The organism is Faecalibacterium langellae (assembly GCF_002549775.1).
GTDB classification, from domain to species: Bacteria; Bacillota; Clostridia; order Oscillospirales; family Ruminococcaceae; genus Faecalibacterium; species Faecalibacterium langellae.
In genome coordinates this window covers 1-114919 of record NZ_NMTR01000021.1, presented here as the reverse complement: position 1 = coordinate 114919, position 114919 = coordinate 1, and the positions used below count along the sequence as shown (strand labels likewise).

Below are 114919 nucleotides of genomic sequence, written 5' to 3'. Positions count from 1 at the left end.
GGCAGCCACTTCTGCGGGAAGATGAGCGAAAAATAGAAGAACGGCGAGCCGTACAGGTAGAACGAGTAGGCATTCATGACGCCGCTGCCAAGGTCGGTGGCCCAGGAGAAGGTGTTACGCACCGAGGTGAACGCACTGTCCGGGTAACCGGCCCCCTTGAAAAAGCCGTTCATATAGCGGTAAAAGCTGATCTGCTGGCTGTTGAAATCGCCTGCATAGTGGAAAAAGCCGCCGTCGATGATATAGAACGGCAGGAAAAATAACGCGGCCGTCAGGGCACACAGCGCCACCGTCCGCCAGAATTTATCCTTTTTTTGCCCCAGCAGCTGCGGCTGCCGGGCGGTACCAGACCACTCCATGGGTTCCTCTTTTCTCTGCCGCTGGGGCAGAATGTTGATGTTCTTTCTGTATAGTATAGCACGGGCACGCGGTTAAAAAAAGAACTTTTCTTCACCAAAGGCTTGACAAGCCCCTGCCGGGCAGGTATGGTGAAGAAAAGTCCGCATCTGCAAAGGAGGAGACCGCCCATGCTGTATCCGTTCAGCGCCCTGCTGGCCCGCATGAAGTACATCACCCGCTGGAGCCTGATGCACTCCACCCGGGCCGAATCCCTCAGTGAGCACACCTGTGATACCGCGCTGCTGGCACACATGCTGTGCCTGATCGCACGGCGGTACACCGGCACCCCCTGCCGCCCCAAAACGGTGGCAGTGGCGGCGCTGTACCACGACGCACCGGAGATCATCACCGGCGACATGCCCACGCCCGTCAAGTATGCGAACCACGCCCTGCGGGACGCCTACAAGGCGCTGGAGGCCGAGAGCGTGCGCAGCATGACCGGCCTTTTGCCGGAAGAACTGGGCGAAGAAATTTCTCCCTTCATCTCCGGCGAGCTGCTCACCGCCGAAGAAAAGCGGCTGCTGAAAGCCGCCGACCGGCTCAGCGCCCTCATCAAGTGCATGGAGGAGCAGCGCAGCGGCAACCACGAGTTCGACGCGGCCTTTGCCCAGCAGAAAGCGGCGCTGGAAGCCATGCACTGCCCGGAAGCCGACTGGTTCATGGCCCACTGCCTGCCCTGCTACACCCAGAATCTGGATGAGCTGACCCGGCAGGACGTTGCAGTAGGGTCAGTGTGTCGGTAGTTCCTCCTCGGACACGAAACGGGCCATTCCATCGCCCGCCCTACCGCCTGCGGCGGCAGGGTCCCACCCCAGCGGACGGTCCTCAGAGAAACTACCGGCCCACTGGCTCAAAACTTATTTCTTACGGGAACGGCACTTCCCGCACATCGTCGGGGTCAAGGCCGGCCTTGCGCTGCTCCTCAAACACCGCGTCGATCAGCTCGTCCAGGTCTTCCAGATGGGTCAGGGTGCAGCAGTAGCGCCGCAGGCTGGCCGCCCCCTTCAGGCCCTTCATATAGTGCATGGTCTGGGCGCGGGCCTGGGGCATGGCCACGAACTCGCCCTTCTGCTCCACCATTTCCTCCACCTGACAGCGCAGCGCGTTCATGCGGGCCTGCAGGTTCGGCTCCTTGGGTGCGGGCAGACCCTCGATGGCTGCATTCACGCGCTCAAAGAGCCACGGGTCGCCCAGCGCTGCCCGGGCGATCATCACGCCGTCGCAGCCGGTGGCCTGCATCATCCGCACGGCATCTTCGGCCGAATGGATATCGCCGTTGCCCAGCACCGGCACCTTGACGGCGTCCTTCACCCGGGCAATGATCTCCGGGTCGATGCCGGGGGTGTACATCTGCTCCCGGGTGCGGGCGTGCACCGCAATCAGCGCCGCGCCCGCCTGCTCGCAGGCTTTGGCGCACTCCACGGCAGTGATGTGGTCGGCGTCCCAGCCCTTGCGCATTTTCACGGTGACAGGCCGTTTTGTGTGGGCCACCACCTGCTCTACGATCCGCCCGCAGCGGTCAGGGTCCAGCATCAGCTTGCTGCCCGCGCCGCCGGAGACGATCTTCGGTGCCGGGCAGCCCATGTTGATGTCCACAAAGTCAAAGTCATACTGCTCGATGGCAGCGGTGGCTTCGCCCATGATCTCGGGCACCTCGCCAAAAATTTGTACGCCGTAGGGGGCCCCGTTGGGTTCCGCCTTGAGCAGGCTGACCGTCTTGTGGTCGCCGTAGACCAGCGCCCGGCTGGACACCATTTCGCTGACGGTAAAGCCCGCCCCGTGCTGGGCCATCAGGCGGCGGCAGGGAGCATCGGTAAAGCCCGCCATGGGGCCGAACACCGCCCGGTGCGGCAGAACGATATTGCCAATTTTCAAAGGTTCCATGGGTTCTCCTTGTATCTGTTTTGGGGGGATAGACGATTTATAATGCCCTCCGTTTCACTCTGGGCATATTCAGCGGAATAATTATTATAATTTCGCAATTCTGGAAAATCTGCGGATTTTCCAGAATTGCCTTTTCACGGGAGGGAAACTCCCTCAGTCAAAGCCTGACGGCTTTGCCAGCTCCCTCTGGGAGGGAGCCTCTGGCGAAACCGGAAACTTTTCGCTTGAATCGGAAACTTTGCCGCTATGCCAAAGGCCCCATCTCCGAGGGGGCTGTCGCCGCAGGCGACTGGGGGAGTTCCTGCCATACACCGTAAAAAGGGGCTGTTGCGCCAAATGCTGTGCAACAGCCCCTGTGGTTTTATGTTACATCTTCTCGGGCACGTTGATCTTGAACATGGTCAGCACGTTGAAGATGACATTCTTCACGCCGATGCACAGGGCCAGACGGGCCTGCTGCACAGCGGGGTCTGCGCCCTGGATGCGGCAGTTGCCATAGAAGCGATGGAAGGCACTGGCCAGATCAATGACGAAGCGGTTGATGCGGCTGGGGTCGTACTTCTCGGCGGCCATCACGATCTCCTGCGGGAAAGCAGCCAGCATCCGGATCAGATCCATCTCGCTGGGCTCAGTCAGCAGGGCGGCGTTCACCTTCTCGGCACCGGCAAACTGCACGCCCTCGCTCTCCATCTTTTTCAGGATGGAGCAGATGCGGGCGTGTGCATACTGCACATAGTACACGGGGTTATCGTTGTCGGTCTTGACGGCCTGGTCCAGGTCAAAGTCGATGCCGCTGCCGGCGTCGTGCATGTTGAACAGGAAGCGTGCGCTGTCGATGGGCACTTCCTCCAGCAGGTCGGTCAGGGTGATGGCATTGCCGGTGCGCTTGGACATGCGGACAGGCTGACCGTCGCGCATCAGGTTGACCATCTGCATCAGCACCACGTCCAGATCCTCGCCGTGCAGGCCGATGGCATCCATGGCACCCTTCATGCGGGCCACATGACCATGGTGGTCTGCGCCCCACACGTCAATGGCCTTGGCAAAGCCGCGGGTGGCCAGCTTGTTGTAGTGGTAGGCGATATCAGCGGCAAAGTAGGTGGGGATGCCGTTGGCGCGCACCAGAACCTCGTCCTTGGCCTCCTCCTCGGTGCCGTCCTCGGTCTTTTTCTTGTTGACGGTGCCGTACTTCGCAGCATACTGGGCACTGCGGTACATGATGGCACCGTCCTCGGCCTTATAGCATGCGCCCAGCTCCAGCAGCTTATCCACCACGGCGTGAACTGCGCCGGACTCGTGCAGGGTGCTCTCGTGGAACCACACATCGTAGTCGATGCGGTACTTGCCAAGGTCCCGCTTGAGGGCGGCGATGTTCTTGGGCAGAGCGTAGGCCACCAGTGCATCCTTGAGGGCTGCAAAGGCTTCGCTCTCGAACAGGGCTTCCTCGCTCAGGCCCTTGCAGGCGGCCACGTACTCATCGCCGTGGAGGTCGGCGAACTCACCGGCCAGCACCTTGATGTCGCCGCCCTGATAGCACTCGGCGGGCAGCGGATAGGCTTCTTCGCCGCAGTACTTCTGCAGGTAGCGCACGGCCAGGCTCTTACCGAACTTCTGGATCTGGTTGCCGGCGTCGTTGATATAGAACTCGCGGGTCACATCGTAGCCGGACCAGTCCAGCACAGCGGCCAGGCAGTCGCCCAGTGCGCCGCCGCGGGCGTTGCCCATGTGCATGGGGCCGGTGGGGTTGGCAGAGACGAACTCCACATTGTACTTTGCACCCTTGCCGTGGTCGGTGCGGCCATACTCCTTGTTGGCGCAGGCACCCAGCACCACGCCAGCCCAGAAGCTCTGGGACAGGAACAGGTTGATGAAGCCGGGGCCGGCCACTTCCACCTTAGCGAACACGCTGTTCTCGATGGAGGGCAGGTGAGCCAGCAGGGCGTCGGCGATCATCTTCGGGGCCTTGCGCCAGGTGCGGGCACCGGCCATGGCGATGTTGGAAGCGATGTCGCCGTTCTTGGTATCGGCCGGGATCTCCACGATAAAGGCGGGCAGCTCCGCTTCCGGCAGAGTGCCGTCGGCCATGGCGGCCTTGGCGGCAGCGGTCAGCAGAGCGCGTGCCTCGTCCAGTGCAGCCTGCCGGGGGTTGTAGTTCTGATAGGTCTTTTCAAATTCAGTCATTGGTCGGATTCCTTTCACAGTCTGGGGGAATATCTCAATTTACGTGGGTCACGGTCACTTCAAGACGGTTGCGGCTCACAAGGTCGGCGCTGTTGGCATCCAGCAGGTAGCCAAACTTCGCTGTGCCGCCCTTTTCGGTCAGCCCGCAGACGATCTCGTCGGCGGTCACACCCAGCGTCATGGAGCCGTAGCCGGTCTCGTAATGGCAGAGGTTGCGCTTGCCCTTTTCAATGATCAGCTGGGTGCCTGCCCCGCCGCCTTTGCCAAACCGCAGCATCGCCACGCGGCTGCCGTCGGCGGCAATTTTCAGGGTGGTGGTGCAGCCCTCGTAGCCGGTGGTCTCGGTCTCTTTATAGGTAATATAATAGCTGTCGCCCTTCTGCACAAACTGGCCCCGGGTCATCAGCTCGACGAATTCTTCCTTTTCGTCGGTCTCCACCGGCTCCTCCACATGCTGCTCGATGCGGCTCTTGATGCGGATGATATAATCTTCCTTCAACGGTTTGCTCACGTTTTCGTTCCTTATCAATATTTGTCAATGGCGATCTGGTCCACCGGGCCGCCCTTGTACTCGCCCAGGAACAGGTCTGCCGTCTGCACAAAGCTGTCCGGCACATCGCTCACGTAGAAATGCGCCTGACCCTCCTGCTCCTGTGCGGCGCGCAGGCCACGCTCGGAGAGGGTGCGTTCCAGGTGGTGGGCGGCGGTCTTGGCCGGGTCCACCAGCGTGACAGCCGGGCCCATGAATTCACCGATCATGGTCTTGAGCAGCGGATAGTGGGTGCAGCCCAAAATCAGGGTGTCCACCCCGGCGTTGCGCACCTCGGTCAGGTACTGAGCAATGACCAGCTTCGTCACCTGCTGTTTGGTCTCCTCGCTGTGATCCACATAGCCGGCTTCCACCAGCGGGACGAACAGCGGGCAGGCCCGGGCGGTGATCTCCACGCCGGGCACCAGCTGACGCAGCAGCTTTTCGTAGCTGCGGGAGCGGATGGTGGCCGCCGTGCCGATGACGCCGATGCGGCGGTTGCGGGTGGCAAAGGCCGCTTCCCGCGCGGCGGCATCCACCACGCCCAGGTACGGCACCGGCAGCCGGGCCGCTTCGGCAGCCGGGTAGGTGCTGGACACCGTGCCGCAGGCCGCCATGATGCACTTTACATTTTTCGAAAGCAGAAATGCAATGTCCTGCCGGGCATACTGCAGAATGGTCTCCGGGCTGCGGCTGCCGTAGGGTACGCGGCCGGTATCGCCAAAATAGATGATTTCCTCATGGGGCAGGCGCTTGCGCAGCTCGCGCACGCCGGTCAGGCCGCCAAGGCCGCTGTCGAATACGCCGATGGGGCGGTTATCCATGCTGCTTTTCCTTCCTTTCCAGAGCCAGCTCGATCAGCCGGTCGATCAGAGCGGGCACCGGCAGACCTTCGTGCTCCATCAGTTTGGGGTACATGCTGATGGCGGTAAAACCGGGGAAGGTGTTGATCTCGTTGATGAGCACACGGCCGGTGCCCTTTTCCACAAAGAAATCGCAGCGGGCAAGGCCCTCGCAGTTCAGGGCCGTGTAGGCCATGGCGGCGTAGGTCTTCACCTCGTCCAGCTTTGCTTCCGGCAGGTGGGCCGGGATGACGGTCTGGCTGACGCCGTTCTTGTACTTGTCGTCATAGGTGTAGAACTCGGCACCGGCCAGGATCTCGCCCGGGCGGGTGGCCACGGCGGGGTCAGAGCCGATGACGGCGCACTCCACTTCCTGGCCGTCCACAAAGGCTTCAAACACCACCTTGCGGTCGTTCTCCAGTGCCAGATCGATGGCCTTCTTCAGCTCGTCGCGGCTGTTGACTTTGGAGATGCCCACGCTGGAACCGGCGTTGGCAGGCTTGACGAACACGGGCCAGCCCAGCTTCTTTTCCACGCCCTCGCACACACCTTCGAGATCGGACTCGATCTCCCAGCGGTTCGCAGCCAGCCACTTGGTGTGGGGCACGCCGTTGGCCTCGAACAGGGCGTTGGCCACCGCCTTATCCATGCACACCGCGCTTGCCAGCACGCCGCAGCCCACATAAGGGATGCCGGCCAGCTCCAGCAGGCCCTGCACGGTGCCGTCCTCGCCCCACAGGCCGTGCAGCACCGGGATGACCACATCAATGTGCAGCTTTTCCACATGACCTTCCGGCGTGAACAGGATCATGCCGTGGTCGGCACGGTCCGGGCTGATGACGCAGGGCATGTTGCCGGCCAGTTCTTCCCAGCTGCCGTCGGCCATCTGGGCTGCGGTAGCCTCGGTGTACAGCCAGCGGCCCTCTTTGGTGATGCCCACAGTGAGCACCTCATATTTTTCACGATCAATGTTGTTGACAAAATTGCCCACCGAAACACGGCTGACTTCGTGCTCACTGGACATACCGCCGAACAGCAGGGCAACGCACATTTTCTCAGACTGCATGATAACTCTCTCCTATTTATAAAGCCCCATGATGCGGGGCGGGTTCAACCGGTAAAAATGCCGTTCTGGCTTATTATACAATATCTATGCGCACGATGCAAGCGCAATGCGCAAAAGCAGCCGCCAGAACAGAAGTGATATTTTTCAAAAAAACTTTCCAAAAAGCGCAAATTTCTGCTTGACGGATGGAAAAGTGCGTGGTACAATGATATCACCTCTTTTGCGGGGTTATTAAGTGCGCCTGTTTTACAGGTACCACCCGCAACCCGAGGGAGGTTCAAAACAACCGTTATAATGGAGGTGTCAACAAATGACCGTTAAAATCACTCTGGCCTGCACCGAGTGCAAGCAGCGCAACTACAACACCACGAAGAACAAGAAGAACAACCCCGATCGTCTCGAGATGAAGAAGTATTGCCGTTTCTGCAAGAAGCACACCGTTCATCGCGAAACCAAGTAAGAAAGGCGGACGCATCATGGCAGACAAAACCGAGAAAAAGCCGGGCTTTGTGGCCAGAGCAAAGGCCGCTGTGAAGAACTTCTTCGGCAAATGCGCCAAGTTCTTCCGCGACACCAAGAGCGAGCTGAAGAAGGTGGTCTGGCCCTCGAAAGAGGACACCAAGCAGAACACCGTCGTCGTGCTCGTGACCGTCGCACTTGCAGCGGTCGTGATGATCCTGCTGGACACCGTCTTCGGCGGCATCCTCGGCCTGATCATCGGCGCCTGAGAATCATCTTGAAACGGAGGGCAGACCAAAATGGAAGAATCAACCAAGCTGGTGGATGAGTCCACTGAGGCTCTTTGGTATGTTGTGCATACCTATTCCGGCTACGAGAACAAGGTCGCGAACGACCTGCAGACCATGGTGGAGAACCGCCACCTGCAGGACCTGATCTGCGACGTTAAGGTTCCCGTCGAGATGGTTCCCGAGATCGACAAGAACGGCAAGCAGAAAATGGTGGAACACAAGCTGTTCCCCGGCTACGTTCTGGTCAAGATGGTGATGAACGACGACACCTGGTATGTGGTGCGCAACACGCGCGGCTGCACCGGCTTCGTCGGCCCCGCTTCCAAGCCCGTTCCCCTCTCTGCTGAAGAAGTGGAGAAGATGGGCGTGGAGAAGGCTGCACCGCTGGCCGTTGACTTCAACGTCGGCGACACGGTTCAGATCACCGCCGGTCCTCTGGAAGGCTTTATGGGCCTTGTGGAGGCCATTGATACCGAGAACTTCAAAGTGAAGCTCAAGGTCAACATGTTCGGCCGCGAAACTCCCGCTGAAGTGGAGATCGGCCAGGTCGAGCTGCCGTAACCAACCGGCAAGGAACGTTTACCAAGGTAAGACCGCAGTGCGGTTCTTATAGAGCGTGTGCAGCGTGCACGCGCTCGTGGGAGGCACGGAGACACCGTGCCGCAACTCACCACAGATTTTTGGAGGTGCATTTACTATGGCACAGAAAGTTACTGGCTACATTAAGCTGCAGATCGAGGCCGGCAAGGCGACTCCGGCTCCCCCTGTTGGCCCTGCTCTGGGTCAGAAGGGCGTCAACATCATGGCGTTCACCAAGGAGTTCAACGAGCGTACCAAGAACCAGATGGGTTATGTCATCCCCGTCGTCATCACCGTGTACGCTGACCGCTCCTTCAGCTTCATCACCAAGACTCCTCCGGCAGCCGTTCTGATCAAGAAGGCCGCTGGCATCAACACCGCTTCCGGCAAGCCCAACAAGGAGAAGGTTGCCTCTCTGACCGCCGCTCAGGTGGAGGAGATCGCAAAGACCAAGATGCCCGACCTGAACGCTGCTTCTCTGGAAGCTGCATGCAGCATGGTCCGTGGCACCTGCCGCTCCATGGGCGTCACCGTCGAGGGCTGAGACATAAACAGTGGGAGGGCATAACACTGCCCGCATGACCACACAGGAGGATATACAATGAAACATGGCAAGCACTATGTCGACGCTGCAAAGCTGGTCGATTCTACTAAGGCATATGATGTGAACGAGGCTCTGGAGCTGGCTTGCAAGACCGCTTCTGCCAAGTTCGACGAGACCGTTGAGCTGCACGTCCGTCTGGGCGTTGACGGCCGTCACGCTGACCAGCAGGTCCGCGGCGCTGTCGTTCTGCCCAACGGCACCGGCAAGACCGTGCGCGTCTGCGCCATCGCTAAGGGCCCCGCTGCTGCTGCCGCTGAGGCTGCCGGCGCTGACATCGTTGGTGATGACGAGCTGATCGCAAAGATCGCAGGCGGCTTCATGGACTTCGACGTCGTCGTGACCACTCCCGATATGATGGGCCGCGTTGGCCGTCTCGGTAAGGTCCTGGGCCCCCGCGGCCTGATGCCGAACCCCAAGGCTGGTACCGTTGCTCCCGACCTGGGCAAGGCTGTTTCCGAGGCCAAGGCTGGTAAGATCGAGTACCGTCTGGACAAGCAGAACATCATCCATGTGCCCGTGGGCAAGGCTTCTTTCGGTGCAGAGAAGCTGTACACCAACCTGGACACTGTGATGGAGGCTATTGCCAAGGCAAAGCCCGCTGCAGCAAAGGGTACCTACTTCAAGAGCGCTACCATCGCCACCACCATGGGCCCTGGCATCCGTCTGAACACCCTGAAGTACGGTGTCTAATTTGAATTTCTGATCGTTTTTCTGCCGTTCTGTTGGGCGGCAGAAAAATTTTGTCAGAAAATTTCAAAAACCACTTGACAACGCCGCACGTTTGCGGTAATATAATCATGCTGTTTTTGAGACAGCAGGTGCTGGAGTCCAGCGTAAGGCTATGCCGCCTGCCGAGAAACGTGCGTAAAAGTTGTTTTTATGCCTCTTTCTCGACTGAGTGCGGGAAAGAGGCTTTTTTGATGCTTCGCTCCGGCTTTCGATACAAGTTTTTGAAACGAGGTGAAACCGAATGCCCAGTGCAAAGATTCTTTCTGAGAAGCAGGCTTATGTCGCTGATCTGAAGGCAAAGTTTGAGAGTGCGGTTTCCGGCTGCGTCGTCGCTTACGGCGGCATTAACGTCGAGAACGACACCAAGCTCCGTAAGGAGCTGCGTGAGGCAGGCGTCGATTACATGGTCGTGAAGAACACCATGCTGCGTCTGGCTGTCAAGGGTACCTCTCTGGAGGGCCTGGCTGAGCAGTTCAAGGGCGATACCGCTATCGCTTTTGCTCACGAAGAAGATCCCATGTCCGCTGCCCGCATCCTGTGCAAGTACCAGGACGGCGACAAGTCCAAGAAGTTCGTCGTGAAGGCTGGCTTCATGGAAGGCAAGGTCATGGATGCAGCTGAGACCAGCGCAATCGCAAAGCTGCCCAACCGCGAAGGCATGCTGTCCATGTTCGCAGGCGCCCTCACCAGCACTCTGTCTGGTCTGGCCGTTGCAATGCAGGCTTATGCCGACAAGCAGGAGGAGCCCGCTGCCTAATGGCTGCGTGACCGCTGCTTAAACAAAACAAGAAATCAACAAACAAACCATTTATATTGGAGGGTTACTACTATGGCTTCTGAGAAGATTACTGCCATCATCGACTCCGTCAAGGAGCTGTCCGTTCTGGAGCTGAAGGAACTGATCGACGCTTACTGCGAGGAGTTCGGCGTTTCCGCTGTTGCTGCTGCTGCTCCCGCTGCTGCTGGTGCTGCTGCCGGTGCTGCTGAGGAGGAGAAGACTGAGTTCGACGTCATCCTGGCTGAGGCTGGCGCTACCAAGATGCAGGTCATCAAGCTGGTGAAGGAGATCACCGGTCTGGGCCTGAAGGAAGCTAAGGCTATCGTCGATGGCGCTCCCAAGGCTATCAAGGAGAAGGTCTCCAAGGCTGAGGCTGAGGACATCCAGAAGAAGCTGACCGAGGCTGGCGCTAAGGTTGAGGTTAAGTAATTTAACCTTTTCTGGAACCGTTCATTCTTGAACAATGAGGTGCTCGTACCGAAAGGTGCGGGCACCTTTTTTGTTATACCCTCTCAGGCGCTGACGCGCCAGCTCCCCCGAAGGGGGAGCCTTATTTGTGCTGACCGGAAGATATAAAAAGTTCTCCCCTTCGGGAGAACTGGCATCGCGCAGCAATAACCGAGCGTGTTCAGCCCGCTGTGCGGATGCCGTTTTCCTTTGCGGCCCTTCTCGTGAAAAAGTGTTCTGAAAATGTCCGCAGACATTTTCAGAACATAAATAAAAAATAATTCTTCCGCTGATATTGTCAGAGCGAAGCGGCGACAATTCTAAATCGTTATGCCTTTTACGGATCGCTCAAATATGTTATACTTGTTCTGACAGGAGGTCACTTCCATGGAATACCGCAACTGGAACAAAAACGGCGCGCGCACTTCCCTGCTGGGTTTTGGGTGTATGCGCTTTCCCACCAATGCCGACGGCACCATTGATGAACCCCGGGCCGAAGCGCTGCTGAACACCGCCAAAGCGGCCGGCGTCAATTACTTTGACACGGCCTACCCTTATCACAATGGCCAGAGTGAGCCGTTTGTCGGGCGGGTGATCTCCAAATGGGACCGCAGCAGCTTCTACCTTGCCACCAAGATGCCGCTGTGGACCTGCAAAAGCCTGGACGATGCCAAGCGCGTTTTTGAGGAACAGTTCCGGCGGCTGGGCGTGGACTACATCGACTTCTATCTGCTGCACTCGCTGCACAAGGCCCGGTACGAACAGGCCAAGGCCATGGGTGTCGTAGACTGGCTGTGGGAGCAGAAGGCCGCAGGCCGCATCCGAAACTTCGGTTTTTCCTGCCACGACAACTCCGCAGGCTTCGAGTTCATCCTCAGGGACCAGCCCTGGGACTTCTGTCAGCTGCAATACAACTACCTCGACCGGGATGACCGTGCCGAGGAGATCAGCGGCGACCGGGGCTACCACCTCACCGAGGAATGCGGCGTGCCGCTCGTCATCATGGAGCCCATCAAAGGCGGCACGCTGGCTTCCCTGCCCGCAGACGCCGCCGCGCCGCTGCACGCCCTGCGCCCGGACGCCACCGATGCTTCGTGGGCCTTGCGCTGGGTGGGCAGCCACAAAAACGTGCACGTCATCCTCTCCGGCATGAGCGCCGAGGACCAGCTGGCCGATAACCTGTCTACCTTTGACCATTTTGAGCCGCTCTCCCCTGCCGAGAATGCCGCCGTGGAAAGCGTGGCCGACGAGCTGCACCGCCGCATCAAAATTGGCTGCACCGGCTGCCGCTACTGTATGCCCTGCCCCATGGGCGTGGACATCCCGGACAATTTCAGCATCTGGAACAAGCTGGGCATGTTCGGCCAGAAGGACGCCGTCAAGACCCAATGGACCACCCGCTTCCCGGACAGCGAAAAGGCCTTGCACTGCGTGCGCTGCGGCAAGTGCGAAGCCGTCTGCCCGCAGAAACTTCCCATCCGCAATTCGTTGGCACAGCTGCAAAAAGAACTGGATAATCTGTAAACAAAAAGAACTCCTGCACATGGGTGCAGGAGTTCTTTTGTTTACTATGAATCTTTTACCACAGGCGGATGACCTTAATGACGCCCTCCGCCTTATCGCGGGCCAGCTCCAAATGGTGCTGCAGGGAATCGGCAGCGCGGTCCCAGTCCTCAGACAAGGCAGCATCCAGGATCTCCAGATGTTCGCCGCAGGTCTGCTCCTGATTGATCATGCTCACCTTGCCGGTCATGATGCGGAAGCGGGTGTTCAGGCCGGTGATGCGGTCGTAGGCCGAGCGCAGATACTTGTTGGGCAGGGTGCTCATCAGCAGTTCGTGGAACTCATCGTCCGACTCGCAGAAGTCCTCGATCTGGTCCGGGTGGTGCATCAGCTCGGTGTAGGCTTCCAGCTTTTCGCGCGGGATGCTGCTGCCGTAGGTGCGCAGCGCATAGGGCTCCACCAGCAGGCGCATCTCGAACATGCTGTGCACGTCTTCCTCGGTGATGCCGGAGACCATCAGGCCCTTTTTGGGCAGAATGGTGATCAGGCCTTCCTGTTCCAGGCGGCCCAGGGCGTCGCGCATCGGCGTGCGGCTGATGTTGCCCATTTCTGCACAGAGTTTCTGCTCGTTCAGAAATTCGTTGGGGCGGTACTCACAGTTCAGGATGCGCGTTTTCAGGTACTGGTACGCCTGCAGCTTCAGGCTGAGCTTCGACTGCGTCTCCATTTCTTTCATGCTCTTAACAACTCCTATTCCCTCTCCCGCCGGGCGGGCAGAGGCTTTCTTCTCCTATAATACTCTGGGGCGCATGCTTTTCTTCTTCAAAAGCGTTGATGTATTCTTGCTGCAATCCAAGTAGTATTCCAATCCTATTATTTCATATTAGGACAATTATTACAATACTTTTTTATAAACTTTGGTGCATTTTCCGTTTTCGCTAAAATTTTTATCTTATTTTTGCAAAAATCAACAATATTTTTTGTGCTTGTAGCCAATCGTTCGGTTTTTGCGTCTGTCCTTTTGCATCCAACACAAAAATATGCTACAATGAAAAAAACAATGCAAAGGGTGTGTTTGTTTCTCATGGCACGAAGCGACGGCTACAATACCAAAACGCGGCAGCTGATCCTGGATTATCTCATCAACAATCGCCAGCACGCGGTGAGTGCTTCCAACATTCTGGAGCACCTGGAAGAACAGGGCGCCAGCCCCAACCCCACCACGGTGTACCGCTATCTGGACAAGCTGGCCGGGGAGCAGCGCATCATGAAATACGTTGCCGACAAGGGCGAGAAGGCCGTGTTCCAGTATGTGGACGAGAGCCGTCACTGCCGGGAGCACCTGCACCTGAAGTGCGTGCAGTGCGGGCGCATCTATCACCTGGACTGCCACTTCATGGACGAGGTGCGGGCCCACCTGATGGCAGAGCACGGCTTCACTTTGCAGTGCGAGGGCAGCGTGTTGTACGGATTGTGCCGCCACTGCGCACAAAAAGAGGGCCAGCCCGAGCAAACCGCACAAAAATGCCCCTGCTGTGTTGACACGGACAAAAAGCCGTGATACAATGCAGGCAGAAAAAAGTTTTGACCGGGAAAAGTAAGGTCCCAAGGTTCTTTCGCAGAGAGCGCGGGCAGGTGAGAGCCGCGCAGAGAACGAGGCCCGAACGAACACCCGCGAGCTTCCCCCTGAACCTGCGCACGCAGCAGTAGGGGCAGACGTGCGCCGCTCGTTATCGCGGCAGTGCTTTCAACGGGGAGAGCGCACAAAAGTGACTGGCATGGGTTTTCGTGCCGGTAATTTAGGTGGCACCACGGATACGGCAGCATATTCGTCCTAGCAATTGGGATGAATGGGCTGCCGTATTTTTTTATTCACCGTGTTGTAAAAAGAGGGGTAAGAAATATGTGTTGTGTTATGGGCTATACCGGGCACGATCTGAGTGCCGCCAAGTTCAAAGAGTATCTGCTGCGCACGGTCATGCGCGGCCCGGACGACCAGCGGGTCGTGGAAGGGCCGTTCGGCCTGATGGGCTTCGGCCGCCTTGCCATCATGGGCCTGACGCCGGAGGGCATGCAGCCCTTCTACCGCGGTGCCGACTGCGTGGTGTGCAACGGCGAGCTGTACGGCTTCCGCTTTGAGAAAGAGATCTTGAAGCGCCGGGGCTACAAGTTCCAGTCCGACTGCGACTGCGAAATTCTGCTGCCGCTGTACTATGAATATGGCCTGGACATGTTCCGCCACATGGATTCTGAGTTTGCTCTGATCATGTACGATTCCCGCAAGGATCGCCTGATCGCCGCCCGTGACCCCATCGGCATCCGTCCGCTGTTCTACGGCTACTCCAAGTCCAGCCACCAGATCGCGTTCGCATCCGAGATGCAGAACCTCATCGGCTGGTGCGACGATATCCGCCCCTTCCCCATCGGCAGCTACTACTGCGACGGCCGCTTTGTCCGCTATGAGGACATCGCCGATGTGCCCGCCCCCATGGAGGACGACATGGACACCGTACTGAAGAACATCCGCGAAAAGCTGATCGCAGGCGTGGAGAAGCGTCTGGACGCCGACGCCCCGGTGGGCTTCCTGCTGTCCGGCGGCCTGGATTCCTCGCTGGTGTGTTCCATCGCTTCCAAGAAGCTGGGCAAGCCCATCCGCACCTTTGCCATCGGCATGGACACCGACGCCATCGACCTGAAGTATGCGCGCCAGACCGCCGAATACCTGGGCAGCGAGCACCACGAGATCATCATCAACCGGGATATGGTCATCCAGAGCCTGGAGGAGGTCATCCGCCTGCTGGGCACCTGGGACATCACCACCATCCGTGCCAGCATGGGCATGTATCTGCTGTGCAAGGCCATCCACGAGCAGACCGATGTGCGGGTGCTGCTGACCGGCGAAATTTCCGATGAGCTGTTCGGCTACAAGTACACCGACTACGCCCCCACCGCCGACGCCTTCCAGCAGGAGAGCCAGAAGCGCATCCGTGAGCTGTACATGTACGATGTGCTGCGCGCCGACCGCTGCATCTCCGCCAACAGCATCGAGGCCCGCGTGCCCTTCGGCGACCTGGACTTTGTGCGCTACGTCATGGCCATCGACCCGGAAAAGAAGCTGAACAGCTACGGCAAGGGCAAGTACCTGCTGCGCAAGGCTTTTGAGGGCGACTGGCTGCCGCCGGAAATTCTGTGGCGTGAGAAGGCAGCCTTCTCGGATGCCGTGGGCCACAGCATGGTGGACGACATCAAGGAGTACGCCGAGAGCCTTTACACCGACGAGGAGTTCCAGCTGCGCCGGGCAAACTACTCGGCCCACTGCATGCCCTTCACGAAAGAGAGCCTGTACTACCGCGAAATTTTCGAGAAGTACTATCATGACCAGAGCCGCACCATCGTGGGCTTCTGGATGCCCAACAAGGCATGGCCCAACTGCAACGTCAACGACCCCTCCGCCCGCGTGCTGGCAAACTACGGCGCTTCGGGCGTGTGATGCGTAAACAAAAAAGAAGCATGGCATCTGCCATGCTTCTTTTTTGTTTACATCCGTATTTTTTGTGCCGCGCGGGCGATGGACGCCAGCAGGGCCACCAGACGTTTTTCATCCATCTGGCCGCAGTAGCTGGTGAAGGTGTAGTAGCACCCCTGCACGCAGAAGGAGAGCACGATCTTGCGCACCACGTCGTTTTCAAAGGCGGGGTCGCTCTCTGCGATGCACTGGCGCAGTGCTTCTTCCACACGGTTGATGAACAAGCCCTGCCGGGAGCCGGAGAACAGGGTGTTGATCTCCTTCTGATTGGTCATGAAGGCTCGGAACATCTCCCGCGCCAGCCATTCGGTGCGCTCGCTCACATCGCTGGCGGTCAGCTGCGGCAGGCTGGCCACCACGGCCTGCACCATCTCGTCCTCCATGGCGTTGGCCAGAGCGTAGATGTCCTGATAGTGTGCATAAAAGGTGGATTTGTTGATGCAGGCAAGGTCGCACAGCTCCTTGACCTTGATCTTTTCCACCGGCTTTTGTGCCCGCAGCTCCATAAAAGCCTGCTTGATGGCGCGCTCGGTCTTTTCAATGCGAATGTCCAGAAAACCCACCTCTTTTGCATTTTCGTTGATTATCCAACCTTTTTCCGGTTTTGCGGATAGACAAGCTCCACCGCGTTTTTTATACTGGATTCAAAGCCCCGGCGCTCACTCCCGGTGGTAGACGATGCCCTTTTCTTCCAGCGCTTTTTTGATGCGGTCAAAGCTCTCGGCGTCCGGGCAGTGCAGGGTGTGCAGATGCACGCCGCCGGTCATGCGGCTCAAAAGTGCTTCGGGCGTGTCCTTGGCCTGCTGGATGAAGTTGTCCACATCGTAGCGGCTGGCAAGGTTCAAATTGCCCCGCAGTTCACCATACAGACTGTTCTCCACGGCCACATCCACCACCACACCGCCCTGGTCCACGATGGTGTACAGCTCGGTGCGCATCTCGTCCTCGGTGCTGTGCACGCAGGCCAGGATGCCGGTGTAGCCTTTTTCCGCCGGGTGCAGCTGGTAGCCCCGGGGCGTAGCGTCGATCTGTGCGCCGCCCGCCCGCAGCAGGGCCACATCCCCCACCACGATCTGGCGCGAGACGCCCAACTGGGCCGCCAGTGTGCTGGCGCTGACCGGTGCCGTGGCTCCGCTGAGCCGCTCCTGAATGGCTTCTCTGCGCTGCGCTGCGTTCATAGTTTCAACGCTTCCTTTCCAGTCTCCGACATTTTCACTGTTATTGTAGCAAAAGACGGCAGATCATGCAAGGATGCATTTATTTTTCCAGCTTGAGGATGGTGGCGTAGTTGGAGGGCAGCTGCACCTTCATGCGGCCCCACTCGATGCCGGTCATGATCGGCTGGGCCCCCACGGTGTCGGTCAGCAGGTCTTTCGCGGCGGATGCTTCCACCGGCAGCTGGAACTCCAGCTGGGCCGGGCTGTCGCCGTTGTTCAGCACAACAACGCAGGCCTCGCCGTCAAGCACCCGGGCAAAGGCGTAGCACTGGGTGGTGAGCTGCAGCTCCTTCACCTCGCCCCAGGTCAGCTCCGGCAGCTGGGCCTTGAGTTTGCCCAGTGCGGCATACACGCTGGTGACAGGATTGGTGTTCACGGCGTCTTTGTAGTCGGAAAGTTCCAGGCATGGGCGCAGGGGCCAGTCGCTTCCCCACTCTTTTTTGCCCTCAATGCCAAATTCTGAGCCATAATAGATGGACGGAATGCCCCAAAGCGTATATACTAGAATGGCAATGTGGCGGATGTGCTCCCGGTTGCGCAGTTTGTTGGGCAGGCGCTCCACATCGTGGTTGTCCGAGAAAGTGTAGAGCCGGGTGTCGTGGCACAGGCCCTGCAGGCGGCGCATGGTGTGGGCGATCTCGAAATAGTTGTGGTCATTGTGGCCGCTCCACAGGCCCTTGTGCAGCTCGTAGTTGGTAACGGAATGCAGCATCTCGGGGTTCGCCCAGCGGCTGTAGTCGCCGTGGATCACCTCACCCATGAGCCAGAACTCGGGTTTGATCTCGTTGGCAAGGCGGCGCAGCCCCCGCATGAAGTCAAAGTCCAGCACGTCGGCCGCATCCAGGCGAATGCCGTCGATGTCGAACTCGTCCACCCAGAAGCGGATGGTATCATAGTGGTAGTTCTGCACTTCCGGGTTGCGCTGGTTCAGCTTGACCAGCAGGTTGAAGCCGCCCCAGTTGCCATAAGAGAAGCCGTCGTTGTACTCGTTGTTGCCCCAGAAGTTCACATCGCAGAACCAGTCCTTATAGCGGGCGTTCTCGCGGTTGGCCTTCAGGTCCTGGAACGCAAAGAAATCGCGGCCCACATGGTTGAACACGCCGTCCACGATCACCTTCTGGCCCCGGGCGTGGCACTGGGCCACGAAGTCCTTGAACTCCGTGTTGGTGCCCAGGCGGCGGTCCACCAGCCGATAGTCGATGGTGTCGTAGCCGTGGGAGCCGCTCTCGAACAGCGGGCCGATATAGATGGCCGTGCAGCCGATGTCGGCCGCGTGCTGTGCCCAGGCGTTCAGCTTTTCGAACGCGCCGGGCGTGGGCTGCCCGTCGTTCTCGTGCGCGCAGCCGCACAGGCCCAGAGGATAGATGTGATAGAATACTGCATTGTCATACCAAGCCATTGTTTATACCGCTCCCGTCTTATACTGATACAGAAAAAATCCACCGCTGTCTGGAACAGCGACAAGGATAGTATAGCATAGAATCTGTAAAATATGTTAATATTTACCGATTTTTGTCAAGAATTCCAAAGAATAACGGCCAGTGTGCTGGTCACGCCACGATTTCATTGGATAAATTGCTGAAAAACTTTTTCGTCAACTGCAGCGCCGCGTGCGCTGACGATCATAGAACGTAAGGAGATCTTTGCATGAATTACCCCGCCATTCCCCGTGAATTCTTCAATGGAGACTGCTTCGATGCCTACCGCTTCCTGGGCGCGCACCCGGCCGCCGACAACGGCGTGGAAGGCTGGCGCTTTGCGGTGTGGGCACCCGGTGCCACCGCTGTGGAAGTCTGCGGCGGCTTCGACGGCTGGGAGGCAGGCGTGCCCATGCAGCGCGCCGACAGCGGCGTGTGGAGCGCCTTCATCCCCGGCCTGGCCGAGGGCGACCTTTATAAATACCGGGTGCATGGTGCCGACGGCAGTGTGGTGATGCGCAGCGACCCTTATGCCTTTGCGGCCGAGCTGCGCCCCGGCACCGCCAGCAAGCTGGCAAAGCTGGACTTCGCCTTTGACGACACCGCGTGGATGGAGCGGCGGGACAAATGCCGCAACCGCCCGCTGAACATCTACGAGATGCACGCGGGCAGCTGGAAGCATCGCTCCGGCGGCAAGGAGCCGGACGGCTCGGACAGCTGGTACAACTACGAAGAACTGGCCAAGGAGCTGATCCCCTGGCTGCTGGACCATCACTTCACCCATGTGGAGCTGCTGCCCCTGGCCGAGCACCCCTTTGACGGCAGCTGGGGCTACCAGACCACCGGCTACTTTGCCGTGACCAGCCGCTACGGCTCCCCGGCCCAGTTTGCCAGCTTTGTCAACGCCTGCCACCGCATGGGCATTGGCGTCATCATGGACTTTGTGCCGGTGCACTTTGCCTCCAACGGCGACGCGCTGGCAAAGTTCGACGGCACCCACCTCTATGAATACGACAGCGATGTGGGCCAGAGCGAGTGGGGCACCTGCAACTTCAACTACTACCGCCACGAGGTGTGCAGTTTTCTGAACAGCGCTGCCGCCATGTGGATGGACGTATACCACTGCGACGGCATCCGCATGGACGCCATCTCCCGGGCATTGTACTGGCAGGGCGACCCCAGCCGCGGTGTGAACCAGGGCGCGGTGAACTTTTTGCGCGGGCTGAACCACGGCCTGAACAAGCACTGGCCCACCGGCATCTACATGGCCGAGGACTCCACCAACTTCCTCAAAGTGACGGCCCCCACCCGGTACGACGGCGTGGGCTTCGACTACAAGTGGGATATGGGCTGGATGCACGACACGCTGGACTACTTCGCCACCCCCTTCGGCGAGCGGCCGGATGCCTACGGCAAGATCGTGTTCAGCATGCATTACTTCTACAACGAGCTGTACCTGCTGGCGCTGAGCCACGACGAGGTGGTGCACGGCAAAAAGACCATCATCGACAAGCTCTGGGGCAGCTACGCCGAAAAGTGCGCCCAGCTGCGCACCCTCTATTTCTATATGTACATGCACCCGGGCAAGAAGCTCAACTTCATGGGCAACGAGCTGGGCCACTTCCGTGAGTGGGATGAAAAGCGGGAGCTGGACTGGGGCCTGCTGCAGTACCCCTTCCACGATGCCTTCCAGAAATACTTCGCTCACCTGTGCCGGGTCTACGCCACCGAGCCCGCCCTCTATGACGGCGAGTACAACCCGGACTGCTTCGAGTGGGTGGCCTGCGAGAGCCGCGACGAGGGCGTATACGCCTGGCTGCGCAAGGGCCGGGGCGAAAGCCTGCTGTGCGTCATGAACACCCAGGACCACGCCCACAAAAAGTTCCCGCTCTACCTCAAGTTTCCCTGCGGTGCCGAAGAAGTGCTGAACACCGAAGCCGCCGAGTGGGGCGGCGCGCTGAAGGGCCGCCGCAAGACCAAGCTGCACACCACCGACGGCGGCGTCTACGGCCGGGACTACACCCTCACCGTGGACCTGCCCGCCATGGGCAGCTGCCTGCTGCGCCTGACCCCGGAGGCACCGAACCCGGACGCCGCCCGCATCAGTGCCAATAAGGCCACGAACCAGAAGCGCCGCACCGCCAAAGCAGCCGCAGTACCCACAGAGGTCAAGAAAAAGTAATATTCCGTGCAAAATGTCCCATCTGTTTTCAAAACGATGGGGCATTTTGTTTTTTCCGGCGGGCATTCACTGGACAGTGCAGGGTTTGGTTGCTATACTGTAGCTGTGATATTCTGCAACTGCGAGGTTTTGAGGATGACAAAACTCCTTTCCCGCCTGCCGCTTTCCGGCAGAGTCGGGCTGGGCTTTGCCGCCGGGGCGCTGGCACTGCTCGTTCTGGGCATCGCCGCGCCGGGCAGCAGCCTGTTTTTCCCGCTGGTGAGCCTGTGGTGTGATCTGGCCCTGTTCGCAGGCGTCCTGGTGGTGCTGCGGGTGGCCGGGGTCCGGTTCGACCTGTTCCACTGCGCGGTGATCGTGGGCCTGTGGGCTGCAGCGCTGCTCTACTTTTACTGGTCACTGAGCCGCCGGGATTTTATCTATTACTGGGACTACGCCAACTACATCCAGAAGCAATACGCCGCCGAGGCCGCCTTTGCCCAGAGCCCGGCCGCCGGCTTCGGGTTGATCTTCGGCTCCTTTGCCGAGGACTACACCAACTTCATCCCCTTGTTTCTCGAGTTCCCGTTCTGCCTGACCGACCGCACCGGCGACAGCTTTGCCTTCTGCCAGGTGTTCAGCGTCCTGCCCATGCTGCTGACGCTGCTGGCGGGCCTTGTGCTCAAGGTGGGGCAGATGCTGCGGGTGAAGCACCGGTTCTGGTATTTTCTCATCGGGCTTTCGTGGCTTTTCACCTATCCGTACCTGCGCATGAGCGCCCTGCTGGCCCAGCCGGACTGGTTCGGGCTGATCTTTGCCTTTTCCATCCTGCTGCTCACGCTGGATTTCCGCTTTGAAAGGCTGGAGCCGCTGCGGTTCGTGCTGCTGTTCGCGGCCACAGCTGCGGTCATTCTGTCCCGCCGGTGGTACTTATATTTTGTGGTCGGCTATTATTTTTCCTACGCCGTGCTGGTGCTGGTGAGCAGCTTCAAAACCGGCAAGGCGGGTCACAAGCGCCAAGCTCTGCGGCAGGTGCGCAATCTCGTGTTGTTCGGCCTGCTGTCCCTGGCCGCCATGGTCATCCTGCTGTGGCCCATGGTGAGCCGCATCCTGCACTACAGCTATGCAGACCGCTATGCCTACTACAACGGCGGCGGCCTTGCCTGGGAGCTTTACCTGCAGACCTTCCGTGTCGGCCTGCTGAACTTCATCCTCATCGGTCTGGGCCTGCGGTTCGCTCTCCGGTGCCGGAAAGCGCCCGCCCTGCCCTGCCTTGGCGGCATGAGCCTGCTGCTCAGCGTGCTGCTGTTCACCCGGGTGCAGAACACCAGCTCCCATCAGATGCTGCTGTTCCTGCCCGCGTGGTTTCTGCTGCTCCTGCCCGGTGCCGCCGCGCTGGCCGAGGGCATCAACCGTCGGCGGGGGTTCAAGATCGCCTATTGGGCGTTCACGCTGGTGTTTGCCGTGTCGGTGCGCAGCACGCCCCTGACGGTCGTCGATCACCTCCCGCTGCGGGGCGTCCGGGAGTTCGTCCGGCTGAACGCCCTGACCTCCGACCGCAAGGACCTGCCGCAGATCAAAGCCATTGCGCAGTGGATCGACACCCACTGCGCCGAGGGCGAGACCAGCTACATGATCCCCCACGACATGCTTTACTGTTCGGACCACTTCAAGAATTGCCAGCTGCCCCAGATGCCCATCAACGACAAGCTGTCCTTCGGCTTCTCGGTGCCGGGCACCCACGAGTTCCCCATGCAGTTCTTTGAGGCGAAGTACGTCCTCACCGCCGACCCCTTCCCCCAGACCTATGTGGGCAGCAGCGATCTGGCCAACACCTTCAACGACCTGTTCCTGGCCGTGCGGGACCAGTATTTCACGCTGGCCGCCACCTTTGACATGGGCAACGGCACCACCTTCACCATCTGGGAGCGCACCGCCGCCCCCACCCGCGCCGAGGTGGAGTATTATCTGAGTGCCTTCTCCGCTGAAGACGCGCTTTACCCCGAACTGTTCTCCCAGGTGGCAGAACGCTGGCTCGTCGAACGGGGACTTTAAAAAAGAAACGCTGCAACGCTTGTGATAAAAGAGAAAAGGAGTATTTCTGATGGAACCAACTGCAAATGCCATGCCCAGCGCAACGCTTGGGCAGTATAAGGGGCTGCCCATCACCCGCCGGGTGCGCCCGGTCACGGAAAAATCTGTGGAGCAGGAGCTCCGGCGGCTTGCCCGGGCCCACGCGCCGTTTGCCCCGGTGGAGCAGCCTGCCGCCCGCGGGATGCGCGTCACGCTGGATTTTGAGGGCTTTCTGAACGGCGAAGCCATCCCGGACAGCAAGATGGAGAACGTCACCGTGCTGCTGGGCACCGGCGAACTGATGCCCGCCGCCGAGCAGGCTGTCTACGGCCACAAGGCGGGTGAAAGCTTCCGCTTTGATTTTACTTACCCGGCCGAGTTCCGGGTGCCGGAGCTTTCCGGCCAGACGGCACAGTTCCAGATCACCCTGCACCGCGTGGAGCAGCAGCAGGCCCCGGCTGTGGACGACGCCCTGGCAAAGGAGCTGGGCTTCGATTCGCTGGAAGCGCTGCAGGCGGATATCCGCGCCAGGAAGCGCGCCATCCACGAAGCCAACGCCGACCGCCTTGCCGGGGCCGCCCTGCTGGACATGGCCGGGGCCAACCTGACCGTCGCGCTGCCGGGCGCTGTGCTGGACCAGAACGCCGAGCGCGACATGCAGCAGCTGCAGCGCAAGCTGGACCGCAGCAAGTTCACGCTGGAGCTCTACTGCCAGGTGAACGGCACCACGCCGGGCCAGCTGCGGGCAAACTTCCGCCGGGATGCCGAGCGCCGGATGCGCAGCGTCCTGGCCGCGCGGGCCATCGCCGAGGCGGAACACATCACCGTGAGCAATGAGGAAGCAGACGCCGAGTACGCCCGCCTTTCCAAGCTGCACGGCACCCCGGAAGCCGAGATCCGCCAGGTGCTCACCCGGGAGGCCATCGCTTCGGCCGTCACCACCCAGAAGGTGCAGCGCTTTCTGATCGATCATGCAGACATCACTTCTGTTGTGGAAGGGGAGTAAGCTATGGGCTTTTTTACACGAACTGCGATGGATGCGCTGATGAAGACCACCCATCCCGAGATCAACCGCCGCCAGTGCTGGAACCTGCACCCGCACCGCAAGCCCTGCACCGAGTGCAAGGATATCTGCCCTTACGGCGAACAAATTTTCACCCGCCCGAACCTCGTGAAGGACTGGGACCCCTGCACCGACTGCGGCCTGTGCGTTTCCGCCTGCCGCAGCGGCTGCATCTCGCCCTCGCCCGAACAGGTGCAGCGGGACACCTCCGCCGCCGACAGCGACAACGACACCATCTGGATCGGCTGCGAAAGATCCAGCCGCAAAAACGCCGTGGTGCGCGAGTGCATCTGCGCGCTCTCCTGGGAAGCGCTGGCCTATCTGGCGCTGAACAAGAAGATCGTGCTGGACCTGACCCCCTGCGGCGAGTGCGAGAACGACGTGTGCGCCGCCCAGCTGCGCAAGGAGCTGACAAGACTGGTGGAGTTCTTTGGCGAGGCCGTGTTCGAAGCCCGGTTCTCGCTGGCCTACGAAGCGGACGACTACCCCTACCACGTCAAGGAGCTCAGCCGCCGCGAAATGTTCGAGCAGGTGAGCCACGGCTCCAAAAGCGGCACCAAAAAGCTGCTGCAGATGCTGCCCGGCCTGCGCAGCGCGGACGACTCCAGCACCGACTTCCGCCTGCTGCTGCACCAGCGCACCAAACAGCTGAAGGCCGCCATGGAAACGCCACTGAAATACGGCTACCACCTGCCCAATTTCACAGACAAGTGCTTCGGCTGCGGCAAGTGCGAAAAGGCCTGCCGCGCCGGTGCCCTGAAACTGGAAGACCTGCCCGACGGCCAAACCCGCATGGTGATCACGCCGTGGAAGTGCAGCGAGTGCGAGCTGTGCGTGGCCGCCTGCTCCAGCCACGGCCTGGACGGGCTGAAGCTGCGCCAGCTTTCCACCCTGGGCCCGGTGAGCATCCATAAATGCACCAAAACCCTGTGCAAGGAGTGCGGCAAGCCCATCGCGCCGGGCAGCGTGGACGGCGTGTGCACCGTCTGCCGCATCAAGGCCCGCACCAAAAAGCGGCAGGAGGAAGCCGCCGCCCGGGCAAAGCAGCTGCGGGAGGAGCGCGAGGCCAAAAAGGCCGCCGAGGAAGCCGCCAAGGCCGCTGAAGCCGGTGCCGATGCCGCCGTGCCTGCTGCAGAACCGGCTGCCGCTGCCGTCAACGCCGCTGTGGCTGCGGGACCGGCCGTGCCCGAAGCCGCTGCGGCAAAGGCTGCAGACCCTGTGCCGAAAAACGATTGACGGCGCACCCATTCAATGCTATACTGACATCATAAGACCACGCACCGTGGCCGCGGACTTGTTACAGAGGGGTAACGGAGCTTGTTTCCGTTACCCCTTTCTTCTCCGAAAACACGAAGAAAACCTTTTCACTCATTCACGAAAGAAGGATTTTTATCATGACGCATTCGATCTCCCGCCGCCAGTTCCTGAAGGGCAGCGGCGCTGCCGCCCTTTCCGTGGCAGCCGCCGGCCTGCTGAGCAGCTGCGGCGGTTCTTCCACGGACGGCGGCAGCAGCGCCGGGGACAGCTCCACCTACACCGTGCTGTATTCCCGCCAGCCCGCCACCCTGAACTACCTCATCTGCTCTGCGGACCCGGACCTGTACCACGGTACCCAGTGCATCGACACGCTGGTGGAGTACGACAGCCGCGGCAAAATTCGCGAAGGCCTTGCCACCAGCTGGGAGTGGGACGCCGACACCCTGACCTGGACCTTCCACCTGCGGGATGAGAACTGGGTGGACAGCAACGGCGAAGTGCTGGGCCCCGTCACCGCGCAGGACTTTGTGGACGCACTGGCCTATGTGCTGAACCCGGACTACGCTTCCGCCACCGCCAGCCTCGTCACCGGGTATGTGGCCGGTGCAGAGGAATATTTCAACTACCACGTCTACAGCAGCCGCGCAGCCAGCGGCACTGTGGACGAAGACGGCACCTCCTATGCCATGGCCGCCGACGGCACCGTTACCGTGACGGCCGCCGACGGCACCGCCGCCAGCTACCCTGCCGTGGAGTTCGACGCCGTGGGCGTCAAGGCCGTGGACGACCACACCCTGACCTATACGCTGAACTTCGATTTCCCGGGCTTCCTCAGCCTGCTGAGCTACACCCCCTATGAGCCCGCCTACGGCCCGCTGCTGGAGGAATATGGCGACCAGTTCTGCACTTCCGCCGAGACGGCCTGCAGCTGCGGCGCGTTCTATCTGGCCGAGTATGTGCCGCTGGAAAGCTGGGTGATGAAGAAGAACCCCGAAAACTACGACAAGGACAGCGTCTACATCGACACCATCCGCTACATCTACAACCAGGAGGAGCTCATCAGCGGCCCCGAGATGGTCAAGCGCGGCGAGATCGACCAGGCCACCATCAGCTCGGACATCCTGGACAGCTGGCTGGCCGACGACACCACCAAAGATATGGTGTCCATGGAGCGCCCGGAGACCGGCAAGAGCTACTTCTACATCTTCAACTTCCTGCCCTACAAGCACGAGTTCACCAACTGGACCGTCTCCGGCGTGGACGCCGAGTATGAGCCGGACAACTGGGTGAAGGCCATCAACTGCACCAGCTTCCGCAAGGCGTTCCTCTACGCCATCAACCCGTCCGTGACCCTGGCCGTCACCGCGCCGGAGGGCTACGACAACTACAAGCTGCACACCATCACCCCGCCTTCCTTCTGCGCCAACAGCCAGGGCGTGGATTACACGGAATGCGGCGGCCTGGCAAACCTGTCCGACTTCTTTGACGAAGCCAAAGCCAAGGAGTACCGCGACGCTGCCGTGGAGGAACTGACCGCCGCCGGGGCCACCTTCCCCATTAAAGTACAGTACCCCTACAACCCCGCTGTGGTGGACTGGGACAAGCAGTGCCAGGTGTTCAAGCAGCAGGTGGAAGGCGTGCTGAACGACGGCTTTGACTTCATCAACATCATCATCACCCAGGGCCCGTCCGACAACTTCCTGAACGCCGTGCGCCGCGTGGGTGCCTACGAGCTGATGTCCTACTACTGGGGCGCCGACTACTCCGACCCAGAGACCGAGTCTGACCCGTTCTACCAGGCCCCGGGTGAGCGCGGCACCTGCTACGCCTTCCTGCGCACCGGCGTGGAGGACGGCATCGTCACCGGCGAGACCGCCGACTGCGTGCTGCAGTACATGTCCATGATCGAGAACGCCAAGACCATCACCGACGATCTGGACGCCCGGTATGAAGCCTTTGCGGATGCCGAAGCCTACCTCATCGAAAACGCGCTGGTCATCCCGCTGGGCATGCCGGTGCCGCCCTACATCGCCACCCGCCTGAACCTGTGGGAAGGCCAGTATGCCCCCACCGGCCTGTCTTCCAACCGCCTGAAGGGCGTGCACATCCTCGACCACTATGTTTCCATGGACGAGTACAACGCCAACCGCGACGCGCGCTGATTTGTAAAAGAGGTCAGGGAATGCCTATCGGCGTTTCCTGACCTCTTTTTTGCTGCAAAATCTCTGCAAATCACTTTCCAAATGTAAAACTTTGCGGTATTCTATTCTTATCTGTATTTCAAAAAGAAAAGAGAGGTGCACACACATGGTGCAATATCTCGCAAAACGCATCGGGCGCTCGATTTTGACCCTGTTCATCATCGTGACGCTGGTGTTCTGCCTGCTGCGGCTCATGCCGATCGAGGGCTATTTTGCAAACTATGAAAAAATGACTGAAGCACAGATTCAGGCTGGTCTGCAGTCCATGGGCCTGCTGGACCCGCTGCCGGTGCAGATCGGGCACTTCTGGCAGAACGCCCTGCACGGCAATCTGGGCGTGAGCCACATCTACAAGGTGAACGTGCCGGTGACCGAAATTCTGGCCCAGAAGCTGCCCATCTCCATTGAGATGGGCGTGCTGGCCATGCTGCTGAGCCTTGTGCTGGGCATCCCGCTGGGCCTTGTGATGGGCCGGTGCAAGGGCCGCTGGCCGGATAAGCTGGGCACGGCACTCATCGTGCTCATTCAGGCGGTGCCCGCCGCCGTGTACTTTTTGTACATCCAGATGTACGGCACCTCGGTGGTGGGCGTGGGCCTGCTGTTCGACGCCTCCAACTGGCGGTATTGGGTGCTGCCGGTGTGCAGCATGAGCCTTGCAAACCTCGCGTTCTACGCCATGTGGCTGCGCCGCTACATGGTGGATGAAAGCAACAAGGATTACGTCAAGCTCGCCCGGGCCAAGGGCGTGAGCGAGAACAACATCGCTTTGCATCATGTCTTCCGCAATGCCATGGTGCCGCTGGTGCAGTACATCCCCTCGGCCTTCCTCAACACCGTGGTGGGCTCCATTTACATTGAAAGCCTGTACAGCATCCCCGGCATGGGCGGATTGCTGGTCACCTGTGTGCAGCGCCACGACAACACCATGGTGCAGGGCATCGTGCTGCTGTACGCCTGCGTGGGCATCATCGGCCTGATTTTGGGCGATGTGCTCATGGTGCTCATCGACCCGCGCATCAACTTTGGCAAGAAAGAAGGTGGACGCTGATGCTTTCCTTTCTGAAACGGGAAAAATCGAAGCAGCTGGAAGACAAGCTGAATGACGCACAGCGCCGCACCGGCTGGGAAGACCTGCCCGAGGACGAGCTGTTCACCCCCGCCGGGTTCCGCTCCGAAGACGCCGAGGCCACAGCCAGCTCCAACTACAGCTACTGGGGCAGCACCTTCCGCGCCTTTTTGAAAAACAAGGCCGCCGTGGCCCTGCTCATCGCGCTGGCCGCCGTGGTGGCCTTTGCCTTCCTGCAGCCCTATCTCCCCGGGCAGGCAGACCCGAACCTGTGCGCCGTGGACCCCGTCACCGGCATCCAGTACCGCAACATCGCCCCGGGGCAGGACGGCTTTGTCTGGGGCTCCAACTCCATCGGGCAGGACCTGTGGGCCCGCATCTGGGCCGGTGCCCGCACCAGCCTGACCATCGCCTTCTTCGTGGCCCTCATCGAGGCCGTGGTGGGCATCACCGCCGGTGTGCTGTGGGGCTATGTGCGCGGGCTGGACTTCGTGTTCACCGAGCTGTACAACATCTTCGATAACATCCCCACCGCCATCGTGCTGATTTTGATCTCCTATGTGGCAACGCCCAGCATCTGGACCATGATTTTGGGCATGTCCATCAAGGGCTGGATCGAGATGGCCCGCTTCATCCGCAACCAGATTCTCATCATCCGTGACCGCGATTATAACGTGGCATCCCGCTGCATCGGCACGCCCACGGTGCGCATCGTTTTCCGCAACCTGCTGCCGTATCTGGTGTCGGTCATCATGCTGCGCATGGCCCTCACCATCCCGGAAGCCATTGGCAACGAGGTGTTCATCACCTACATCGGCCTGGGCCTTTCGGTGGAGACGCCCTCGCTGGGCAACCTGGTCAACGACGGCCGCAAGGTGATGATGCAGGCGGGCCTGCGCTACCAGCTGCTGTACCCCACCCTGATCTTGAGCTTTGTCACCATCGCGTTCTATCTGATCGGCAACGCCTTCTCGGATGCTGCCGACCCGAAGAACCATCTGCAGTAAGGAGGGAATATCATGGAACACGACCAGCTCATTCTCTCCGCAAAAGATGTCAACATCCGATTCAACCTGCGTGGAAAAGTGCTGCACGCCATCCGGGGCATCGACCTTGATTTGTACCAAGGCGAAGTGCTTGCCATCGTGGGCGAGAGCGGCTCGGGCAAGAGTGTTTTTACCAAAAGCTTTATGGGTCTGCTGGACGCCAACGGCTCCATTACCGGCGGCACCATTGATTACTACGGCATGGCGGACGGCAAGCCGCTGCGCCTTTCCGACCTGAAGACCGAGAAGGACTGGCTGCGGGTGCGGGGCCGCGAGATCGCCATGATCATGCAGGACCCCATGACCAGCCTGAACCCGCTCAAAACCATCGGCGACCAGATCATGGAAGCCGTGACCCTGCATCAGGGCCTGAAGGGTGCTGCCGCCAAGGAAAAAACGCTGGAATACCTGCGGGATGTGGGCATCTCGGACCCGGAAAAGCGGTTCAAGCAGTACCCGCACGAGTTCTCCGGCGGTATGCGCCAGCGCGTGGTCATTGCCATTGCGGTGGCCTGCAGCCCGAAAATTCTCATTTGCGACGAGCCCACCACCGCACTGGACGTGACCATTCAGGCGCAAATTTTGCAGCTTTTAAAAGAAATGCGGGTCAAGTACGACCTGACCATCGTCATGATCACCCACGACCTGGGCGTTGTGGCCAACATTGCAGACCGGGTGGCCGTGATGTACGCGGGCGACATCGTGGAGATCGGCACCGCTGACGACATTTACTACGACCCCCGCCACCCCTACACATGGGCGCTGCTTTCCAGTATGCCGCAGATGGGCGTGAAGGGCGAAGACCTGTTCAACATTGTGGGCACCCCGCCAAACCTGTTTGCGGAAATTCGCGGCGATGCCTTTGCGCCCCGCAACCCGCAGGCGCTGAAGATCGACTTCGTCAAGCGCCCGCCTTATTTTGAAGTGTCGCCCACCCACAAGGCCAAGACCTGGCTGCTGGACCCGCGCGCACCGCACATCGAGCCGCCTGCTGCGGTGAAAAAACTGCAAAAGGAGGGGCTGTAAGATGGAAAATGAACGCGAAGTTCTGGTGGAAGTGAACCACCTGAACGTGACCTACGGCTCCGGCAAAAAAGCCTACCCCGCCGTGCAGGACGCCACATTCAAAATCTACAAAGGCGAGACCTTCGGCCTTGTGGGCGAGAGCGGCAGCGGCAAAACCACCATCGGCCGGGCCATCCTGCGCATCCTGCCCACCTCCGGCGGCGACATCCTGTATAAGGGCCAGAAGATCAACGGCAAGATCAGCCGCACACTGGACAAACAGATCATCAAGGAAATTCAGATGATTTTTCAGGACCCGCAGTCCTCGCTGAACGAGCGCGCCAAGGTGAGCTACATCGTGGGCGAAGGCCTGCAGAACGTCCGGCCCGACCTCTCCGCCGCCGAGCGTGCCGAAAAAGTCCGGCAGGCGCTGCTGGACGTGGGCCTGCTGCCGGAGTTTGCCTCCTGCTTCCCCCACGAATTTTCCGGCGGGCAGCGCCAGCGCATCGGCATCGCCCGGGCCCTCATCGTGGAGCCGGAGTTCATCGTGGCCGATGAGCCCATCAGCGCACTGGATATGTCCATCCGCGCCCAGGTGCTGAACCTGCTGCGCCGCCTGCAGAAAGAGCGCGGCATCACCTACCTGTTCATCGCCCACGACCTTTCGGTGATGCGCTATATCTCGGACCGCATCGCGGTCATCCACAAGGGCCGCATCGTGGAGCTGGCCGAGGCCGAAGAACTGGTGGCCCACGCCATCCACCCCTACACCCGCAGCCTGCTCTCTGCCATCCCCATGCCGGACCCCCGCCGGGAACGGGAGAAAAAACTGCTGGTCTATGACCCTTCCATGCACGATTACAGCCGCGAAGCGCCCCAGTGGCGCGAGCTGCGGCCTGAGCACTTCGTGCTGTGCAGCGCGGCCGAAGCCGAGCAGTGGCTGCCGCGCTGACCTCCGATATTTCGGGCTGGATCGTTGTTTTACGGCTCTTTTACGCAACATTCATAGTTTATTTCTTGACATTCTCAGGCAGCTCCACTACAATAGAATCTGCATCATTGATTCTAATTTTTGAGTTATTAGCGTGTTCTGACCGGCGGCTTTCATCTTCTTTGCAAAGCTGTCGGCTTTTAGCAATGAAAAGAAGAAGAAGAAAGAAAAGAGGACTTGATTCTATGACTACTGAACAGCGTGAACCGCTCTATGCGTCCACTGCGAAGCCCTGGCTGAAATACTACGACCAGAAGTTCATTGACCTGCCCCTGCCGGAGTGTTCGGCCTTTGAGTACGTCTGCCGCCAGAACAAGAACCACCTGCCCGAGACTGCGCTGGAATACTATGGCCGCAAGATCACCTTTGCAGACCTGATCGTCAACGTGAAAAAGACGGCCGCCGCCTTCCGCGGCATCGGCGTGAAGAAGGGCGATATCATCACCGTGGTCAGCGTCATGACCCCGGAGGTCATTTACTCCTTCTACGCCGCCGACATGATCGGTGCCTCGCTGAATCTGGTGGACCCGCGCTACAGCGCCGAGGGCATCCACGAGTACATCGAGGAGGTGGATTCCCGCCTGCTCATCTGCCTGAACGTCACCTACGAGCGCTGCCACCAGGCCGCCAAGCGCACCAGCGTGGAGCGGGTGCTGGTCATCAGCCCGGCAGACTCGCTGCCGCTGCATCTGGCCATCGGCTACAAGATGACGAACCCCGACCGCAACAGCTACAAATCCAACGTCCTCCACTGGAAGGACTTCATCGCGGCCGGCAAAAACCAGAGCATGAACGCCGAACCCTACGACCCGCAGCACACCTGCGTGGTGGTGCACACCGGCGGCACCACCGGTTCGCCCAAGGGCGTCATGCTCACGGACCACAATTTCAACGCACTGGCTCATGAGTTTGCCGCCCAGAGCCGTCTGTTCCACCGCGGCCAGAAGCTGATGAACATCATGCCGCCGTTCATCGCCTACGGCTACGCCTGCGGTGTGCACATGCCGCTGGTCATGGGCCTGCATGTCATCATCATCCCCAATCTGGACCCCGACAAGCTGGGTGCCCTGATCTGGAAGCACAAGCCCGAACACATGTTCGGCGTGCCCGCCCACTACCAGCAGATGGCCGCTTCCCTGCTGCTGAAGAACAAAGACCTCTCCTTTATCCGCAACTACGCCGCCGGCGGCGACTCGCTGCCGCTGGGTGCCGAGCAGACCGTGAACGAGTTCCTCAAGGAGCACGGCGTGGAGTACCCGCTGGCCAAGGGCTACGGCATGACCGAAGTTTCCTCGGCCGCCACCATCGCCGCCGGCAACGTGACCAAGCCCGGCAGCGTGGGCATCCCCATGCTGAACACCGTGGTGTCCGTTTTTGAGCCCGGCACCGAGACCGAGCTGCCCATCGGCGAGCGCGGCGAGATCTGCATCTGCACCCCCACCGCCATGAAGGGCTACTACAACAAGCCCGACGAGACCGCCATGGTGCTGCGCCGCCACGCAGACGGCCAGCTCTGGGTGCACACCGGCGACCTGGGCTACATGGACGAGGACGGCTTTGTGTATCTGGATGCCCGCATCAAGCGGATGATCATCCGCCACGACGGCTTCAAAGTGTTCCCCTCCATGATCGAAAACGTCATCAGCCGCCACCCCGCCGTGCACCAGTGCTCGGTGGTGGGCTGCACCGACAAGGACCATGTGCAGGGCCGCCTGCCCTTCGTCTATGTGGTGCTGGACCCGGAAGGCGACAAGAAAAAGCGCCAGATCGTGCGCGAACTGCGCCAGCTGTGCAAGGAAGAACTGCCGGAGTATGTGCAGCCCGTGGGCTACAAGTTCATCTCCGAGATGCCGCTGACCCCCGTGGGCAAGGTGGATTACCGTAAGCTGGAGGAGGAGATCACCTCCCGCGATTACTGAATTTGAATCTGGGGGGCATGCCCCTCTCCGGCGCCAACGCGCCCGCTCCTCCGTTTGGGGGAGCTTTTTTATTTTTGCGGGTGCAGCGCGCCCTGCACGGATTTTGAATTTTGTCAGTTGACAATTTTTGCTTTCCATTTTATCATAGAAGCAAAGCCTGCGCTCCCCCTGTGCAGGCACCCCGGAAAGAAGGAATCACAATGAAAAACAAAAAATTTGCCAGCTTTCTGGCCGCAGCAGCAGCGCTTGTGCTGCTGGCCATGCCTGCATTTGCTGCCGACGAACAGACGGAGCTGCCTGCTTCCGAAGCGGCAGAGGTGCAGCAAGAGCAGACCGCAGCGCCTGCCGAGCAGGAGACCGCCCTGCCCGCCGATGCACAGACAGACGGCGAACCGGAGCCGCAGCTCACCTACGTGGCGCTGGGCGACAGCATCGCGGCCGGTGTGGGGCTGCCGGGGGTCCTCTGCACCCAGACCGAGTCCGGGCTGGACTATTCGGCCAACTTTGAGGGCTACCCCGCCCAGAGCTACACCGCGCTGGTGGCTCAGGGCCTTGGGCTCGACCGGCAGCACGCCATTGATCTGGGTCTGCCGGGTCTGATGAGCGCCGACCTTCTGGACATGGTGCAGAACAGCGGGATGTCCCAGCCGAATCAGGCCACCGGCAGCACCTACACCTACCCCCAGTTTCAGGACTATCTGCGCAAAGCCGACATCATCTCCATCCAGATCGGCTCCAACGATGCAACGGTGCCCTGCGTCATGGGGCTGGGCGAGGCGACCCACTGGAAGAGCGAGAAGCTGGTTGAACTGACGGTTAGCGGCGATTTGCGGAACTTCAGCCTTGAAAACCTTCAGGCCATGACCAACGCCTTGCGCCAGCTGCGCCTGACCCCGGAGGAGACCCGGGACACCAACCGCCTGCTGTTCCACGGCATGGACGTCATCTGCCGCGATGCCTACACGCAGGTGACCACGAACCTGCCCCTGATCCTGCAGGAGATCCGCAAGCTGAACCCGGACGCGACCATCCTGCTGGTTGGCTGGTACGACCCGGTGCCCCTGCTGCCCGCATGGAACCGCTATTTCTGCGACCTGAACCGCTTTGCCAAAGAGCTTGCCGCGCAGCAGGAGGGCGTGACCTACGTCCCCGTGACCTTCACGCAGACTTCCAGCGATGCCCACCCCACCGTCCGGGGGCATCGGTACATCGCAAACCAGATCCTGAGCGCACTCAAGTAAGAATAAAAATAACGCCTGTCCCAGCCGGGACAGGCGTTATTTTTTAACTCTGCATCAACTCAGGCGTCCGCTCTCCACCGAGAAGCTCACGTCGGCTGCCGCCATGGTGGACTTGCGGTGCGACACCAGCAGCACCGTTTTGTCCCTGCACTCAGCCCGGACGGCCTTGAGGATCACGCCCTCGTTCAGACTGTCGAGGTTCGAGGTGGGCTCGTCCAGCAGCAGGAAGGGTGCATCGTGCAGAAAAGCCCGCGCCACGCCGATGCGCTGGCGCTCACCGCCGGAAAGGGCTCCGCCCAGCTCTCCCACCGGGGTGTCATACCCTTTGGGCAGGCTGCGGATAAAGCCATCCAGTGCCGCCTTTTTGCAGGCGGCTTCCACTTCCTCGTGGGTGGCGTCGCGCTTGGCGATGCGGATGTTGTTCTCGATGGTATCGTCGAACAGTTCCGTCTCCTGCGTCACAAGGCTCTCCTGGGCCCGCAGAGCAGCGGTATTCACGCGGCGGATATCTTCCCCGCCAAAGCGGATGCTGCCGCTGGAAACGTCCCAGAACCGCATCAGCAGCCGCAGGAAGGTGGACTTGCCGCTGCCGGAGCGTCCCGTGATGCCCACGATCTTCTTTTCCGGGATGGTCAGGCTCAAATCATGCAGCACTTCCTCGTCGGCGTAAGCAAAGCTGACGTTCTGTGCCTCGGCCCCGGCAAAGGCCGTGTCGGTGCCGTCGATCACGTCGGCGGTGACGGGCTCCTCGTCCAGCAGGTCCAGCACGCGGTCTGCGCTGGCGAACACCTGGGTCAGGCTGGCACCGAGGTTCGCCAGCGCCACCACCGGGCCGAAGGAGCTCAGGGCCGACAGGGTGCACACCAGCACACCCTCCACGCCCAGCTGGCCGTTCTGATACAGGCGCAGGCTCACGCCCAGCACCGCAATGACGGTGAACAGGATGAGGGTATTGGCGATGGCCGCCGTGAGGCCTTCGCGGTACTTGAGGGCCTTCTGCTTTTCGCCCAGCGTCTCGCTGTGGGCGTCGATGCCCTCGGCGCGGGACGCCGTATCCTGGTACTGCAGGGTGTCCCGCAGGCCGCGAAGACTTTCCAGCACATAGCTGTTGGTGTCGGCCAGGGCCTGACGGTACTCCCGGGCCACCCGGTCGCCGCGCTTGGCGCTCCAAACAGGCAGAGCCACGCCCACCAGCAGGTAGCCTGCCAGCAGCACCAGCGCGGGCAGGATGTGGTAGCTGCCCACAAAGCCCGTCATGCCGATGACGCAGAGGATGGCGATGCAGATGGGCGAGATGGTGTGGGCGTAGAACACCTCCAGCGCCTCGATGTCGGCCGTGATGAGGGAGATGAGGTCGCCGCGGTCACGGCCCTCCAGCTTTGCCGGGGTCAGGCGGCGCAAAGCACCAAAGACCTTATCCCGGATGAGGGCCAGCAGCTTGAAGGCGATATAGTGGTTGGACGCCTGCTCGGCATAGCGCAGCACGCCGCGCAGCAGGGCAAACACCAGAATGCAGGCAAAGGCCGCGCCCACGGTGCCCACCGGGCTGGCAAGGCCCAGCGCACGCAGGATGCCAAAGCCGCCGAAGATGGTGATGAAGGTGGCGCAGAAGTGGCCCGCCACACCCATGACGATGGCCGCCAGCATGATGGGCAGCATGGGCTTGACCAGCACGATGAGCCGGCCCACAATGGCAAAGGGGCTGCGGTGATTTGTGTTCTTGTTCATATCAGGCATCCTCCTTTCCCAGTGTTTCCAGCTGTTTCTGAGCAGTGTACAAGCGGCTGTACGCGCCCTGTGCCGCCAGCAGGTCGGCGTGTTTGCCCTGCTCCACGATGCGGCCCTTGTCCAGCACATAGATGCAATCGCTGTCCACCACATTGGCCAGACGATGCGAGATGAGGATGACTGTCTTTTTGCCCGCCAGACTGTGGATGGCGGTCATGATGTCGTTCTCGCTCTCGGCGTCCACGTTGGAGGTAGCTTCATCGAACAGATAGATGGGCGTATCGTGCAGCAGCGCTCTTGCCATGGCAAGGCGCTGGCGCTGGCCGCCGGATAGATTCGAGCCGCCCTCGTGCAGGGCCGTCTGCAGGCCGTTCTGGCTGCGGCAGAAGTCCGCCAGGTTCACCTGCTCCAGCGCGGCCCAGAGCTCGCTCTCGGCGGCATCGGGCTTTGCCATGCGCAGGTTTTCTTCCACGGTGCCCTTGAAGATGGTGGCATTGTGAGGCACCACAGTCAGGGTGTGCAGGCGCTGCTCCTGCTGCAGCTCCCCTACCGGCACGCCGCCCAGGGTCACGCTGCCGGTGTAGCCGGTGCGGCTGCCCGCCAGCAGGGCCGCAATGGTGCTCTTGCCGCAGCCAGACTCGCCCACCAGCGAGACGAAGCTGCCCTGCGGGATGGTGAGGGACACCTCGTGCAGGATGGTGCGGTCTTTTTCGTAACCGAAGGTAACGTGCTCCAGCCGCAGGGCGGTGTCCTCGCCGGGCACGCGATCGCCGTCGGCGGGTTCGTCGGCCGCCAGCAGCTTGAAAATTTTCTCGGCCGAGGCCGCGCCGTTCATGGCAATGTGGAAGTAGCTGCCCAGCAGCCGCAGCGGCAAAAAGAAATCTGCCGCCAGCAGCACGATGGTCAGGGTAGCCGTCAAACTGAGCTGGCCTTTTGCAAAGGCCGACACTGCACTGATGATGCCAAGGCCCGCACCGCCGTAGGCCATCAGGTCCATCAGGGTCACCGAGTTCAGCTGCATGGTCAGCACCTTCATGGTGATCTTGCGGAAGCGCTCGGCCTGGGCGTTCATCTGCTCGTGCTTCCAGCCGTCGGCCTGATAGATCTTCAGGGTGGTCAGGCCCTGAATGTTCTCGAGGAAGCTGTCGCCCAGGGTGGTGTACTCGCCCCAGTATTTGTTCAGCAGCTTTTTGGCGAACTTCTGCACCGCCACGATGGACATGGGGATCAGCGGCACGCAGCACAGCAGGATGATGGCCGACCGCGCGTGCACGCCCACCAGCAGCACGAACAGGGTGACCGGGGCCAGCAGGCTGTAAAACAGCTGGGGCAGGTACTTTGCAAAGTAGGTGTCGATCTGTTCCACGCCCTCGCTGGCCAGCATGACCACCTCGCTGGTGGCCACCGTCTCGGTGTAGTTGGAGCCCAGACGGGTGAGTTTGGCGTAAATATTGCTGCGCAGGGTTCGCTTGACGTCCTTCGAGGCCTTGTCGCTCATGCCGGAGGCCAGCATGGTAAAGCCGAAGCGCAGCGGCACCGTGCCTAGGCAGAGCACCAGCTGCTGCCACAGCAGAGCGCTGGTCAGGCTGCCCGCAAAGGCTGCGCCGATCAGCCGGGCAACAGCCGTGACGAACACCACGTTGCACAGCATGCCCAGCCACTGGAACAGCACGTTCAGCCCTACATAGCGCAGGGCACCGCGGTCAAAGGAAAGCAGTTTTTTGTTGATCACTGAGCTTTCTCCGTTTCTGCCTTTTCAGCGTCTTCGCCGAACAGACGGTCGTATTCGCCGGTGAAGATGCGGTCCGGCAGGGCACTGGTCATGGCCAGCGCCGCGTTCCACTTTTCTTCCTCGGTCAGCGGCGCGCTCACCGGCGGGAAGTGGGCCAGAATGTTCTGCAGCTCCTGGTCCACCTGTTTTGCCACCCAGATGCCGCGGTCCGTGAGGTAAATTTTGCCGTAATGCTCCTTGACGATCATGCCGCGGTCCATCAGCAGGTTCATGATGCGCACCACCGAGGGTTTGGTCACCCCCAGCTTTTCCGCAATGCTACGGGAGCTGATGTCCAGGTGGGTGCGCGAGACCTCATAGATCGCCAGCAGATAGCGCAGATGTGCCGACGTCAGTTCCATGCCGATCACTCTCTTTTCTGATAGATTTTCCAATGTTATCCAAAGCTAACTTTTTGTTTCTGAAAAAAGGGCGCGAGCCGAATGTTCCAGCCCGCGCCCTTTGCGGATCATTTCAATGCTCAGTGACAGCCGCTGCAGCTGCCATTGCAGCCGCCTTCGCCGCAGCCGCTGCACCCACTGCAGCCGCCGCCATGCTTGTGGGAGTGCCATGTGATCCAGCCCACACCGCCAAACACGATGACTGCCACAATGATCGTGGGCAGATTAAAATTTGCAGCGAGGAATTCCATCATACAAAACACACCCTTTCACATATCGTGCAGTTTGATCAGATCTTGGTCACGTCGATCTTGACTTCGTTGTTGCCCGCGTACTTGTTGGGACGCACCATCAGGTAGATGAAGGCCACCAGAACAACAGCAGCCACGATGGTGAAGAAGTTGAAGCCAATCTCACCGGTGATCAGGCCGCCCAGCTGGTACACCACCAGAGCGGCGCAGTAAGCCAGAGCGCACATATAACCAATGGCGATAGCGGTCCACTTGCCGTTGTTCATCTCGCGCTTGATGGCGCCCATCGCTGCGAAGCAGGGAGCGCACAGCAGGTTGAAGATCATGAAGGCGTAAGCAGACAGTGCGGTGTAATCCTGTGCCACAGCGGCCCAGATCTCGTCGCCGTTCTCAGACAGCTCGCCGCCGAAGTGATACAGAACACCGAAGGTACCAACAACGTTCTCCTTGGCGATCAGGCCGGAGACGGAAGCAACGGTTGCACGCCAGTTGCCGAAGCCCAGAGGAGCGAAGATCCATGCGATCTTGGTGGCGATGGCAGCCAGGACGGAGTTGTCCTGATCCTCGACCATGCCGAAGGCACCGTTCTCGAAGCCGAAGCCCTGCAGGAACCACAGCACGACGGTCGCCAGCAGAATGACGGAACCGGCACGCTTGATGAAGGACCAGCCGCGCTCCCAGGTGGCACGGAACACGTTGCCCCATGCAGGCACATGGTAAGCGGGCAGCTCCATGACGAAGGGAGCGGGGTCGCCTGCGAAGATCTTGGTCTTTTTCAGGATGATGCCGGAGCAGATGATGGCAGCCATGCCGATGAAGTAAGCAGAAACAGCCACCAGCGGAGAGCCGCCGAACATGGCACCTGCGATCAGGCCGATGATGGGCATCTTGGCACCGCAGGGGATGAAGCAGGTGGTCATGATGGTCATGCGGCGGTCACGCTCGTTCTCGATGGTACGGGAAGCCATGACGCCCGGCACGCCGCAGCCGGTGCCCACCAGCACGGGGATGAAGCTCTTGCCGGACAGGCCGAACTTGCGGAAGATACGGTCCATGATGAAGGCCACACGGGACATATAGCCGATGTCCTCCAGGATGGACAGCAGGAAGAACAGGACCAGCATCTGCGGCACGAAGCCCAGAACTGCGCCGACACCGGCGACGATGCCGTCCATGATCAGGCCGTACAGCCAGCCTGCCACGCCGATGCTCTCCAGGAAGCCGCCCAGCGCGCCCGGCACGATCTCACCGAACAGCACATCATTGGTCCAGTCGGTGGCAAAGGTGCCGATGGACCAGCCGCCGTCTGCAATGGAGGTGCCCATGGACAGGGAGTACATCAGGATCATGACCAGCGCGAAGATGGGCAGCGCCAGAATGCGGTTGGTGACGATCTGGTCCACCTTATCGGAGACGGTCAGGTGCTCCACGCGGGCCTTCTTCTTGACGGCCTTGGAGACCACGGTGTTGATGTAGGCATAGCGCTGGTTGGTGATGATGCTCTCGGCGTCATCGTCCATCTCAGCTTCGCAGTCCTTGATGTGCTGGTCGATGTGGTCGATCAGGCTCTTGTCGAGCTTCAGCTCGTCCATGACCTTGTCGTCGCGCTCGAACAGCTTGACGGCGTACCAGCGCAGGAAGCGGTCATCGACCTTGCCCTGAATGGACTCCTCAATGTGAGCGATGGCGTGCTCCACACTGCCGGTAAACACATGGGGCAGCTCACCGGCCTTTTTGCCCTGGGCAGCGGTCACGGCAGCCTTGGCAGCTGCCTCGGTGCCCTCACCCTTCAAGGCGCTGATCTCGACCGCCTCGCAGCCCAGCTCGGCGCTCAGCTTCTTCAGGTCGATCTTGTCGCCGTTCTTGCGCACCAGGTCGATCATGTTCACAGCCATGACCACCGGGATACCCAGCTCGATCAGCTGGGTGGTCAGGTACAGGTTACGCTCGATGTTGGTGCCGTCGATGATGTTCAGGATGGCATCGGGCTTCTCCTTGACCAGGTAGGTACGGGAGACGACTTCCTCCAGCGTGTACGGAGACAGCGAGTAGATACCGGGCAGGTCCTGGATGATGACATCCTTATCGCCCTTCAGCTTGCCTTCCTTCTTTTCCACCGTAACGCCGGGCCAGTTGCCGACGTACTGATTGGAGCCGGTCAGATTATTGAACAGGGTCGTTTTACCGCAGTTCGGGTTACCGGCGAGTGCAATCTTAATGCTCATTGCGTTACCTTTCCTCCCTTTGGAATCAGACGATTTCGATCATTTCGGCGTCGGCCTTGCGCACGCTCAGCTCGTAGTTGCGCACGGTCAGCTCCATGGGGTCGCCCAGAGGTGCCACCTTGCGGACATAGATCTCCACACCCTTGGTGATGCCCATGTCCATGATGCGGCGCTTCACGGGGCCTTCGCCGTGCAGCTTTGCCACGGTGACGGTCTCGCCGACCTTGGCGTCTTTCAGAGTCTTCATTGTAAATCCTCCTCTACTTGTCTTTATTGGAGACGAGTCCAGTTTCGGAGTGTCTCCCAAACGGTGTTGCGGACACCGTTCAGCCAAATTTAACCGATCATAATGCGATTTGCCATGGTCTTGTCCAGCGCGATGCGGCTCTCCTTGACCTGGATGATCAAGTTGCCTGCGATCTCGTTGACCACGGTCACCTCACTGTCCACCACGAACCCCAGCTCTGCCAGATGCAGCCGGACTTCGTCCTTGCCGGTGATCTTTTTGATGGTGACCGTTTCTCCTGCTTTTGCCATCGTCAGAGGCATCATATATTCCGCTTCCCTTCTCATTGAATCGGAGATGTGCGGCGGTTAGTCAGCCGCAACTATCAGCATGGATAGTTTACACTCCCTAACCGCTCTTGTCAATAATTTTTTCATAATTCAAAGTTAGTTTATATAAACAAACAAATTTTATGCCCCGCAACTCTCCGGATTTTATCACAATCAACAACAACTAACTCAGCTTTTTGATGCAAAGTTCGTGCATGTTAACATTCTGGTACCCGTTTTGCGGTCACCGGCTGTGCACTCTGCCAAAGCCGGTTTCCGGAGCGTTTTTCTGCCGAGAAATATTGCGCCGACCGGCCGGTGCGGCGTGAAAAATTTTTCCGGAAAGTGACACAGCCGCACGGTGCAGTGGTCAGTCTGCACCGCGCGGCCGCGTGTCAAAAGGAGGATTTCTTCCCATCGGTGCGTGGACACCGGCGGGCGCCAGGATAAAAAGAGAGTATTTGAAAAGAGAATGTCAGTGTTAAGCCGCCACAGTAAGGCGGAGAATGGGGGTACCGCTGTGGAACAATCGCAGATACACGGCTGTACACTTGCGCAGCTGTGCAAAGTGACGCTGTGCCGCCTGCGGGTCCCCGTAGGCTTTCCAGCAGCCGCAGCAGGTAAAGTTCCGGCCGCTGTTTTCAATAAAGCCCACCACGTCGCTCAGGGGGTAGCCCAGAAAAACGCCGATCTCGTGCGGAAATTCTGCCGAGCAGCACAGCCGCCGGGACAGCTGGGTCAGCAGGCCGTGCACATCCGGCACGCCGGTTTCGGGCAGACGGTAGCCCTCCTGCCGGAGAAAGCTCTGCACCTTTTCGTCCGCAAGGACGGCGCACAGTTTGCTCTCGCGGTAGACATACACAAGATAGCGGTGGGTGCGCACACAGCCCTTCAGTACCCGGACCTGCAGGCCCTTGGGGTTGAGCTGGGCGTTCCAGTTTTTCACGCGGCGGGCAAGGTCGGCGCAGTCGCCGGTCTCGTAGCGGAACAGGCCCGCAGGCTTGAGCCCCGCCAGCACCGGGGCACATTGCTCCACCATGACCGTTTCAAAATTGCGCTCCATGGCTGTGCCCTCCCGTGTGATGGTTCCGAGTCAGTATGCCCGGACACCCGATGGTTTATGAGTTAGACATTTCTAACCGATTGTTCAAAAAAGAAACGGCTCTGTGCGCGTTTTGTGTGATACACGCATCGTACAGCTCCGCTGTCCTTGTTCCTCTCAGTTAGTTATCTCTAACGTGACTGTATCTTACCACAGCCGGGGCCGTCTGTCAACACTTTTTTCGAAAAAAGTTATTTATGGCAAACCGCATCTTCTCCGGGCCCAGTTTTTCGGCAGTTGTACCGCCGGGAGCGGTTGTGGTATAATGCGTTTGAACCCTTCTCAGGCGCGGACGTGTCCGCTGTTCCCCTTCTGGCACTTTGTGCCGCCTTCCCTGCCCGGGGGGAGCTTTTCCCGTGTGTCCAAAAGGCTCTCCCTTTCGGGAGAGCCGGCACTGCGAAGCAATGACTGAGAGGGTTCCATTCCGAACAAAAGGAGCTTTCCCACTATGGCGCAGAACATTACACTCGAGACACTTTGCAGCATCCTCACCGCCGCGCTGGACCAGCACCCCACCAAACCGCTGGTGCTGGCGCTGGATGGCCGCTGCGGCAGCGGCAAGACCACCCTCACCAACGCACTGGCCCGGCAGTTCCCGGCCAGCGCCGTGCTGCGCACCGACGATTTCTACCTGCCGCCTGCCCAGCGCGCCCACGGCTGGGAGCAGACGCCCTGCGCCAACATGGATCTTGCCCGTCTGCGGGACGAAGCCCTGCGCCCGGCCTACGCAGGCCAACCGGTACAGTACCGGGCCTACTCCTGCCGGAAGGGCGCGTACCAACCCGCGCAGGAGCTTGCCGCACAGCCGCTGGTGATTCTGGAGGGCAGCTACAGCCACCACCCGCTGCTGACCGGATACGAGACGCTGCGAGTGTTCGTGACCTGCTCGAAAGATGAACAGGTCCGCCGCCTGCAGGAGCGCGAAGGTGAGCGCTACGCAAACTTTGCCGCCCGGTGGATCCCGCTGGAAGAAGGCTACTTTGCAAAGTACCAGATCGCGGAAAACGCAGATTTTGTGGTGGATACCACATTATAACGCATAAAGCAGCGATGCAAAAAACACCTGCCGTGGAAAAATCTCCGCAGCAGGTGTTTTTCTTTGTTTTTAACGTTTTACAGGCTGTTACTTATTCTTGTACATATCCTGATAGTAGTTCTGGTAATCGCCGCTGGTGACGTGGTCCATCCACTCCTGATGGTTCAGATACCAGTCGATGGTCAGCACGATGCCCTTCTCGAACGGGGTCTCGGGGTACCAGCCCAGATCGTTCTTGATCTTGGTGGGGTCGATGCCGTAGCGGCGGTCGTGGCCCAGACGGTCGGCCACATGCTTGATGAGGTCCTCGCTGATGCCCTCGTCCTGCAGGCGGTCGTGCAGCTGGTTGATAATGGTCTTGACGATGAAGATGTTGGGGCGCTCGTTGTGGCCGCCCACGTTGTACACCTCGCCGATCTTGCCGCCGTTGGTCACCATGTCGATGGCCTTGCAGTGGTCCTCCACATACAGCCAGTCGCGGATCTGCATACCGTCGCCGTAGACGGGCAGCTGCTTGTGGTGCTTGACGTTGTTGATCATCAGGGGGATCAGCTTTTCCGGGAACTGGTAGGGGCCGTAGTTGTTGGAGCAGCGGGTAATGTTCACGGGCATGCCGTAGGTGTCGTGGAACGCCATAACGAACATATCCGCGCTGGCCTTGGAGGAAGAATAGGGGCTGTGGGGGCACAGCGGAGTAGTCTCCATGAAGAAGCCCTCGGCACCCAGAGCACCGTACACCTCATCGGTGGACACCTGCAGGTACTTCTTGCCTTCCTTCCAGGTCTTGGCGTCGGCATCGTACCAGGCTTCCTTGGCGCGCTGCAGCAGGTTGACGGTGCCCATCACGTTGCTCTGCACAAAGATCTCGGGGTTCTTGATGGAGCGGTCCACGTGGCTCTCGGCAGCAAAGTTGATGACGTAATCGAAATCGTACTTCTGGAACAGGCTCTCCACCAGCTCCTTGTCGCAGATATCGCCCTGCACGAACACATGGCGGGGGTCGCCCTCCACGTCCTTCAGGTTTTCCAGGTTGCCTGCATAGGTCAGCTTATCGAGGTTGACCAGCAGGATCTCCGGGTACTTCTTGAGCATATAATGCACAAAGTTGGAACCAATAAAACCGGCACAGCCGGTGATCAGATAGGTTTTCATAATAATAAAATCCTCTAGTAATTGTCAGTGTCCACGCCCTCTCCGTCAGCGCTCACGCGCTGCCATCTTGTTTTCCTCTTTATCACCTGCGGTGACATTTCTCCCCGGCGCGGGGAGAATCTTTCAAAGGGAGAGGCAAGAGCTGTAGCCGAAACGTCCTTGGCTCCCCCTTCGGGGGAGCTGGACGCGAAGCGGCCTGAGAGGGCGAGCCTATTCATCTTATTGCTTTAATCTTTCATCCCGTTGTCGCCATCCCAATGGGCGAAGAAGCAGGCCAGCGCGTCCTTCCAGTCGCGCACGTCGTTGCCCACAGTGCAGCGCAGCATCCGGTTATCCAGTGCGCTCCACTTGGGGCGGTCGGCGCTTTCCGGGTGCTTTGCCTTGTACTCCTCGCTGGTGCAGGGGGCCACGGTGGCATCCACGCCGGACAGCCGGATGATCTCGGACGCAAAATCGTACCAGGAGCACACGCCCTCGCCGGTGCAGTGGTACAGGCCGTACTCGTGGGTCACGCACAGCTGCAGGATCTCGTGGGCCAGATCCACCGCATTGGTGGGGTTGCCGCACTGGTCGTTGACCACTTCCAACTTGCCGAACTTCTTACCGGCATTCACGATGGTCTTGACGAAGTTCTTGCCGTAGTAGCTGTAAAGCCACGCCGTGCGCACGATGAAGTGGCGGTGGCAGAACTGCTCCACATACTTCTCACCCATGAGCTTGGTGGAGCCATAGGCGCTGATGGGGCCGGGCAGGGTGGCTTCGTCCTGCGGGATGCCGCCGTTCTCCCTGCCGGAGAAGACGTAGTCGGTGGAGACGTGCACCAGACGGGCACCGATCTTCTCGGCCGCCTGGGCCAGATTGCGCGGGCCGATGGCGTTTGCCTTGAAGGCGGCGTCATGGTTCACTTCGCACCCGTCCACGTTGGTGTAGGCTGCGCAGTTGATGATGACATCCGGGCGGTTGCGGCGGATGAACTCATCCACCATCTTATAGTTGGAGATGTCCAGGTCTGGCAGGTCCACGGCGATGACCGTGGCGCTCTGCAGCTTTTCGGGGATGGGGCCGATCTCGCTGCGGCCTTCGCGCAGCTGCTTGAGGATCTCGGTGCCCAGCTGGCCCTTGCAGCCGGTAACAATGATTTTCATATCCAAATGCCTCTCTTATCAGTAACGCAGTTTGCCGTCGGCCACGTTCTTCAGGTGCTGGCCGTAGGGGCTCTTGCCGTAGCGCTCGGCGCTTTCCAGCAGGGTGTCGCGGTCGATCCAGCCGTACTTGAAGGCGATCTCCTCCGGTGCGCTGATCTTGATGCCCTGACGCTTCTCGATCATGCGCACGAAGTCGGCGGCTTCCACCAGACTGTCCATGGTGCCGGTGTCCAGCCAGGCAAAGCCGCGGCCCAGCAGCTGAACATCCAGCTCGTCCTTTTTCAGGTACATGTCGTTCAGGGTGGTGATCTCCAGCTCGCCGCGGGCAGAGGGCTTGACCTGCTTTGCCATCTGCACCACTTCCTTGTTGTAGAAGTACAGGCCGGTGATGGCGTAGTTGCTCTTGGGGTGCTGGGGCTTTTCTTCCACGCTCAGCACCTTGCCGTCCTTGTCAAACTCCACGATGCCAAAGCGCTCGGGGTCCTGCACATAGTAGCCGAACACGGTGCAGCGGCCCTTGTTCTCGGCGTTGGCGGCGGCGGTCTTCAAAATTTTGGAGAAGCCGTTGCCGTAGAAAATATTATCGCCCAGGATCATGGCGCAGCAGTCGTCGCCGATGAACTCCTCGCCCAGGATGAAGGCCTGTGCCAGGCCGTCCGGCGAGGGCTGGACTTTATACTGCAGATGGATGCCGTACTGGCTGCCATCGCCCAGCAGCGCCTCGAAGCGGGGCGTATCGGTGGGGGTGGAGATGATCAGGATGTCCTGAATGCCTGCCAGCATCAGCGTGGACAGGGGGTAATAGATCATCGGCTTGTCATAGACCGGCAGCAGCTGCTTGCTGGTGACCATGGTCAGCGGGTAAAGCCGGGTGCCGGCACCGCCGGCGAGAATGATACCTTTCATTTTTGTGCACTCCTTTAATCTTTTGTAAAAAGTTGTGCAGCTGTACGCAGCCCGGGCGGCGTACCGGCCAGACTGCGTATGGATTCAAAGCGGAGCTGCGTCCGCTGTCAACTTGTTCAGCACTGTCCTCTCCTGCAAAAGGAGATAACAGCTCACTTTATTTTACTATCAATTCACATAAAAAGCAAGAAAGAACGGCCCTTCCGGCAAAATTTCCGGAAAAGCCGTTGCAAAAATTTTTTATCTTACCACGCAAAGCCCCATTTGGAAAAGTAGCGCATCAGGCTGCGCAGCTGCCACAAAAAAGGCTTCAGGCTGCGGTGGGCAGCACGGTGCCAGGCGTGGATGGCCGTATACTGGGGCACAAGATACGCCTTGCCTTTGGTGCGCATCTTCTGGGTGAGGTCGGCGTCCTCCACATACATGAAGTAGCGTTCATCAAAACCGCCCACAGCCTTGAACACGGCCGTGTCCACCGCCGAGAAGCTGCCGGTGCAGAACTCGATCTCGGTGGGCTTTGTCAGGTCCTTATCTGCCATGAGATAACGCTCGTTGTATTTGGCCCAGAACTTCAGGCAGGGCAGCTGGCGGTAGGCCATGGCCCGCACATTGCACCGGCGCAGCGGCAGGCGCTGGGGTCTGCCGTCCGGGAAGGTGAGGGCCGGGCGGGCCATGACGGCGTCCGGGTGCGCCGCCATCCAGTCGGCAAGGTCGCTGAGGGTGTCTGCCGTCAGCTGGATATCCGGGTTCAGGATAAAGTGCACTTTGCTCTGCAGCAGGCTGAGCACCGTATTGTGCCCGGTGCCAAAGCCGCCGTTCTCGGTGCGGCAGAGCACCTCCACCTTCTGGTTTTCGCGGATGTGCAAAGTGCCGTTCTTTGCCGCTTTGGCAATGCGGTCGCCGCTGCCATCCGGGCTGGCGTTGTCCACCAGATACAGGGTCAGCGGGTGGCGGCGGGTGCATTCCAGCACGGTCTGGGCCGCTTTCAGCGCTTCTTCCGCGCCGTTATAGACTACAATGCAGGCAGAAAGCTCCACTGCGGTTCCTCTTTTCAATCAAAAATCCCTCATAAGGCTCGCCCTTCGGGAGAGCTGTCTGCGCAGCAGACTGAGAGGGTTTTACTCCAGCGGCTTGATATCAAAGCTGAAGTCCTCTTTCATCAGGTCAAAGTTCGGGTTCATGCAGGGGTCGCCTGCGGCCAACTGCTTTGCCCACCGCTTCTGGAAGCGCTCCACCTCCGAGACGAAGCGCTTGCGCTTGACCGGGTCCTCGTCGAGACCCCGGCTCTTGCTCTCGTAGTGGTACAGCTGGGCAAAGGGGGTAAACACGTTGGTGTAGCCGGCCTCCCGCACGCGCACGCAGAAATCCACATCGTTGAAGGCCACGGCAAAGCTCTCGTCCAGGCCGTGGACAGCGTCATAAATTTCCTTGCGCACCATCAGGCAGGCAGCGGTGACGGCATACACATCGTGTGCGTAGACCAGACGGCCCATGTAGCCGGGGTGGCCCACCGGGAAGTTCTTGTGCATGTGGGCCGCCAGCGTCAAAAAGCCGAAGCCGATGCCCGCGTGCTGGATGGTGTTGTCCGGGTAAAGCAGCTTTGCGCCCACGCAGCCCACGCGCTGCTGCTGGGCATACATGACCATTTCTTCGATCCAGCGCGAAGAAATGACCTCGGTGTCATTGTTGAGCAGCAGCAGATATTCGCCGGTGGCGTACTTGGCGCCGAAGTTGTTCAGGGCGCTGTAGTTGAAGCCGGTGCCCTGCCAGGTGATCACCTTGAGGTTTTTGTGCTCCTTCTGCAGCTGTTCATAGCAGCGGAAGGTGGCCTTTTCTTTGCTGTTGTTCTCGATGACGATGATCTCAAAATCCTCGTAGGTGCTCTTGCGGTAGATGGACTCCACACAGGTGCGCAGGTCCGAGGAATGATCGCAGCTGGGGATGAGGATGCTCACCCGGCCGGGCTTCGTGATGGTGTAATCCGTCTTGTAGAAGCCCGGGGTGCCCGGGATCATGGTCACGGCGTCCACCGGCACGCCTACCCGTTCATAGTGGGCATACAGGGCCTTGACGGCTGCTTCCAGACAGTAGGTCTTGGCCGAGATATTGCTGGCCACGCTGGTGGGGCTGGAGCGCCAATAATACAGCAGGTGCGGGATATGCACGATCTTGTGTGCCTTTTCGGTCAGGCGCAGGTAAAGGTCGTAGTCCTGGCTGCCGTTGAACTCCGCCCGCTCGTCGCCGCCCACTGCCGCCAGCAGCTTTGCGCTGAACACGCTCAGGTGGCAGATATAGTTGTTGGAGCGGAGGTTGTCCAGCATGTAATCCGGCTTGAAGTGGTAAACGGTCCGATGGTCGATGTCGCCCTCAAAGGTGACCTCGTCCGTGTAGACGAAGTCGGCCCCCTGCTCGGCGATGGCCTGCGCCACATACCACAGCGCACAGGGGTGCAGGATGTCGTCGTGGTCCAGCAGGGCGATGAACTCGCCCGTGGCCAGCGCAAAGCCCTGGTTGGTGTTGCCCGCAATGCCGTCGTTTTTCTCCAGTTTCTGGTAGCGGATACGAGGGTCCGCAGCGGCACGTGCCTGCACGGTCTGACCCACGGTCTCATCCTGTCCGGCGTCCACAAGGCACAGCTCCCAGTTCTGATAGGTCTGGTTCTGCACCGAATCCAGCAGCTCCACCAGGAACTGCTGAGGCGTATTGTACAGCGGCACCACGATGCTGATGCACGGCGCGGCGGGCTGGCTGGCCGCCTGCTTCACCAGCAGCTCGGCGCTGGCAAAACGGTCGGCCCGCATGGTCTTGCCCGGGAACAGCTTTGCGTATTCCTTTTTGGCTCTTGCCTGCGCCCGCACGCCGGAGATGCCCACCCGGCGCAGCTTACCCAGAAAGACCAGAGGCGGCAGGGTGTGGGCCAGGCTGCGGCACTTGCTGACGAGATAGCGCAGCGGCCAGGTGCCCTTCCAGAAGCTGGAGTTCACCACGCTGTTCAGCGTTTTTTCCAGATTCTGCTCGTGGCTGCGGCTCAGCGAAAGATCGCTGCGCAGGCGTTCCAGCTGGGCGGCCTGCTCAGCCTCGGTGCGCTCGGCCTGCAGCATCCGCTCCCGCAGGTCGTCCAGTGCCCGCTCATAATCCAGCATCATTTCCTGCGGGTCCTGCGCCGCCGGGCTGCGGCGGAACAGAGCCGTCTGCTGGGCCTTGCCGCGCGTTTTCCACCCAAAATCCCGGGCAAAGCCCTGCCCTGCCAGCTGGTGTGCGCAGCCGGCCAGCACTGCGCTGTCTGCGCACACCAGCAGCACCTGATCGCACTGCACGGCGGGCAGCTCGGTCCACTCCGGGTCCTCCGCCACCAGCAGCGCGCCGCCCTCGGCCTGCTGCGTCATCCGGGCACCGATCTTTTCCAGTGCCTTTTCCAGCGAACCGCTGCCGCCCAGCACCTGCACCCCGGCGGGGGTCAGCTCCCGCATGATGCGCTGCGCCAGCTCACGGCTGCGCTCTGCCTGTTGTCTGTTTTCCTTTTCCTGATCCATTCTGCTCTCTGCTCCTATGGGGTTTTATCTTCAATGATCTCTCACAAAATCACAAACATTGTATAGTATACCAAATCCGGCCGGATTTGAGAAGGTTTTGCCTGCAATTCTTTTTGCTGGCACTGCTTACCAGTGGAACAGGCTGTGCAGCCAGCTGAAGAAGCCGCCGCCGGAACCGCTGGTAGAGATGCCGGCGCCCGGGTAGTAATGCTGCAGGATCTTTTTGTAGTTCATGCCCTGCTCCTGCGCATAGCCCACTGCGCCGCACTGGCTCATGCCCACGCCGTGGCCGTAGCCATAGTAGGTCATGCAGGGGGTGCCGCTTTCGTCCGCGCCGAAATCGAAGCAGTAGCGCGAGGAAACGAACTGGCCGATGTAGCGGTATCTGTTCCCGTTGGAGACAAAGGTGTTGTACTGCACGAAGCCGCCCAGGCTCTTGTGGGTGGTGTCGGCGCTGACGTAGGGCTCGCCGGTGCGGCTGTCGTTATATTCTGTATAGGTATAATCCTTGCCGATGACCCGGCGCAGCTTGTTGTGGTACTGCTCCTCATAGGGGCTCTCCACGCTCTGCAGATAGGGCACATCGGTGCCCCAGGCGTCCAGACTGGAACAGGTGCCGTAGACGCCGGTCTGGGTGTTGTAGCCTGCACTGGCCGACCACACCGCGTCGCAAACGCTGCCGTTGTAGGTGAGGATCTCGTTCTTGACCGGCTCCACCGCCTTGCGGATGGCCTCCCGCGCCGCGGAGGGGATCTGGTCCACCGGGGTGTAGATGAGGGCGTTGGCCGAGGAGCCGTACTGCTTCTGGTACTCCAGATAGGAGTGGACGGCCACCGCCTGCGCCTTCCAGGCCTGCTGGGCCGCGCTGGCGCTGACATAGCTGCCAATGGAGCCCAGCTCCGTGTAGGTGATGCCCACCAGACAATCCACAAGGTCCAGCGTCACGTTGCGCCGCAGTCCCTGCCCCTTGATGTTCAGATACGGCATGGTGATGGTATCGCCGGAGCCGAACAGCCAGCTCAGACAGTTTTCCTCCTCGGCGGGGATCAGCGTGGTGTCCGCCCCGCCGATGGTGGTGGCCGCCAGCGCCGACGGTGCCGCAAGTGTGAGGCAGAGCACGAGCGCCAGCACAAGTGCCGCCGCCTGCCGCGCGAACCGATGCAGATGTTTCAAAGGTGGGTCCCTCCTGTTTTGTGCCCGGTGCAGGCACAGTTTTCTTCAGTGTACCACAGGCCGTGCCCCCGGGCAAGGACCGGACTTGTCTTTTCACATCTCGCCGCGCAAAAAAGGAGGGCGGACCGCTGCGGCCTGCCCTCCGTCTGTATCATTTTCTCCGCTCACGGTGCTTCCCGCGGGTCGCGCAGGGCTTCGTCGATCTCCGGCGCGATCTTCTGCAGGCAGCCCAGCAGCACCGGGCTGAAAGCCCCGCACGCACCCTCGCACAGCATCTTCACCGCTGTGCCGCACGGCACCTCCGGGCTGCTGCAGACGAGGGTCTCATAGGCATCCGCCAGGCCCACCACCTGGGCCGCAAGGGGGATCTGCTCGCCGGAAAGGCCGTCCGGGTATCCGGAGCCGTCGTACCGCTCGTGGTGCCAGCGGCAGATCTGGTATGCCGTCTGGACGAAATACTCGTCGCGGTAGGCTTCCAGTTCCTCCATCATCTGTGCACCCAGCAGGGTGTGCTGCTGCATCCGCGCCGCATCCTCCGGCGTGCCGGCATCGCAGCCGTTCGGGCGCAGATCGGCAAGCTCCATCTTGCCGATGTCGTGGAGCACCGCCGCCATGCCGATGATCTGGCACTGCTCACGGGTCAGCGGGTGGGCATCGTCCGCCCGGACCAGCTGCGCCAGCAACATCTGGGTCAGGATGCGGATGTGCCGGGCATGATCCCGGCTCTCGCCGCCGAGCCGTTCCATGGCCCGGCTCAGGATGGCGGTCATCATCTCGCTGCGCTTTTCGGTCGCATACACCTGCCCTGCCACCATGGCGCTCAGGCGGCGGTGCTTTGCGCGCATGTGGATGGTGTTGACCACCCGCTGGTACACCACATCTGTATCAAAGGGGCGGACGATGTAATCTGCCGCACCCAGAAGCAGGGCCCGGTGCATCGCGCTCTTGGCATCCTCCGTCGAGACCACGATCACCGGGATATCGTCCAGCAGTTCCCGCTTGTTCATGGCTTCCAGCACCTCAAACCCATCCATGCCGGGCATGTAGATGTCCAGCAGCACAACGGAAACACCGGTGGGGTTCCCCTCCAGCAGGCGCATGCATTCCTCGCCGCTGCCCGCCTGGGCCGTGTCGAACTGGTCTCCCAGCATTTGGCACAGGATCATGCGGTTTATGCTCGAATCGTCCACGATCAGCGCGCTCTGGCGGCAGTGCGGCAGCACGGCGGCCGCCTGCTGGGGCTGCTGCTCGACCATCGTCCGGTTCTTCTGGATGCGTGCATAGTTCATCAGCTGTTCCGCACGCTCTACCCCGTCGTCCAGATCCGCATTTTCCACCCAGACGCCGCCGATGCTTGCCGACATGCGCAGGTAGGAGCGCCCTGGCACGCTGGTCGTGTTGAGCTGCAGACGGATCTGCTCCAGCTTCTGGCTGAAGTCCTCCTGCCCGATGTCCGGCAGAAGCAGCAAAAGCATATCGCCGTCAAAGCGGATGATGCGGTCCTTTTCTTCCAGGCTGCGGCGGATGACATTGACCGCCGTTTCCAGCACGGCTTCTCCGGCGCGGCGGCCGTAGACATCCGTGGCAAGCATCATGTCATCCAGATCCAGCATGACGATGCCCGCCGTCATGGCACGGCCGTGGTAGTTTTCATTATAGTATTGGCGGTTGTATGCGCCGGTACTCTGGTCGCGGTAGGCGCGCTCCCGCTCGCTGGTAATGGCAGTGATGAACCGTTCGCTGTCGTTCGGGCCCAGCAGCAGGCTGCGGTCCATCTTCTGGGAAAGCTCCAACACGCAGGGCTTTCCGTCCACCTCGATGTAGCTGGCCGTCACCTCATACAGGTTCCTGCCCATATATTCCAGCTTGCTTTTGCGGCTTTTTTCCAGCAGTACGCGCCGGGCCACGCAGTTTTCGCACGGGCGGTCCCGCTTCCAGTGCGCATAGCAGGGCCTGCGGCCCTTCCTGCCCTGCACATTCTCCGCCGGGATCAGCCGCACCGAGCTGAACACCTTGCGCAGCTGACGCATTTCTTCTTCGACCTGTTCCCGGGTCGCAGTCTGTTCCTTTGCCATTTTTTCTCCCCTGTTTTCCGCTGCGGAATTTTCCCTATCATGATACCATTTTCATTTTATCTGCGTCAATCTTTGCGCCTCCTCGCCCGGGCACGCCCGCCGGGCCCCCATTTTTACAAAATCCACGTTGTCTGCATGTTTTTTCGTTTTACTTTTTCAAATGCGTCGTCCCGCGGTGCAAAAAGACGCAAAATACGGAGTCTTCCGCACCCGCCCGTGCGGCAAAATCCGCACTTGATTTTACCCGGCGAATCCTGTATAATAACTTTGTTCAGTCATTGGCCGGTGTGTCGGAATGGCAGACGAGGGGGACTCAAAATCCCTTGGTGGCAACATCGTGTGGGTTCGACCCCCACCACCGGCATAAAAAGCCCGCAAGTGGATGCTTGCGGGCTTTTTTCGTTGGCAGCAGGGCGGTCTCCTTTCCCCCGTCTTTCCCAAAACAAACAACGTCCCCGGGATGCGCCGCGTTGGCAGCTGCATCCCGGGGACGTTTTCGTTTTTTAAGAAGCGGCAAGCCTGCGCGCTGCTCAGAGCATCTTGACGGCCAGGGCTTCGTTGGTGCGGTCCTGCGCCGCGTTGGCGTTGGCCGGGTCGTCCAGCATATAGCGCAGCACCAGCACTTCGGCCACATACAGCACCGCCACCTTGATGGGGATGCTGCCGGAGTCCAGCGGGCTCTCCTGCGCGCCGCACTGCAGCACGATGTCCGCCAGCTTTGCGCCGGGCGAGTCCTCATAGTGGGTCAGCAGAATGATCTTCGCGCCCGCCGCTTTGGCCACGCGCAGAGTCTCCAGCATATCGCGTGTGGCGCCGGAATAGGAGACGAACAGCACCACATCCTCCGGCGTCATCAGGCTGGCCGTGATAAGCTGCAGATGGCTGTCGCCTGCTGTGCGGAACTTCGTGGAGATGCCCGCGAACCGGGCGCAGATATCGTTTGCGATCAGCATGCTGCCGCCCTGGCCCAGGCAGAACACCTGCCGGGCCTTGTGCAGCAGGGCCACCGCTGCGTCCACTGCCTCCGGCGAAAGGCTGTTCTGGGTGCCGTTGATGGCAGTCATGAACAGCGCGCTGGCGTGCTCGCACAGGGTGGCAGTGTCCGCGTCCGGGTCCGGCTCCCGCTGGTTGACCAGCGCACCGGTGGCGTTGGCCTGCGCCAGCGCGATGCGCATCTCGTGGTAGCCCTCAAACCCCAGCGACCGGCAGAAGCGGAACACCGTCGCCTCGGCCACGCGGCACTCCCGCGCCAGCGACGAGATGGACAGATACTGCGCTTCCGACGGATGCTGCAGCAGATAATCCGCCACGGTACGGCCCGATTTTGTCAGGTCGCTCTGATGCTGCTGCAGCAGTTCCCAAAAATTCGTTGCCATTTTTCCTTTTCCCCTTTTTCCGGTGCGGCAGCCCCAAATCGCCCGCCGCCCGGGTTCTTTACCTTCTATAAAAAGTATAAAAGAATTGCCTGCGCTTCGCAAGAGACGCATTGCCCACATTTTGTGCCCGGCTTCTGTGCAGAGTTTCCAGTTTTGGCAGAAAAACGGCCCTCTTTGTGAAAAAGTGTTTCAAAATGGTTTCATTTTTCGAAATTATTTTTCACTGCTGTTTTGATGGGTTTGTACCATTTTGTAATATTTTTTTGGTTACAAAATGGTAAATTCTTGACATTTTAACATATATCCCACATTTTTGTGCAAGATGTACAGTCCCATTCTGAAAACTTATGAAAAGCGCAAATGGACAAAATGAAAATATTTTTCTATAATAGAGCCATCAAGAGCGGCTGCTGGCACGGCAGGCCGCCACAATGTGAAGCATTGAATGCGAAGGAGAAAACCATTATGAAAAACTGTATTTCCCGCCGTTCGTTCCTGAAGGCCGCTGGCGTTCTGGGTGCAGCCGGTGCTCTGGCTGCCTGCGGTGGTTCTTCCGCTTCCACTTCTACCGCCGCTTCCTCCACCGCCGCAAGCACGGCAGCTTCTGAGACTGCAGGCGGCGCAGCCAGCATCAAGCTGTGGACCTACCCCATCGGCGGCTGGGGCAATGACGACACCGTTCAGGGCCTGATCTCCAGCTTCAACGCAAAGTACCCCGACATCAAGGTCACCGTGGAGTACCTGGACTACACCAACGGCGACGACCAGGTGAACACCGCCATCGAGGGCGGCAGCGCACCCGACCTGATCATGGAAGGTCCCGAGCGTCTGGTGGCCAACTGGGGCGCAAAGGGCGTTATGGCTCCGCTGAACGATCTGTGGACCGACGACGCCAAGAAGGACATCTACGAGTCCGTTGAGTCTGCCTGCAAGAACGACGCCGGTGACTACTACGAGTATCCCCTGTGCATGACCGCACACTGCATGGCCGTGAACATGACCAAGGTCAAGGAAGTGGGCGCAGACCAGTACATCGACACCGACAAGCACACCTGGAGCACCGACGGCTTCCTGAAGACCGTTGACGCACTGTACAAGGGCGGCTACGAGAACGTGGCAGCCATCTACTGCAGCGGCCAGGGCGGCGACCAGGGCACCCGCGCCATCATCAACAACATGTACGGCGGCACCTTTACCGATGCAGCCCACACCAAGTACACTGCGGATTCCCCCGAGAACATCAAGGCCATTCAGGCTCTGTACGACGCCGACGGCATCAACTTCGACGCTTCCATCAACGGCGGCGAGGAGATCACCCTGTTCCGCAACGGCACCCTGCAGATGGCTTTCTGCTGGAACATCGCACAGCAGATGAACACCGACAACAACGACGCCGGCCTGACCAACTCCGGCGACGAGATCTTCCCCATGGCCTTCCCCACCGAGAGCGGCGACCCGAAGCTGTGCGGCGGCATCTGGGGCTTCGGCATCTTCGATAACGGCGACGAGGCCAAGATCGAAGCCGCCAAGACCTTCATCGACTTCATCGCTGCCGACCCCGATCAGGTCAAGGACAGCGTGCTGGCTTCCACCTACTTCCCGGTCCGCACCAGCGTGGGCGACATCTACGCAGGCAACGAGATCATGAGCGAGTACAGCAAGTTCATGAACTATCTGGGCGACTACTACCAGATCACTCCGGGCTGGGCAACCGCTCGTACCGAGTGGTGGAACATGCTGCAGCGCGTTGGCACCGGCGAGGACGTCACCACTGCCGTTCAGACCTTCGTGGACAACGCAAACGCAGCCGCTGCTGCCGAGGCATAAGCGCTCTTTGAGCTGAATCATTCGATCAAAAACTGAACCGTGCCCCTTCCTCCGGGTGAGGGAGGGGCTTTATTTGTGAAAAAAACGCTGCAATCGAAAGGATTGGTGATTTTCTTGGCTGCAAAAACGGCGATCAAGGAGCCAAAGCGCAGCAGTGCGCTGGTCCGGCGCGAGACCTTTGCTTCCTATTGCTTCCTGCTGCCCAGCCTGATCTTCTTTTTGGGCTTCGTCATTTACCCCATGGTGCTGTGCGTGGTGACCAGCTTCTTTGACTCCACCATGAACCGCGCCGATGTCTTTGTGGGTCTGGCAAACTACAAAGAGCTGTTCACCGACCCCATCTTCCTCGGTGCATTGAAGAACACCATCATCATCGTGGTGGTCTCGGTGCCCATCACCTGCATCTTCTCGCTGTGGGTCTCCTCCGCCATCGTAGACCTGCCCGAGTGGGCCACGAGCCTGTTCCGTTGTGTGTTCTACCTGCCCGTTGTCACCGGCTCGGTGGCCGTCACGGTGGTGTGGAAGTGGATGTACAACAACTACTACGGCATCTTCAACTACCTGGGCAAGACCCTCGGCATCATCGACAAAAACATCAACTGGCTGGGTGACGAGCGGTTTGCACTGGGCTGCATCATCCTCATTCTGCTGACGACTTCCGTCGGTCAGCCCATCGTGCTGTACGTCTCGGCTCTGGGCAATGTGGATCAGTCCATCGTGGAAGCCGCCGAAGTGGACGGTGCCAACGACTTCCAGTGCTTCTGGAAGATCAAGTGGCCTGCCATCATGCCCACCACCCTGTACATTCTGGTCATTACCACCATCAACTCCTTCCAGTGCTTTGCGCTGATCCAGCTGCTGACTTCCGGCGGCCCCAACCACAGCACCGATACCATTATGTACTACATCTACTACACCGCCTTCAAGCTGTACCGCTACGGCTACGGCAACGCCATGGGCGTGGTGCTGGCGGTCATCATCGCCATTCTGTCGGCTGTCCAGTTCAAGCTGGGCAACCAGGATAATTAAAGGAGGTGCCGGGCAATGAGTGCAAATGCAGCCGCTGCAAAAAAGCAGAAACCGTTGAAGCGTCACCCCAGCAAGCTCAAGAAGATGAGCGCCTATGCCATTCTGGCCATCATCCTCATCAGCATCCTTGCGGTGCTGTTCGCCTTCCCGCTGTACTGGATCATCACCGGTTCCTTCAAGACCGGCGCAGCCATCAACTCCACCACCCCGGTGTGGTGGCCGGATAAATGGGTGCTGACCAACTACCAGAAGCTGTTTGCCGGCAAGAGCGCGCCGCTGTGGCAGCTGGCCGTGCCCTTCGGCAGTCACTTCAGCGCCGACGGCGAGCCCATCTACTTCTTGGTGGGCCCCACCGTGCCTGCCGCCATCCGCTGGATGGTGAACACCGTGTTCATGGCCGTCATGTCCATGATCCTCACCTGCATCACCGCCGCCATGGCAGGCTATGCACTGGCAAAGAAGCGTTTTGTGGGCCGTAAGCTGCTGTTCACCCTCATCGTGTGTGCAATGGCTCTGCCCAAGCAGGTCATCCTGATCCCCCTGCTGCGCGAAATGAGCAGCCTGAACCTGTACAACACCATCTGGGCCGTCATTTTCCCCATCGTGGGCTGGCCTTTCGGCGTATTCCTGATGAAGCAGTTCAGTGAGGGCATCCCCACGGAGATGCTGGAAGCCGCCCGCATCGACGGTGCCAGCGAGGCCCGCACCTTCGTCAAGATCGTGCTGCCCATGGTCAAGCCGGGCATCGGCGCACTGGCTATCTTCACCTTCATCAACAGCTGGAACGACTACTTCATGCAGTTGATCATGCTGTCCAGCACCAGCAACCTGACCATCTCGCTGGGCATCGCAAAGCTGCAGGCAGAGAACAGTACCGACTTCGGCCTGATCATGGCCGGTGCCGCGCTGGCTGCTGTGCCCATCATCATCATCTTCCTCATTTTCCAGAAGTACTTCACCAAGGGCATCGCAATGGGTGCTGTCAAGGGCTAAAATCCCGACCGCCGCCTGCGAGCAAAGACTTCCCCCGCTCCGGGGGAAGATGTCACGCAAGTGACAAAAAGGGGAGTACAGGGAGCAATTTTTGGCTCCGCGGTCTGCAGGATGCAAGGCCCGCACCAAGGGCCTTGCAGACGCAGGGCACCGCAAGAGGACCCCATTATTTCCCGTTCAAAATGCATACAAAGCTTAATGAATTATTGCAAAGAAGGGTGAATCATGAAAGACATTACGAAATACCAGGGTGTTATTCCTGCTTTCTACGCCTGCTACGACGCAGAGGGCAACATTTCCACCGAGGGTGTCAAGGCTCTCACCCGCCACCTGATCGCCAAGGGCGTCAAGGGCGTGTATGTGGGCGGTTCCTCCGGCGAGTGCATCTACCAGCATGTGGATGAGCGCAAGGCTGTGCTGGAAGCCGTCATGAGCGAAGCCAAAGGCAAGCTGACCGTCATTGCCCATGTCGGCTGCAACAACACCGCCGACAGTGTCGAACTGGCCCGCCATGCCGAGAGCGTGGGCGTGGACGCCATCGCATCCATCCCGCCCATCTACTTCCACCTGCCGGAGTACGCCATCGCCAAATACTGGAACGACATGTCTGCGGCGGCTCCCAACACCGAGTTCGTCATCTACAATATCCCCCAGCTGGCAGGCACGGCGCTGACCATGAGCCTGCTGAACGAGATGCTGAAGAACCCCAACGTGGTGGCTGTGAAGAACAGCTCCATGCCCACCCAGGACATCCAGATGTTCAAGGATGCCGGCATCGCCGCCCGGGGCGAGGGCAACTTTGTGGTGTTCAACGGCCCGGATGAGCAGTTCGTTTCCGGCCGCGTCATCGGCGCAGACGGCGGCATCGGCGGCACCTACGCCGTCATGCCGGAGCTGTACCTGGCTATGAATGACCACATCAACAAGGGCGAGATCGAAGCCGCCCGCGCCATCCAGTACGATGCCGACCGCATCATCTACAAGATGTGCGAAGCCCACGGCAACCTGTACGCTGTGCAGAAGGAAATTCTGCGCCGGATGTACGGTCTGGAGCTGGGCGGCGTGCGCGAGCCCATGCCCGGACTGATCCCCAGCGATGAGCCCATCATTGCCGAAGCACAGGCCATGATCGAAGCCGCCATCGCAAGACTGTAAAATCAAACAGCGCCCCTCTCCAACTCTGCCGCAGAGGGGAGAGCGGGCGCTTCTTTTTGACGGAGGAAACACACATGATCTGCGACGATCTGAAGCACCTGAAACGTTATCAGGGGCTTAACAAAAACCTCGACACTGCCATTGACTACCTACAGACCCACGACCTTGCCGCCCTGCCGGATGGCCGCACCGAAGTGGACGGCGACAACGTGTTTATCAACATGATGGACGCCACGCTCCACTCCGACCACGGCTTCCACCCGGAGTACCACAAAACCTATGCCGATCTTCAGATCGACATCACCGGCGGCGAGGGCTGGGGCTACACCAACATTCCCGGCAAAGAGATCGGCGAGTTTACCGGCGACTGCGGTTTTCAGGACAGTGCCAGCGTCGTGACCGGCGCTCTGGGCGAGGGGCGGTTCGTACTGTTCTTCCCCACCGAGCTTCACAAACCCGGCCTTGTCCAGCACGGCTGTGTGGGCGTGCGCAAGGCTGTTGTCAAGATCAAAATGGAGGGCTGAAAAAATGGATAAGGAAAAACTGTTTGCTCAGATCAAAGGCGGTCTGATCGTCTCCTGTCAGGCATTGGAGACCGAACCGCTCTACACGAAAGAGGGCGGCGTGATGCCTCTGATGGCAAAAGCTGCCGCCATGAGCGGAGCTGTGGGCATCCGCGCCAACACCGTGCGGGATATCACCCAGATCAAGCAGGTGGTGGACCTGCCGGTCATCGGCATCATCAAAAAGGACTACCCCGGCACCCCCATGTACATCACCGTCACCATGAAGGAAGTGGACGAGCTGGTGGCCTGCGGGGTGGATATCCTTGCCGTGCAGGGCACCGGTGCCCTGCGCCCGGACGGCTCCACCTCCGCCCAGTTCATCCGCGCCGTCAAGGCCAAGTACCCCGACCAGCTGGTGATGGCGGACTGCGACAACTTTGAGAACGCCATGCTCTGCGCCGAGGCCGGTGCCGACTTTGTGGGCACCACCATGCGCGGCTATACGCCGGAGACCCAGGGCATCGACGACATCGACTTTGACTTTGTGCACAAGCTGGCCACCGAGTGCCCGGCCAAGATCATTGCCGAGGGCCACATCCACTACCCGGAGCAGGCGGTCAAGGCGCTGGAAGCCGGTGCCTTTGCGCTGGTGGTGGGCGGTGCCATCACCCGCCCGGCGGAGATCACGGCCCGCTTCACCGGTGCCATCAACGCCATGAACAAGTAACGGAGAACGCTGCATGAAACAGTATTTTGGCATTGACATCGGCGGCACGTCCGCCAAGCTGGGCATTGTGGATGAAACCGGCAAGGTGCTGGCAAAAGGCGAAGCGAGCGTCAGCTTTGACGGCTACGAGACGCCCGTCCTCACCACCGTGCGCAAAGCCGCCAAAGAGTTTTTGACCGCCCAGAACGTCCCGGTGGAAAGCCTCACCGGCATCGGCGTTTCGGCCACCGGCCAGATCGACAGCCGCAAGGGCATGGTCGTCGGCACCTGCGGCAACTTCCCGCATTACATCGGCAGCCCCATCAAGGCCGCACTGGAAGAAGACTTCGGCCTGCCGGTCACCGTGGCCAACGACGCCAACTGCATGACGCTGGGTGAGGTGTGGGTCGGCGGTGCGAAAGGCTATACCGACGTCATCGGCGTGACCCTCGGCACCGGCGTGGGCGGCGGCATCCTCACCGGCGGCCGTCTGCTGGAAGGTGCCCGGGGCCTTGGCGGTGAGCTGGGCCACTACCGCACCCACGCACTGGACGGCGTGCCCTGCACCTGCGGTGCCACCGGCTGCTGGGAGCGCTATGCAGCCACCACCGCACTGGTGCGTGCTGCCAAAGAGAGGGACCCGGCCCTTGTAGACGGCCGCGCCATTTTCGCTGCGGCCGAAGCGGGCGATAAAACCGTGCTGGCCCTGCTGGACGACTGGACGGATGAAATTGCGCAGGGCCTTGCCGGCATGGTGCACATCTTCAACCCGCAGCTCATTCTCATTGGCGGCGGTGTGAGCGCCCAGCAGAAGCTGCTCATCGACCCGATTGCGGCCAAGGTCAAGGCCTCGGTGATGCCCGCCTTTGCCGAGGGGCTGGAACTTCGCGCCGCACAGCTGCACAACGACGCCGGTATGGTGGGCGCTGTCTACTACTTCAAACAGACGATGGAAAAGGAGTAATTGCTTATGAAAACCCATATCCTCTGCCTGGGTGATTCCAACACCCACGGCTATTGTGCTGACCCCAATGACTGCGCCGACCACGGCATCCGCTTCAACGAGGACGAGCGCTGGACCTGCCGCCTGCAGAAGGCGCTGGGCGACGAGTATCTTGTCACCGAGGAAGGCCTTTCCGGCCGCACCACTGTGTTCGTGGACCCCATCCACGAGTCCATGGACGCCCTCAGCGCCATTTATGCCCTGCTCAAGAGCCACGAGGTCATCGACCTGCTCATCATCATGCTGGGCACCAACGATGTGAAGGAGCGCTTTGGTGCCAACGCCGCCTGCATCGCGGTGGGCATGGAGCGGCTCATCCTCAAGGCCAAGAGCGTGGACTGCTGGGGCACCAAGCAGCCCAACATTCTGGTGGTGGCACCTCCTCCCATCGGCGCAGGCTTCCACGACGCTGTGATGGGCGACGGCTGTGTGGAGAAGTCGGCCGGTGTGGCCGAGCAGTTCCGCATCATCTGCGAGCGGCAGGGCGTGCACTTCCTCGACGCGAAGAACTGCGAGTTCAACCAGGTGGACTTCATGCACCTGACCCGGAAGGGTCATGCGCAGCTGGCAGAGCTGTTGGCCGCAAAGGTGCCTGAACTGATCTGATAAAGGCAAACTTTTGTCCCCTCGAAAGAGGGGACTTTTTGTTTGTCTTGTAAACGGAAGGAAAATCGGCTATACTTTCCGCAGAAACATTCATGGAAAGGAACTGCCCATGCCTGAACTTTTAAAAGCCCCTGTCACCAGCGCCCAGCAGGCAAGAGACACCCTTCTCGGTGCCCTCGTCGGCCTTGCCCGCGCCACCACAAGCGAACCCAAGACCGTCAATACGGACGAGGTGCTGAACGCCGGTCTGCGCCTTGCCGCGCAGCCGGATGCACCGGAAGAAAAACTTGCACGGATGCTTTCCATCGTCCGCGCCGAAAAGCACGCGGTGGCTCCCAATTGCGCCAGCTGCGCCATGCCCTGCGGCAACACAAACGACTATGACCTTGCCCGGCTGTGGAGCGCGCCGGAGCCCATCCGCCCCCTGAAGCTGCAGATGCTTTCCGCTGCCTTTTCTCTGGCGCAGCGCCACCCCCGCGGCGAAGCGCAGACCGCCATTTATCAGGTGCTGTTCACCCTGGCCGAGGACTGGGACGAAGCCCTTCTCCTGCCCGTTGCTGAGAACGCGCAGAAACTTTGCGCAGAGTAAATCCCGCCGCAAAAGGTCCGATTTTTACCCGTCGGGTTTCTCCCGGAACACTCCCGGGAACCCGTTGCGAACCGTGGATTTTCCCTCTTTTTCCCGCAAGCATGCCGCGTTTTGCACCGCATTTTTCTGCCCGCAGCATTTATATTGCAATTTCTGACCCGTTTCCGAAAGTTTTTTCGAAAAAAGACTTTACAAATGTCCCTCAAAAAACTATTATATATTTATCGGACTTCTATGGAGCCGTTCTGCGCAATCCCACTGCCAGAACAGAAAAAATATGAAGGAGGGTTTTGAACCATGCCTGAAAAGAAAAAGACCGCTGCGGCGGACCCCACTGCGGCCGCCCCCGCAGAAGCAAAAGAGACCAAGACCCGCAAGGCTGCCAAAGCACCTGCACGCCGGGGTCGTCCCCCGCTGGCCCCGGAACTGTATGTGGAGTTCGGCGGCAAGCAGTACAACATCACTGATCTCATTGACCGCGCCAAAGCAGACTACCGCACCACCCACAAGGTGGGCGTGCAGTCCTGCAAAGTCTACGTCAAGCCCGAGGAGGGCGCCGCTTATTATGTGATCAACAAAGTCTCCGGCAAGCTGGAACTGTAAGATCGCATCCCGCACCGTTCTGGCCCGGCACGCACCCGGACTGGGCGCTGCCTTTTCTGTTTTTACACAGGCTCCATTTCATCGTAAAAAACAGCCCTTGCAGATGTGCTTCTGCAAGGGCTGTTTTTATGCTATCCATCGTCAGGGCTCAAGCCATTTTTCCCAGAAATGTCTGGGCGGCGCGGCAGGGGCCGGGTCTGGGATCTCAAACACATAGCGTTCGGTGGCGTTGATGACCATCGTCTTGCCGCGGGTGCACACCCGGGGCAGCTTTGCATCGTAGTTCAGGTGCACATGCCCGTGCACGAACCACTGCGGCTCAAACTCATCCAGCAGCGCGTTGAAGCACTCAAAGCCTTTGTGGGCGTGGTCGGTGTTGTCGTTCAGACCCGCCGCCGGGGAGTGGGTCAACAGCAGGTCGATGCCGCCCGCCTTGTGGGCCTTGCGCCGCAGTTTGCGCACCCGGCCGCTCATCTCTTTCTCGGTGTACTGGTAGCTGTCCGGCCGCATGTTGTATTTGATGCTGCCGCCCAGGCCCATGATGCGCAGACCCTTCCACACATACACCTCGTCGTCCACGCAGATGCAGCCGCCGGGCTCATGCTGGCGGTAGCTGCAGTCGTGGTTGCCATGCACATACAGGATGGGTGCCGCCGTAAAGTTTGTGAGATACTCCAGATATTTCTGCGGCAGGTCCCCGCAGGAGAGGATCAGGTCGATCCCTTCCAGGTGTTCGCGGGTCCCATAATCCCACAGCGCCTTGGAGGGAACATCCGAAATTGCAAGAATTTTCACGTCAGATCTGCTCCGTTCTTTCGGCCGCGGCCGGTTATTTCGTCAGGCCTTTGAGGTTGCCCAGGCCGTTGATTGCCATCAGGGTGTGCGTCTTGACGTCCAGCTCATCGTAGTGCGGCAAAGCGCCCTCCACACATTCGTCCAGCCAGTCCATCTCCATCAGTTCCTTCGGCGTATATGCCGCCGCCGCGGGCGAGTGCAGCTCGTGGCCCTGGGCGTAGAGGTCCTCCGGGAAGATGCGCAGGTCGTCCTCGCTCAGCAGCTTTTCCATCAGGTCCAGCAGCTGCAGGGTGCCGGCAGGCAGGTCCGCGTCGTAGACGATCTCCTCTGCGCCGCTGCGCATACCCCACCAGTAGTTCACCGCACGGGCACCGGCCGCGTCGTTGTCCCAGGCGCCGTCGAAGATGGAGCGGATGATCTCCACATAAAAGGTGTCCCACCGCCACACGGGCAGGCCCAGCGGCTTCAGGCTGCCGTCCGGCAGGCGGCGGCACAGGCCGTAGTCCCGGTGGGTGCCCGCCGGTTCGCGGCTGTCGCGGGCGTAGAAGATGTCCACGTCCGGCCGGTCGGAGAAATCCAGCGGATGCTTTTCATCCGGCAGGCAGGCCCAGCGCAGCACGATCTTTGCCTCCGGCCGCACGGTCTTCAGGCCCTGCGCAAAGGCGTTGACCGCCGCCGGGATGCCATAGACCGGGTTCGCGGCCACATAGCCCACCCGCTCGGTCTTGGTCAGCACACCGGCCAGCAGGCCCAGCAGATAGGTCACCTCATAGGTGCGGGGGTAATAGGTGCGCACCAGCGGGTGCGGCGCGTTCAGCGAGCAGTTCAGGATGCGGGTCTTGGGGTGCTGGGCCGCCACCTTCAGGCAGGCGGTGTGCATCCGGGCGCTGGTGGTGAACACCACGTCGGCGTTGTCGTGGGCCACTTCCTCCAGCACCTGCTCCGCGTCCACCTCGGGCTCAATGTTCTCCTTGCAGGTGATGAACACCCGGTCCGGGAAAGCCTGCGCCAGCGCTTCGCGGCCCTTGTCGTGGGCGCGCACCCAGGCGCTGCTCTCGGCGTTGTGCTCGTGCAGGAACACCACCCGCAGCTCACTGGGCCTGGTGAAGATGTTCAGCTTGGAAAGCAGCGGTTCGCCCGGGCCCTGCTTGGGCTCCAGCGAAAGTTCCACGGCCTGCGGCTCAGTGAGCACCTTCACCTCGTTCCACAGCTTTTCCATGTTCTGCTTCATCTGCGCCGGGGTGGAGTCGCAGGCGTCCGAGTAGCGGTAGACGGACAGATAGACCAGCAGCGCATCGCCGGGCGTCAGGTCCAGTTCTTCGCCGCCCAGGGCGTGGAACTGCTGGCTGAACATGGTGTAGAAGGAAGCAAAGTTCAGCCGGTCGTCGTCGGTCCAGCTCTCGCCCGAAGCTTTGCACACCAGCGTCTGCAGCTTGGCATAGCCGCCCAGTTTGGAGAAGTGGACGTAGTTCACCTTGGACAGCTTGTAGAAATCCAGGAATTCATAATAAATTTTGTTTTCCAGGCTGTCGTTGCGCTCCGGGATCAGACGGGTGACAGTGCCCGCGATCTTGACGGCCTCGTAATATTTCAGCACCGAGACACGCTTGTTGCCTTCCAGCACATAGAACTTGTTCAGGAATTCATAGGCGATGATGGGCACACGGATGCCTTCCTCCAGATGCGCCTCACACAGGTTGGACCACTTGGCCGCGAACTCGGTGTCCGGCTCCAGCAGCGGCATGAAGTTGGACGCAAAGGCGGTGTGGCGTCCGCTGGTCTTTGTGCCCACAATGCTCTCGGCCGGGATCTCCACCAGGCCCAGCGGTTCCTGCGCCACGATGTTCACATTGACCAGAATATCGTCCAGCACCGCAAGATACGGCGACTGGCCGCGCGCCACGCAGGCGCGGTAAGCGCGCTGCCCCGCGCGCAGTGCACTCTTGTAATCTTCCAGCATAGTTACTCCTTTTTTACAGGGCCCTGTGCAGGGAGCGTTCCCTGCTGCATCGTACAGCCCAGTATACCATGAAATTTGGTGTTATGGGAAGTTTTTCGGGGCAAAAGAGTTGATTTATCTTGCAGTTTCAGGTACGATAAAAGAAACAAACTGATGATCGGAGTCAACACCCATGCAAACCGAAGCCCTTCCCCTGCTCGAAGCCGGTGAATACGCCGGCGGCATCTGGTATTATGAGCCCCACACCTACCAGCCTTACCGCTATGTGCTGGGCCGGGTGGGCCGCCGCCCGCTGGTGTGCATCGGCATCAACCCCAGCACCGCCCAGCCCGGCGCGCTAGACCCCACCCTGAAAAGTGTGGAGCGCCTTGCCGCCGCCAACGGCTTTGACAGCTGGATCATGTTCAATGTCTACCCTCAGCGCGCCACCGACCCCAACGATATGGACCGGGTGCCGGACCGTGCCCTGTGTGAGGAGAACCTGCGCTGGCTGAAGGCCGTTCTGGCCGAGACGGAGCCCACCATGTGGGCCGCCTGGGGCACCCTGATCGAAAAGCGGGATTACCTGCCCGGCCTGATGCGGGAGATGGTGGCCCTGACGCGGGAGCGGGATATCCCGTGGGTCACCTTCGGCAAGCGCAGCAAGAAGGGCCACCCCCACCATCCGCTCTACCTGCGCAAGGATTCCACCCCGGAACCCTTTGATGTGGAAAACTATCTGGATACCTGCTTTTGAGCCGTGCATCCTATTTGTTAAAATCTGACCCGATGCGGAGGGATCATTTTGACCGCAGAACACTATCACGCCCTGCGGGGCTGGTTTGAGGCACATCCCCTTGCCCGGCGCTGCGTCGTGACGCTGGACCGCTGGCTGCCGCTGATTCCATTTGTCTGCTACCCGGTGCTGCTGTGCCTGCTGAATGTGCAGCTGTTCCGACTGTTTTCCGGCAAAGCGGGCGGCGCGCCGGACTTCATGATGGAGATCGCGCGCTCGGTCTTCGTGCCGGGGCTCACCTTCTGGGGCGGCACCCTGCTGCGCGACAAGCTCAACTGCCCCCGCCCCTATGAGCAGCCCGGCTTTGAACCGCTGGTGCACAAGGAGACCCACGGCCATTCTTTCCCCTCCCGCCACGCACTGAGCGCCGCCGTGCTCTCCATGGTGTGGATGCGCTTTTACCCCATGGTGGGCTGGGTGATGGTGGGCATCACGGCGCTGATCTGCCTCATGCGCGTGCTCACCGGTGTGCACTACCCGCGGGATGTGCTCTGCGGCGCAGCACTGGGCTTTGCGCTGGGCTACGCCGGCATGTGGCTGCTGTGACAGAACGCTGCAGCGCTGTTTTGGCGGCCGTGCAAAAAAGAAAAAAGATTTTTCGATTTTTTCCTTGACAGAACCGGGTCCTTATGGTATTATACTTCTCGCAGCGTGTGCCGACACACGACTGCCGCCATAATGGAACCCAATGGGATAACAACGTGCGCCCGTAGCTCAGGTGGATAGAGCAACTGCCTTCTAAGCAGTGGGCCGGGGGTTCGAGTCCCTTCGGGCGCATCTATGTGGTGCCCATAGCGTAGTCGGTTAACGCGCCAGATTGTGGATCTGGAGACCGTGGGTTCGAGTCCCACTGGGCACCCCACCAAAAAGTCCGCTGTTTTCAACAGTGGACTTTTTTTGTTGGTTGGGTGCCCAGTGGGGCTCGAACAGCACGGCCTTGCCAAAGGCAAGGCAATCAACAGCCCAGTGGGCTGTTGATTAGCCCGCGGGTCCTGATCTTCAGGAATCTATAAATAGGGAGTCTCCCCGCTGATGCTTTTCAACAGCGGACTTTTTTTGTTGGTGGGGTGCCCAGTGGGGCTCGAACAGCACGGCCTTGCCAAAGGCAAGGCAATCAACAGCCCAGCGAGACTCTCAAACTCATTTTCCCCGTTCGAAACCGCAAACAAAAAGCATGTGCGAAGCACATCGGCCGGAATGGCCGTTCGTGCCCCGCACATGCTTTTTTCATTTTGTGTCTGCCGCGTTTCTCAGCGCTTCATCTGCTGCAAGATCTGCGCGATCTCCGCATTGGAGTAGCCCTCCCGCTGCAGCGCACCGGTAATGCTGCTGTCGCTCCTGCCCTGGCTGCGCATCAGCATGGCCGTGTAGGGCACAGCAACGCTGCCGTTTCTGCTGCCCGTGTTGCTCGTGCTGCCCAAACCCGCACCGGTATAGGTGCTGCTGCCGGTGCCCGCGCTGCTCGTGCCGGAGCTGCCTGCTCTGCTGCCGGAAGCGCTGCCGCCCGCCTGGCTGGCCTTCTGGGCGGCGGTGGACTTTTTCAGGTTCCACTCGCCCAGCGCGATGTTCAGCTTCTGGTTGGTGACGTCGTTGTTGAACTGCTGCTGGTTGAGTTTGTCCCGATATTCCCGCTCGTTGAACTCGTTTTCGTAAAGCTGCTGGTTCTGCTTGTCCTGATACTGTTTCTCCTGCATCTGCTGGTTCCACTGGTTATCCGCGCGGCTGGCCTCATACTGGCGGTTGCCGGAGTAGATGTTGTAGCCGGTGTTCAGCAGGCCGCTGAGCATGGAGCCGAGGCCCGTGGTGCCGCTGAGCGCGATCTGCACCACATCCCCCAGGAAGCCCAGCACGCTCATCACGTTGTTGAACCGCTGCTGGCGCTGGGCCGCCTGCTGCTGTTCCTGCGCCGAATAGTAGTCATGCAGGGTACCCAGCTGGCTCAGATAATCCTGATACTGGCCGTAATCCTGGGCGTAGGCGCTGTTGTAAGCATTGCCCTTCTGCTCCAGCTGGGTGTAGTAATCCGCCAGCTGGTCGTTGTAAAGGTTCTGGGCAGCCTGTTCGCTGCCGGTCAGCTGGTCCAGCTGGGTCACCAGATCGTTGCCGCCGCTTTCGTAGGTATCCAGCGCCAGGCTGTACAGCGTCGGGATGGCGTTGTTCAGCGCCCCGATCTGCTGCTGGTAGGCCTGCTGGGCCACGCTGGCAGCGTAGCTGGAGCCGTAGCCGCCGGTCAGTGCCGCAGCCTGCGCAGCAGCGTCGGCGCTGGCGTTGCGGGCGTTCTGCAGGTAGGTCTGCTCATACTGGCGGTAGAGCGGGTCCTGCGTGTAGCTGTACTGGAAGCTCTGGCGCTGCAGCAGCTGGTCCAGCAGCTGGTCGATCTTCTCCTGGTAATTACTCTGGTAGTCCTTCGGGCGGTTCGCCTGCCACTCCTTCAGTGCCTGCGCCGCGTCGGTGACCGACTGCCCGGGCTTGTAGCTGGCATTTGTCAGCGCATCCTCCACATCCTTGCGGCTGTTCAGCCCTGCGGCAGAGTAGCCGTCGGACGCATTCGCCGTGCCCTCGGCCCCGGCCTGCGCCTGCACGGCATCCAGCGTCTGTTCCTCTTTCTTTTTGTCTGCCATAACTTCTCCTTTCTGTTATAAGCCCTGCAGCTTTGTGCGCAAATCGTCGGACATGTTTTCCGTGTCCAGATTGGTCAGCACATACTGCAGCTGTTCCTGCATCTGGTAAAGATAGCTGCGCAGAGCCCGGGCGTCCTCGGGGTCCATGTTCTCGCCCAGCTTCGGCAGACCGATCTTGCTGATGCCCATCACGCTTGCCATTCGTCATACCTCCTGTTTCATTCTGTGATGCCGCCTTTGGCAGCGGCCAGTGTCTTTGCCATGCTGCGCAGGGTGATCTGCCCGGTGCCGCGCAGCCGCAGCCGCAGCGTGCCGTGCCGCCGGGGCACAAAGGGCAGATCGTAGCTGCGGCGGCTGCCCTGAGCGCACAGGCTGGCCACCGTCTCCCATGGGCCGCCGTCGTAGCTGGCAGCCACCTCCACGGTGCTGGCGCACCCGGCGTCCAGCCGCAGGGTCAGCCGGGAGAGGTAGCGGTCCTCGGCCCCGTCCAGCCCGATGTCGCCGGTGGTCAGCTCAAAGTGCAGCGCTTCCTCCACGCCGTCGGTGCTCTGCCAGTCGCGTTCCCGGCTGGGGTCTGCCGCCCACAGCGCCTGCCCGTCCCAGAGGTAGAGCTGCCCGCCGGTGCTGGCCATCTCGTAAGAGCAGACGTCCTCCTCACTCCACAGGCTGCGCTCGGTGTCATAGACCAGCAGCCGGGCCCGGTCACCGCCCGCTTCCGCGCGGGAAACGTGCAGATAGTAGCGGCCGTCCAGCGCACCGCCCACCGCCTGCTGCACATTGGCAAGGCGGCCTGCGTCCAGCACGCCGGAAACTTTTGTGGGGATGCTGCCGTCCCAGGCCATCACGCCGTCCGGCGAGAGGTAATAAAGCGTCTCGTTCAGCACGCACAGGCTGCGGGCCGCATTTTTTGCCACGCCCCGGCAGTGCAGCGAGGTGAGCTGAAAATCTGAAGGCTTCGAGCCGTAGAGCTTGTGCAGCGTGTTCTCTTTGAAGAACAGTGCATAGCCCATGCAGGTGGCCGCGCCTGTGAACGCCCCGTCGCTGCCCACGGTGACGGCATAGCTGTCCGCCGCGATGCCCCGGTAGCTGAACCAGTTGGTGGGGTCACCCAGGCGGCAGGCGTAGATGACGTTTTCCTTGCTGCTACAGCCCCACACCCGGTTGTCGCACTCGGTGATGTAATCGAGGTCCGGCACCCGGCGCTCCATGCGCACCGTGCTTTCCAGCGGGATGCTGCGCGTCTCGCTGCCGTCCAGGCTGGTCCACAGCGCACTGTCTGCACCCTGCACCAGCGTGCCGTAAAAGCAGTCGCCGCCCGGCGTCACCCGCACCCGCAGGGCATTTTCTTCCACGTCGTACACCACAAGGTCGCCGTCCAGTTCTTCCCACATGCCAGCCTGCTTCGCGGCGGTGCCCGCCACGGTCACAGTGTCCCACTGGGCAAACAGCTCCTGCGCGCCCGCCGCCGTGATACGGCAATATTCCAGCGGGATGGCCGTCCAGCTGCCGGAAACGGTGCTGTACACTTCCAGCGTGCCGGTGCTGCTCCAGGGGTGTGCCTCATCCTCCACCTTTAAAAAGAGCTGCCCGTCTGCGGGGTCTTCCGGTTCCTCTTTGCCGTACCCGCTCACTTCGTAGGTCTTGCCTTCGGCGTCGCAGGGCGCGAACTGCACGCTCTGGCCGTCGGCCTGCCATGCGGCCCCCAGCGGCTGCACACTGCCGTCGGCGGTGTCAAAGGCCGTTTTGTCCGGGAAGATGAGGATCTTCGTGCCGATGCCCACCAGTGCCTTGCGGCTGTCGGCCACGGCGTCCGTGCAGGTCACGGTGTCGCCGCCGCTGTCCGGCGTGTACACAAGGTCCCGGCCGCAGACGGTCAGCAGCCCGTTCAGGTGGTACATGCCGTTCAGCCCGGTCAGGGCCCGGAGTTTGCGGCGGGGTTTGCGGGTGCTCAGCGCCGGGAAGTCCCGGGCCGAAAAGTTCAGCCCCGCGCTGTACTCGGCCTCCGAGCAGGCGTAGGTCTCGTTCAGCCCGCCGAACACCCGCACCAAACTGCGGCTGTTCGCGAGCTTCGTCCGGTTCGCAAGAACCATGTTCTCACCTCCCTCACCAGCGCCACGGGCTGCCCGGGCGCACCGGGTAGCTGCGCCGCAGCCACGCCGCCAGCTCAGCCAGCAGGCTGTTGTACTGGGCCTGCTCTCCGGCATAGCGGTCGGTCTCGCCCAGAGCCGCGTCGGTCATGGCGCACAGATAATGCGGATACATTGCATCAAAGGGTTCCGGTGCCAGCAGCACATCCTCGTCCTGCAGGCCGTCGTCCCAGGCAAGGTCCGCCCCCACCTCGTCGTAAGCGTCTGTGATGCTGTTCTTGAAAAAGCGCTGGCGCAGCATGGCATCTGCTTCCTTCAGCCATGCGCAGCGGGTCGCGCGGGCAATGCGGCTGCCCGGGCGCAGTTCTTCGGCGCGTTCCAGCGCCTGTCCCACGGTCATAGGTTCACACTCCTTTTTTATAAGGAAAGCCCGGCCGGGCCAAGTTTCCCAGCCGGGCTTCCGGTTTGCGTTCGATTTGCCGGGCGGTTTACTGCGCGGTGTTTTCTGCCGCCGCAATGCGGGCAGCAGTCAGCTCGTCCTGCATCTGGCTGTGCTCCAGCACTTCGGCCACCTCGGGCGGCACTTCCACTTCCACGCCGCGGCGGATCTTATAGTTCACGCCGTTGACACTCACGAACAGGTCGCCCTTGTAGCGGCTGTTGTCCTTGAACAGCCGGATGCGCACGTTTTTCGTTTCAGTCATGGTTCACACCTCCTCAGTTGGCGGCAGCGGTGGCGGAATAGCTGGACGCGCTCTCGATGCGCACCATGTACTGCTCCACCAGACGCTCGGCGGCGCGCATGCCCTTCCAGCCCACGGAAGCGCGCTGATTCAGCGGGTCATCGCCGTAGCCCAGCTGCTTGACGATGTGTTCCAGGCCGCCGCCCTCCAGTTCGGTGACGCCGTAGGCGTGGGCACCCAGCACCAGCGTGCCGAACACCGCCAGACCGGTGGGACAGGTATCGTCCTTCCAGATCTTCGCCTCGCTGGTCTCGATGAAGCGGATGTTGCCCAGCTTGCCGATCTCGCCGCGGAACATGGTCTCGGGGTCAGCGTACTTGTGCACCTCAATGAACTCCTTGCTGGTCTTGAGGTCGTAAGCGGCATAGGGGTGGATGATGGCGATGTAGCTGTCGCCGATGGGGTCCGCGTTCATGGCACCCAGCTGTGCTGCCGCCTGGAAGAACAGCTTCGGGGTCAGGGTGCAGGTCTTGTCCAGCGCCTTGCGGCTGGCCACGGCGGTCTCAGTGCCGTCGGAAGACAGCTTGGGCGCATAGATGACGTTGGTGCCGCCCGCCAGCACATCGCGGGTGATGCTGTCCAGCGTGCGGCCCGCCTGGCTTGCCAGCACGCGGGTTGCCTGCACCACGTTGTTGTCGATGGCGGTCATCTGCAGCACATCGGTCAGCGGGGTCCAGCCGCCGTACTGGTGCAGGTCGCTGGTAATGGTGGTCACGTTCAGGGCCTGGCCGTTGGGGGTCACACCCTCGGTCAGCGGGGTGGACGCCTTGGGCAGGCTGTCGTACTTGCGGAACTCGATGGTCTTGCCGCCGTTCTGCGGCACCGGGTAGTAATCGGCGAACTGGTCGTGCACCAGACGCGGCTCGGCCTGGTCGATGAGACGCTTCTCGTAGAAGGTCTTCATCTCGGGCGACATGGTGGCGGTGGTGTTCTGGTTCTCGGCGAACAGCTGGATGTTGAAATCGTTGAAATTCTGGTTCATAGTCGTTTCCTTTCCTTTTTCTAAAACTGCTTTCACAATACGATCTGTGCCCCGTGGAGCACGCGGCGCTCCAGCGCTTCCCGCTGAGCGCGGGTCATGCTGGCCACATCCGGGCGGATGGTGGCCGCGCCGCCGGGCCGGATGCCGTTCTCGGCAGGCCGTGCAGCCCGCTGCTGGATGCGCTCCACGACCCCCTGCTCCACGGTCTGGGCGGCCGTGCGCAGACTTTCGTCATAGTGGGCCAGCCGGTAGGCGTCCTGCACCCGCATCCCGGGCAGCTGCATCAGGCGGCGCATCTCCGGGTTCTGCAGCTCCTGTTTCAGGCTGAAATCCGGTTGGCTGCGGCGCAGGGCAGCTTCTTCTGCGGCCCAGCGGGCATGCAGGCCGCGCACCGTGTTCTGTGCCATCGCGGGCAGATGCGGCAGCAGCGGCGGGTTCCGGTCCGGGCGCGGTGCGGGCGGTTCTGGCTGCGTCGGTCCGGGCAGATGCTCGGGCGGTGTTTCCGGTGCCTGCGGCACGGCGGGTGCTTCCGCCCCGCCGGGCTTCATGGTACCGGACGCCACCGCCTGCCGGGTCTGCGCTTCGCTCAGGGCCGGGGCTGTGGGGGCGGCACCGCCGTCCTCACTGGCAAAGAGCTGCAGGTCCATCATACCCTGTTCGCCCCGGCGGCTCACATCCGCAAAGCGGACATTCTCCGGGTAGCGCTCGGCCAGCAGCACAAAGCAGGCTTTTGCCAGCTCAAAGGCCCCCTGCACCCACTCGGCACAGGGTGCATCAGCCTGCACGGCCAGACGCGGACCATCCGGTTCGTCAAAGGCATCGCTGTGGGTGTTTTCCTCCCCGGCCAGCAGATACACCAGCCCCTGCATCACGGTGCTGGCCCCGGCGCAGACGATGTCCTGCCCGGCGGGCGCATAACCCGCGTGACCGGCGGCTTCCAACCGGCAGCTCAGCCCGGCAGGAGTGTCCATCTCACTGTAAACGATCTTCATCATAGTTCTCACCTCCTTCTCTTACGTCAGATCCATAGCTTTTGCGGCGGCAGCGGTGGGCAGGGCGCTGCCCAGCCCGGCAAGCTTCGTGCCTGCGGCCTTGCCGCCTTTCTGCGTGAACGCGCTGCTCACGCTGCGGGTCAGGCCCCCGGCGGTGTTTTGGCCGCCGCCCTGCATCTCGATCACTGCCGCCATCTGCACCATCTGATTCTGCATCTGCGCCAGCTTCTGGGCAAGGGTGCCGTTCTGCTGCACCCGCTGGCGCACCTTTTCGACGCCCTCAAAGTCCATCATATCCAGCGCGGCGAGGGCGGCGTCGGCGTTTTCCGGCTTGAAAAAGCCCAGCTGGTAACACTCCTTCGCGGTCTCATTCTGTGAAAGGCGGCTGAAGGTGCTCTTTTTTGCCGCGCTCACCACAATGTCAAAGATAGGCTCCCGGCTGCCCAGCTCCACCCCGCCCAGCGACCTGCCGGGCACGGGGCGCAGTGCGGCCGCCGAGAAGGGCACGAACTGGTTTTCGCCCCCTGCCCCCACGATGCGGAACACCCGCTGCTCGTCGTAGAACTGGCGCATCAGCTCAATGATGAGGTAACACTGCTTTGCAAAGGCGCGGTAGGCGCTCTTGAGCATGTCGCGGCTGAGCTTCGAGCCTGCCTCCTGCAGGGCCGCGATGGCACTGGCCGCCGTCACACCGCCAGCCGTGCCGCCCTGGGTCAGGTCGCGGTTGCCGCTGATCTCCTTCAGCTCCTCGATGCGGCTCTGGCGGTAGCTCAGGCTGTTACCCTGCAGTCCGGCCGTCTGCAGCGGGCGGAAGCTGTCGTCGTTCAGCCGGCCCGCCACATGGACGATGTCCCGGCTGAAGTCGGCCAGTTCTTCCTCGTTCACGCCCGCCGTGTCGCTGAGCACATACCGTTGCTTGGCTGAGAGCAGTACGTTCTCGTCCATGGCATGGTTCATCTTGTCGATGGCGGTCTGGCAGTCCTTCATCACGTCGATGTAGCCAAAGCCCGCCGGGCTGTCCTCCTCCACAAACAGCGGGTCGAACACGAAGGGATACTGCCCGTGGTCGTAGAGGCCACGGCCAGCCAGGGCCGGGTCGTTCTGGCTGGCGTAGAGCACCACCCCGTTGCAGAACTTACAGTAGTGCAGCACCATGCGGCCATTTTCATCCGGGCGTTTATAATACCAGTCCACCACGACGCTCTTGGTGCTGGTGTCCTGCCCGGCATCGTGGATGTAACGGGGCACGTCCAGCACGCTGGCGGTGCGGCCTTTCAGCTGCGGGTACTGCGCACACAGCCGGGCGGTGTCCTCCAGGCTCAGGCTGAAAAAGTCCGGCGAAGACTGGATGTCCTCCACACCCGGCTCCCAGTAGAGCATCAGCAGGTTGACACTGCGCACCGCAATGTCGCCGATGCCACCCCGTGCCGCCGCGTCCCAGAAGATGCCGGTGACCCCGGTGCCCTGTTTGAGCTTGCGCCACCAGCCGTCGCTGTACACCTTCTCGTAGTCGGCCTGCTCCAGCACCACCGGCAGCACGCTGGAAAGCGCCCGCGCCGTCTCCTCGTCGTCGGCCGCCCGGGGCAGCACGTTGGGTTCCGGGTAGTTGTCCATGGCGTCGGCGTGCTTGTTGGCGATGCTGTTGAACAGCCACCCGCTGGAAGGCTGGGCCTTGCCAGGCATCATGGGGTTCTGGTAATTTTTCCAGTGCCCCATGCGGAACCACAATTCGTTATCCACAATGCGCTTGTCCAGTGCCGCCTTTCCGGCCTTGTAGCGCTGCAAAGTCTGCATCGCCTCGGCCACCTGTGCTTCGCCCACCGGCAAAGCTTCATTCTCGTATTCGTCCATCGCGTTTCTCCTTTTCATCTTTATAAGCTCGCCCCTTCGGGAGCGCTGCCTGAGAGGTTCAAATTCGGTAAAATCTTGCCCGCTTGTGCAGTTCCAGCGGGTCGTCGGGCATGGGCGGTGCCGCACAGCGCACCGGCGGGCTGATGGGGTTTTCCATCAGCACATAGCGGCACTCGTCGTAAATGTGGTCCTCCTGCCGGGTGTCGATGTCCTCCACGTTGCTTTCGTCGTATACGAGGTTCGGGATGGTGCGGATAAAGTGCTTGCAGGTGTTGAATACCTGCAGCATGGGTCTGCCGTCGGTGTCAAAGTTCAGCCGGTAGTGGAACTGCATCTTGCCCGCAAGGCGGGTGTGGTCGCCGGGCGACCAGTGCAGAAAGTTCGGGCTGCGTTCCATCATGGCGGCGATGCTCTCGCCCCGGCTCTCGTCGAAGATGGCCGGGTCGGCGATGCCGTGAATGGCCCGCCCACGCAGCAGCGGGTCGTTCTGTTCTGCTTCCCGGATGCGGCGGGCCTGCTCCACCGGGTCGATGCGCAGGCCCTCGTTGGGGCGGCCGGTGCAGCCGTACAGCTCCTTGATGCGGTAGAGCCGCCCCTCCTCGTCGGCGGCATACCACCCCACCGAGAAAGGCTTCGAGAAGCCGAAGTCGAACCCGCGGTAGATGGCCCAGTGCTTCGGGATGGCGAAGGGTGCGATAACGTGGGTCCAGCGCTGGTCCTGGTAATGGGCCGGGTCGTTGCGCCACTCAGTGAACACCTGCCCGGAAAAGCTGTCCCAGCTGCCGTAGAGCAGGGCCTGCTTTTCCGCTTCCGGCAGGCTGGCAAGGCTGGCCAGATATCCCGGGTCGTTGGCCAGCAGGGCGGGGTTATCGAAGATGCTGGACGGGATGAACACCCGCGCCCTTTGCAGCTTCTGCTCGGTGCCGTCCGGGCACTTCACCGTATATTCCTCGGTGATGGGCGTGCCGGGCGGGGCGGGCGTGATGAACCGCGCCTTCACCCACCCGTGGCCGATGCCGCCGGGGTTGGTGGTGGCCCGCATGTACACCCGGGTGCCCGGGCCGGTGGGGCGGTTGCGGCTCATCATGTAGCTGTACTCCTCCCACTCAAAGTGGGTCAGCTCGTCGAAGCCGATGAAGTCGAAGGCTTTGCCCTGATAGTTCGTGCGGTCTTTTGTGTACTGCATGGAGCCAAAGTAAATTTTGGCCCCGCTGGGGAAGGTCCACACATGGGCCGTGGCGTTGTACTGTGCCTTCGGGAAGGCCCTGCGGTAGTACATCTGGCTCTTGTCCACCAGGTCCGAAAGCTGCGGGTAGGTCTTGCGCAGGATCAGCGCCCGGTAGTGTGGGATGTCCACCTGCCGCAGCGCTTCCACGATCAGCGCGTCGCTCTTGCCGCCGCCGGCTGCCCCGCCGTACAGTGCTTCCGGCTCCGGGCGGCGCATGAATTCGGCCTGCCGGGGCTGGGGCCGCCACACCACCGGCGTTCTGTTTTCTGCTGTGTTCATATCTCCTCCTCCACCTGCGGCAGCAGCACCACGCCGCACTCGGCCCCTTCGGTCTGGGTGCCCTGCTCGTTCAGGGTCTTTGCCACAGCGGCCAGATCTTTCAATACGGCGGTGGCCTCCTTCAGTCCCTTCATGGTGCCCGGGTCCGCCGTGCCTTCCCTCTTTGCGGCTTTCTGGCGGTCGTTCAGCTCCCGCACCTGCTGTGCCAGCAGGGTGCTCAGGGTGTCGGTGGCGCGGCCGAGGCTCGCCAGGCCTCTTGCCTGTTTTGTCTGCCCCATCGTGTTCAGGTCATCTCCTTTCCGGCGTTCCGCCTGTCCATGGCAAAAGGATACCACCCTTTCCCGCATCCCGACAGGGTGTACTTTTTCGGGCCCACAGAGTATTTTTTCACAGCCATTATTCAGTTTGTATAAAATCAGCTCATTTTTTATCATCTGTCATCGCTGTTTTTTGAAAAGCGTTGATTTTTGCAAAGAAAAAAACGTGCAGTAATTTTCCCGCCCGGGCAAAATTTCCTGCACGCTCTCTATAGTCATACTCATTTGCGAAATTTGGACAAAAAATGAAAAAACTGTGTTTTTTTCGTGGACAACGCCCCTTCAAACATGCTACAATAGGTACTGTTCTTCCCGCTGTTTCCCACTGGCGGGATATTTTATTTGGAATCAGGAGGTTCTTCATGTTAGAAAATGTCTTTCATCTGAAAGAAAACCACACCGATGTCAAGACCGAGATCATGGCTGGTATCACCACCTTCATGACCATGGCCTACATCCTTGCGGTCAACCCCAACATCCTGTCCGCTTCGGGCATGGACTCCGAGGCTGTTCTGATCGCCACCGCACTGGCATCCTTCGTCGGCACTGCCCTGATGGCTCTGCTGGCCAACTACCCCTTCGCCCTGGCTCCCGGCATGGGCCTGAACGCCTACTTCTCCTACACGGTCGTCCTGACCATGGGCTACAGCTGGCAGCTGGCCCTGATGGCCGTCTTTGTGGAAGGCATCATCTTCATCGTGCTGTCTCTCACCAATGTGCGTGAGGGCATCTTCAACGCCATTCCCATGACCCTGAAAAGCGCCGTCAGCGTGGGCATCGGCCTGTTCGTTGCTTTCGTCGGTCTGCAGAACGCAAAGCTGATCGTCAACAGCGATTCCACCCTGGTCACCTACCAGCACTTCAAGGGCGAGACCTTCCACAGCGTTGGCGTGGGCGCCATCCTGGCCCTGATCGGCGTGGTCATCACCGCTATCCTGCTGGTCAAGCGCGTCAAGGGCGGTATCCTGTACGGCATCCTCATCACCTGGGTGCTGGGCATCCTCTGCGAGCTCACCGGCCTTTACGTCCCGAACCCGGATGCCGGCATGTACTCCGTCATCCCCACCGCCTTCGTCAGCTTTGACTTCTCCGCCCTGGGCAAGACCTTTGGTCAGGTGTTCAAGACCGACTTCTCGGGCTTTGATTTCCTGAACTTCTTCGCCGTCATGTTCTCCTTCCTGTTCGTGGACCTGTTCGACACCCTGGGCACCCTGATCGGCGTGGCTTCCAAGGCCGACATGCTGGATGAGGACGGCAAGCTGCCCCACATCAAGGGCGCACTGCTGGCGGACTCCATCGCCACCTGCGCCGGTGCCGTTCTGGGCACCTCCACCACCACCACCTTCGTGGAGAGCGCTTCCGGCGTTACCGAGGGCGGCCGCACCGGTCTGACCGCTATGACCACCGGTGTGCTGTTCCTGCTGGCCACCATCTTCAGCCCGCTGTTCCTCACCATCCCGTCCTTTGCAACGGCTCCGGCCCTGATCATCGTGGGTTTCTACATGATGGGTTCTGCCGTCAAGATCGACTTCAATGATCCCAGCGAGGGCATCCCTGCCTTCCTGACCATCCTGGCCATGCCCACTGCTTACAGCATCTCTGAGGGTATCGCCATCGGCGTCATCTCCTGGACCCTCATCAATGTGATCACCGGCAAGGCCAAGGAGAAGAAGATCAGCCCGCTCATGTACGTGCTGACCGTGCTGTTCATCCTGAAGTACGTCTTCCTCTAAGCCGCTGATTTTATTGCACACAAAAAGCTCCCGTCCGATGGACGGGAGCTTTTTGCGCTGTTTATGATCTTAAATAGCCTCCGCGTTCGCTCTGGCTATCTTCAGCGGAAGCATTCTTTTTTATTCGCGTTTGTCGCGGCCCCGACGTTTGTCAGGGCAAAGCCCTTCCATCTGCTAACGCAGACCACTCGCCTGCTTAAAAGCCCCACTGGGGCTTTTATTGCTATGCAACCGCAGGGCCGCTCCAAACGACTTTTCACGATAGGAATTATTTGTGTCTCGGGTGGATATGGATCTCCGGGATGGCTACGTTATCGTAATGGATGGGCTTGTCCGCCGCAGGCGTCCCGTCCGCATCCGCGTGATGCGCCACCTTGCCGGTGTGCACCTCCGGCACAGCCACAGTTTCCTCCTCGTGGTCATGGGGCTGTTTTTTCCACAGCTTCTGCTGCAGCCACATTTTCAGATGGTGATAAAGCGACATTGCACGTCTCCTTTCCCGGTGCGGCTCCCCGCCCGGACCGCCAGATGCACTCTCAGATAAAATTGATGAACACCGTAATGACCAGGCTGTTCAGGAAGTCCGCAAACAGACTGCCCACCAGCGGGATCAGCAGATAGGCTTTGACCGAGGGTGAATACCGGTCGCAGATGGCCTGCATGTTGGCCATGGCGTTGGGCGTTGCGCCCATACCGAAGCCGCAGGTACCGGACACGATGACCGCCGCGTCATAGTCGCGTCCCATCACGTTGAACACCACCAGCGTCACATACAGGATCATGAACAGGGTCTGGCCCGCCAGCAGCACGATCAGCGGCAGGGCCAGCTCTGCCAGCTGCCACAGCTTCAGGGTGATCATGGCCATGCCCAGGAACAGCGACAGACAGATGCCGCCGATGTCGTTGATCTCGCCCATATACACGGTGTAGCCGCCGCCGTATTCGCCCACATTGCGGATAAACGCCGCCGCGATCATGGCACCGATATAGATGGGGAAGGTCATGCCCGTCAGGCTCAGCACCTTGGAAAGCACCGTGCCGATGCCCATGGCGATGATGAGCTGGAAGCTTGCCGCCGGGTACATGGTGGTGTGGCGCTCGTGCTTGATCTCCTCCTCCACCAGCAGGCTGTCGTCTTCGGGCACCACGGTGGCCAGCAGGTTGTGCCGCTCAATGAGCATCTTGCCCAGCGGGCCGCCCATCATGCTGCCCGCGATCAGGCCGTAGGTGGCCGCTGCGGTGCACAGGGTGGTTGCGCCCTGAATGCCGAAGTCTTCCAGCACCGGGCCGAAGGCACCGGCCGTGCCGTGGCCGCCCACCATGGGGATGGAGCCGGTGCACAGGCCCACCAGAGCATCCACGCCCAGCAGCTTCGCCAGCCCCACCGCGATAAAGTTCTGGCTGACGATCAGCACGATGACCACGCCCAGAAACACGATCATAGCCCTGCCGCCGCTTTTCAGCACCTTGAGGTTTGCCTGGAAGCCCACCGAGGTGAAGAACATCACCATGCAGACTTCCTTCAGTGTGTCGTCAAATGCAAACTCGGCCACGCCGGTCACATAGCACACGCAGGTGAAAACGGCGAACAGCACGCCGCCAATGACGGGTGCCGGGATGCAGAACCGCTCCAGCAGCCGCACCCGTTCCCGCAGGAACTTGCCCAGCATCAGCACCAGCACGGCAATGGCCAGCGTCTGATACATATCCAATTCGATCTTCATTCTTCGCTTTCCCTCTGTTCCCGGCCGCTCAATCGACCGTAATTCCCGCCGCCTTATAGTAAGCGGCCGCACCCGCGTGGAACGGGATGCCAACGCCCTCTACAGCATCCTGTTCCGCGTCCAGCGGAATGCCAAGCTGTTCTTCCATACCCTCCCGGCCGGAGAACAGCAGCTCGGTCAATTTCTGCACCTGCTTTGCGGGCAGCTCGTCGCTGGCCAGCAGAACGGCTTTCACGCCCACGGTCTGCACATCCGTGTCCTGGCCGGGATACGTACCTGCCGGCAGCGTGACCGCACTGTAGGCGCTGTAAGCGCTCGTCAGACGCTGGGCTGCCGCACCGTCCACATTCAGCAGACGGATGCCGCACTCCCCGGCAAGCTCGGTCAGCACCGGGCTGGGTGCGCCTGCTGTGATAAAGATGGCATCCACCTTGCCCGCTTTCAGCTGGGCGGCAGCGTCCTCATAGTTCAGGTTCACGGTGTCCACCAGCTTGTCGTTCAGGCCGTAGGCCGCCAGAATTTGCAGTGCGTTCTGCTCCGAGCCGGATTCCTCCGCACCGATGCTCACGGTCTTGCCCTGCAGGTCTTCCACGGACTGGATGTCCGCGTCTGCCCGCACCACGATCTGGCAGGCCTCGGTGTACAGCGCCGCCACCGCGCCAAAGCCGCGAGTCTCCTCCTCATCGGCAAAAATGCCGGTCTGGTCGTAGGCGTCCTGCGCAAGGTCCCCCTGTGCAATGGCCAGCTGCAGGTATTCGCCGGTCAGCAGGCGCAGATTTGCCGCCGAACCGGCCGTGGTCTTGAGCTCCACGGTACCGTTGTCCGTCTCGTTTTCCAGTGCGGCATACAATTCGCCAAAGGCGTGGTACACACCGCCCTCACCGGCCACGCCGAAACGCAGCCGTTTCGCCGTCTGTGCCGACGCACATCCGTTCAGCAGCAGCACTGCCAGCAATGTCCCGGCCAGCGCCGCTGCAAACCATTTCTTTTTCATTCGTTTTCCACTCCTCTCCCTGCCGCCGCAATGCGGCAGAGCTGTCAGGATAAATTATACGCATATTGCAGATGAAATGCAATCACTTCCCGCAAATCGGCAGCAAAGAAAAAGAAGGAGCGGCAAAACGGCCAAGGCCATTTTACCGCTCCACCCGAAAAGCGCTTCACCCTCCAAACAGCCCAAAGAAGCTGGTGTGGGTCACGCCCAGCACAAGGAACAGTGCGATCAGCGCAAACAGCACCCCGATGATGATATCCATCTGGTGCACTGTCAGCGGGAATTTATCGTACATTTTCTCCTTCGCGTTCACAAAGTTCTTGTCGCCGTTGTCCAGCAGGCTCTTTTTGCCCGCTTCAAGATCGGCCTTCCGGCCTGCCAGTTCAGCCTGCTCCTGCGCAAGCTTTGCCTCCCGTGCGGCGAGGGCGGCCTCGCGCCGGGCCAGTTCTTCCTCGCGCTGCTCCGGGGTCTGTGTCTGCTGTGCCATCCTGCACCTCCTGATGGTGTTTTCTTTTATGATACCACACGATCATGAACAAATAAACCAAAAAGCGGGCTGCCCGCCCGAAAGCAGACAGCCCGCCGGAAAGAGGTCTTACTTCTTTGCCAGGTACTTGCGGATATCGATGGCCACAGCCACGATGATGACAAGGCCCTGCACGATGTAGGTGTAAGAGGAGTTGACGTTCATGAACTGCAGAGCGACCTTCATCAGCTCAAAGACCAGAACGCCCACCAGAACGCCGGGCACGGTGCCGACGCCGCCGGTGGTGGAAACACCGCCGATGGTGCAGGCTGCGATGGCGTCCAGCTCATAGCCCTGTGCGGTGTTGACGGATGCGCCGCCGGACTTTGCAGCCAGCAGGCAGCCTGCCAGACCGAACATGCAGGAAGCCAGGATGTAGATGCGGATCTTGGTGGCGTTGACGTTGACACCGGCCACCTCAGCAGCAGCTTCGTTGCCGCCGATGGCGTACATGTACTTGCCGTGACGGGTCTTGTTGTACAGGAACCAGAAGCACGCGGCCACGATAAGAGCGATCCAGATCAGCACAGGGACAGCCAGAATGGTGTTGGATGCCAGAGAGGTGAAGTTCTTGTTCAGGGAGCCGATGGGGGTACCGCCGGTGTACACCAGGCAGATACCGTAGACCACCTGCTGCATGCCCAGGGTTGCGATGAAGGGCTGCACCTTCAGGTAGCTGACCACCAGACCGTTGCACAGGCCGATGATGGCGCAGATGGCGATGACCAGGATGAACACCACCGGGGTGGGCAGGGTGTGCATGTTGGGGTAGAACTTACCGGCTGCGCCCTCGGTCTGCGCAAAGATGCAGGCCAGGCAGGCGGCAAAACCAGCCAGACGACCGGCCGACAGGTCGTTGCCGGTGGTGATCAGGCAGCCGGAAATACCCAGTGCGATGATGTAGCGGATGGACACGTTCTTGAACAGGTTGATCATGTTCGTGCCTGAGAAGAAGTTGGGATGCATGATGCCGACGATCAGGGACACGGCCAGCATCATCACGATAATGGCGTTGTTGCTGAACCATTTGGCCACAGCCTTGCCATTCAATTTTTTGGTAGCTTCCACGATAGACAGCCTCCTTATTTACTGATTCGCCGCAGCGGTGGGTGCGGTCTCGAACTGGGTGGCCAGAGCCATGATGTTTTCCTGGGTGGCGTCCTTGCCGTCGATAAAGCCGGTGATGCGGCCATCGCACATGACCATGACGCGGTTGGACATGCCAATGATCTCGCTCATTTCCGAGGAGATCATGATGATGCTCTTGCCCTGCTTTGCCAGCTCGGCGATGATACAGTAAATTTCATACTTTGCACCAACGTCGATGCCGCGGGTGGGCTCGTCCAGAATGAGCACATCGGGGTTGTTGGCCAGCCACCGGGCGATCAGCACCTTCTGCTGGTTGCCGCCGGAAAGGCTCTTGATCTGGGTCTTGGGGCTGGGCACCTTGATGGCCATCTTTTCCTTGTTGGTGGCCACCAGATCCAGGATCTTCTTGTTGTCCAGCATGATGGGGCCCTTGCGCAGGGCGTCCAGCGAAGCGATGGAGATGTTGTCGGCTACGCTCAGCACACCCATGATGCCGGTGGCGCGGCGGTCCTCGGTCAGCAGAGCCACGCTCTTCCGGATGGCGTCGCGGGGCTGCTTGATGGTGACCTCTTCGCCCTTGATCCACACCTTGCCGGAGGTGTGGGCACGCAGGCCGAAGATGCCTTCCATCAGTTCGGTACGCTGGGCACCCACCAGACCGGCCACGCCCAGGATCTCGCCCTTGTGGATCTCGAAGCTGCAGTGGCGGAAGGAACGCGGGTGGATGGAAGTGAAGTCCTCCACCTTCATCATCACTTCGTCGGAGGGGTGGTTCTCCAGCGGGGGATACAGGTTGGACAGCTCACGGCCGACCATCTTTGCGATGATCTGCTCCTTGGTCATGTCCGCCACTTCCCACTTGCCGATGTACTGGCCATCGCGCATGATGGTGACTTCGTCGGCGATGACCTTGATCTCGTCCATCTTATGGCTGATGTAGACCAGTGCGACGCCCAGAGCCTTCAGCTCCCGCATGATGCGGAACAGGGATTCCACTTCGTTTGCGGTCAGGGAGGAAGTGGGCTCGTCCAGGATCAGCACCTTGCAGTTTGCGGAAACGGCCTTGGCGATTTCCACCATCTGCATCTGAGCGATGCTCAGGGAGCCGAGCTTTGCATGGGGGTTGATGTCCAGCTTCAGCTTCTTGAGCAGCTCCTCGGTGTCCTTGTACATTTTGGGGTGATCCACCACGGTGATGGGGCCATAGCTCTTGGTGGGGTAGCGCCCCAGCCAGATGTTCTCGGCCACGGTACGGGCCGGGATGGGCTGCAGCTCCTGATGCACCATGGCAATGCCGCGGTTCAGTGCATCCAACGGGGTGGGGATGGTGACTTTTTCGCCTTCGTATTCGATCTCGCCCTCGTCCATCTTGTAAATGCCGAACATACATTTCATCAATGTGGACTTACCGGCGCCGTTTTCACCCATCAGCGCCATGACCTTGCCCGGGCGAAGCTCCAGCTGTGCGTGATCCAGCGCTTTGACGCCGGGGAAGGTCTTGACCACGCCTTTCATTACCAGACGGTATTCTGACATTCCGCAGAAGCCTCCTTTTCTTTTTTCAGGCCGCAGAAAAACCTTTTTTCAAAACAAGGCGCGTGCGCGGAGAAATTTTCTCGCACGCACGCGCTTTATAGCTTTGTTCAAGCTGTCAAGGTCCACTGCGCACCTTGCATTTGCGATCGGGGAACTTTGGTCTTACTTCACATACTCAGAAGCGTTGTCCTTGGTGACCTTGACGTAGTCGACCCAGTAGTACTGCTCAACAGCGGAGCCTTCGACGTACAGCTTGGCAGCCTCGGCAGCTGCAGTAGCCTGACCCACGTCATCGTTCAGAACGGTACCGGTCATGTTGCCATCCAGAACGTCCTGAACAGCCTCGGCCAGTGCATCGACGCCGACCAGATAGATGTCCTTGCCGACAGTACGGCCAGCCTGCTGGATGGACTGCAGAGCGCCCAGTGCCATTGCGTCGTTGTTGCAGAAGACGACTTCGATCTGATCGCCGTACTGAGACAGAGCGTTTGCAACGTCCTGCTGAGCGGTGGTCTGGTCCCAGTTGTCCAGGTACTCGTACAGGCAGTTCACCTTCTTGCCGGCATCTTCCAGAGCCTTGATGGAGTACTCGGTGCGGTACTGTGCATCAATGTTCTCGGGGTCGCCCTTGCACATGATGTAGGTGATCACGCCGTCGCCGTTGATATCGCCCTGGGTCTCGGTCTCCAGGATCAGCTCGCCCTGGTAAGTACCGGACTGACGTGCGTCAGCACCGACGTAGCAGCACTTGTCTGCGTAAGAATCCAGAACGCTCTTGTCGGGCTCACGGTTGATGAACACGATGGGAGTGCCGGAAGGAGAAACGGTGTCCACGATGGTCTGTGCGGAAGTGGTCTGCACGGGGTTGATGATCAGGACATCGACACCCTGCTGCAGGAAGGTGTTGATCTGCTCGGTCTGGGTGTTCTGGTCATTCTTGCCGTCCATGATGGTGACAGCATAGCCCATGTCCTTCAGGTAGCCTTCCAGATCGGCACGGTACAGGGTCATAAAGTTATCAGCAAACTGATAGATGCACACGCCGACGGTAGCGGAGCCGTTGGTGGCAGCAGCAGAAGCAGCGGTGGAAGAAGCCACGCTGGATGCAGCAGTGCTGGAGGAAGAGCCGCCGCAGGCGGTCATGGCGGCGGCAGCGCCGACAACAGCAGAAGCCTTCAGGAAGTCACGACGAGAAATCATTTTCATAATAGTGTTCTCCTTCAATCGTATACAGCATTTTCTACAGGCGTAATTGTCGCACACACCTGTAATTCCTGTGTGTATTATACCTTCGCACAGGGCAAAATGACAAGAGAACAAGTTCACAAGATTGAAGGAAATATTTTGTGAGGTTTCAACAAAAGGAAGCCTACTCTGACAAAAGCTTTTCTTGAAGCATCACAATTTTTCATGCTTTTGCAACCAACAGACAAATGTGCCGGAAACGTGTCAGAATTCTTGCAAAAGGATTACAAATTGTTGCATTTCCGGGTTCGGCGCTTTGAGGTCTGCCTTGTGTTTTTTGAAAAGTTTTTTCAGGAATACATAAAAAGAAAACTCCCCGTGCCGCGTTTGCGGGCGCAGGGAGTTCGTTCTTTGCGTTTTTACAGTTTCAGCAGTGCCTTTGCAATGTTGAAATACACCAGCAGCGTGGTGGTATCCACGATGGTGGTGATCAGGGGCGAAGCCATCACGGCGGGGTCCACATGCAGCTTTTCGGCCACCACCGGCAGGATGCCGCCGATCAGTTGCGAGAGCAGGATGGTGCAGATCAGGGTCAGGCACACCACCAGCGCCACCGGGGCCGCCACGCGGTCCAGCAGCAGCATCTTGGCAAAGTTGCACACGGCCAGCGTGCCGCCGCACAGCAGTGCCACGCGGCTCTCACGCCACAGGATGCGGGGCAGGTCGCGGGGGCGGATATCGCCCACGGCCATGCCGCGGATGATGGTGGAGGTGCTCTGGCTGCCCGCGTTGCCGCCTGCGTCGGTCAGCATGGGGATGTAGGCGGTCAGCACGGTCACAGCGGCCAGTGCATCTTCATAGCCCCGGATGACCAGGCTGGAGAAGGTGGCGCTGATCATCAGAAACAGCAGCCACGGTGCGCGGCTCTTGTACAGGTCCCACATGCTCTGCTTGAAGTAGGGCTTATCGGACGGGCCGATTGCGTTCATCTTGGCGATATCCTCGCTGGCCTCGTCCTGCAGGATGCTGATGGCGTCGTCAATGGTCACGATGCCCACCAGCCGGTTCTCGGCATCCACCACCGGGATGGCCAGGAAGCCGTACTTCTCGAACAGATTGGAGACATCCTCCTGGTCGGTGGTGGTGCCCACGCTGACCACATTGGTGTCCATCAGGCTGCGGATGGGCTCTGCGGTGTCCTTGGCCAGCACCAGCGCCCGCAGCGACACCACGCCGATCAGCTTGCGGCTGCCGTCGGTGACGTAGCAGTTGTTGATGGTCTCCTTATCAAAGCCGTTCTTGCGGATAGCATCCATGGCCTGCGCCACGGTCATGTCCGGCCGCAGCTCCATGAACTCGGTGGTCATCACGCCGCCGGCGGAGTCCTCGGGGTACTTGAGCAGTTCGTTGATCATGCGGCGGGTGGCCGGGTCTGCCTGGCCCAGGATGCGCTTGACCACGTTGGCCGGCATTTCCTCCACAAGGTCGGTGGCATCGTCCACGAACAGCTCGTCCACCACGGCCTTCAGCTCGGTGTCCGTCAGCCCGTCGATGAGCTTTTGCTGGGTCTCGGGCGTCAGTTCGGTGAACACGTCTGCCGCCAGGTCCTTCGGGCACAGGCGGAACAGCACCGGGAGCTTCTCGGCGGGCAGGTCTTCAAACACGGCGGCCAGGTCCGGCGCGGGCAGGGTCTCCATCACGTCCCGCAGGCTCTGGTACTTTTTGGCGTCATCCAGGTTCGCCAGCATGGTCTTCAGGGTGTTGATTGAAATTTCAGACATAAAAAGCTGCCTCCTTTTTTCCAGGCGGCAGCTTGAATCATCTACGCAGGGGAACACGAACACACGCCGTGCGCGTTCACGCACAGCAGGGCCATTTCCCGGCATTTCCAAAGGCTGCCGTCTGGTTCACTGATCGGGGATATAACGTGCTGCTACTACCGGCAGGTTCCATGACGACCACCTCGTTTCTGTGTTGTGAAAAGCATTTCAGTGTTTTCCGCCCATTACTTTACCACGGCTTTTGCACCGCGTCAACCCCGTGCCGAAAATTTTTCCGGTTCTTTACAAAAAGCAAAAGCGCCCGACGATATTTTTCGTATCATCAGGCACTTTTGTGGTTTTTCAGGGATTATTCGGCGGCCGTATCAAACAGGCCCTTCTGCTTTGCCTTTTCCCAGGTCAGGCAGACGCGCAGTTTGCTCACCGGGAAAGCCGGGTGGAACTTCTGCTCATCTTCGTTGGTGTCGTCCTTCAGCAGTTCCTGCTCCACGGCCCAGCGGGCGGCCTTCTGAGCGTCGGTGTCCTCAGCGCTGATATCGCTGTAGAGGGCCGTGCTCTCTGGCTCCGGCTTGCCTGCGCGCTCCCACAGCAGCTTTGCAAGGGCAAGACGGTTCGTGGGCATGGCCACGTCGTCCATCTGGGTGATGCGGTACAGGCCGGTGCCCACTTCGTAAGCACCCACAGCCGCGATGCCTCCAATGACCACACCGGCCGCGATATCGCCGCCGTAGTCGGTATCGCTGGGTCCAATCGGGTCAATGGGGTCCTCCTTAAAGTTTGCCTTCACTTCCACATCCTTATTCGGCATGGTGAAGCTCACCTTGGCGGGGTCGTTTGCGTCCGGAGTCAGGAAGGTGCTCGGGTCTTTCTCAACACCATCCACCGTCACCGTCCAGCCGGTGAAGTGCTCGTTGGCTTCCGGCTCCCTGCGCGTTGCTGTTACAGTATCGCCCATAGCAGCTTCGGGCTTATCCACAGTGCAGTCTACAGGCGTGATATTATACGGAATATTGCTATAATACGGTTCCACCTTAACATTATAGGCGGGCATGGTCAGAGTTGCAGTGGTTTCAGTGCCATTCTTCAGCAGCTTTGCAAGCTCTGTCGAGCTGGTAATTTCCGTCTCGGTGCCGTTTTCCACTTTATACAGTTTCCAACCGGCGAATGCCTTACCTTCGGGGTCGTTTCCAGCGATCAAAGCCACTTCAGTGCCTGCGGCTACAGGTGCATTCAGCACTTCGTCCTCAAGTTCTGCGGTAACATTCTCACCGGTGGTCACAGTGTACATCGGGCGCACATAGCCGCAGGTGTTGCAGTCAATGTCTTTTGCGTTGGTGTAGATATGGGGGCCTTCGGCCTCCTGGTCTGCCGTCAGGCCCGGGCAGTTTGCGGTGGTGCACACCTTCCAGTGTTCGGTGCCGTCATGTTTCCACTGGTAGTTGTGCCAATGCACATCCAGCGTAACAGGAAAATTAAACCCATCATCTTCGACTTCGTAATTATAAGTAACTGTAGTGCTGTTCGCTTTCAAAATCCATGTTGCCGGGTCAACCGTACCGCCTTTCCAGCTGCCGGTGGTAACGCCATCTAACTCAAATTTCCCCGGCAGCTGATGCAGATCATATGTCCGATCGTCGTTCGCCAGAATTTGGTAGCGTTGGGAACCAACCTGCAAATCCCCGATTTGGGGGTTGTTTCTCAAATCCAGCGATGTCAGGCAATTATTCTTGCACCGCAACCACGACAAGCTTTTATTTTCCCTTAAATCCAGAACTGTCAACTTGTTGTTGTTGCAATTCAAGCTTCTAAGTTTTGTGTTTTTGTTCAAATTTAATGACTTCAAACTGTTGTTATAGCATATCAACCGCCCCAGTTCCGGGTTTTCACTCACGTCCAGTTCCGTTAAATTATTGTCACCGCACAATAGGTCGGTCAACTTCGAAAAGTATTTGAGTCCCTGCAGGCTTGTGCATCCGCTATTGTTTATCCTAATTTCCTTAACGGCATTTCTTTCCGTTTGGTTCAGCGCACCATCTTTATCTTTGTCAAAATTATCTGCTACATATTGTCTAAATGCTCCATCCGGGAAGTTTGTCGCATCAATAGCAACAGCGTCTTCCTCCGCCTGCGTGCTCACTGCACTTTCTGTGCTGGCCGCAGCCGGTGCCGCTGCAAATGCGCCCACCGGCAGGGCGGACACCATCATGCACGCCGCAAGCGCCGCACTGAGAAACCGCGTACTCTTTTTTCTCATTGTTTATCCCTCGCTCTCTTTGTTGTCCGGGTACCTCCCCCGAAGGTGTGGCACCTCATCTTTATTATACCCCCCCCCCCCTATATTCGTTTCAATGGTTTCGGGATTTTTCACCCCACCAAAGTTTTCGTGTCTTTTTTGTCAATTTTCCACAAAAGCAGCCCTCAGCCGCCTTTCTTTCCCCTTTGCGCAAAAAAAAAAAAAAAATCACCGGAAAAGCATGTGCCTTCCCGGTGATTTTCAAAGCTTATTTTCTTTTATTTTTTCGCTTTCACAGCGTCGTCACGGTGTCAAACAGGTCCTTCGCGGCTTCCACAGCGTCCTTGCTGCCAAAGACCACCCGCGTGCCGGTAGCCATGGCGGCCCCCAGCTCAGCGGCCTGCGCCTTCAGCAGTTCAGCGTCCACAGCGCACAGGGCCTTGCGGTCGGCCGTCATCATCTCGTCGGTGATGCCGCAGAAGAACCGGCGGTCTGTCTCCCGGGCTTCGGCGCGGGGCTTGCGGGGCGTATCCAGCTTTGCCACCGTGCCCACGATGAAGTCGTTCAGGTCCTTCTCGGTGTAGTCCCGTGCGGCCAGCTCGGCCGGGCCCTTGGCAAAGGTGTCGTAGCTCTCCTTCACATGGGGGTCGCGGTAGGTGTAAAGGTACTCCACCCCGTCGGAGGAAAGCATCCCGGTGCCGTAAGCACCGCCCACCTCGCGGATGTTGTGCCACAGGTATTCGTAGCTCATCACCCGGGCCAGCACCTTGCGGTCGCTGCGGCGCTCCATGGGCCACACCAGTACATCGTAGCTCACGCCGCCGTCAATGATGAACGCTTCGTTCACCGGCGGGGTCAGCGGTTCGGTGTAGGGCACAGCTTCGCGGCGGCCCTCGGCGGCGAAGCGGCTGCCCGGCAGCAGGCTGCGCAGCTTTGCAAGGGCATCCTCGCTGCCGTACAGGCTCACGGTGAGCTGTGCGTTCTGCAGCACTTCGGTGCGCAGGGCATCCAGCTTTGCGCCCAGCGCGGCCCAGTCGGCCTTGGCCAGCAGGTCACACAGAAATTTGTAGTAGCTCACGCCGCTGCAGCGCTCGCTCACCGCGCCGTCCACCGAGTAGTGGGCGCTGGCGCGGGTGGCCGCGTAGGCGTTGCCCTGTTGGATGAACTGCTGTTCCATGTTCAGCTTCTGCTGGCTCAGCACCCGGGCAAAGGCTGCTTCGGCCGCCGGGCCGGTGAGCCTGGTGTCATACAGCCACTCGCCGCCCAGCTCCACAGCCTTTTCCAGGCTGCGTTCCAGCAGGCTCAGGCACAGGCTCAGCTTTGCGTGGCAGGGTGCACCCTCCTGCCGGCCGGTCCAGATATCCAGCTGCACGCGGCTGTCGCCCAGCCAGGTGCTGCGCAGGGTGTTCAGCTGCTGGGCGGTATGTGCGCTGCTGTCCAGCTCGTCCAGCACATCGGTCAGCAGGTCAAGGTACTGCATGTTCTCGGGCTTCACATGGCCGAGGTCGTAGTAGAAGTTCAGGTACAGGCTGCCCGCCGAGGGGTGATGCAGCAGCTGCGCACCGGCCAGCAGTTCCCGCTCTCCGGCGGCAGTCTTTGCACCGTCGCCGAGGTCGGCGGCCGTCAGCGGGTGTTCCAACACCAGCTTGCCGTCGGTGCGGATGGGCTCGCCCGCCTCGTCCTTTTGGGGCAGGGTGGGCACCTGCACCACCTGCACCGGGGCCGGGGCGAACAGCTGCCGCAGCAGCTCGTCGAACCAGCCGCCTGCCATCTTCTCCCGCAGGGACGCGAACAGCTTGTCCGTGTGCAGCAGCAGGGCCGGGTCGCCGGTGTGCAGCCAGCCGGTGGAAGCGTTGATGGCATCCAGCACGCCGTCCGGCAGGCTGCCCGGGCGCTCGAGGGATGCAAACTCCGCGCTGTTCAGCGAGGCCAGCAGCAGCTCCTGCGGGATGCCCTCGGCCAGAATGCCGTCCACGGCCTTGCGCACGGCGGCGGCAAACTTGCGGGCGCTCTCCTCGGTGGCACCGCGCAGAACCAGTTCCAGCGTGGGCTGCAGGGTGCTGTCGTCAAAGCCAATGTCGATGTCTGCGCCCAGATTTTCGGCCAGCAGGGCGGCTTTCAGCGGGGAGTTGTTGGTGCCAAGCAGGGCATCCAGCAGAATCTCCACGCCCAGCTGACGCTCCCGGTCGGCAAACGCGCCGGTGTACCACGCCAGGGCGCACTGCACCTCGTCCGGCTCCGGGTTCTCGGTGTAATAGGGCAGCTCCACGCAGGTGCCCGGCTGCTCGTTTTGCAGCGTCAGGCGCGGGCGGGTGCCGGTCTTCGGCATTTTGGAAAGGTAGTCTTTGTCCAGCAGCGCCAGTTTTTCGGCCATGTCCATCTTGCCGTACAGGGTGATGCAGCAGTTGTCGGCGCTGTAGTGGCGACGGTACACCCGCTTGTACTTCTCATAGGTCAGTGCCGGGATGCTCTCCGGGTCACCGCCGGAAACAAAGCCGTAGGCCGTATCCGGGAACATGGCCCGTTCCAGCGCGTCCTGCAGCTGCGCGTCCGGGGCAGCCAGCGCGCCCTGCATCTCGTTGTACACCACGCCGCTCACGGTGCCGTCGGCGTCCCGGTGCCAGCCTTCCTGCTCGAACACGCTCTTGTCCACCATGGCCAGCGGGCAGAACACCGCGTTCAGGTACACGTCCATCAGGTTCTTGAAGTCGGTCTCGTTGGGGGTGGCAAACGGGTATACGGTCTTATCCGGGAAGGTCATCGCGTTCAAAAAGGACGCCATGCTGCTTTTCAGCAGCTGCAGGAACGGCGAAGTGACCGGGTATTTTTCGCTGCCCGCCAGCACCGAGTGTTCCAGAATGTGGAACACTCCGGTGTCGTCGGACGGAAAGGTGCCGAAGCCGATGCCGAACGCCTTGTTGACATCTTCATTTTCCACCAGCAGCACGGTGGCACCGCTCACATCGTGGGTGAGCACCGTCAGGGTGCCGTGCTGTTCGGGGCAGTCCTCGGTGCGGAGGACAGTATAACCGGGGAATCGTTCCATTTCGTTTTCTCCTTTGCGGTTTTGAAATCGTTTGACACTATTGTATCATTCAAGGGCGAAAAACACAATTACAGGTTTGTTAATTATAACCGGCAGAACGCTTTTCAACCATTTGCTTCCCGTGCAGGGCGTTTTCGCGTGGGGCAGGTTCTATGGCTTTTGCAAAAGGCATTGCCGCCGGGTACGTTCTCTTTTGCATGCCAAAAGAGAACCAGAAAAGCACCCGCTACTTTCGAGGCGCGGGAGGCACGAATTAAGGGCTGCTCGCCCTTAATAATCCCAAAGCAGTTAGGCTCCATACAAAAAATCCAAGTCGCTTCGCTAAAGGATTTTTTGTGTTCCACCGATTTATAGGCCCTTCAGCCGCTGCGGCGGCAGCTCCCCGCAGGGGAGCGGGTTTGAGTTTCGTACTGCTTTATCTGCTGCGCGACAGCCGCAGGCTGACAGCAGCAATATGTTGTTTGCCATTGCGGTCCCTCCCGTGAAAAAGCAAAGGAGAAAAGCCCGCAGGCTTTTCTCCTTTGCAAATCAAAAATAATTTTTCCGCTGTCATTGTCAGAGCGAAGCGGAGACAATTCAAATCGTCCTTTTACACCTGTTTTGCCCCTTCGGTCCTGCAGGACACCCGGAACAGCACAAAGCCCACCGCGAACAGCACCGCCAGCATGCCAATGCCCACATTGGCGCTGCCGGTCAGCTGGCTGCCCACGCTGACGATCATGGTGCCCAGGAAGGAAGCACCCTTGCCGCAGATGTCGAACAGACCAAAGTATTCGCCGGATTTTTCCGCCGGGATGATCTTGGCAAAATGGCTGCGGCTCAGCGCCTGCACGCCGCCCTGGAACATGCCCACCACGACGGCCAGCACCCAGAACTGCCACTGTTTGGTCAGGAAGAAGGCAAACACCGCAATGCCGGTGTAGGCCGCGATGCATACCGGAATCAGCTGGCTGGACGGGTATTTTGCACTCAGCCGACCAAAGATCAGCGCCGAAGGGAAGGCCACGATCTGGGTCACCAGCAGTGCCAGCAGCAGGCCCGTGGTGTCCAGTCCCAGCGCGGTGCCATAGGCCGTGGCCATATCGATGATGGTATACACTCCGTCGATGTAGCAGAAGAAGGCCAGCAGGAACCAGAACACCTGTTTATCCTCGTGCAGGTGCTTGAGGGTGTGGCCGATGCGCACAAAGCTCTGCCGGATGGCGTGCTGCTCCACCTCCACATAGTTGATCTGCTTGTAGCGGCGCAGCAGCGGCAGGGTGGTGCCCAGCCACCAGGCAGCCGTGATGAGCAGCGCGATGGAAAGGGCCGTCATCTGGCTCAGACCGATGGCACCGCTGCCCAGCACCAGCGCCAGACACACCACAAAGGGCACGCAGCTGCCAATGTAGCCCCACGCATAGCCCTGCGAGGACACAACATCCATGCGTTCCGGGGTGGTCACATCGCCCAGCATGGAATCGTAGAACACCAGACTGCCCGAAAAGCCGATCTTTGCAAGGATAAAGATGATCAGGAACGGCAGCCATGTCGTGGCAAGGCCCATGGCACAGCAGCCTGCCACGCCCACGAACAGGCAGAGCATGAAGATGGGCTTCTTGAAGCCTCTGGTATCGGCCAGCGTGCCGAGGATGGGCCCCAGCACCGCAGTGATCACCGTGACCACCGAGCTTGCGTAGCCCCAGTAGGCCAGATAGTTCACCGAACTCAATCCCCCGGCCTCGGCCAGCGCATTAAAGAAAATGGGCACCAGTGTGGCGATCATCAGCACAAAGGCCGAGTTGCCCACGTCGTACAGGATCCACGCGCGCTCCAGCGGTGTCACCTTGAATTTTTCGTTTTGCATCTTGTTTCCTCTCACACCGCCGGGCGGTGCACTCTCTTTTTAGGTCTCACCATTTAAAATGGCCTCCGCATTCGCTCTGGCCATCTTCAGCGGAAAGTTTGTTTTTATTTTCGTGTTTGTCGTGCTCTGCGGAGCGCTCCAAACACATTCTCACCAAAAGGGTCGTAGCGGGAAACAGCATCTTTCCCTGCTGGCCTGCATCGACCTGCTCAGAACTCTCCAAATGTATGGTCGTAGGCTTTATCCAGCGGTTCGTCCGTGTCCAGCTTTTCCACAAATTCCAGAATGAGCCGTTCTGCCAGAGGTAGAGCCTTGGCGTACAGCGCTTCCAGCTGTTTGCCGCTCTCTACACACTTCGGGTTCGGCCGCGGGTTCGCCACAAGGCCGTGCAGCATGTCGTACTTGCCCACCACCTTCATGCCGGTCAGCACCACCCAGCGCTTGACCGGATTCGACGCCTGCAGAAGCCTGTGCACCGAGATCATGCCTTTGAGCGCATCCAGCGTCACCTGCTCTGAGATGCCCTCGTAGAACGGCGCGATCACCTTTGCATTTTTCTCCGACGGATGAATGTGGCTGGCCGTGAAGAACTTGAGCGGGTCGCAGCCATCCCGGCGCATCAGCATGTTGTCGAACTCGGTCTCAATTTCGCAATGGGTCACGCCGCTGGAACGGGTGAACTGCTCCACATAGGGGTGGCAGGTGCTGTCCAGCGCAAAGTGACAGATGAAGCCGATGGCATAGGCCAGCGCCGCGTCGCGGTCGCCTGCCGCCTTCACCACGCCCCGGGCGCGGTCGAAGAACACCCGGCCGGGCTTGTCGTGCATGGCATTGCCCAGCGCACTCACGGGGTTCGAGCTGGCCGCATGGTAATAAAACAGCAGGTCCGGCCCGTGCAGGCCGATATCGTAAAGTTCCCGGTTCATTTCCAGCTGCACCCGCACTTCGTCCGGCAGATGTTCCAGAACATTGGCACCAAAGCGGCGGTGCGCGTAGGTTGACGGCATGGCAGATTCCTTCCTTTCCCTCCGGCAGGGTGCACAAAACGCCCGCCGGTTTCGCGTTCTGTTTTAGTATAGCAGAAAGTTTCCCCACCTTCTACCCCTTTGTGTCTGGTTTTGGTAAAAAGTTTGAATGATTATTGCACTTTTCGGCCAGCGGACCGGTAGTTTCTCCAGCCGCGTCCTCCGCTTTCGGCCCCACTTGTGAAAAAGAGCTCCAGAAAATCCGCAGATTTTCTGGAGCTCCAATCGAAAAAAATCGACTTTCCTCTGTTCATGGCCAGAGCGCACGCGTCGGCCATTTTAAATCGTCATGCCTTAAACTTTTTCGTAGCCCTGCGGCATCTCGTTCTTGCGGTTGCGGTCCATCAGTGTGCGCAGAGCGTCGCTGGCACTCATGCCTTCCTTCACGATGGCGTTCACCGTCTGCACGATGGGCATTTCCACATTGTACCGTGCGGCCAGCTCCATGGCAGCGGGCAGAGCGTTGATACCCTCCACCACCATGCCCACTTCCTTCACGGCCTGCTCCGGGCTCTCGCCCTTGCCGATCAGGATGCCCGCACGGTTGTTGCGGCTGTGCATGCTGGTGGCCGTCACGATCAGGTCGCCGATGCCGGCCAGGCCCGCAAAGGTGTGGATGTTGCAGCCCATGGCCACGCCCAGCCGGGCGATCTCGGCGATGCCGCGGGTGATAAGGGCCGCGCGGGCGTTGTCGCCGTAGCCAAGGCCGGTGGAGATGCCCACACCCAGCGCGATGACATTCTTCAAAGCGCCGCTCAGCTCCACGCCCTTGATGTCGGCGTTGGTGTACACGCGCATACAGGTGTTGCTGAACACATCCTGCACGAACTCTGCCGCTGCTTCATCCGGGCAGGCCGAGACGATAGTGGTGGGCAGGTCCAGCGCCACTTCCTCAGCGTGGGTGGGGCCGGAGAGGGCCACCAGCTTCACGTTCTTCGGGCCATCTTCTTTGCCCAGCTCGTCCGCGATGACTTCCGTCATGGTGTAGAGCGTTTCCGGCTCCATGCCCTTTGCCACGTCCACGATGATCTGCCCGTCCGGGATGTAAGGCCGTGCCTTCGCCGTGGTGGAGCGCACGAACACCGACGGCACTGCAAACAGCAGCACATCCTTGCCGGTGCACACTTCCTCGATACTCTTGGTGAACTGCAGCTCGGCCGGGATCTTCATGCCCGGCAGGTTGGGGTGCACCCGGGTGGTGGAAAGGCTGTCCACCTCGGCCGGCAGCGCCGACCACACCTGCACCTCATTGCCGCTGACCGTCAGCATCCGTGCCAGAGCCATGCCCCAGGTGCCTGCACCCAGAACGCCGATTTTATGTTTCATTTCGTTGGTCCTCCGTTGGCACCGCGCGGCAGGCTCAGCCCGCAGGCGGTGGATTTGCGCCGTCGCCGGGCCAAAGCCCGCGGCGCTTTTGTTATGTCCATTGTACACGAAAGCCCGTGCGCCGTCAACCGGTTGCCGCATTGCACAAAGTTAACACCTGCTTTTCCCATTTTTTGTGGACTTCTCGCGTTTTATCCAAACTGTTTGCACTCGCTTCAAATTCATGTTATAGTATTTTGGTAGGTTTTGTAGGAATTTTGAAAAAGGTCTTGACTTCGACCATACTTCAAGTTCTATAATACTTTTATTCTCGTTCTTTTTAGAGTATTTGAACACCGTTCTGAGGGAACATTTTCCATGTTTGAAGCATTTCTTTCCAACCGCACGGTCAGCGTGCTGGCGGAAGCCCTGCCCCGCATCCTGACGGCAGGCCTCACCATGACCATCCCGCTGACCCTCGTCTCGTTCTTCTTTGCCATGATCATCGCCGTGGCGGTGGCGCTGGTGCAGTACGCCAACGTGCCGGTGCTGCGGCAGATTGCCCGGTTCTACATCTGGGTCATCCGCGGCACACCACTGCTGGTGCAGCTGTTCATCATCTTTTACGGCCTGCCCAGCGTGGGCATCATGCTGGACGCCTTCCCGGCGGCAGTTATCGCCTTTGCCTTTAACGAAGGCGCTTACTGTGCCGAGACCATGCGCGGTGCGCTGGAAAGCGTGCCCCAGGGCCAGCTGGAAGCCGGTTACTGCGTGGGCATGAGCTGGTGGCAGATCATGCGCCGCATCGTGCTGCCGCAGGCCCTGCGCACGGCGGTACCTGCCCTTTCCAACTCGCTCATCGGCATGATCAAGGACACCTCTCTGGCGTCCAACATCACGGTGGCCGAGCTGTTCATGGCGGGCCAGCGCGTGGCCGCCCGCACCTACATCTTCCTGCCCATCTACTGCGAGGTGGCGGTGGTGTACCTGCTGTTCTGCACGGTCATCACCAAACTGCAGGCGCTGCTGGAACGTCGGCTCAATGCCCACGGCTTCCAGTAAGAAAGGAGCGTGGGAACCATGTCCATGTTAGAGATCAAAAATGTCCGCAAGTCCTTTTTCACCTACGCGAAGCCCGGCCTGCAGGCGGGTATCTTCCACCGGCCCGGTGCCCGCAAAGTGACCAGTGAACTGAAGGTGCTGCAGGGCGTGGACCTGACCGTAGAAAAGGGCGATGTGGTGGCCATTCTGGGCCCGTCCGGCTCCGGCAAGACCACCCTGCTGCGCTGCCTGAACTTTCTCGAGACCGCCGACGCGGGCCAGCTGACCTTCGACGGTGAGACCTTCGACCTCGCCAGGGCCAGCCGCGCCGACATCGCCCGGCTGCGCAAAAAGACGGCCTTCGTCTTCCAGAACTACAATCTGTTCCGCAACAAAACGGCCCTGCAGAACGTCACCGAAGGCCTCATCGTCGCCCGCAGGATGCCCAAAGAGCAGGCCGACACGGTGGGCAGGAAGATGCTGGAAAAAGTCGGCCTTGCCGACCGGGCCGACTACTACCCCCGCCAGCTTTCCGGCGGCCAGCAGCAGCGCGTGGCCATTGCCCGTGCGCTGGCGTCCGACCCGGAGATCATCTATTTTGATGAGCCCACCTCTGCCCTTGACCCAGAGCTGACCGGCGAGGTGCTTTCCGTCATGCGGCAGCTGGCCGAGGAGGGCATGACCATGCTGGTGGTCACCCATGAGATGGGCTTTGCCCGCAATGTTTCTTCCAAGACGGTGTTCATGGAGAACGGCATCGTGGTGGAGCAGGCCGCTTCCCGTGAGTTCTTCGCGAACCCGAAGGAGGAGCGCACCCGCGAGTTTTTGCGTAAAATCGCTCACACAGAGTGATTTTACCATTTAAAATGGCCTCCGTTTCACTTTGGCCATATTTATAGGAAATTCTATTTTCTTGATTCGTAATTAAAAACGACTGCGGTCGTTTTTAATTACATTTTTCACCGGAGGGGCCGTATCGGGCAGCAGCATCCAATCAAACATTCTTGCTGCGATCCTTCACAGCCTTCTTCCGTGAAAAAGCAATCGAGAAAAATCCGCAGATTTTTCTCGATTGCAAAATTAAAAATAATTTTCCGCTAATCATGGCCAAAGCGAACGCGGCGGCCATTCTAAATCGTTTTTTCATCGAAAGGATATACAAATTATGAAACGCAGAACTTTTATCTCTCTCATGAGCGTCATGGCCGCTGCCGGGGTGCTGACTCTGGCCGGCTGCTCCAATTCTTCCAGCAGCACCGCCGCTTCCGGCACGGATGCATCCGTGGCCCCCGCTGCCGGTGACCAGCTGTCCAACATCCAGTCCAGCGGCAAGCTGATCGTTGCGCTGGAAGGCGCATGGCAGCCCTGGAGCTTCCACGACGAGAGCGACACCCTCGTGGGCTATGACGTGGAAGTCTCCCGTGCCATCGCCGAAAAGCTGGGCGTGGAGCCGGAGTATGTGGAAAGCGACTGGGACAGCCTGTTTGCCGGTCTGGACGCTGGCCGTTACGATCTGGTGTGCAACGGTGTCGAGGTGACCGACGAGCGTGCCAAGACCTACGACTTCACCACTCCTTATGGCTACATCCACACCGCTCTGGCCGTCCGCAAGGACAACGAGGACATCACCACCTTTGAGGACCTGAACGGCAAGACCACCGCTAACAGTCTGGCTTCCACCTACATGGAGCTGGCCGAGAGCTACGGTGCCACCGTGCAGGGCATCGACACGCTGGAGGAGACCATCCAGCTGCTGACTGCCGGCCGCATCGACGCCACCCTGAACGCTGATGTCTCCTTCTACGACTACCTGAACGTTCATCCGGACGCAGATTTCAAGATCGTGGCCCAGACCGAGGATGCTTCCCACGTTGCCATCCCGCTGCGCAAGAGCGACGCCAGCGCCACCCTGCTGGAGGCCATCAACACCGCCATCGACGAGCTGCGTGCAGACGGCACCCTGAAGGAACTGAGCGAGAAGTATTTCGGTCAGGATATCTCCGCCGAGAACTAACCATTGGAATGCCCTCCGCTTTGCTCTGGGCGTCTTTAGCGGTAAATTGATTTTGATATTGCAAGTCCCGGCAGACTGCGGTCTGCCGGGACTTGTCTTTTCACGGGAGAGGCTGCGACCGGCAGATGCATCCACTGCATTTTCTGCATCCCTGCACATTCACTGTTCCAAAATACAAAAAGCTCCCCCTTCGGGGGAGCTGGCGCGAAAGCGCCTGAGAGGGTTCTATGCGTGAAAATATTCGTAGATGGTCTGTGCCGTCTGTCTGCCCACGCCGGGGGTGTTTTCCAGCTGTTCAGGCGTGGCTTCCTTCACAGCACCCACACTCTTGAACTGAGCCATCAGCGCCTTGGCGGTCTTCGGGCCGATGCCCGGAATTTCCGTCAGGGTGGAAGAATAGCTTTTCTGCTTCATCTGCTGCTTGCGGTAGGCATTGGCGAAGCGGTGGGTCTCGTCCTGAATCGCTGTGATGAAGGTAAAGGTGCCGCGGTTCATGTTGATGGCGATCTCCCGCCCGTCGCTGTCCACAATGGCACGGGTGCGGTGGTGGTCGTCCTTCACCATGCCGTACAGCGGCACATCAGCCAGAGCCGTGCCCGCCAGTGCTTCCTTCGCCGCGCTCACCTGCCCGCGGCCGCCGTCCATCAGCAGCAGGTCCGGCTTCTGGCCGAACCAGTTGCTGCTGGGTTCGCCGTTCTTGGCAAGCTCTGCATACTTTTCGTACTCCGCCGCCCGCCGGGAAACAGTCTCGGCCAGCGACGCATAGTCGTCGGTGCCCGCCACGGTTTTCATCTTGAACTTGCGGTAGCCTGCTTTATAGGGCTTGCCGTCCTTGAAGGTCACCATGCCGCACACACTGGAACCGTCGCCCCAGTTGGAGATATCATAGCTCTCAATGGCGCGGGGCGGCTTTGCAAGGCCCAGCACCTGGGCCAGCTCGTCCAGCAGCTTTTCCTCCCGGGCGTAGCGGCCGCTCTCCCGGGCAAGGCGCTCCACCGCATTGGTGTGGGCCATCTCCACCAGATGGGCCTTGTCGCCGCGCTGGGGCACATAGAGCTGCACCTCGCTGCCGCGCTTTTCGTTCAGCGCCTGCTGCAGAGCATCGCTGTCCGGCGGCAGCTCGTCCACCGCAATAATTTTTGGAATTTGCTCGTCGTCCAGATAGTACCGGGGCAGAAATTCTTCCCGCACGGCGTCAATATCCGACGTATCGTGGAACAAAAACTCCCGCTTGTCGGTGAGTCTGCCGTCCCGGAACCGCAGCACCGCCGCGCACACGCTGCTGGGCGTGCCCGCCAGCGCCACCACATCCATCTCCACGTCCGGGTCCACGACCACCTTCTGCCCGGCGCTCACCTTGGTGATGGCCGCGATCTGATCCCGGATGAGGGCGGCCGTCTCAAATTCCAGCCGGTCGGAGGCTTCCAGCATCCGCTCGTTGAGCGTTTTCAGAATGTCCTTTTTGCCGTAGCGGATGAGGTGCACGGCGCTTTTTACGGCCTGGTTGTAGTTTTCGCAGCTGATCTTGCCGCTGCACACGGCCATGCACTTGCCGATGTGGGCGTTCAGGCAGGGGCGGCCTTTGCCGATCTCCTGCGGGAAGCGCTTCGAGCACCGGGGCAGCAGAAAGGCATCCATGGCCGTTTCTGCCATCTGCCGGGCCGCAAAGCTGGAGGTATAGGGGCCGATATACTCGGCATCGTCGTCCTCTTTTTGCAGCACGAAGGAAAGGCGCGGCCAGGGCTCTTTCGTCACCTTGATATAGCTGTAGCCCTTGTCGTCCTTCAGCAGGATATTGTACTTTGGGGTGTGGGCCTTGATCTGGCTGGCTTCCAGCACCAGCGCCTCGAACTCGCTCTGGCAGACGATGACGTCAAAGGCGTAGGCGTGGGCGATCATCTGGCTGACCTTGTTGTCGTGGGGCACGCCCTCGCGGAAATACTGGCTCACCCGGATGCGCAGGCGCTTTGCCTTGCCGATATAGATAATGGTGTCGCTTTTGTCCCGGATGATATATACGCCGGGTAAAAGCGGCAGCATACAGGCCTTCTGGTAAAGCTCGGCCTTGGTCATTCAGCGTCTGCCTCGGCTTCCGCTGCCCGCTCTGCCTTGAGCTTTTTGCAGTAGCGGATGTTCTGCAGGCACCCCAGGATGCCCGTGACATTCAACACCCAGGTCCACCACTTCATGTGTTGCTCGGTGAACAGCTCCACCAGGGCGCTGGCTGCCAGCAGCGCGCTGAACATGGCCAGGAAAACATACCAGGGCTTGCCGCTGTCACACAGCGCCACAAATTTTTCCATGCGTTCCTTGTTCTTCTCGCTCATAAAAGTGCCTCCTTCTACGGTGTCTTTTCCATCGCATCCAATACCAAAAAAGCGGCAGGAGACTTTCCCGCCGCTTTTGATTCCTTAATGCACAGAATTACTCTGCAAAGCCAGACTCCACCAGCTTAATCAGGCCGTCCACGGCAGCCTGCTCGTCAGCGCCGTCGGCGATGATGCGGATGGTGGTGCCGCCCACGATACCCAGAGACAGAACGCCCAGCAGGCTCTTTGCGTTCACGCGGCGTTCTTCCTTCTCGACCCAGATGGAAGACTTGAACTCGTTAGCCTTCTGAATGAAGAAGGTAGCCGGACGAGCGTGCAGACCAACCTGATTTTCAACGGTGACTTCTTTCACATACATAGTAAAGCGCTCCTATCTAATATCGTTTTGGGTACAAAATTTGTAGAGTGTGCCTGTTGCGTTACGATTATTTTAGCGCAAGTCGAAACGGTTGTACAGCCCTCCGGCGCATTTTTGGCGGTTTCTCCAATGAAAAGGGGGCCATTTTTCATTATTTGTACAAAGATAATAAAATTATTCCCCGAAGGTTAGAGGGTAGATACAAAAGTTTTCAACATTTTTTCGACCGTCGGGCGGATTCTCGACCGTTTTTGTGCGTTTTCGGCACCGGGCTTCCGGCTTCGACAGCCTGTTTTCGCCCTTTTCCGCCCCCGGCCGCCCGCGCATTTGCGGCCAAAATCACTCCTGCACCGCGCCCTCATACCGCATCAGGACAAGGGCACATTTCTTCACCACGGCGGGGTACTGCTCCGGGACAAATTCCAGTTCCATTTCCCCGGTCAGCTTCCAGCCCATGCGGGTGTAGAGGGCGATGGCCCGGCTGTTGGTGTTCAGCACGCTCAGCACCGGGTGCTTGTGCTCCGGCAGCTTTTTGCGGGCAAAGTCCAACAGCTTCTGCCCGATGCCCTTGCCCCGGGCGCTCTCGGTGACGAACAGGTGTTCCACATGGCCCACCTTGTGGTTGACGCTCACGATACCGTCCGGCACGTCCTTCGTGGTGTGCAGGTAACACGCCCAGCCCGCAGCCTTCTCCTGCCGCAGCTGCAGCAGATATTCTTCCTCCGTCATGCCCGCGCAGTATTCTGCGGTCCAGTTTTCCGCGCAGACGGTGCGGCGGCCTTCCAGAAAGATGCGGGCTGCAGCGGCAAACTGCTCGTCGGTCTTCACCAGGCGCACGTTCTCGCCGCGCTTCCACTTGGGCAGTTCGGTCACCGGGTGGCTGACGCACCACTGCTCGTACAGCTCCGGGCGGCGCAGGCGGGTGCGCTCCCGGCTCTTTTCGCCGCGCCAGGCGTCGATCTTCTGGTGGTCGCCGCCCAGCAGCACCTGCGGCACCGCGCGGCCTTCCCACACTTCGGGGCGGGTGTACTGCGGGTATTCCAGCAGGCCGTCCCAGTAGCTTTCTTCCTCGTAGCCCTTCTGCTCGGCCAGCACGCCGGGCTTCAGGCGCAGCACGCTGTCCGCCACCACAAGGCTGGCCAGTTCGCCGCCGGTGAGGATGTAATCGCCAATGGAGATTTCCTCGTCCGCAAAGGCCTCGATGACCCGTTCATCAATGCCCTCATAGTGGCCGCACACCAGCGTCAGGTTATCGTACTGGGCCAGGCGGCGGGCATGTTCTTCGGTGTAGCGCTGGCCGCCGGCGGTCAGGAACACGATATGCGGAGCCGGGCGGCCCTGCTGGGCCACTTCCTGCTGCACGGCACGCAGGCAGTCCGCGATGGGCTGGGCATACAGCACCATGCCGCAGCCGCCGCCGTAGGGGTAATCGTCGGTCTGCTTCTGCTTGTTTTTCGTATAGTCCCGGATCTGGTGGCAGTGGGTCTCAATATAGCCCTTCTTCGCCGCACGGCCCAGAATGCTGGCATCCAGCACCTGCTGGCACATCTCCGGGAACAGGGTCACGATGTCCACACGCATTCCCATGGTTCAGTTTTCCTCCCGTTCGCTGTCAAAATCGTCGTCCAGCAGGCCCGGGATGGGCGTGACGAGGAGATAGCCCTCCGGCGGGTTGCGCTCTTTCAAAAAGGCATCCACGCCTGGGAACATATACTCTTTGCCGCTGGGTGCCTTGACGGTGTAGATATCCTGTGCGCCGGGGTGGTCCACGCTGGTCACCACGCCGTACACCTTGCCGGTGTCGGCGTCCCGCACTTCGCAGCCGATGAGGTCGGCCACATACCACCGGCCTGCAGGCAGGGTGGCGTCATTGCGGTCAAAGTAGAACACCTGCCCGCGCAGCGCCCGGGCGGCATCCATATCGTTCACGCCTTCCAGCTGCAGCAGAGCCATCTGCCCCTGCGCACGGATGGAGACGATTTTATAGGCTCTGCCGCCCTGTGCCGAGGGGTACAGCCTGCCCACCTTTTTCAAAAAAGCCACGCCGTCGCACCAAAGCTCCAGCTTCATTTCGCCGCGCACCCCGTGGGTCGTCACGACCTTGCCTGCTTCCAGATATTGCTGCATTGTAATCTCCCTGTATCACGTCCTCGCCCTCTCAGCCGCCTTCGGCGGCAGCTCTCCCAAAGGGAGAGCCAAGAACGTTTCGATCAGGCCCTTGCCTCTCCCTTCGGGAGAGGTGGCATTGCACCAGCAATGACGGAGAGGGCGAGCCTGCTTATAACAAAAAAGGCCCCTTGCCGCAAGGGCAAAGGGCCTGTAGGGTGCTCAGTCGATCTCAACAAGGACCTTTTCATCGACCCGCACAGCAGCCGCGCGCATCACCACACGAATGGCTTTTGCGATCCGGCCCTGCTTGCCGATGACACGGCCCATATCTCCCTCTGCCACGCTCAGGTGGTAGACGATGGTGCCGTCCTCGCGGGGCTCGTCCACCGTGACCTTGACGGCGTCCTTGTCCTCCACGAGACCGCGGGCAACTGCCAGCAACAGCTCCTGCATGAGTCAGCCCTCCCTACTTACAGAACGTTGGACTTCTTCAGCAGGACGCGAACGGTATCAGTGGGCTGTGCGCCGTTGGCGATCCACTGCTTTGCCTTCTCAGCGTCGATCTTGATCTCAGAGGGCTCCTTGTTGGGATCGTAGGTGCCGATCTCCTCGATGAAACGACCATCGCGGGGGAAGCGGCTGTCAGCAACAACAACACGATAGAAGGGAGCCTTCTTGGCGCCGACGCGGCGCAGACGAATCTTAACTGCCATGGTAAATATCCTCCAAAAATTGTTTTGTGCGGCCCTTGCGGGCGCGTTGTTTATATTGTACAAACCCGCAAGGGGGTTGTATCACAAAGTCATTTCAGCCCGCGGAAGGCATTGGGGTTGCCCATCATGCCGCCCAGACGGCGGGCAAAGCCCTTGGGGCTTTTCTTGAACTGCTTCATCATCTTCTGCATCATCTCAAACTGCTTGAGCAGCTTGTTCACGTCGGCCACGGTGGTGCCGCTGCCGGCCGCGATGCGGCGCTTGCGCTTGGGGTTGATGATGGAGGGCTTTTCGCGCTCCTCTTTGGTCATGGAATAGATCATGGCCTCGATGCGGTCAAATGCCTTGTCGTCCACCTGGCTGGCGTCGATGCCGGAAGCACCGGGCAGCATGCTCAGCATGGCACCCGCGCCGCCCATCTTGCGGATCTGCGCGAACTGGTCCAGCATGTCGTTCATGTCGAACTTGTTCTCCAGCATCCGCTTGGCGGTCTCCTCGGCGGCTTTCTCGTCCGCCGTCTCCTGTGCGCGCTCGATGAGGCTCAGCACATCGCCCATGCCCAGAATGCGGCTTGCCATGCGGTCCGGGTGGAACACATCCAGATCGTCCAGCTTTTCGCCGGTGCCCTGGAACTTGATGGGTTTGCCGGTGACGGCCAGCACCGAAAGGGCTGCGCCGCCGCGGGTGTCGCCGTCGGTCTTGGTCAGGATGATGCCGTCGATGCTCACCTTCTCGTTGAAGGTCTTGGCCACGTTCACGGCATCCTGACCGGCCATGGCGTCCACCACCAGCAGGGTCTCGTCCACAGGAACGGCTTCCTTGATGTCCACCAGCTCCTGCATGAGCACATCGTCGATCTGCAGACGGCCGGCCGTATCCAGGATCACGATGTCATTGCCGTAATCCTTGGCATGAGCCAGCGCCTTTTTGGCAATTTCCGGCGGCTTTGCGCCCGGCAGCGTGAACACCGGAGCACCCGCCTGCTTGCCCACCACCTGCAGCTGATCGATAGCAGCAGGGCGGTAAATGTCGCAGGCCACCAGCATGGGGCGGCGGCCCTGTTTGATGAAGTATTTTGCAAGCTTTGCAGCGTGGGTGGTCTTACCATTGCCCTGCAGGCCGCAGAGCATGATGATCGTCTGGCCCTTGTTCTTGATGTTCAGGCGGGCTGCTTCGCTGCCGCCCATCAGAGCGACCAGTTCTTCGTTGACGATCTTGACCACCTGCTGGGCGGGAGTCAGGCTTTCCATAACCTCCTGGCCCATGGCGCGCTCGGACACCTTGGCGCAGAAGTCCTTGGCAACCTTGTAGTTGACGTCGGCTTCCAGCAGTGCCATGCGCACTTCGCGCATCGCGGCCTTGATATCTGCTTCGGTCAGCTTGCCGTGGCCGCGCAGCTTTTTGAACACACCGGCAAGGCGGTCGGTCAGGGATTCAAATGCCATTGTGCGGTGCTCCTTTCAGAATGGTTCTCAGCTCTCGTTCGCTTCGTCGATGGAACGGATCAGCGCCAGCATCTTCGTCAGCTGGTGCTCGTACTCGGTGGTGGTCAGGCCGCCGGGGCCGGTGCACTCGAACCGTGCATCAATGACCATCTGTTCCAGTTCTTCCAGTTTCTGCTGCACGCGGCGGTACCGCGCCGCAAAGCCGACCTTTTCCTCCAGCTCCCGCAGTGCGTTCTCGCCATGTTTGATGGTGTCCCGCGCACCCTGCCGGGTGATGCCGAAGTTCTCGCCGATCTCACTCAGCGAGAGGTCATCGTTGTAATATTGGCGCAGCATCTCGCGCTGTTTCTCGGTCAGCGCTTCGCCGTAGAAGTCGAGCAGATAGCCCATTTCCAGATCTTTTGCCATCGCCTGACCCCCGGTAAACTGCCTTCGCTTTCGAGAAGTGATGTAAAGACTTTTTGCTTTACGGATGAAGTATACCAGAACCCTTGTCCGCTGTCAAGAGTCTTTCAGAGATTTTTCCAGAAAATCTGCCAAAAATTCGCTGTTTTTGCCAAAATGCCGCTTGACGCGCGAGGGGCTTCTGCGTTAGGATAATAATGTTGTATCCCATGAGAGGAGGGCTTCTGTGCCGATCTACCCGAATTTTTATCAGACGCTCACCACCTGCCCCATCGTGGAGCTGCGGGGCTATGCCGCCGCCTGCGGGCTGAAGGGGCGGCTGTACGCCTATCTGGATTTTGCAGGCCCCACCGGCACCGCCCGCGACGGCCTTGCCGAGGGGATGCTGGCCCTCGCCATCGAGAAAAAGAAGCTGCTGCCCGGCCAGCCCATCATTGAAGCGGCGTCCGGCCCCTTTGCGGCGGCGCTGACGTTGGCAGGCCTGACGGCCGGACATCCGGTGGTGCTGGTGATGCCGGAGGACGCCCCCGCCCTGCGGCAGGAGACGTTGCTGCGGCTGGGTGCCCAGATCCAGCACAGCCCTTCCCGCAGTGGTGCCGCCGGTGCACGCCGTCTGGCCGCCCAGATGGCCGCCGACAACCACTGGTACGATATGAACTGGCTGGCCAACGACGATAACCCTGAGTACCACCGCCGCGTCACCGGGCCTGCCATCGTGCAGGCCATTGCCCGCGAGGGCAAAAGCGCCGTGGATGCCATCGTCATCGGCGTGGGCAGCGGCGGCACCGTGACCGGCGTGGGCGAGACCATCAAGGCCTGGACCAACGATGTGCGCATCGCCGCCGTGGAGCCCTATGAGTCCCAAGCGCTGGGCGGCGGGCTCACCGGCCCCCACGGTATCACAGACATGGGCTACGGCTTCGTACCGGACAACTTCAACGCCTACGTGGTGGACAACGTGGTGGCCGTGAACACCACCGACGCCCAGCGTGCCGCCCAGAAGGTGCTGCGCACCGATGCCATCCCGGCTTCGGTGGCTTCCGGTGCCGTGCTGCAGGCAGCGGCCCAGCTCATCAACGTAGGTGCCAGCCGCGCGGCCCTCGCCATCCTGCCCGGAAGGCAGTTCATCAATACATTATAAGGAAAGGATTCCCTGAAAACCCCCATGACAAACGACATGACCAAAGGAGCCATTACGCCGCTCCTCATCCGCTTTACCATCCCGCTGGTGCTGGGCAACCTGTTCCAGCTCACCTACAACGCCGCCGACAGCATCATCGTGGGCAAGTTCGTCGGCGAGGAGGCGCTGGCCGCCGTCGGCACCTCCAATCCCCTCATGACCCTCGCCATCCTGTTCATCAACGGCATGTGCCTGGGTGCGGGCATTCTGGTCAGCACGGCCTTCGGTGCCGGAGATACCAAACTGGTGGAACGCCAGGTGTCCACCACCGCCATTGCCGGTACGGTGTTCTCGCTGGCCTTCTCCGCCGCCTGCGTCATTCTGGCGAACCCTCTGCTGCGGCTGCTGCAGGTGCCCACCGATATCATGCCCATTGCAGCGGATTACCTGCGCATCGTGTTCGCTGGCCTGATCTTCACCTTCTTCTATAACTTCCTTGCCGCCACCATGCGCGCCCTGGGCGACAGCAAAAGTGCCCTGTACTTTCTGATGATCAGCGCCGTGCTGAACATTGGCGGCGACCTGTTCTTTGTGCAGGCGCTGGGCTGGGGCAGCAACGGCTGCGCCCTCTCCACCGTCATCAGCGAAGCGCTGTGCTGCGTGCTGTGCGTGGTGTACATCCGCTGGAAGGTGCCGGTGCTGCAGCTGGGCCGCCGCTGGCTGGTGTTCGATGGCTCCCTGCTGCGCAAAACGGTCAGCTACGGCTGGGCCAGCGCCATGCAGCAGGCCACCGTGCAGCTGGGCAAGATCGCCGTGCAGGCCATCGTGAACACCATGGGCGTCAACGCTATGGCTGCTTTCACCGCCGCTTCCCGCATCGACGATTTCGCCTACACCCCGCAGCAGAATATCGGCCACGCCATGACCACCCTCATGGCCCAGAACCGTGGTGCCGGGGAGCACGAGCGCGTGAAGCAGGGCTACCACTGCGGTATGCGCATCGAGGCCGCTTACGGCATCCTCATCGCGCTGGCGGTCCACATCTTTGCCAACCCCATCATGAAGATGTTCGTCACCGACCCGGAAGTCATTCACCTGGGCGTGCGCTTTCTGCAGACGGTATCCCTGTTCTACCTGATGCCCGCTGCCACCAACGGCATCCAGGGCTTCTTCCGCGGTGTGGGCGATCTGCAGGTCACGCTGGTGTCCAGCACCATCAACATGATCGGCCGCGTCATTGCCGCCGCCGTCTTCGTGCTGATGTGGAAGATGGAGATCGAAGCTCTGCCCTACAGCTACGTTGTGGGCTGGGTGCTGATGCTGCTCTACGAGCTGCCCATGCTGGTGCGCTACCTGCGCAGCCACGAAAACGATCTGTAAATCCCCTATCACGCAAAAATGCCGCCGCATCGTTCGATGCAGCGGCATTTCCTTTATTTTGGCTTACTTGCGGTTTGCCAGCAGATTCTCGATCTTCTTCAGCGGGTCGATGATGCTGGAAACGGACATATCGTGGTTCAGTGCCACCACAAAGTAGGCAGCGTACTTGGACACGTCCACGTCCACATACCAGTCGCGGGTCAGCAGTTCCGGCTTGCGGTAGGTCAGGTTGGTGCCCACAACATAGGTCAGAATGCCGTCTGCCACAGCCTTGTCGAACTTGTCCAGACCGCTGGTGAACAGGGGGAAGGTGGCGTTGGCGATGATGTTGGCAGCGCCGCGCTCCTTCAGGTTGCTGGCGACCTCCAGCATGCTCTCGCCGGAAGCAATGATATCGTCCGCGATAAAGACAGTCTTGCCTTCCACGCTCTCGCCCAGATACTCGTGGGCCACGATGGGGTTGCGGCCGTTCACCACGCGGGTGTAATCGCGGCGCTTATAGAACATGCCCAGATTGCAGCCCAGCACGCTGGAGAAGTACATGTTGCGGTTCATTGCGCCTTCGTCCGGGCTGACCACGGTGAACTTTTCCTTGTCGAAGGACAGGCCCGGGTCCTTCTTCAGCAGGCTCTTGAGCACCTGATAGGTGGGCATGGCGTTGTCAAAGCTCATCAGGGGCACTGCGTTCTGCACGCGGGGGTCGTGGGCATCAAAGGTGATGATGTTGCGCACGCCCATGGTCTGCAGCTCCTGCAGTGCCACAGCGCAGTCCAGACTCTCGCGCACCACGCGGCGATGCTGACGGCCGCCGTACAGGCTGGGCATAATGACGGACACACGGTGTGCCTTGCCTGCAACGGCCTGGATCAGGCGCTTCAGGTTGGCAAAGTGGTCGTCCGGGGACATGTGGTTCTCGTAGTTGAACAGCTTGTAGGTGACGTTGTAGTTGCCCGGGTCAACGACGATGAAGATATCGTCACCGCGCACCGACTCCTTCACCAGACCCTTGGCGTCGCCGCTCTGGAAGCGGGGGCAGTCGCAAGGAATAATGAAGGTATCTTTGTCAATTCCGGCAGCCTTGGCCCAGCGGACCAGATGCTTGTCGATCAGACCGGTCAGTTCCTCTGCACCGGGGCAGGAGATCAGCCGCATATCTGCCACACTGGGCTGCTCAAAGAACGACTTCGGGGAAATTTCAATAGACATAGTCATAACTCCTTATTGCTGTTTACGATCCGTATCATGCACACAAGAGCGCATATCTGGTTTTATTTTATCACATTTCGTCGATTGTGCCATATCAATTTGTTTCATGTCAGGATTTTCTGCGCCTTGCACATCTGTTTTGCTTTTTTCAAAAAGAGTCTGTGTGTTTTTTACAAAAGCCATACTTTTGCAGTCGTTTTCCCGTATTTTTCCCTCAAAAAAACGCTCCGCCGGACGGTCCCGGCGGAGCGCTTTTTCCATTTTACAGCCGATTCCGGTCCGCTCAGGCGTCCTGTTTCAGCTGCTGTGCCTTTTGCCACGCGTGAAGTGCCCGTGCACGGCTCACGGCGTAAGTCGGGAAGAACTTCTGCTCTTCCTCCGGCTTTCTGCTATCCCAGTTCAGATCCGGGATCAGCTCGTTCTCCATTGCCCAGCGGGCAGCATGCTGCAGATCCATATCCTCCTCTTCCTGCCCAATGTCAGGGTAAAGCAGCGTCGATTCCGGCATCGGGCGGTCGGCATCCTCCCACAGCATCAGAGCCAGCTCGCTGCGGTTTCTGGGCCAATAGGGCAGCCCGTAGCAATTCCTGAGCAGCTCGGTGCCCGCATAGTAGCCGACCACAGTCGTGCCGGCTGCAATGATCACCGCTGTGACCTCCCCGCAGCATCCCGGCCCTTCCGGCGTGTCCGGCACCTCAGGCGGCTCTTCGCCCCACTGCGCGGTCAGCTTGGTGTTAGCAGTCATCTTTATGGTGGCAGGATCCCCATAAAAATTGCCTTCTGTACCATCCCAGTAATGGAAAAAATAACCTGGCATTGTGGGGGCAGGCGCAAGCTCTACCTTTTCATTTTCCGGCACGATCTTTTCCTTGTATGTCTCGTCATCCGCGCCCTCAGCCGGATCACCGCCGTTCAGATCGTATTCCAGCTTGTAGCCCTTCTCCGTGCTCTTTGTTGTATAACCGCAGTAGCTGCACGTCGTGGTCACTTCGCGCTCATAGTGGTCAATCTTCTCTTTCCAATCACCTTCGACGCTTTCGACCTTCCCCTCCGCTTTGCCAGCACTATACTCGTGTGTTTTCAGCTCACCCTTTGTTGGGGGGGTGGTGCCTTCTTTCTTGCCCCACACAGGATTGCCGTCTACATACACCTCCGTGCGGCCGGTGTCAGTACCATATCCAAACACCCGCGAGCAGGTTCTGTAATCCAGCCCTGCTTTGACCGTATTGTTGCCGGAGATGTTGATGATATACTTGTAGTTACCCATGTTGGAGTCGTCGATCTTCAGCGCAGGCTTCGCCAAGAAGCCTTCGCTGGAGTTTACCGTACAGTTGTTGAAGTTGACCGTGATATCGTTCTTTCCTGCACCGTAATCAGTGTAAACATTGATCACCCTGCCGTCCGCATTGAAGGTGCAGCCGTCAAAGGTCATCACCGGCGAGGAGTACGTCCAGAGCGCATAACGGCCACTGGGAGCATTGAAGGTCGTGTTCTTGAACTCGGCACTCTTATAGCCCCAGTAGCAGGTCTCGCCGTTGATGACACAGTCCTCTACAACCGTTTTATTCGCACGGATGAAGCCCAGATAGTCCACATTACCGGAGCGGAGGGTCATGTTCTGGAAGGTGACCGTGCCCGCACCGTCAAAGCTGTAGTCACCGTTGTACTCGGTGCCAAAGTTTGCAGGGTCCGGGACCAGTGCACCGATGTTCCACGCCGTTTTGTCGGTGCCCTGACCAACGAAGGTCAGGTCCTTGCCCTTGGTCGTGCCAGCACTGGGGATGCTATACAAGGTATAGTTGCCCTCGCCCAGCTCGATGGTATCGCCGCTTTTCGCAGCTTCTACTGCATCTTTCACGGTGTTATATTCGTTTTCGCCGATCCACACCTTTGCCGCTTCCGGTACGGTTTCTTCCTCTGCAAATGCCAGCATCGGAAGCATCTGGAACATCATGGCAACCGCCAACAACGCCGCAAGAAACCTGTTATGCTTCTTCTGTTTCACTGTTATCCATTCCTTTCGTCTCACTGTTTTTGATCCGCTTGCATGGTCTGATCTCCCGCCCCGTCACCTCCTCTGATGTGTTTATTCCATTGCATACCACCCACATTATACCCCCCCCCCCCCCCCCCCCCCCCCCCCCCCCCCCCCCCACCCCCCCTACCTCACCCAACAACACCCCTCCTCTCCTTTTTTTTTTTCTTTTTCTTTTCTCTTCTTTTTTCTT

The 114919-nt window shown here is 60.0% G+C and carries 105 protein-coding genes, 3 tRNA genes and 2 other annotated features (1 of these 110 cut by a window edge); of the genes, 44 read left to right on the top strand and 64 right to left on the bottom strand.

What is annotated here, in order from left to right; genetic code table 11:
- On the bottom strand, positions 1-359 hold the beginning of the coding sequence (locus CGS49_RS09120; protein WP_097801532.1) for a YfhO family protein. 2044 nt of this gene lie to the left of the window's left edge; the window shows 359 of its 2403 coding nt (coding positions 1-359); it begins with the start codon at positions 357-359; its stop codon lies beyond the left edge, outside the window.
- A gap of 168 nt (positions 360-527) precedes the next feature.
- Here CGS49_RS09120 and yfbR point away from each other — a divergent pair, with 168 nt between their 5' ends.
- Positions 528-1142: a 5'-deoxynucleotidase gene (yfbR, locus tag CGS49_RS09115; protein WP_143405843.1), complete on the top strand. Its 615-nt coding sequence runs from the start codon at positions 528-530 to the stop codon at positions 1140-1142.
- A 121-nt stretch (positions 1143-1263) separates the two neighbouring features.
- Here yfbR and dusB read toward each other — a convergent pair whose 3' ends face one another.
- From dusB to CGS49_RS09090, 5 genes are all read right to left on the bottom strand, one after another.
- Positions 1264-2283 (bottom strand): tRNA dihydrouridine synthase DusB, encoded by a 1020-nt coding sequence (gene dusB, locus CGS49_RS09110; RefSeq protein WP_097801531.1) that lies wholly within the window; start codon positions 2281-2283, stop codon positions 1264-1266.
- Positions 2284-2649: 366 nt separating this feature from the next.
- The gene (gene argS / locus CGS49_RS09105; RefSeq protein WP_097801530.1) at positions 2650-4464 is read right to left on the bottom strand and encodes an arginine--tRNA ligase; all 1815 of its coding nucleotides are present in this window, start codon (positions 4462-4464) and stop codon (positions 2650-2652) included.
- A 34-nt stretch (positions 4465-4498) separates the two neighbouring features.
- Complete coding sequence (locus CGS49_RS09100) at positions 4499-4975, bottom strand: YwiB family protein (protein ID WP_097801529.1); 477 nt, start codon at positions 4973-4975, stop codon at positions 4499-4501.
- A gap of 14 nt (positions 4976-4989) precedes the next feature.
- Entirely contained in the window at positions 4990-5817 is an 828-nt protein-coding gene (gene murI, locus CGS49_RS09095; protein ID WP_097801528.1) for a glutamate racemase, read from the bottom strand.
- The gene (locus CGS49_RS09090) at positions 5810-6901 is read right to left on the bottom strand and encodes a D-alanine--D-alanine ligase family protein (RefSeq protein WP_097801527.1); all 1092 of its coding nucleotides are present in this window, start codon (positions 6899-6901) and stop codon (positions 5810-5812) included. Before CGS49_RS09090 ends, murI begins: the two co-directional genes overlap by 8 nt.
- Positions 6902-7211: 310 nt before the next feature.
- Here CGS49_RS09090 and rpmG point away from each other — a divergent pair, with 310 nt between their 5' ends.
- The 8 genes from rpmG to CGS49_RS09050 all read left to right on the top strand — a co-directional run bounded on the left by rpmG (position 7212) and on the right by CGS49_RS09050 (position 12311).
- Positions 7212-7361 (top strand): 50S ribosomal protein L33, encoded by a 150-nt coding sequence (rpmG, locus tag CGS49_RS09085; protein ID WP_005920501.1) that lies wholly within the window; start codon positions 7212-7214, stop codon positions 7359-7361.
- Between the two features lie 16 nt (positions 7362-7377).
- The gene (secE, locus tag CGS49_RS09080; protein ID WP_097801526.1) at positions 7378-7629 is read left to right on the top strand and encodes a preprotein translocase subunit SecE; all 252 of its coding nucleotides are present in this window, start codon (positions 7378-7380) and stop codon (positions 7627-7629) included.
- A gap of 30 nt (positions 7630-7659) precedes the next feature.
- The gene (nusG, locus tag CGS49_RS09075; RefSeq protein WP_097801525.1) at positions 7660-8211 is read left to right on the top strand and encodes a transcription termination/antitermination protein NusG; all 552 of its coding nucleotides are present in this window, start codon (positions 7660-7662) and stop codon (positions 8209-8211) included.
- 136 nt (positions 8212-8347) lie between these two features.
- On the top strand, positions 8348-8773 hold the full coding sequence (gene rplK, locus CGS49_RS09070; protein WP_005920496.1) for a 50S ribosomal protein L11: 426 nt from the start codon (positions 8348-8350) through the stop codon (positions 8771-8773).
- A gap of 57 nt (positions 8774-8830) precedes the next feature.
- The gene (gene rplA / locus CGS49_RS09065) at positions 8831-9523 is read left to right on the top strand and encodes a 50S ribosomal protein L1 (protein ID WP_005920494.1); all 693 of its coding nucleotides are present in this window, start codon (positions 8831-8833) and stop codon (positions 9521-9523) included.
- Positions 9524-9620: 97 nt separating this feature from the next.
- Positions 9621-9761: a sequence feature (ribosomal protein L10 leader region), on the top strand.
- A gap of 42 nt (positions 9762-9803) precedes the next feature.
- Entirely contained in the window at positions 9804-10319 is a 516-nt protein-coding gene (rplJ, locus tag CGS49_RS09060) for a 50S ribosomal protein L10 (RefSeq protein WP_097801524.1), read from the top strand.
- A 72-nt stretch (positions 10320-10391) separates the two neighbouring features.
- A complete protein-coding gene (gene rplL / locus CGS49_RS09055; RefSeq protein WP_097801523.1) occupies positions 10392-10769 on the top strand; it encodes a 50S ribosomal protein L7/L12 in 378 nt (125 codons plus the stop codon).
- Positions 10770-11174: 405 nt separating this feature from the next.
- Complete coding sequence (locus CGS49_RS09050) at positions 11175-12311, top strand: aldo/keto reductase (RefSeq protein WP_097801522.1); 1137 nt, start codon at positions 11175-11177, stop codon at positions 12309-12311.
- A gap of 55 nt (positions 12312-12366) precedes the next feature.
- On the opposite strand, the gene CGS49_RS09045 is transcribed toward CGS49_RS09050, so the two are convergent.
- Positions 12367-13026 (bottom strand): GntR family transcriptional regulator, encoded by a 660-nt coding sequence (locus CGS49_RS09045; protein WP_097801521.1) that lies wholly within the window; start codon positions 13024-13026, stop codon positions 12367-12369.
- 348 nt (positions 13027-13374) lie between these two features.
- Here CGS49_RS09045 and CGS49_RS09040 point away from each other — a divergent pair, with 348 nt between their 5' ends.
- Both CGS49_RS09040 and asnB read left to right on the top strand, forming a co-directional pair.
- On the top strand, positions 13375-13851 hold the full coding sequence (locus CGS49_RS09040) for a Fur family transcriptional regulator (protein ID WP_097801520.1): 477 nt from the start codon (positions 13375-13377) through the stop codon (positions 13849-13851).
- Between the two features lie 14 nt (positions 13852-13865).
- Positions 13866-14130 (top strand) — a binding site (T-box leader).
- A gap of 63 nt (positions 14131-14193) precedes the next feature.
- Positions 14194-15780, top strand: coding sequence for an asparagine synthase B (gene asnB / locus CGS49_RS09035; protein ID WP_410476276.1), 1587 nt, complete (start codon positions 14194-14196; stop codon positions 15778-15780).
- Positions 15781-15827: 47 nt separating this feature from the next.
- On the opposite strand, the gene CGS49_RS09030 is transcribed toward asnB, so the two are convergent.
- The 3 genes from CGS49_RS09030 to CGS49_RS09020 all read right to left on the bottom strand — a co-directional run bounded on the left by CGS49_RS09030 (position 15828) and on the right by CGS49_RS09020 (position 18432).
- The gene (locus tag CGS49_RS09030) at positions 15828-16379 is read right to left on the bottom strand and encodes a TetR/AcrR family transcriptional regulator (protein ID WP_097801518.1); all 552 of its coding nucleotides are present in this window, start codon (positions 16377-16379) and stop codon (positions 15828-15830) included.
- A gap of 96 nt (positions 16380-16475) precedes the next feature.
- Positions 16476-16994, bottom strand: coding sequence for a transcription repressor NadR (locus tag CGS49_RS09025; protein WP_097801517.1), 519 nt, complete (start codon positions 16992-16994; stop codon positions 16476-16478).
- Between the two features lie 79 nt (positions 16995-17073).
- Positions 17074-18432, bottom strand: coding sequence for an alpha-amylase family glycosyl hydrolase (locus CGS49_RS09020; protein ID WP_097801516.1), 1359 nt, complete (start codon positions 18430-18432; stop codon positions 17074-17076).
- A gap of 248 nt (positions 18433-18680) precedes the next feature.
- Between CGS49_RS09020 and glgB the strand changes: the two genes are divergently transcribed.
- The 11 genes from glgB to CGS49_RS08965 all read left to right on the top strand — a co-directional run bounded on the left by glgB (position 18681) and on the right by CGS49_RS08965 (position 34471).
- The gene (gene glgB / locus CGS49_RS09015; RefSeq protein ID WP_097801515.1) at positions 18681-20633 is read left to right on the top strand and encodes a 1,4-alpha-glucan branching protein GlgB; all 1953 of its coding nucleotides are present in this window, start codon (positions 18681-18683) and stop codon (positions 20631-20633) included.
- Positions 20634-20768: 135 nt separating this feature from the next.
- Positions 20769-22664 carry a hypothetical protein gene (locus CGS49_RS09010; protein WP_097801514.1) on the top strand — a complete coding sequence of 632 codons (1896 nt, stop codon included), beginning with the start codon at positions 20769-20771 and terminating at the stop codon, positions 22662-22664.
- 49 nt (positions 22665-22713) lie between these two features.
- The gene (gene tig, locus CGS49_RS09005; RefSeq protein ID WP_097801513.1) at positions 22714-23688 is read left to right on the top strand and encodes a trigger factor; all 975 of its coding nucleotides are present in this window, start codon (positions 22714-22716) and stop codon (positions 23686-23688) included.
- 3 nt (positions 23689-23691) lie between these two features.
- Complete coding sequence (locus CGS49_RS09000) at positions 23692-24981, top strand: 4Fe-4S dicluster domain-containing protein (protein WP_097801512.1); 1290 nt, start codon at positions 23692-23694, stop codon at positions 24979-24981.
- A gap of 158 nt (positions 24982-25139) precedes the next feature.
- Entirely contained in the window at positions 25140-27164 is a 2025-nt protein-coding gene (locus CGS49_RS08995) for an ABC transporter substrate-binding protein (RefSeq protein WP_097801511.1), read from the top strand.
- A 145-nt stretch (positions 27165-27309) separates the two neighbouring features.
- Positions 27310-28251: an ABC transporter permease gene (locus CGS49_RS08990; RefSeq protein ID WP_097801510.1), complete on the top strand. Its 942-nt coding sequence runs from the start codon at positions 27310-27312 to the stop codon at positions 28249-28251.
- Positions 28251-29276: an ABC transporter permease gene (locus tag CGS49_RS08985; protein WP_097801509.1), complete on the top strand. Its 1026-nt coding sequence runs from the start codon at positions 28251-28253 to the stop codon at positions 29274-29276. Before CGS49_RS08990 ends, CGS49_RS08985 begins: the two co-directional genes overlap by 1 nt.
- Before the next feature lie 12 nt (positions 29277-29288).
- Positions 29289-30341 (top strand): ABC transporter ATP-binding protein, encoded by a 1053-nt coding sequence (locus CGS49_RS08980; RefSeq protein WP_097801508.1) that lies wholly within the window; start codon positions 29289-29291, stop codon positions 30339-30341.
- Between the two features lies 1 nt (position 30342).
- Positions 30343-31272 carry an ATP-binding cassette domain-containing protein gene (locus CGS49_RS08975; RefSeq protein ID WP_097801507.1) on the top strand — a complete coding sequence of 310 codons (930 nt, stop codon included), beginning with the start codon at positions 30343-30345 and terminating at the stop codon, positions 31270-31272.
- A gap of 224 nt (positions 31273-31496) precedes the next feature.
- Positions 31497-33230 carry a class I adenylate-forming enzyme family protein gene (locus CGS49_RS08970; protein ID WP_097801506.1) on the top strand — a complete coding sequence of 578 codons (1734 nt, stop codon included), beginning with the start codon at positions 31497-31499 and terminating at the stop codon, positions 33228-33230.
- Between the two features lie 200 nt (positions 33231-33430).
- Positions 33431-34471, top strand: coding sequence for an SGNH/GDSL hydrolase family protein (locus CGS49_RS08965; protein ID WP_097801505.1), 1041 nt, complete (start codon positions 33431-33433; stop codon positions 34469-34471).
- Between the two features lie 54 nt (positions 34472-34525).
- Here the strand turns inward: CGS49_RS08965 and CGS49_RS08960 are convergent, their stop codons facing one another.
- The 8 genes from CGS49_RS08960 to CGS49_RS08925 all read right to left on the bottom strand — a co-directional run bounded on the left by CGS49_RS08960 (position 34526) and on the right by CGS49_RS08925 (position 42465).
- Positions 34526-36199, bottom strand: a complete 1674-nt coding sequence (locus CGS49_RS08960; protein ID WP_097801504.1) for an amino acid ABC transporter ATP-binding/permease protein — start codon at positions 36197-36199, stop codon at positions 34526-34528.
- A gap of 1 nt (position 36200) precedes the next feature.
- A complete protein-coding gene (locus tag CGS49_RS08955) occupies positions 36201-37931 on the bottom strand; it encodes an ABC transporter ATP-binding protein/permease (protein ID WP_097801503.1) in 1731 nt (576 codons plus the stop codon).
- Positions 37928-38332, bottom strand: coding sequence for a metal-dependent transcriptional regulator (locus CGS49_RS08950; RefSeq protein WP_097801502.1), 405 nt, complete (start codon positions 38330-38332; stop codon positions 37928-37930). The genes CGS49_RS08955 and CGS49_RS08950 overlap by 4 nt, the downstream gene beginning before the upstream one ends.
- A 119-nt stretch (positions 38333-38451) precedes the next feature.
- The gene (locus tag CGS49_RS08945; RefSeq protein ID WP_097801501.1) at positions 38452-38625 is read right to left on the bottom strand and encodes a FeoB-associated Cys-rich membrane protein; all 174 of its coding nucleotides are present in this window, start codon (positions 38623-38625) and stop codon (positions 38452-38454) included.
- A 35-nt stretch (positions 38626-38660) separates the two neighbouring features.
- Positions 38661-40847 carry a ferrous iron transport protein B gene (gene feoB, locus CGS49_RS08940; protein ID WP_097801500.1) on the bottom strand — a complete coding sequence of 729 codons (2187 nt, stop codon included), beginning with the start codon at positions 40845-40847 and terminating at the stop codon, positions 38661-38663.
- A 25-nt stretch (positions 40848-40872) separates the two neighbouring features.
- Entirely contained in the window at positions 40873-41094 is a 222-nt protein-coding gene (locus CGS49_RS08935) for a FeoA family protein (protein ID WP_097801499.1), read from the bottom strand.
- Positions 41095-41183: 89 nt separating this feature from the next.
- Positions 41184-41399, bottom strand: a complete 216-nt coding sequence (locus CGS49_RS08930) for a FeoA family protein (protein WP_097801498.1) — start codon at positions 41397-41399, stop codon at positions 41184-41186.
- Between the two features lie 484 nt (positions 41400-41883).
- Positions 41884-42465: a DUF3793 family protein gene (locus CGS49_RS08925; protein WP_097801497.1), complete on the bottom strand. Its 582-nt coding sequence runs from the start codon at positions 42463-42465 to the stop codon at positions 41884-41886.
- Between the two features lie 487 nt (positions 42466-42952).
- On the opposite strand from CGS49_RS08925, the gene CGS49_RS08920 reads away from it, so the two are divergent.
- Positions 42953-43540, top strand: a complete 588-nt coding sequence (locus CGS49_RS08920) for a uridine kinase family protein (protein WP_097801496.1) — start codon at positions 42953-42955, stop codon at positions 43538-43540.
- A gap of 87 nt (positions 43541-43627) precedes the next feature.
- Here the strand turns inward: CGS49_RS08920 and rfbB are convergent, their stop codons facing one another.
- The 7 genes from rfbB to CGS49_RS08885 form a co-directional block, all read right to left on the bottom strand.
- Positions 43628-44692: a dTDP-glucose 4,6-dehydratase gene (rfbB, locus tag CGS49_RS08915; RefSeq protein ID WP_097801495.1), complete on the bottom strand. Its 1065-nt coding sequence runs from the start codon at positions 44690-44692 to the stop codon at positions 43628-43630.
- Between the two features lie 227 nt (positions 44693-44919).
- Complete coding sequence (rfbD, locus tag CGS49_RS08910) at positions 44920-45837, bottom strand: dTDP-4-dehydrorhamnose reductase (RefSeq protein WP_097801494.1); 918 nt, start codon at positions 45835-45837, stop codon at positions 44920-44922.
- Positions 45838-45855: 18 nt separating this feature from the next.
- A complete protein-coding gene (rfbA, locus tag CGS49_RS08905) occupies positions 45856-46743 on the bottom strand; it encodes a glucose-1-phosphate thymidylyltransferase RfbA (protein WP_097801493.1) in 888 nt (295 codons plus the stop codon).
- A 245-nt stretch (positions 46744-46988) separates the two neighbouring features.
- On the bottom strand, positions 46989-47798 hold the full coding sequence (locus tag CGS49_RS08900; RefSeq protein ID WP_242975429.1) for a glycosyltransferase: 810 nt from the start codon (positions 47796-47798) through the stop codon (positions 46989-46991).
- A gap of 63 nt (positions 47799-47861) precedes the next feature.
- Positions 47862-50276, bottom strand: a complete 2415-nt coding sequence (locus CGS49_RS08895; RefSeq protein ID WP_097801491.1) for a glycosyltransferase family 2 protein — start codon at positions 50274-50276, stop codon at positions 47862-47864.
- A gap of 126 nt (positions 50277-50402) precedes the next feature.
- Positions 50403-51449 carry a SpoIID/LytB domain-containing protein gene (locus CGS49_RS08890; RefSeq protein ID WP_097801490.1) on the bottom strand — a complete coding sequence of 349 codons (1047 nt, stop codon included), beginning with the start codon at positions 51447-51449 and terminating at the stop codon, positions 50403-50405.
- A 164-nt stretch (positions 51450-51613) separates the two neighbouring features.
- Positions 51614-53524, bottom strand: coding sequence for a response regulator (locus tag CGS49_RS08885; protein ID WP_097801489.1), 1911 nt, complete (start codon positions 53522-53524; stop codon positions 51614-51616).
- A gap of 281 nt (positions 53525-53805) precedes the next feature.
- On the opposite strand from CGS49_RS08885, the gene CGS49_RS08880 reads away from it, so the two are divergent.
- Positions 53806-53888, top strand: a tRNA-Leu gene (locus CGS49_RS08880).
- Between the two features lie 166 nt (positions 53889-54054).
- Here the strand turns inward: CGS49_RS08880 and CGS49_RS08875 are convergent.
- Positions 54055-54900 (bottom strand): MurR/RpiR family transcriptional regulator, encoded by an 846-nt coding sequence (locus CGS49_RS08875; RefSeq protein ID WP_097801488.1) that lies wholly within the window; start codon positions 54898-54900, stop codon positions 54055-54057.
- A gap of 465 nt (positions 54901-55365) precedes the next feature.
- Between CGS49_RS08875 and CGS49_RS08870 the strand changes: the two genes are divergently transcribed.
- The 10 genes from CGS49_RS08870 (at position 55366) to CGS49_RS08825 (ending at position 63917) form a co-directional block, all read left to right on the top strand.
- Entirely contained in the window at positions 55366-56727 is a 1362-nt protein-coding gene (locus CGS49_RS08870) for an ABC transporter substrate-binding protein (RefSeq protein WP_097801487.1), read from the top strand.
- A 105-nt stretch (positions 56728-56832) separates the two neighbouring features.
- The gene (locus CGS49_RS08865; RefSeq protein WP_179859085.1) at positions 56833-57756 is read left to right on the top strand and encodes a carbohydrate ABC transporter permease; all 924 of its coding nucleotides are present in this window, start codon (positions 56833-56835) and stop codon (positions 57754-57756) included.
- A gap of 15 nt (positions 57757-57771) precedes the next feature.
- Positions 57772-58749 (top strand): carbohydrate ABC transporter permease, encoded by a 978-nt coding sequence (locus CGS49_RS08860; RefSeq protein ID WP_097801486.1) that lies wholly within the window; start codon positions 57772-57774, stop codon positions 58747-58749.
- A gap of 225 nt (positions 58750-58974) precedes the next feature.
- Entirely contained in the window at positions 58975-59904 is a 930-nt protein-coding gene (locus CGS49_RS08855; protein ID WP_097801485.1) for a dihydrodipicolinate synthase family protein, read from the top strand.
- A gap of 74 nt (positions 59905-59978) precedes the next feature.
- Complete coding sequence (locus CGS49_RS08850) at positions 59979-60428, top strand: NanQ anomerase/TabA/YiaL family protein (protein ID WP_097801484.1); 450 nt, start codon at positions 59979-59981, stop codon at positions 60426-60428.
- Positions 60429-60432: 4 nt separating this feature from the next.
- Positions 60433-61137: an N-acetylmannosamine-6-phosphate 2-epimerase gene (locus CGS49_RS08845; protein WP_097801483.1), complete on the top strand. Its 705-nt coding sequence runs from the start codon at positions 60433-60435 to the stop codon at positions 61135-61137.
- 13 nt (positions 61138-61150) lie between these two features.
- Positions 61151-62080: an ROK family protein gene (locus CGS49_RS08840; protein ID WP_097801482.1), complete on the top strand. Its 930-nt coding sequence runs from the start codon at positions 61151-61153 to the stop codon at positions 62078-62080.
- A 6-nt stretch (positions 62081-62086) separates the two neighbouring features.
- Positions 62087-62725 carry a GDSL-type esterase/lipase family protein gene (locus CGS49_RS08835; protein ID WP_097801481.1) on the top strand — a complete coding sequence of 213 codons (639 nt, stop codon included), beginning with the start codon at positions 62087-62089 and terminating at the stop codon, positions 62723-62725.
- A gap of 109 nt (positions 62726-62834) precedes the next feature.
- Positions 62835-63314, top strand: a complete 480-nt coding sequence (locus CGS49_RS08830; protein ID WP_097801480.1) for a hypothetical protein — start codon at positions 62835-62837, stop codon at positions 63312-63314.
- A gap of 297 nt (positions 63315-63611) precedes the next feature.
- Positions 63612-63917 (top strand): DUF6465 family protein, encoded by a 306-nt coding sequence (locus CGS49_RS08825; protein ID WP_097801479.1) that lies wholly within the window; start codon positions 63612-63614, stop codon positions 63915-63917.
- A gap of 141 nt (positions 63918-64058) precedes the next feature.
- On the opposite strand, the gene CGS49_RS08820 is transcribed toward CGS49_RS08825, so the two are convergent.
- Together CGS49_RS08820 and CGS49_RS08815 are read right to left on the bottom strand one after the other, a co-directional pair.
- Positions 64059-64712, bottom strand: coding sequence for a metallophosphoesterase family protein (locus CGS49_RS08820; protein WP_097801478.1), 654 nt, complete (start codon positions 64710-64712; stop codon positions 64059-64061).
- A 34-nt stretch (positions 64713-64746) separates the two neighbouring features.
- A complete protein-coding gene (locus CGS49_RS08815; protein WP_097801477.1) occupies positions 64747-66672 on the bottom strand; it encodes a BMP family ABC transporter substrate-binding protein in 1926 nt (641 codons plus the stop codon).
- 172 nt (positions 66673-66844) lie between these two features.
- Here CGS49_RS08815 and CGS49_RS08810 point away from each other — a divergent pair, with 172 nt between their 5' ends.
- The 4 genes from CGS49_RS08810 to CGS49_RS08795 all read left to right on the top strand — a co-directional run bounded on the left by CGS49_RS08810 (position 66845) and on the right by CGS49_RS08795 (position 68309).
- Complete coding sequence (locus CGS49_RS08810) at positions 66845-67408, top strand: DUF1643 domain-containing protein (RefSeq protein WP_097801476.1); 564 nt, start codon at positions 66845-66847, stop codon at positions 67406-67408.
- A 48-nt stretch (positions 67409-67456) separates the two neighbouring features.
- Complete coding sequence (locus CGS49_RS08805) at positions 67457-67993, top strand: phosphatase PAP2 family protein (RefSeq protein WP_097801475.1); 537 nt, start codon at positions 67457-67459, stop codon at positions 67991-67993.
- A 157-nt stretch (positions 67994-68150) separates the two neighbouring features.
- Positions 68151-68224: transfer RNA gene (locus CGS49_RS08800), tRNA-Arg, on the top strand.
- A gap of 8 nt (positions 68225-68232) precedes the next feature.
- Positions 68233-68309, top strand: a tRNA-His gene (locus CGS49_RS08795).
- A 388-nt stretch (positions 68310-68697) separates the two neighbouring features.
- Here the strand turns inward: CGS49_RS08795 and CGS49_RS08790 are convergent.
- The 11 genes from CGS49_RS08790 to CGS49_RS14030 form a co-directional block, all read right to left on the bottom strand.
- On the bottom strand, positions 68698-70068 hold the full coding sequence (locus CGS49_RS08790) for a cell envelope biogenesis protein TolA (RefSeq protein WP_097801474.1): 1371 nt from the start codon (positions 70066-70068) through the stop codon (positions 68698-68700).
- Positions 70069-70083: 15 nt separating this feature from the next.
- Entirely contained in the window at positions 70084-70269 is a 186-nt protein-coding gene (locus CGS49_RS08785; RefSeq protein WP_097801473.1) for a hypothetical protein, read from the bottom strand.
- 17 nt (positions 70270-70286) lie between these two features.
- The gene (locus tag CGS49_RS08780) at positions 70287-72158 is read right to left on the bottom strand and encodes a hypothetical protein (RefSeq protein WP_097801472.1); all 1872 of its coding nucleotides are present in this window, start codon (positions 72156-72158) and stop codon (positions 70287-70289) included.
- Positions 72159-72171: 13 nt separating this feature from the next.
- The gene (locus tag CGS49_RS08775) at positions 72172-72555 is read right to left on the bottom strand and encodes a hypothetical protein (RefSeq protein ID WP_097801471.1); all 384 of its coding nucleotides are present in this window, start codon (positions 72553-72555) and stop codon (positions 72172-72174) included.
- A gap of 88 nt (positions 72556-72643) precedes the next feature.
- Positions 72644-72859 (bottom strand): hypothetical protein, encoded by a 216-nt coding sequence (locus CGS49_RS08770; protein ID WP_097801470.1) that lies wholly within the window; start codon positions 72857-72859, stop codon positions 72644-72646.
- Positions 72860-72872: 13 nt separating this feature from the next.
- Positions 72873-73880 (bottom strand): N4-gp56 family major capsid protein, encoded by a 1008-nt coding sequence (locus CGS49_RS08765; protein ID WP_097801469.1) that lies wholly within the window; start codon positions 73878-73880, stop codon positions 72873-72875.
- Positions 73881-73912: 32 nt separating this feature from the next.
- Positions 73913-74875 carry a ribosomal-processing cysteine protease Prp gene (locus CGS49_RS08760; protein ID WP_097801468.1) on the bottom strand — a complete coding sequence of 321 codons (963 nt, stop codon included), beginning with the start codon at positions 74873-74875 and terminating at the stop codon, positions 73913-73915.
- Positions 74876-74893: 18 nt separating this feature from the next.
- Positions 74894-76723 (bottom strand): portal protein, encoded by a 1830-nt coding sequence (locus CGS49_RS08755; protein ID WP_097801467.1) that lies wholly within the window; start codon positions 76721-76723, stop codon positions 74894-74896.
- Positions 76724-76781: 58 nt separating this feature from the next.
- The gene (locus CGS49_RS08750) at positions 76782-78230 is read right to left on the bottom strand and encodes a terminase large subunit domain-containing protein (protein WP_097801466.1); all 1449 of its coding nucleotides are present in this window, start codon (positions 78228-78230) and stop codon (positions 76782-76784) included.
- On the bottom strand, positions 78227-78508 hold the full coding sequence (locus CGS49_RS08745; RefSeq protein WP_097801465.1) for a chemotaxis protein: 282 nt from the start codon (positions 78506-78508) through the stop codon (positions 78227-78229). Before CGS49_RS08745 ends, CGS49_RS08750 begins: the two co-directional genes overlap by 4 nt.
- A gap of 142 nt (positions 78509-78650) precedes the next feature.
- Positions 78651-78911 (bottom strand): hypothetical protein, encoded by a 261-nt coding sequence (locus CGS49_RS14030; RefSeq protein ID WP_143405842.1) that lies wholly within the window; start codon positions 78909-78911, stop codon positions 78651-78653.
- Between CGS49_RS14030 and CGS49_RS08740 the strand changes: the two genes are divergently transcribed.
- Positions 78910-80280, top strand: coding sequence for an NCS2 family permease (locus tag CGS49_RS08740; protein ID WP_097801464.1), 1371 nt, complete (start codon positions 78910-78912; stop codon positions 80278-80280). The two genes, CGS49_RS14030 and CGS49_RS08740, sit on opposite strands and share 2 nt — an antisense overlap.
- 268 nt (positions 80281-80548) lie before the next feature.
- Here CGS49_RS08740 and CGS49_RS08735 read toward each other — a convergent pair whose 3' ends face one another.
- The 13 genes from CGS49_RS08735 to CGS49_RS08675 form a co-directional block, all read right to left on the bottom strand.
- Positions 80549-80764 carry a hypothetical protein gene (locus tag CGS49_RS08735; protein WP_097801463.1) on the bottom strand — a complete coding sequence of 72 codons (216 nt, stop codon included), beginning with the start codon at positions 80762-80764 and terminating at the stop codon, positions 80549-80551.
- 52 nt (positions 80765-80816) lie between these two features.
- Positions 80817-82004, bottom strand: a complete 1188-nt coding sequence (gene gltS / locus CGS49_RS08730) for a sodium/glutamate symporter (RefSeq protein WP_097801462.1) — start codon at positions 82002-82004, stop codon at positions 80817-80819.
- 28 nt (positions 82005-82032) lie between these two features.
- Positions 82033-82998, bottom strand: a complete 966-nt coding sequence (locus CGS49_RS08725) for a TAXI family TRAP transporter solute-binding subunit (RefSeq protein WP_097801461.1) — start codon at positions 82996-82998, stop codon at positions 82033-82035.
- A gap of 166 nt (positions 82999-83164) precedes the next feature.
- On the bottom strand, positions 83165-83485 hold the full coding sequence (locus tag CGS49_RS08720) for a hypothetical protein (RefSeq protein ID WP_097801460.1): 321 nt from the start codon (positions 83483-83485) through the stop codon (positions 83165-83167).
- A 108-nt stretch (positions 83486-83593) separates the two neighbouring features.
- Complete coding sequence (locus tag CGS49_RS08715) at positions 83594-84592, bottom strand: ABC transporter permease subunit (protein WP_097801459.1); 999 nt, start codon at positions 84590-84592, stop codon at positions 83594-83596.
- Positions 84593-84610: 18 nt separating this feature from the next.
- Positions 84611-86149 carry a sugar ABC transporter ATP-binding protein gene (locus CGS49_RS08710; RefSeq protein ID WP_097801458.1) on the bottom strand — a complete coding sequence of 513 codons (1539 nt, stop codon included), beginning with the start codon at positions 86147-86149 and terminating at the stop codon, positions 84611-84613.
- A 162-nt stretch (positions 86150-86311) separates the two neighbouring features.
- On the bottom strand, positions 86312-87355 hold the full coding sequence (locus tag CGS49_RS08705) for a galactose ABC transporter substrate-binding protein (RefSeq protein ID WP_097801457.1): 1044 nt from the start codon (positions 87353-87355) through the stop codon (positions 86312-86314).
- A gap of 398 nt (positions 87356-87753) precedes the next feature.
- Positions 87754-89115 (bottom strand): magnesium transporter, encoded by a 1362-nt coding sequence (mgtE, locus tag CGS49_RS08700; protein ID WP_097801456.1) that lies wholly within the window; start codon positions 89113-89115, stop codon positions 87754-87756.
- 349 nt (positions 89116-89464) lie between these two features.
- Complete coding sequence (locus CGS49_RS08695) at positions 89465-90646, bottom strand: InlB B-repeat-containing protein (protein WP_179859059.1); 1182 nt, start codon at positions 90644-90646, stop codon at positions 89465-89467.
- Between the two features lie 994 nt (positions 90647-91640).
- Positions 91641-94394: an insulinase family protein gene (locus CGS49_RS08690; protein WP_097801454.1), complete on the bottom strand. Its 2754-nt coding sequence runs from the start codon at positions 94392-94394 to the stop codon at positions 91641-91643.
- Between the two features lie 589 nt (positions 94395-94983).
- Positions 94984-96240, bottom strand: a complete 1257-nt coding sequence (locus tag CGS49_RS08685; protein WP_097801453.1) for an MFS transporter — start codon at positions 96238-96240, stop codon at positions 94984-94986.
- Between the two features lie 209 nt (positions 96241-96449).
- Complete coding sequence (locus CGS49_RS08680; protein WP_097801452.1) at positions 96450-97247, bottom strand: zinc dependent phospholipase C family protein; 798 nt, start codon at positions 97245-97247, stop codon at positions 96450-96452.
- 312 nt (positions 97248-97559) lie between these two features.
- A complete protein-coding gene (locus CGS49_RS08675; RefSeq protein ID WP_097801451.1) occupies positions 97560-98591 on the bottom strand; it encodes an NAD(P)H-dependent glycerol-3-phosphate dehydrogenase in 1032 nt (343 codons plus the stop codon).
- 357 nt (positions 98592-98948) lie between these two features.
- Between CGS49_RS08675 and CGS49_RS08670 the strand changes: the two genes are divergently transcribed.
- From CGS49_RS08670 to CGS49_RS08660, 3 genes are all read left to right on the top strand, one after another.
- Positions 98949-99632 carry an amino acid ABC transporter permease gene (locus CGS49_RS08670; RefSeq protein WP_097775067.1) on the top strand — a complete coding sequence of 228 codons (684 nt, stop codon included), beginning with the start codon at positions 98949-98951 and terminating at the stop codon, positions 99630-99632.
- Positions 99633-99650: 18 nt separating this feature from the next.
- The gene (locus CGS49_RS08665) at positions 99651-100463 is read left to right on the top strand and encodes an amino acid ABC transporter ATP-binding protein (protein WP_097801450.1); all 813 of its coding nucleotides are present in this window, start codon (positions 99651-99653) and stop codon (positions 100461-100463) included.
- 313 nt (positions 100464-100776) lie between these two features.
- On the top strand, positions 100777-101625 hold the full coding sequence (locus CGS49_RS08660) for a transporter substrate-binding domain-containing protein (protein WP_097801449.1): 849 nt from the start codon (positions 100777-100779) through the stop codon (positions 101623-101625).
- A 225-nt stretch (positions 101626-101850) separates the two neighbouring features.
- Here CGS49_RS08660 and uvrC read toward each other — a convergent pair whose 3' ends face one another.
- The 9 genes from uvrC to CGS49_RS08615 all read right to left on the bottom strand — a co-directional run bounded on the left by uvrC (position 101851) and on the right by CGS49_RS08615 (position 108988).
- Positions 101851-103698 (bottom strand): excinuclease ABC subunit UvrC, encoded by a 1848-nt coding sequence (gene uvrC, locus CGS49_RS08655; protein ID WP_097801448.1) that lies wholly within the window; start codon positions 103696-103698, stop codon positions 101851-101853.
- Positions 103695-103952 carry a hypothetical protein gene (locus CGS49_RS08650; RefSeq protein WP_097801447.1) on the bottom strand — a complete coding sequence of 86 codons (258 nt, stop codon included), beginning with the start codon at positions 103950-103952 and terminating at the stop codon, positions 103695-103697. Before CGS49_RS08650 ends, uvrC begins: the two co-directional genes overlap by 4 nt.
- 97 nt (positions 103953-104049) lie before the next feature.
- Positions 104050-104313, bottom strand: a complete 264-nt coding sequence (locus tag CGS49_RS08645) for an HPr family phosphocarrier protein (protein WP_005920365.1) — start codon at positions 104311-104313, stop codon at positions 104050-104052.
- A gap of 339 nt (positions 104314-104652) precedes the next feature.
- The gene (trmD, locus tag CGS49_RS08640) at positions 104653-105900 is read right to left on the bottom strand and encodes a tRNA (guanosine(37)-N1)-methyltransferase TrmD (RefSeq protein ID WP_097801446.1); all 1248 of its coding nucleotides are present in this window, start codon (positions 105898-105900) and stop codon (positions 104653-104655) included.
- A 3-nt stretch (positions 105901-105903) separates the two neighbouring features.
- A complete protein-coding gene (gene rimM / locus CGS49_RS08635) occupies positions 105904-106440 on the bottom strand; it encodes a ribosome maturation factor RimM (protein WP_097801445.1) in 537 nt (178 codons plus the stop codon).
- Positions 106441-106641: 201 nt separating this feature from the next.
- Positions 106642-106875, bottom strand: coding sequence for a KH domain-containing protein (locus tag CGS49_RS08630; protein WP_005920371.1), 234 nt, complete (start codon positions 106873-106875; stop codon positions 106642-106644).
- 17 nt (positions 106876-106892) lie between these two features.
- A complete protein-coding gene (rpsP, locus tag CGS49_RS08625; protein WP_005944692.1) occupies positions 106893-107135 on the bottom strand; it encodes a 30S ribosomal protein S16 in 243 nt (80 codons plus the stop codon).
- An 89-nt stretch (positions 107136-107224) separates the two neighbouring features.
- Entirely contained in the window at positions 107225-108580 is a 1356-nt protein-coding gene (gene ffh / locus CGS49_RS08620) for a signal recognition particle protein (RefSeq protein ID WP_097801444.1), read from the bottom strand.
- Positions 108581-108607: 27 nt separating this feature from the next.
- On the bottom strand, positions 108608-108988 hold the full coding sequence (locus tag CGS49_RS08615; protein WP_097801443.1) for a sigma factor-like helix-turn-helix DNA-binding protein: 381 nt from the start codon (positions 108986-108988) through the stop codon (positions 108608-108610).
- Positions 108989-109211: 223 nt separating this feature from the next.
- On the opposite strand from CGS49_RS08615, the gene CGS49_RS08610 reads away from it, so the two are divergent.
- Both CGS49_RS08610 and CGS49_RS08605 read left to right on the top strand, forming a co-directional pair.
- Positions 109212-110126: a pyridoxal-phosphate dependent enzyme gene (locus CGS49_RS08610; RefSeq protein ID WP_097801442.1), complete on the top strand. Its 915-nt coding sequence runs from the start codon at positions 109212-109214 to the stop codon at positions 110124-110126.
- Between the two features lie 24 nt (positions 110127-110150).
- A complete protein-coding gene (locus CGS49_RS08605; RefSeq protein WP_097801441.1) occupies positions 110151-111485 on the top strand; it encodes an MATE family efflux transporter in 1335 nt (444 codons plus the stop codon).
- A gap of 63 nt (positions 111486-111548) precedes the next feature.
- On the opposite strand, the gene CGS49_RS08600 is transcribed toward CGS49_RS08605, so the two are convergent.
- The 3 genes from CGS49_RS08600 to CGS49_RS08590 are packed head-to-tail and all read right to left on the bottom strand — an operon-like array spanning position 111549 to position 114696.
- Complete coding sequence (locus tag CGS49_RS08600; protein ID WP_097801440.1) at positions 111549-112691, bottom strand: ribose-phosphate pyrophosphokinase; 1143 nt, start codon at positions 112689-112691, stop codon at positions 111549-111551.
- Between the two features lie 12 nt (positions 112692-112703).
- Positions 112704-112952 carry a hypothetical protein gene (locus tag CGS49_RS08595; RefSeq protein ID WP_097801439.1) on the bottom strand — a complete coding sequence of 83 codons (249 nt, stop codon included), beginning with the start codon at positions 112950-112952 and terminating at the stop codon, positions 112704-112706.
- 22 nt (positions 112953-112974) lie between these two features.
- Positions 112975-114696, bottom strand: coding sequence for a hypothetical protein (locus tag CGS49_RS08590; protein ID WP_097801438.1), 1722 nt, complete (start codon positions 114694-114696; stop codon positions 112975-112977).
- Positions 114697-114919 lie beyond the last annotated feature (223 nt).

Bases quoted from the DNA above. Each gene is read 5' to 3' on its own strand.
- yfbR (WP_143405843.1), top strand. From the start codon at position 528: ATGCTGTATCCGTTCAGCGCCCTGCTGGCCCGCATGAAGTACATCACC.
- dusB (WP_097801531.1), bottom strand. From the start codon at position 2,283: ATGGAACCTTTGAAAATTGGCAATATCGTTCTGCCGCACCGGGCGGTG.
- argS (WP_097801530.1), bottom strand. From the start codon at position 4,464: ATGACTGAATTTGAAAAGACCTATCAGAACTACAACCCCCGGCAGGCT.
- murI (WP_097801528.1), bottom strand. From the start codon at position 5,817: ATGGATAACCGCCCCATCGGCGTATTCGACAGCGGCCTTGGCGGCCTG.
- CGS49_RS09090 (WP_097801527.1), bottom strand. From the start codon at position 6,901: ATGCAGTCTGAGAAAATGTGCGTTGCCCTGCTGTTCGGCGGTATGTCC.
- rpmG (WP_005920501.1), top strand. From the start codon at position 7,212: ATGACCGTTAAAATCACTCTGGCCTGCACCGAGTGCAAGCAGCGCAAC.
- secE (WP_097801526.1), top strand. From the start codon at position 7,378: ATGGCAGACAAAACCGAGAAAAAGCCGGGCTTTGTGGCCAGAGCAAAG.
- nusG (WP_097801525.1), top strand. From the start codon at position 7,660: ATGGAAGAATCAACCAAGCTGGTGGATGAGTCCACTGAGGCTCTTTGG.
- rplK (WP_005920496.1), top strand. From the start codon at position 8,348: ATGGCACAGAAAGTTACTGGCTACATTAAGCTGCAGATCGAGGCCGGC.
- rplA (WP_005920494.1), top strand. From the start codon at position 8,831: ATGAAACATGGCAAGCACTATGTCGACGCTGCAAAGCTGGTCGATTCT.
- rplJ (WP_097801524.1), top strand. From the start codon at position 9,804: ATGCCCAGTGCAAAGATTCTTTCTGAGAAGCAGGCTTATGTCGCTGAT.
- rplL (WP_097801523.1), top strand. From the start codon at position 10,392: ATGGCTTCTGAGAAGATTACTGCCATCATCGACTCCGTCAAGGAGCTG.
- CGS49_RS09050 (WP_097801522.1), top strand. From the start codon at position 11,175: ATGGAATACCGCAACTGGAACAAAAACGGCGCGCGCACTTCCCTGCTG.
- CGS49_RS09045 (WP_097801521.1), bottom strand. From the start codon at position 13,026: ATGAAAGAAATGGAGACGCAGTCGAAGCTCAGCCTGAAGCTGCAGGCG.
- CGS49_RS09040 (WP_097801520.1), top strand. From the start codon at position 13,375: ATGGCACGAAGCGACGGCTACAATACCAAAACGCGGCAGCTGATCCTG.
- asnB (WP_410476276.1), top strand. From the start codon at position 14,194: ATGTGTTGTGTTATGGGCTATACCGGGCACGATCTGAGTGCCGCCAAG.
- CGS49_RS09025 (WP_097801517.1), bottom strand. From the start codon at position 16,994: ATGAACGCAGCGCAGCGCAGAGAAGCCATTCAGGAGCGGCTCAGCGGA.
- CGS49_RS09020 (WP_097801516.1), bottom strand. From the start codon at position 18,432: ATGGCTTGGTATGACAATGCAGTATTCTATCACATCTATCCTCTGGGC.
- glgB (WP_097801515.1), top strand. From the start codon at position 18,681: ATGAATTACCCCGCCATTCCCCGTGAATTCTTCAATGGAGACTGCTTC.
- CGS49_RS09010 (WP_097801514.1), top strand. From the start codon at position 20,769: ATGACAAAACTCCTTTCCCGCCTGCCGCTTTCCGGCAGAGTCGGGCTG.
- tig (WP_097801513.1), top strand. From the start codon at position 22,714: ATGGAACCAACTGCAAATGCCATGCCCAGCGCAACGCTTGGGCAGTAT.
- CGS49_RS09000 (WP_097801512.1), top strand. From the start codon at position 23,692: ATGGGCTTTTTTACACGAACTGCGATGGATGCGCTGATGAAGACCACC.
- CGS49_RS08995 (WP_097801511.1), top strand. From the start codon at position 25,140: ATGACGCATTCGATCTCCCGCCGCCAGTTCCTGAAGGGCAGCGGCGCT.
- CGS49_RS08990 (WP_097801510.1), top strand. From the start codon at position 27,310: ATGGTGCAATATCTCGCAAAACGCATCGGGCGCTCGATTTTGACCCTG.
- CGS49_RS08985 (WP_097801509.1), top strand. From the start codon at position 28,251: ATGCTTTCCTTTCTGAAACGGGAAAAATCGAAGCAGCTGGAAGACAAG.
- CGS49_RS08980 (WP_097801508.1), top strand. From the start codon at position 29,289: ATGGAACACGACCAGCTCATTCTCTCCGCAAAAGATGTCAACATCCGA.
- CGS49_RS08975 (WP_097801507.1), top strand. From the start codon at position 30,343: ATGGAAAATGAACGCGAAGTTCTGGTGGAAGTGAACCACCTGAACGTG.
- CGS49_RS08970 (WP_097801506.1), top strand. From the start codon at position 31,497: ATGACTACTGAACAGCGTGAACCGCTCTATGCGTCCACTGCGAAGCCC.
- CGS49_RS08965 (WP_097801505.1), top strand. From the start codon at position 33,431: ATGAAAAACAAAAAATTTGCCAGCTTTCTGGCCGCAGCAGCAGCGCTT.
- CGS49_RS08960 (WP_097801504.1), bottom strand. From the start codon at position 36,199: ATGAACAAGAACACAAATCACCGCAGCCCCTTTGCCATTGTGGGCCGG.
- CGS49_RS08950 (WP_097801502.1), bottom strand. From the start codon at position 38,332: ATGGAACTGACGTCGGCACATCTGCGCTATCTGCTGGCGATCTATGAG.
- CGS49_RS08945 (WP_097801501.1), bottom strand. From the start codon at position 38,625: ATGATGGAATTCCTCGCTGCAAATTTTAATCTGCCCACGATCATTGTG.
- feoB (WP_097801500.1), bottom strand. From the start codon at position 40,847: ATGAGCATTAAGATTGCACTCGCCGGTAACCCGAACTGCGGTAAAACG.
- CGS49_RS08935 (WP_097801499.1), bottom strand. From the start codon at position 41,094: ATGAAGACTCTGAAAGACGCCAAGGTCGGCGAGACCGTCACCGTGGCA.
- CGS49_RS08930 (WP_097801498.1), bottom strand. From the start codon at position 41,399: ATGATGCCTCTGACGATGGCAAAAGCAGGAGAAACGGTCACCATCAAA.
- CGS49_RS08925 (WP_097801497.1), bottom strand. From the start codon at position 42,465: ATGGAGCGCAATTTTGAAACGGTCATGGTGGAGCAATGTGCCCCGGTG.
- CGS49_RS08920 (WP_097801496.1), top strand. From the start codon at position 42,953: ATGGCGCAGAACATTACACTCGAGACACTTTGCAGCATCCTCACCGCC.
- rfbB (WP_097801495.1), bottom strand. From the start codon at position 44,692: ATGAAAACCTATCTGATCACCGGCTGTGCCGGTTTTATTGGTTCCAAC.
- rfbD (WP_097801494.1), bottom strand. From the start codon at position 45,837: ATGAAAATCATTGTTACCGGCTGCAAGGGCCAGCTGGGCACCGAGATC.
- rfbA (WP_097801493.1), bottom strand. From the start codon at position 46,743: ATGAAAGGTATCATTCTCGCCGGCGGTGCCGGCACCCGGCTTTACCCG.
- CGS49_RS08895 (WP_097801491.1), bottom strand. From the start codon at position 50,276: ATGGATCAGGAAAAGGAAAACAGACAACAGGCAGAGCGCAGCCGTGAG.
- CGS49_RS08885 (WP_097801489.1), bottom strand. From the start codon at position 53,524: ATGGCAAAGGAACAGACTGCGACCCGGGAACAGGTCGAAGAAGAAATG.
- CGS49_RS08875 (WP_097801488.1), bottom strand. From the start codon at position 54,900: ATGGCAACGAATTTTTGGGAACTGCTGCAGCAGCATCAGAGCGACCTG.
- CGS49_RS08870 (WP_097801487.1), top strand. From the start codon at position 55,366: ATGAAAAACTGTATTTCCCGCCGTTCGTTCCTGAAGGCCGCTGGCGTT.
- CGS49_RS08860 (WP_097801486.1), top strand. From the start codon at position 57,772: ATGAGTGCAAATGCAGCCGCTGCAAAAAAGCAGAAACCGTTGAAGCGT.
- CGS49_RS08855 (WP_097801485.1), top strand. From the start codon at position 58,975: ATGAAAGACATTACGAAATACCAGGGTGTTATTCCTGCTTTCTACGCC.
- CGS49_RS08850 (WP_097801484.1), top strand. From the start codon at position 59,979: ATGATCTGCGACGATCTGAAGCACCTGAAACGTTATCAGGGGCTTAAC.
- CGS49_RS08845 (WP_097801483.1), top strand. From the start codon at position 60,433: ATGGATAAGGAAAAACTGTTTGCTCAGATCAAAGGCGGTCTGATCGTC.
- CGS49_RS08840 (WP_097801482.1), top strand. From the start codon at position 61,151: ATGAAACAGTATTTTGGCATTGACATCGGCGGCACGTCCGCCAAGCTG.
- CGS49_RS08835 (WP_097801481.1), top strand. From the start codon at position 62,087: ATGAAAACCCATATCCTCTGCCTGGGTGATTCCAACACCCACGGCTAT.
- CGS49_RS08830 (WP_097801480.1), top strand. From the start codon at position 62,835: ATGCCTGAACTTTTAAAAGCCCCTGTCACCAGCGCCCAGCAGGCAAGA.
- CGS49_RS08825 (WP_097801479.1), top strand. From the start codon at position 63,612: ATGCCTGAAAAGAAAAAGACCGCTGCGGCGGACCCCACTGCGGCCGCC.
- CGS49_RS08815 (WP_097801477.1), bottom strand. From the start codon at position 66,672: ATGCTGGAAGATTACAAGAGTGCACTGCGCGCGGGGCAGCGCGCTTAC.
- CGS49_RS08810 (WP_097801476.1), top strand. From the start codon at position 66,845: ATGCAAACCGAAGCCCTTCCCCTGCTCGAAGCCGGTGAATACGCCGGC.
- CGS49_RS08790 (WP_097801474.1), bottom strand. From the start codon at position 70,068: ATGGCAGACAAAAAGAAAGAGGAACAGACGCTGGATGCCGTGCAGGCG.
- CGS49_RS08785 (WP_097801473.1), bottom strand. From the start codon at position 70,269: ATGGCAAGCGTGATGGGCATCAGCAAGATCGGTCTGCCGAAGCTGGGC.
- CGS49_RS08780 (WP_097801472.1), bottom strand. From the start codon at position 72,158: ATGGTTCTTGCGAACCGGACGAAGCTCGCGAACAGCCGCAGTTTGGTG.
- CGS49_RS08775 (WP_097801471.1), bottom strand. From the start codon at position 72,555: ATGACCGTGGGACAGGCGCTGGAACGCGCCGAAGAACTGCGCCCGGGC.
- CGS49_RS08770 (WP_097801470.1), bottom strand. From the start codon at position 72,859: ATGACTGAAACGAAAAACGTGCGCATCCGGCTGTTCAAGGACAACAGC.
- CGS49_RS08765 (WP_097801469.1), bottom strand. From the start codon at position 73,880: ATGAACCAGAATTTCAACGATTTCAACATCCAGCTGTTCGCCGAGAAC.
- CGS49_RS08760 (WP_097801468.1), bottom strand. From the start codon at position 74,875: ATGATGAAGATCGTTTACAGTGAGATGGACACTCCTGCCGGGCTGAGC.
- CGS49_RS08755 (WP_097801467.1), bottom strand. From the start codon at position 76,723: ATGGACGAATACGAGAATGAAGCTTTGCCGGTGGGCGAAGCACAGGTG.
- CGS49_RS08750 (WP_097801466.1), bottom strand. From the start codon at position 78,230: ATGAACACAGCAGAAAACAGAACGCCGGTGGTGTGGCGGCCCCAGCCC.
- CGS49_RS08745 (WP_097801465.1), bottom strand. From the start codon at position 78,508: ATGGGGCAGACAAAACAGGCAAGAGGCCTGGCGAGCCTCGGCCGCGCC.
- CGS49_RS08740 (WP_097801464.1), top strand. From the start codon at position 78,910: ATGTTAGAAAATGTCTTTCATCTGAAAGAAAACCACACCGATGTCAAG.
- CGS49_RS14030 (WP_143405842.1), bottom strand. From the start codon at position 78,911: ATGAAGAACCTCCTGATTCCAAATAAAATATCCCGCCAGTGGGAAACA.
- CGS49_RS08735 (WP_097801463.1), bottom strand. From the start codon at position 80,764: ATGTCGCTTTATCACCATCTGAAAATGTGGCTGCAGCAGAAGCTGTGG.
- gltS (WP_097801462.1), bottom strand. From the start codon at position 82,004: ATGAAGATCGAATTGGATATGTATCAGACGCTGGCCATTGCCGTGCTG.
- CGS49_RS08725 (WP_097801461.1), bottom strand. From the start codon at position 82,998: ATGAAAAAGAAATGGTTTGCAGCGGCGCTGGCCGGGACATTGCTGGCA.
- CGS49_RS08720 (WP_097801460.1), bottom strand. From the start codon at position 83,485: ATGGCACAGCAGACACAGACCCCGGAGCAGCGCGAGGAAGAACTGGCC.
- CGS49_RS08710 (WP_097801458.1), bottom strand. From the start codon at position 86,149: ATGTCAGAATACCGTCTGGTAATGAAAGGCGTGGTCAAGACCTTCCCC.
- CGS49_RS08705 (WP_097801457.1), bottom strand. From the start codon at position 87,355: ATGAAAATGATTTCTCGTCGTGACTTCCTGAAGGCTTCTGCTGTTGTC.
- mgtE (WP_097801456.1), bottom strand. From the start codon at position 89,115: ATGTCTGAAATTTCAATCAACACCCTGAAGACCATGCTGGCGAACCTG.
- CGS49_RS08690 (WP_097801454.1), bottom strand. From the start codon at position 94,394: ATGGAACGATTCCCCGGTTATACTGTCCTCCGCACCGAGGACTGCCCC.
- CGS49_RS08685 (WP_097801453.1), bottom strand. From the start codon at position 96,240: ATGCAAAACGAAAAATTCAAGGTGACACCGCTGGAGCGCGCGTGGATC.
- CGS49_RS08680 (WP_097801452.1), bottom strand. From the start codon at position 97,247: ATGCCGTCAACCTACGCGCACCGCCGCTTTGGTGCCAATGTTCTGGAA.
- CGS49_RS08675 (WP_097801451.1), bottom strand. From the start codon at position 98,591: ATGAAACATAAAATCGGCGTTCTGGGTGCAGGCACCTGGGGCATGGCT.
- CGS49_RS08670 (WP_097775067.1), top strand. From the start codon at position 98,949: ATGTTTGAAGCATTTCTTTCCAACCGCACGGTCAGCGTGCTGGCGGAA.
- CGS49_RS08665 (WP_097801450.1), top strand. From the start codon at position 99,651: ATGTCCATGTTAGAGATCAAAAATGTCCGCAAGTCCTTTTTCACCTAC.
- CGS49_RS08660 (WP_097801449.1), top strand. From the start codon at position 100,777: ATGAAACGCAGAACTTTTATCTCTCTCATGAGCGTCATGGCCGCTGCC.
- uvrC (WP_097801448.1), bottom strand. From the start codon at position 103,698: ATGACCAAGGCCGAGCTTTACCAGAAGGCCTGTATGCTGCCGCTTTTA.
- CGS49_RS08650 (WP_097801447.1), bottom strand. From the start codon at position 103,952: ATGAGCGAGAAGAACAAGGAACGCATGGAAAAATTTGTGGCGCTGTGT.
- CGS49_RS08645 (WP_005920365.1), bottom strand. From the start codon at position 104,313: ATGTATGTGAAAGAAGTCACCGTTGAAAATCAGGTTGGTCTGCACGCT.
- trmD (WP_097801446.1), bottom strand. From the start codon at position 105,900: ATGGGAATGCGTGTGGACATCGTGACCCTGTTCCCGGAGATGTGCCAG.
- rimM (WP_097801445.1), bottom strand. From the start codon at position 106,440: ATGCAGCAATATCTGGAAGCAGGCAAGGTCGTGACGACCCACGGGGTG.
- CGS49_RS08630 (WP_005920371.1), bottom strand. From the start codon at position 106,875: ATGCAGGAGCTGTTGCTGGCAGTTGCCCGCGGTCTCGTGGAGGACAAG.
- rpsP (WP_005944692.1), bottom strand. From the start codon at position 107,135: ATGGCAGTTAAGATTCGTCTGCGCCGCGTCGGCGCCAAGAAGGCTCCC.
- ffh (WP_097801444.1), bottom strand. From the start codon at position 108,580: ATGGCATTTGAATCCCTGACCGACCGCCTTGCCGGTGTGTTCAAAAAG.
- CGS49_RS08615 (WP_097801443.1), bottom strand. From the start codon at position 108,988: ATGGCAAAAGATCTGGAAATGGGCTATCTGCTCGACTTCTACGGCGAA.
- CGS49_RS08605 (WP_097801441.1), top strand. From the start codon at position 110,151: ATGACAAACGACATGACCAAAGGAGCCATTACGCCGCTCCTCATCCGC.
- CGS49_RS08600 (WP_097801440.1), bottom strand. From the start codon at position 112,691: ATGTCTATTGAAATTTCCCCGAAGTCGTTCTTTGAGCAGCCCAGTGTG.
- CGS49_RS08595 (WP_097801439.1), bottom strand. From the start codon at position 112,952: ATGGAAAAAGCGCTCCGCCGGGACCGTCCGGCGGAGCGTTTTTTTGAG.